Below are 115,343 nucleotides of genomic sequence, written 5' to 3'. Positions count from 1 at the left end.
TTTCACCTCCCGCAAGAAAAACAAAAAATAAATTGCTGCGTAAAATTTCCCTACGAAAGGAAGTATGTTCATGAAATTAGTAAACAAAAAAATAGGCATCGCCGCTGCTATCGCAGTACTGTGCCTTTTTGCTGCCGGCTGCGGCAGTTCGAGCACTCAGACAGCCAGTCAAGAAAAAAAAGATATCAAAATCGGGGTAACTGCCGGTCCGCATGCAGAAGTCATGGATGAAGTCAAAAAGGAAGCGGCTAAACAGGGAATCCATCTTGATGTCGTAGAATTCAACGATTATGTGCAGCCCAATACGGCGCTTGCCAACAAAGACTTGGATATGAATTCCATGCAGCATCAGCCATATTTAGATAACGTGGTCAAAAAGCAAGGATTAAAGCTGGCCTCCATCGGTAAGACCATCATTCTTCCTATGGCTATCTATTCCCATACCTACAAGAATCTAAACGATATTGCCGACGGCGCATCTGTCGCTATTCCCAATGATCCAACAAATGGAGCCCGAGCGTTACTGCTGCTCCAGCAGGCCAAGCTGATCACACTCCAAACAGGTACTTCCGTCGATACCGCGGTAACCGATATCACAGAGAATCCCAAACATCTTAAATTCCTTGAATTAGATGCGGCACAAATTGCCCGTTCATTGGATGATGCCGATCTTGCCTGCGTCAATACAAATTATGCGATTCCCGCCGGTCTAAATCCACAAAAAGATTCTCTTCTTGTAGAAGACAAAAACTCTCCGTATGCTAACGTAATGGTAGTTCGCGCAGAAGATACAGATAACCCTGCCTATAAAAAAGTATTGGAGATTTATCAATCAGAACCCATTAAAAAGTTTATTTTGGAACATTTCCAGGGAACCATTCTTCCCGCGTTTTAAATGACGCATATAATTTTTACGTAAGATAAAACAAATTCCCGCCGGATCATTCCCCGGCGGGGATTTGTTTTATGCATAGAAATCGACCGTCAATTCCTTTTCATCATTGTATTTCGTACATAAAAGTAACATCCGCCGGTAAACAGACATGCCGTAATCCAACAGATAGGGCTGGCACAGCAAATACCGAAGTATCCCCACATGGAAGCCAGTACCAGCGCACTGATTCCGCGAACGACAAGTTCGAGCAAACTGCTGACGAGCGGAACAATAGAAATCCCCATGCCCTGCAGCGCATTTCGATATACAAAAATCTGACCTAAAAAGAAATAACAAGGGACAGACATTTTAATATATAATGAAGCTTGCCGCATAAGCAATTCATCATATTCTGCAGTAAATAGGCTGATAAGCTCATTGGCAAAGAAAAACATAGACACTGCCGCGGCTCCGCAAAAAAACAAAGATACCAGCGAACATTGCTTTACCCCTTCTCGAATTCTATCATATTTTTGCGCTCCATAATTTTGTGCGGTAAATACAGCCATGGCAATACCAAAAGAAACCATCGGCTGCAAGGCCAGCTGTTCCAATCGCGTAGCAGAGATAAATCCCGCAATCGTTTCCGGTCCAAATGTATTGCATACAGATTGAATAACGATAAGGCCTAAGGAAATAATCATAAATTGTACAGCCATAGGCAATCCCATTCGCAAATGTTTCCAAGCAAAATCCCAATCAAATTGCCAGTCCCTTCGCTGCATACGCAAAATGGGAAATCGTTTCCGCATATACAGAAAACACGATACAGCAGCGATTCCCTGCGCCGTCACGAGAGCAATGGCCGATCCCGGTACTCCCCAGCCGAATTGCAATATAAAAACAATTGCCAGTATGACATTAAGTACGGACGAAAGCATTAAAAAGTAAAGCGGTGTTTTGCTATCTCCCAAGGCCCGGGCAATACATGCCAGCAAATTATAGGCTACCATGGCAACAAGTCCATAGGCAATAATAATAACATAACTGTACGAATCTTGATATAACTCCGACGATACATTCATCCAGCCGAGAAATACCGGCATAAAAAGCGCCGATATGACCATCAATAAAATAGCAGCCGCCAGCGACAACATGACCGACATCGCTACGGATCGACGCACTCCGTCGGCATCATTTGCGCCAAAACACTGTCCTGTAATAACCGTAAATCCTGATGTCAACCCAATAGTCAGCCCTAAAACAGCCATGAATAAGGGAGCGGCTGCCCCCACTGCAGCTAACGCATGGACTCCGATAATGCGGCCGACAATAATAACATCGGCAATGTTATAAAATTGCTGGAAAACATTACCAATCAAAAGAGGAACCGTAAAGGCCAGTATCAGCCGGATAGGGTTCCCCTGTGTCATACTATGAACCATGTATATTCTCTCCTTATAACACGTATTCGCAAACAGCAGACTGTCATTGAAACATATAAACATTCTTAATTATTCTGCAAACCAATCTCACTTTCCTACTATGCAGTGAGATTATTATAACACACTGTGATAAAAAAACAACTATATATTCCGGTAAACGGAGAACATCTAAAAAACATTTTAATCCGTCTCTAACAAATATATTTATAAATGTATGTTTGTTTTACTTATTTTTAATCTATAGAAAACGTTTCATAATCTTATTTTCATTTTGTTTATTTATAGTAATAGGAGAGGTGATTAGATTGAAAACATTATTTGAGGACGGAACGTATCCAACAGAACCATTTGCAATAGCACATCATCAGTTTATCACCATTAAAACACTGCACCACCACTGCCTATTCGGACAAATCAAGACAGAAAAAAATGCCGCCACCTGGATCCCCACCGTTTTGGGACAGGCAGCAGCAAGAGGCATGGAATCACTGAAAAACCAATCCCACGGTATCGGCATTGACTGCTATGTTATTATGCCCAATCATATTCATATGATTCTCAAACACCATTCCCGGCATCGTAAGAATCATATAAGCCAATTTGTTGCCGCATGCAAAACACATATAACGTATCATTTGAATGTATCCCGAAATAGTATCCGCCACTATTGGCATCCGTCTTATGATACTCTTATTATCCGCAGTGCTTTCACATACAACGTATTATCCCTTTCGATACAAGATCATAAAAAAAACTGGAAGTATGATATGTTGTATCCCCCTTACTGTAAAAACAATAGCAGATCGCAGATACTGTAAATTTCTACGATCTGCTATTATGTTGTGTTTCCATCGTATATAAAAAGTCGACTGCCCGGAGCGGCTGTTCCGTACATTGCTGGACGTAGCTGTAAAGCAATTCTTCAAGAAAGCTAATTGCTCTTTTACTGATCTGCAGCGGCTGTGCTGCATTCCAATCATAGGCTAAAATAGTCTTCCACAGCTGCTGTACCGAAAGAGGCAACATGACTGCCGGCAATGCAGGTTCGGGTTCCTCCGACAAATAATATACCGGTCTGCCCGTATCGGTAATGCCCTTTCGATATATATGCACCGTATCGATATCAGGACAGAACCCCGCTAACGCGACGAGCTGCCAGCCGGTTATGACGGTAAGGATCCGCTCATTTTTTTCCCCTACCAGTTTGCTATACCGGCAGAGGAGTCCATATACATTCCTATCGGCTGCCTTCTCAGGTATAAGATGCAGTACCATTTCAATACATATTTGTGCATATGCATACGATTCTACTGTCAAATAGGAAATCAGCGTATTAACTACGCATTCATATTCGCCGAGTGTCAGCGAGCCACCCCGTTCCCAAGCATCAAAGGTAATAATGCTTAAAGCAGAAAGACTGCCAATCCCTTGATTGCGATGTTTTCTGGATGTATTCAAAAAAACGCGAAACCATCCCTGCTGCAAGGTAAATACGGTCATTATCTGATAGGATGAATGGTTTTTTTTTATAGTCAGAATCACTCCGTCAAATCGCTGATACCGTGCAGCATTATATCCTGTATTATGCCTCATCATTTTCACCGTTTTCGTCTTTCACCGCTAGTTTAGGAACCGCTTTGACCCGGCTGATCCGAAATCCCTGTATTTCAAGAACAATAAACCGATAATTCCCGATTTCCACCTCTTCGCGCACAGAAGCCGTATGGCCTAATAAATTAAATATATAACCACCGATCGTATCCGTATCCACATCCTCTTCTACCGGGATATGAAGAAGTTCCTCTACATCTTCCAACAAAACGGTGCCATCAAATTCATATTCCCCATCGGCCAGCGGCTGTATATCTTCCTTTTCCGCATGATGCTCATTTTGAATATTACCTACTAATTCTTCCATAATATCTTCCAGTCCAATAAGGCCGACTGTACTTCCGTATTCGTCAACAACAATGGCCAAATACGTCCGCTGGGCTCTCATCAGCTGCAGCAGTTTAGATGCGTGCATCACTTCCGGGACCATAAGGATCGGCCGGGTAATAAGGCGCAGATTACTGCGGTGATTTAGATATAGATCCATAAAATCTTTAATATGGACTAATCCTAAAATATGATCCTTATCTTCACTGCATAGCGGATATCGTGTATGCCGTGATTTTCGGATCGTCTGCATATCTTTTGCTGTCGAATCGCCTACGTAAAGACAGACGATTTCCTGGCGCGGAACCATGATTTCCTTTGCCAGCCTGTCCGCAAAATCAAATACATTTCCGATCAATTCACTTTCTACCTGATCGATTTTCCCTTCCCGATGGCTGGCAGTAACCAGCATGCGGATTTCATCTTCTGAATGAGCCATGTCAATTTCATTGGTCACACTGAGTCCCAACAGTCCCATGATTTTCCGTCCAAACCAATTACCAAACTGAATAGCCGGAAATAACAAACGGCTCCAAAAATAAATAAAATGCCCGACCGTCATAAGACTGCTTTCCGCCCGCTCCAGTCCCAAAGATTTAGGTACCAGTTCACAAAGTACCCACTGCAGCACAATGGCCAGCACAAGAAACAAGAACAGGTATACCAGCCACAAAAGCCACCAGGACGGAATACTATTTGACAGCAGCGGATATAGATGAACGAACAGCAGCGTAATAACAACGCCTGCCGCTAAACTGGAGATCGCCATCCCCAATTGGGCCATACCCAGAAAAACTGTCGGTCTGTCATACAATGTCAATAGAAATTTCGCATTTTCTTTACCGTCCCGGACAAGTTCTTCAATATATTCACGGCGTAATTGCACAAAGGCAAATTTTCCGGCTACGAAAATGGCATTGCATATAAGACACAGGATTAATAATAGTATATATTGCGGCACTGCTTGTAATGTTGCTTCGATAAGTCATCTTCTCCTATCTTTCGTTTTTATAACCAAATTCACTGAGTGCAGACGCCTGATTTCGCCAATCTCGCTTCACCTTTACCCATATATCAAGAAAAACAGGCGATCCCAAAATATTTTCTATCTCTTGGCGGGCCAGCTGGCCTACTTTTTTCAAAACAGTACCATTTTTACCGATGACAATATGTTTTTGCGATTCTCTTTCCACATACACGGTCATGCGTATATATACTTTAGCATTGCCTCGTGTTTTCATTTCATCCACATACACGGCAATAGCATGTGGAATTTCTTCCTGCATGCAGCGAAAAAGCTTTTCCCGGACGATTTCTGCTACCAACAATCGTTCCGGTTGATCCGTAATCATATCCTCAGGAAAATATTTAGGTCCTTCGGGTAGTATTTTTTTCAGTTCTTCGAGAATGACTTCCACATTTTCGCCCGTCCGTGCAGATACCGGAATAATTTGGCTAAATGGGTACAGCGACGAATATTCTGTAATTTTCTGCAAAACATCTCCCCTGTTCATCACATCTGTTTTATTAATTATTAAAAAAACAGGCGCTTTTGTATTTTCTAGTTTATGTATGATAAATTGATCACCTGGTCCTTTTTTTTCATTTCCAGAAACCAGAAAAAGTACAGCATCAATATCCTTCATGGAAGAAAAGGCAGCTTCATCCATAAATTGCCCCAACTTGTGCTTCGGTTTATGAATACCCGGCGTGTCCAAGAATATAATTTGGCAAGCATCATCAGAGTGAATACACAAAATACGATTCCGCGTGGTCTGCGCCTTATCGGATACAATCGTTACTTTCTGCTTGATGATCGTATTAATCAACGTCGACTTTCCCACATTAGGACGGCCAACAACCGCTACAAATCCAGATTTAAATTTTTGTTCCATATATAGCTCCTTATTTTCTATGGTGTTCCCGTTTTAAAATACGTTCATAAACTAAAAGCATGCGGGAGCAATTCCCGGAGTGATACTATTTTATACGTATCATTTGATTTTGTCAAAATAATTTCAGGAATATGAAATTCTTCCATAACTTGGCGGCAAGCACCGCACGGTGTAATCCAATCCGGATTTTCCCCGACAAGGGCCAACGCCCGAAACATATGGCAGCCTCCTGCCACGGCACTACCTATTGCATTGCGTTCCGCACACATAGTAAGTCCGTAAGATGCATTTTCCACATTACATCCCGTATACATACGGTTATCTTCGGTTAATACCGCCGCCCCAACAGAAAAATGTGAATAGGGTGCGTAAGCATGCTGCTGGGCTTCTCTTGCTTTTTTTATCAGTATCGCTACTGTTGTCTCATCGATCATAACACTTCACCTGCGCGGACATAGCCTAACCGCTGCAAAATAAATTCTTCTTCCTTGCGCATTTCCAGCTTGTCTTCCGCAGTCATGTGATCATACCCCAATATATGCAGCATGCCATGTATCGTCAGATAGGCCAATTCTCGTTCAAAAGAATGACCATATTCATCCGCTTGTTCCTGTACTTTTTCCAGTGAAATGACAATATCCCCCAGCAAATTGGCATCCGGTCCCTCATAATCAGAATTTTCTCCTTCATTTAATGCAAATGACAAAACATCCGTAGGCCGGTCTATTTGACGATATTGTTTATTAAGACTGCGTATATACTCGTTATGGCACAAAAGGACGCTTATTTCCGTATGGGAACCTAACCCATATACAATCGCCGCTTCTGAACATACTTGTTCGATGACCGCTTCATATTCCGCGTTTTTAACTGTTTCCTGCTCATAATTAATGTTAATGTTCATACTATCAACTCCTTACTCATTTTTATAAAATCGGTCATATGCCCGGATAATCCGCCCGACCATATCATGGCGCACAACATCTTCATCCGTAAAAGAAACAATATCAACACCATGCACATCCGCCAGTACTTTTTGCGCTTCCGTGAGACCCGAGGTTTTTCGGTCAGCTAAATCAATTTGTGTAATATCACCATTAACAACAACACGTGAATGATTTCCCATACGTGTCAAAAACATCTTCATCTGTTCCCGCGTCGTATTTTGAGCTTCATCCAGAATAATAAAAGATTCTTCCAAGGTTCGTCCGCGCATATACGCTAACGGAGCCACTTCAATAATATTTCGGGCAATGAGTTTTTGAAATTGATCATACCCAAACATATCGGCCAACGCATCATATAAGGGACGTAAATACGGGTCTATTTTTTCCTGCAGATCGCCCGGAAGAAATCCCAGTTTTTCTCCCGCTTCTACAGCCGGACGAGTCAGAACGATTCGTTCTACTTCGCGATTGCGCAGGCAAAAAGCCGCAAGGGCAACAGCCAAATACGTTTTTCCCGTACCCGCGGGACCGATGCCAAAGGTAATAAGGTTTTTACGAATAGAATCGACATACTTTTTTTGGCCCAGTGTCTTCGGCTTAATAAGCCGGCCTCTGGCGGAAATATTCACGGTATCCGAATAGATCGCACGCAGCAGTTCTTCTTTTCCCTGCTGTATCATAAAAGACGAGTATCGTACATGTTGTGTAGTAATATATGTATTTTCCCGATTTAGGTATCGTAAGATGTCAATGATTTTAGTTACATAGGATACGTCCAACTCCTCCCCGACCAAAATTATTTCATCACCGCGAGCCGCAATACGGCATTTCGGAAATTCATGCTGCAACACTTTCAGGAATTCATCTTTCATTCCAAAAATGACTTTTGCTTCTTTCCTATCGGCCAGCTGGATTCTCTTTTCCATAGACAATGAGCATTCCTCTTTTCTACTATATTAGAAATTTACGTACTGCTTTACCTTGCAAATAATCACATTTTTTCCCCTGCCAACTATCTCTTTGTTCCAGTTCCGCGTCAATCATATCCCGTATTTTCCACCAGCCCATTCCCCAATTTGCAAATTCCGTCGCTTCCTGCGGCGCACGTCCGATAAGCCGTTGAAAGACGATATCGTGCCGTACATATTCAATGAAAGTTACCACACGTTCGACGTACTCTTCTACGGGTGCCAAGGTAATCTTTCCTTGTTCGTACCAATCCGCCATTACTGTATTTTTGATAATATACAGTGCATGAAGTTTGATCTCATGTGTCGGCAGTGCTGAAATAATTTTTGCTGTCTCTATGACATCTTCCATCGTATCCCAAGGTAAATTCAATATGAGATGTGTACAATTTCTAAAAGGATAGGACTGCAGCATAAGAATAGCGTCAATATATTCTGCCAGTGTATGTCCTCGATTTATTTTTTTCAACGTTTTATAATTGACCGTTTGCAATCCTAACTCCACAAGGATATCCACGCCGTATGTTTCCTTGATATCTGCCATTATATCCAAATATGCCGGGTGCAGGCAGTCCGGCCGGGTAGCAATCGCAATGCCTACAATGTCCGGCCGGCAGGCTTCTATAAGATATTGACGAAATACCTCGGGCCGTAAATAGGTATTCGTAAAGTTTTGAAAATAGGAAATATATTTGTACGCCTTATATTTAGGCGCAATATGAGCAATATTCTTGTCAATTTGCTGTCCGATCGTTACAGACGCCGGCAGATTTTCATATCCGGCCCCGATAGTACCGCAAAACACGCATCCCCGGGTTCCCAGAGTGCCATCCCGGTTAGGGCACGTATCGGGAATACTGATAGGAAGTTTGTATACCTTCTCTCCATACGTATCTTTTAAATAGTGTGAATATGTATTATATCGTTCCATTACTGCATTCCCCTCCGTGGAATCAACTGCCAGCATACTCCATTCCTGCGCTTCTCGGCAAGAATATATGCGGCCCCTTCCGTCATTTTTGCATATCGTTGTAATTCATTTTTTGTTTCATTAGAAACCGGCCAAAGGAAATACCTCATTTTTATATCGCGCCAGTTAGTAAAGGTATATTCATGTATATATTGTCTCATATTTTCTTCACAGCGAAACAAGGAATCCGTCACACTGCGTTCCGCTTCCTGCCAATCCAAAAAATCAGGTTTTATGCGAAACCGGAAAAATACCAGCATATCTAAACTCAAAAGTTCGCGCAGAACCGCAAGATGCTCTTGATAGGCCGCCTGCTTACATAAAAACCGCCAAAAGAAACGACACAAATTATAATCGGAAACAGCAGCGGCATCATTTTTTTCTTCTATCCAGTATGCCGTTATGCGTTCATACAGCAGCATATAATCATCATGACAGAAGCGTCCTAAATAGGCAAGGGTATAGTAGAATTTTCCTGAATTATATATACGTTCAAATACATCCTCAAATACTTTAAGATATCGTATCTTTTCATAGGGAAGCCACTTCGTGGCCAATACTTCATACGGACCGCAGGGATCATAGCGATATTGCTGCGGATAATCGCGCCGGATACCGGACCCCTTCAGGAGTTTCAGAAAGCCGATTTGCAGTTTATGGGGATGCAGCGCATAAATATCATTAAAAGAATGTCGTAAATGATCATAATCTTCATAGGGAAGTCCGACGATCAAATCGAGATGTAAATGAATCGTTTCTTTTTTCAAGAGCATCTCCATGATATGTTTTATGCGCGGCCAGTCATTATGTCGGTGAATTGCCTTTAATGTCGTTTCGTAGGTTGATTGAATTCCCATTTCCAGCTGGATCCGTCCTTTGGGAGCCTGTGATAAAAGCGCCAAATCTTCATCAGTAAGCAGTCCGGGCTCTATTTCCAAATGAAAGTTTATCGGTTCTTGTACCGATATCATATATTGCAAAAGCGGTCGATAATGACGCGGGTTGCAATTAAACGTACGATCGACAAATTTTATCTGTCGTATTCCCGCTGCCACAAAATACTGTAATTCCTTAATAACCTTGGATACAGAACGGAAACGCACGGTGTCACTCATTCCGGATAAGCAGTACTGGCAATGGAAGGGACAGCCGCGAGAGCTTTCATAATACATAATTTTATGGTCCAGCGTTGCTAAATCTTCTCCGGCATACGGAAATGGCAAGGCGTCCAAATCCGGTGTTACTTCGCAAAAAGATTCATCCCCTGCAATATGTCCGCTACGGCGTCCTAAAACACCGGGCAGAGAAAGGCCATCTTTTCCTTCTTCCCATTCCCGGATAAGTTGCGGAAGGACAACTTCGCCTTCCCCTTGCAGTACATAATCAATATCCGTGCAGGTTTCCAGTACTTCGCGAGCGGTATAAGATACTTCGGGACCTCCTGCCAATATGCGAATATTAGGTTCTATCTGTTTGATAAGTCGAATAAGATGATACGTCATTTCAATATTCCATATATAACAGGAAAAACCGATACAAGATGCACGGAAATCATATATATGCCGCAATATATCATATATATTTTGATTAATCGTATATTCAGCCGTTACGACGTTTTTGATTCCGGCTGCATCACAACTGGTTTTCAAACAGCGTAATGCCAGCGAGGAATGGATAAATTTTGCGTTCAGCGTAACCAGCAATGTGTTCATAGTTATAAAATATACCTCCTCATAGCATAACTTCTAGTTTATATTATACTACATTTGCAATGCGCTGACACTAGTAACGGCAGTAGATTGCTTCCCTATCGCCATAATTCATTCTACGGACAATTAATCAGTGCAATAGCCGTCGTTTTGTGGTAGTATTAAGGCATAAATCTACCATGCCACAGGGGGGTACTATATACATGTTGAACATAGCACTTGCACAAATGAACATTCATGCCGGTGATCCGCGTCACAATGTTACGACAATGAAAAAAAATATCGCACAAGCTAAAAAAGCGGGTTGTGATATGATTATTTTTCCCGAATTGGCAATTCCGGGATATTTAATCGGCGATGTTTGGGATCAGCAAGATTACATTGATGAATGTGTTGCTTTTGGAGAAGAACTTCGACAGCTTTCTGCCGATATTACCATTGTATTCGGCAACGTCGCCTGTGAATCAGGCCGTGTAAATCTCGATGGACATCTGAGAAAATACAATGCCATGTTTGTTGCCAGAAACAAAGAATTTTTATCACCTCTGGCCTCGCCATACCCGTTTTATATTAAAACATTGCTGCCTAATTATCGTGAATTCAGTGATTCCAGATACTTTACATCACTCCTTGAAGTGGCTCAGGAACGACATGTTTTTGTAGAAGATCTGTTCTCACCTATCCGCATTGATTTCGGAAATAATCGTCTTCTTACCATCGGCCCTCTCATCTGCGAGGACAGCTGGGATGAAAATTATCCGTTTAAACCCATGTCTTTTTTAGGCAAACACTATTCGCCCGATATGTTTATCAACATTTCCAACTCACCATTTACCTTAGGAAAAACGCAACGCCGTCATCGCCTTTTTGGACAATCCATAAAAAAAGTGCAGGCTCCTACACTGTATGTCAATTGTTCAGGAATACAAAATAACGGCAAGAACATATATACGTTCGATGGTTCCAGCTGTGCCTATACAAAAGAAGGAATGCCCCATTTTGAATGCCGGCCTTTTGAGGAAGAGTTGGCTTTTGTACAATATGATGAAGTATCTCGTACATTTACCTCACCCAAAAAAATAAATTTTCCTCAAAAAGAAACAGAGGAAATATATACCAGCCTGCATTACGGCATTACCTCCTTTCTTTCTTCGATCGGTGTAAATAAAGTAGTTATCGGTGTATCGGGCGGTATTGATTCTGCTGTAAATGCCGCATTATATGCTGCCATTTTACCGCCGGCACAAATCATGCTTGTAAATATGCCCAGCTGTTACAATTCTTCTATTACCAAAGGATTAGCAAAAACACTGGCTGATAATATCGGCTGCTTATATACTGTCATTCCTGTGCAAGATAGCCTGGAACTTACGCGCAAACAAATTCAAACAGCGGAAGTGTACCGCGGTGAAAAAAGAGTCTCTCAGCTTGAACTTACCAGTTTTATCGAAGAAAATATCCAGGCTCGCGATCGTTCCAGCCGAATTTTAGCTGCTGTAGCGGCTTCCTTTGGCGGTGTATTTACATGTAATGCCAACAAAGCAGAAACAGCCGTGGGATATGCCACATTATATGGAGATCATGCAGGTTACCTAGCTGCTACCGCCGATTTATGGAAACATCAAATATATGCTCTTGCAATGTATTTAAATCAGAACGTATTTCATCGGGAGGTCATTCCCAAGGGCAGTATCGACATCGTCCCCAGTGCAGAATTATCGGCCAGTCAAGATATTGCAAAAGGTCAGGGGGATCCTATTATATATTCGTATCATGACTATTTATTTGCTTCCTTCGTAGAAAACTGGCATCGTGTTACACCACAGTCTATCCTGCAATGGTATATAGACGGAACGCTGGAAGAACATATCGGCTGCCGCATTGTCGTTCATACTCTCTTTCCCACAGCTAAAGAATTTATTGATGATTTGGAACGTTGGTGGAAACTGGTTTCTGGTTTTGCCGTTGCTAAACGCATACAAAGTCCGCCGATTTTATCGATCAGCCGTCGTTCTTTTGGGTATGACCTGCGGGAAGCACAACTGAAACCATATTATACAACTAAATATTTATCCTTAAAAAAACAGTTGCTGCAAACAGAAATGTAGTCCGATGATTGCTTATAAATAAAAAGTGTTCTCCGTCTTAAGTGGAGAACACTTTTTTATTATGATATACTTACGAATTTTCCAAATTTCCTATTTTACTTTTTTGTTTACCTGACGGGCGTTTTACACCCCGCCCAAAGTTTTCCATAATAATGAACAACATAGGAATAATAAATACCCCCAGCAAGGTTGCTACGGATGTACCAAAAACAACGGTTATCCCCATCGTTACACGCGAAGCAGCACCTGCTCCGGTCGCTGTCGCCAGCGGAATAGAACCGACAACAAAGGCTAAAGACGTCATAATGATAGGACGAAGACGAATCTTAGCCGCTTCAATAGCCGCCGATACGGGGTCCATGCCACGCTCATCTACACGAATTTTTGCATATTCAATAATCAAAATCGCATTTTTAGCAGCTAACCCAATTACCGCTAAAATACCAATTTGGAAATAGATATTATTTTGTTGATTCAATAAATATATGAAGGAGGTCGCTCCGAATAAACCCGTCGGAACACTGAGCAGTACAGCAAAAGGAACTTTCCAGCTTTCATATAGTGCTGCCAATACAAGGAAGACGAACAGCAAGGCTAACCCGAATACATAATAGGTTTTATTTCCTGCTTCGATTTCTTCACGGCTCATACCCGCCCATTCGTAATAGTATCCGTCTGTAAGGGTTTCTTTAGAGACTTCCTCTAACGCTTTCAGTGCATCCCCTGAACTATAGCCATTCGCCGGGGAACCCGTGATTTTAATAGAAGGATAGTCATTAAAGCGCGTAATAATGGATGCCGCACCAATCGGCCTTGGCCGGATAAAATCATTAACCGGAATCAATTCTCCGCTGGAGTTTTTCACATACAGGAACTTATTATCGTTTATATTTTTACGATAGGCAGGGTTTGCCTGAATGATAGTCTTAAAATTTTTGCCGAAAATAGTGAAATCATTGACCTGATAACTGCCGTAATATATTTGCAGCACATTGTACAAGTCACTCATAGACACTCCCGATTTTTGAACTTTTTCACGATCAATATCCAAGTTGTAACCGGGAGTATCATTGGTAAAAGTCGTATAGATAGAGCCGATTTCCGGCCGTTTACGGGCAGCCCCTATAAATTGCTGCGCCATATCGTACAACTCCGCAGTCGTATGACCGCCGCGATTTTCCAATTGATACGTAAATCCGCTGGATACCCCCATCCCATCGATCGGCGGCGGATTAAAAGCCATGATCGTAGCCTGGGGCACAGCTTTCATACCATATCCCATAATATTCTTAACCAAGGTATCTACGGATAAATCTGCTGTTTTTCGTTCATCCCAATCTTTCATTTTTATCATAACGGCGCCACTGTTTGGTTTTTGGGCACCTGCCAGCATACCGTACCCGCTGATTCCCATAACTCCCTGTATATTGGGAAGTTTTGCAATCCAGTTGGCTACTTCACTGACGGTTTTTTCCGTTTTCTGCTGGGACGTCCCTTCCGGCAGTGTCACATCCGCAATAGCAAACCCGTTATCTTCACTGGGTACAAAACCTGTCGGTATAATATTAAATAATCCGGCTGTAATCGTGCTGATAAGAACCAGAAACACAACACACCACTTGATGTGTATATGCAGATAGGCCAGTTTTTTCCCATACCAGTTAATCAACCGGTCAAATCCATCATTAAATGCGTTAAACCATTTATAAATTCCCTTTTCTCGTTCTTCCGGCTTATATACCTTCAGCATCATGCCGCACAACGCAGGCGTCAACGTCAACGCCACAAACGCTGAAATCATGACAGATACGGCTATGGTCAAAGCAAACTGCCGATACAGGATACCTGACATACCACTCAAAAAGCTGACCGGTACAAAAACTGCCGATAATACACAGGCTACGCCGATAACCGGATTCTGCACGTTGCGCATTGCCACTTCTGTCGCTTCGATCGGACTTCGGGCGTGGTACTTTATTTCATATTCCACCGCTTCAATAACAACGATGGCATCATCGACAAGCAAGCCGATAGCTAAAACCATCGCGAATAAGGTTAAAGTATTGATAGAAAAGCCCAATAACTGAAAAGCGGCAAATGTTCCCAGCAAAGATACGGGAACCGCAATCAACGGAATAAAGGTAGACCGCCAACTTTGCAAAAACACAAACACTATGAAAGCAACCAGTAACAGTGCTTCAATAAACGTGTGGATAACTTCGGTAATGGAAGCCTTAACAAATTCCGTGCTGTCATAAATCACGCGATACTCTAAATCAGGCGGAAAGGATTCCTGTGCTTTTTTCAATACCTTTAAGATGCCGCTTACCGTTTGTACGGCATTGGCATCGGATGTCAAACTGACCTGAAACCCGGCAGTAGAAATTTGTTTGCCGTTTTCATTATACAGGCCTGATACACTATAGCTTTTAGCTCCTAGTTGAACTGTCGCAACATCACCTAAATGAATCATACTGCCGTCAGAATTGGTTCGAATAATAATTTTTTTAAATTCATCCGCTGTTTTTAAACGACCGTCTGTGCGCAATGTATACTGGTACTGCTGACTATTTCCGATAGGATTCGTACCGATCGTACCTACGGCAGCCTGTACATTCTGCGTTGTAAGGGCAGATGAGATATCTGTTGGTACAATTTTTAAAACTGCCATTTTTGCCGGATCCAGCCAGATGCGCATGGCATAATCAGACCCGAATTCCGTGACGTCGCCAACACCGGGAACGGCTTTGATCGCATCCATAAAAAACTGTGTTGCGTAGTTTTTCATAAAAACCTGATCATATGTACTGTTGGGAGATACCAATGAAAACACCATGGCCATCGTACTGGATGATTTACCAACGGTAACCCCTAAATTTTGTACATCTGTCGGCAGTGTTGCCGTAACCTGACTTACTTTATTCTGCGTATTGACCGTATCCATATCGCCGTTGGAATCAGTAGTAAATTGTACGGTTGCTCTATACGAGCCGCTGTCCGTGCTGCTGCTTTCCACATTGACAAGATGTTCGACGCCTATGAGCTGCTGTTCGATGACAGATGCCACCGTAGTACCGATAACGTCTGCATTAGCCCCTGAATACGTTGCAGATATGTATACTTGCGGCGGTGTTACTTTCGGATATTTTGCTACCGGCAATGTCACCATTGCCAACAAACCGATGATGCTAATCATCAACGCAATGACGATTGCAAAGATAGGTCTGTGAATAAAAAATTTCGAAATCACTCGTATTTCCCCCTATCTTTAATACTAGCTCTGTGATGCCTTGGCATCACCTTTTTCAATATCGGCTTTGGTCAGCAAATGTTGTTCCAGCTGCCCCGCAGTATTTGCCTTTTGATATCCATCGACGATAATAGTATCGTCATCCTTCAGCCCGGAATTAATAATCCAGAACTTACCAACCTGCTGTCCCGGCTGTACTTCTTTATTCTGCATTTCACCATTTTCGTCCAAAACCGCTACAAAATATTTTCCTAATGTTTGCTGTACCGCGCGCTGCGGAACAAGAATCGCCTTCTGCTGTACTTGTGTGTCGGAAATAACAGTAGCATATAAACCGGGAATCAGCATATTGTACGGATTGGCAAATACCGCCTTTACCGTAATAGCGCCGCTGTTATTCTGTATGCCATGATTGATCTGGACTACGTGTCCTTCTTCTGCATATATCGTGCCGTCACTGAGCCGGAGTTTTAAATGATTGCCCCAGCTTCCCGGATTATCTGCGCTCTTTTTTACCATCTGCAGATATTCCGCTTCACTGATGGAAAATTCTACGTACACGGGATCCTGTGTGGATATCGTAACCAGTGCAGTAGAACCCGCTGTGGCAAAGGTTCCTACAGGAACATCATCTACATTTAATTTTCCGGAAAAAGGTGCATATACAATCGTATCATCCACATTGTCCTGGGCCGATTGTACTTGGGCAGCATTTGCTTCGAGAACAGCATTTTCCTGATTCGTCGCAGCTTCCTGGTCCGTTACGGTCTGCTGCGAAATGGCATCTTGATCCGCTAACGTCTGATACCGGCGCAGATTCATCTGCTGGTTAGCAAGGTTAGCGGCTGCCTGCGCCTGTGTTGCCTTGGCCTGTGCCAAGGCAGCATCATACTGGCGGCTGTCTAAGCGAAATAAAGGCTGTCCTGCAGAAACGATATCACCGCCTTTAATATATTTTTCCAGTACGCGTCCGGATATCTTCGCTTGTACCGGTACCTTATCTGTAGCAATGACCATCCCGCTGTATTCTGCCGTAACCGGCGTATCTTCCGCCGCAACCTTATAGGTATTCACACTGACGGCCATTTTCTGTTGTCCCTTATTAGCACCGCAGCCGGCAAGCAATGCCGCAATAGTAATAACTGCCAACCCGGTTTTTAACAATCTACTTGTGTTTATCATTCGTTGATTTTCCTCCGTTCTTTTTTATGCCATACAATACGATTTTGATACACGCTTCCATATATTCGGGAAACGTGTAGCTTTGATCCAGCGTATCAAATTGATCAAAAATTTCCACTGCCGTACCGTGCAGCATATGCATGAGAAGCTGCTTGTCAAAATACTCAAATTCATTACTTTCCTGTGCCTCCGCCACGAATTGTTCCAACTGTTTCCAATCCCGCCGAGACCGTTCCTGCACAAGTTCATATAAACCGGGCATTTTCTTAAAAAAACGCGTGGTTTCTTTCATGGAAAAGACCTTGGTTACACGAGAACGAATAGAAAAATACGTGATCAGTTTTTCTTCTGGGCTCATATTTTTATCAGCCAGCAGCAATGTATGCTGCTCATATAAATCGTCCATAATAGAAAAAATAGCTTCACGCACCACGACCTGCTTGGATGAAAAATTTTCATACAATGTCTGCTTACTGATACGCAAACACCGGGCCAAATCATCCATATGAAAATCCGGTCCGTGCCGATCCATTTTATTTAACGTTTCTGCAAGTATTCTTTTTTTAATATCCTGTGTCATATCGTACCTCTGCCAAGGAGAAAAACTTTTCTTATCATTCCAGTACCACTTTTTATAGTGTAATATATTGACCTATATATGTCAATAATATTTCAATTACTTTACAGGTTTATTACAAGTTTTTTATTTACAGAACAAAACACCACGAATTCTATTTAATCATTCGATGCAGGACTTGACGAACGGGCAGAAATTTATAAATTAAAGCTCCCAAAGCAGCTCCCAATATCGTATTCGGCAAGAAAGCCAGGACAAAAAAGAAAAAGGCTGCAGCCTGAGAATCAAGAATAATTGCAGCAATAGGATACGCGATAAGCCCGCCGAGAATTCCCGTGCCAAATACTTCTCCCACAACAGCTCCCCATACAGAGCCTGTTTTTTTATAGAGAATACCTGATAATACGGCACCGATCATACTCCCTGGATATGCAAGAATAGTTCCCATTCCCATGGCAATTCGAATAGAAGAAATACAAAAAGCTCCGGTCAAAGAATATCTCCAACCCAGCATCATCGCTAAAAGCACATTGATCATATGCTGCACGGGAAACGCTTTAGCCGCACCCAAAGGAATGGAAAAAGGTGCCAATAGCACACCAATAGCGATAAAAATCGCTGTAAGTGTTAATTTCCGCAAATCATTTTGTTCCATTTTCTATCAAAACCTTTCCATATAAATTAAAACTATCTGCCGTAAACTGATATATTGAATTAAACAGCAGGTGATGAAAAGAACCAGGACCGGCATCTCCGCCTTCCGCCAGTGCCTGTTCTCCGGCGATTGCCATAACGGAGGTACCTGCTGCGGCTGCCGTAAACGGGTCTGTAACCGCTGCAAAAGAAGCAATAAGAGACGTAGTCATGCAGCCGGTCCCTGTGACATAGGTCAGCATAGGACATCCGTTTCCAAGCAGCACGCTATGTGTTCCATCAGATACGGCGTCTATTTCTCCGGTAATGACTACCGTTGTTCCCAGCAACCGTGCCATCCGTGTAATTAAAGATAGATCGACAGTTGTGTTTGCATGATTGTCAACACCTGGGTTGACACCGCTTTTTTTATAGGCTAGACAAAGTATTTCACTTAAATTACCGCGTATAATCGTGATGGGTATATTCTGTATCACCCGCAGTACCGATTCTGTACGGTAGGCAGTGCCTCCGGCCCCTACGGGATCCAAGATAATCGGTATATCCGCTTTTTCTGCGGCTTTTCCGGCTAGCAGCATAGCGTCTACGGTCCAATGCTGTAACGTCCCCATATTCAACAGCAATGCGTCTGCCGCTGCTGCCATCTCTTCTACTTCTTCCACCGCGTTTGTCATGGTCGGAGAAGCGCCCACAGACAATGTAGCATTAGCACAATCATTCATCGTCACAAAATTAGTTATATGATGGACAAGTGGTCGTTTTGACCGCAATTGCCGCAGCGCCGATCCTGCATCCTCCCATAATTTCATGTTGCATCGCTCCTAACTAATGCGTATTTTCAAAATAACCTTGCGTATCGGTTTTGAAATGCCATCGGGCGCGCATAAAGCACGGTGTCCGTCACCGGGCATAAAAACAGCAAACGTTGCGCCCGGTATCATGAGAATCTTTATATCTTCCGATAATTTTGGTGCATACATGTATCCATCCGATTCGGAATAACTTTTGACACATTCTCCCGCATTGCACAACGGTTGATATCCAATATATTCGTCACCGGAAATAACCATTTGTATGTCCGCATATTTTTTATGCGCTTCCATCAGATGTTCTGCGGCGGCAGCGGTCTTACCTTCGTCAACATTCATAAAGTTTCCGTTCCCCAGATCATGCCGCCCCGGCAAAAAAGATTGGATATCGGCTTCTGCCAATTTAGATATCCATGGCACTAAAAAATCCGGCATATATCTTTTTTCTGATTTCCATTGGTTTATATTTCCTACATACATATGAAAAAGCTCCTCTCCTGCGTCCTTTAAACTATTTTCCTTGCAGTAATTCTTCCCTTTATTTGATTTGTTTGACAAATATGCTATAATCGAGTAACAAAAGAAGGGGGTATATAAGCAATGATACAAGCTAGTGAATATGGTAAAATCTTTAATGATCGTTTGAATAAAGGTGCTTTTTTAAACACAAGCAACGGGCAAAAAGCTAATACGATGACGGTGTCATGGGGAAGCATAGGTATTATGTGGGGCGCTCCCACCGTTACTATTATGGTACGGCAAACCCGGTATTCCAAAGAAAACCTGAATACTATCAAGGCATTCACACTATCCGTCCCTATGGATGACTCCTACCAAGACGCGTTGGCTTTATGCGGCAGTAAATCAGGCCGGGATATAGATAAATATGCAGCTGCCGGGATTACCCCGCAAGCCCCGAAAACCGGTATTGTTCCCGTCATCGGCGGCGGTCCGTTTTTGCAGATTGAATGTTCCGTTGTATACGAACGGAAGATGGATCTCGCATGCCTGAACCCTGCGGAAAGAAAAACATGGTACGGCGATACAGAGCACACGTTTTATATCGGCAAAATCAACGCAGTATATACGGTATAACCAATACGGTATGCCATCTTTGCTGCCCGTCCATGTGTATATGACACACCCCGTAGTCACTCCTTGACTACGGGGTGTTTTTAATCTTTCGTTCTCCCCATGACCGAATTGAAATCCGGTCCGTCAAAAACAAGCCAAGCCATACACAGTATATCTTCCGGTATTCCCCCGTATTCCGCCTCTTCTCGAGCCCGGTGCCGTATTTCCGGGGGAACATGTTCCATCCCTTTGGGAATATCCTTCCAATATTGGACAAGCATCCGAGCAAATGCTCTCTGCTCCTGTTCACCCACACAGCCAACGATAGTGCTTATGGCTTGTTCTTCTGCCGCCGAACAGTCTGCCTCTTGCGTAACATTAAGCTGATGCACCATTTCCAAAAGTTCCGTCGTATTTTTAGTCATCATTTTCCTCATTTTCCTCTTTTTCACGTTCCGTTATATGTCTGTCAAATAATGCATCGGCAAATTCCGCCGCATCAAACGGCCGCAGATCATCGACGCCTTCCCCGACGCCAATCCAGCGGACAGGCACTCCCAGTTCGCGCTTAACCGATAAAATAACGCCGCCTTTCGCTGTACCGTCAAGTTTTGTCAAAACCACGCCGGTAAGCGGCACTACTTCTCCAAATAATTTAGCTTGACTAACGGCATTCTGGCCGGTTGTCGCATCTAAAACAAGCAGTGTTTCCTGCGGTGCCCCTGCGATATTCTTACTGGCGACTCTGGCCATTTTACGCAATTCTTCCATCAAATTTGATTTTGTCTGCAGTCTTCCGGCTGTATCAACAAGAAGTATATCTATGTCATGCGCCTTGGCAGAAGCCGTAGCATCAAAAACAACGGCAGCCGCATCAGCTCCTTCGCGATGCTTAATAATGGGAACCTCTGTCCGCTGCGCCCAAATCGTAAGCTGTTCAGCAGCCGCCGCGCGAAACGTATCGCCAGCTGCAATCATTACCTTTTTACCCCGCTGCTTATAATATTTTGCCAATTTTCCTATTGTCGTAGTTTTTCCTACCCCATTGACGCCGACAATAAAAATAACTTCAACAGAACCGCTGTGACTGCCTATCGGTTCTGCATTTTCATTCAGCAAATCGGTAATACATTTTTGAAGATATGGCACTACATCGTTCGTATCTTTGATACTTTTATTTTTCACCCCGGTACGAAGCATATCCATGAGATACTCCGTTGTTTCTACTCCAATATCACTGGTTAATAAAACTGCCTCCAAATCATCATACATATCATCATCAATGTTAGCATATCCTAATACCACCGTCTCAATATTTTTAATAAAAGAACCTTTTGTTTTTTCCAGACCTTTTCTAAGTTTTGAAAAAAATCCCATTAGTATACCCCTTCCTTTAAAAGCTCATCGACTTTTACGGTCAACAAGCGAGAAATGCCTTTTTCTTCCATAGTAACACCTTGCAAGGTGTTGGCCGCTTCCATCGTCTTACGGCGATGGGTGATAACAATAAACTGTGTATGCCCGCTGTAATTTTTAATATACCGTGCCAGTCTTTCTACATTTGCTTCATCAAGTGCTGCATCTACTTCATCCACAAGACAAAAGGGCGCGGGATGATAGGCTAGAAAAGCAAAAAGCAGAGCAATAACCGTGAGTGCTCTTTCTCCGCCGGATAATAAGGTTAATTGCTGCTGTTTTTTCCCCGGCGGCTGGATCAATATATCTACGCCGGCATTCAAAATATCATGCGCATCCGTAAGCAGGAGTTTGGCACTGCCACCGCCAAAGAGACGTGTAAAAATACGCTGAAAATGTTCCCCGATTTCCTTAAAAGCTTGACCAAATTGCTTAGCCATTGCATTATCTATTTCCGAGACAACAGCCCGCAACTTTTGCTTAGCTTCTAATAAATCATCACATTGTTTTGTAAAAAACTGCTTTTTCTCCACTGCCCTGCCATATTCTTCATCCGCATTAGGATTGATCTGCCCTAGCATTGCTATCTGTTCTTTAAGACATGTGACCTTGTCCGTTAAGTCTTTAAGAGACCCTTCTCTGCGCCGTTCCATCGCTTCCTGTCGGCTGAGTCCCTGCAGTGCCAGCCGTTCTTCCCCATGCCGTATTTCGCCATGATACTTTTCTAATTGGATTTCCGCTGTATTAACCCGTTGGTTCCAATTTTCCACTTCATTGCGCAGTTTTTTCATCATTTCGTCCCATTTTTGACTCTGTTTAAAGTTTTCCGCTTTCAACTGATAAAATGCTTCCTTATCTGCATTTCGTTTTTTAGTTTCTTCTTCTTTAAGAAAAATATTTTCTGTTATCTGTTCAAGCATGCTTGTCAATTCCTGCCGGCGTATATTCAGCATATCACGTCGTGTCTTCAATCGCTTCATATCTGCCTGCAGCTGCGTTTTCCAGGTTGTATTCTGTTCCAGTTGTTCTTGTGCATGCTTTACTTGCTCTTGCAGCGTAGCTAATGCAACTTGCCGTTCTGTCATAGCCGCCCGGCAGCTCTCCATTTCCTCCTGCGCAGTGATACAGGCTGACTCCATCTTTTCCGTATTTTGCTGCGGTTTGTCCGTCCATTGTTCCTGTTCCAACATTTTTCGAGTCAGTGTGTCTTGCAGAATACGGCCGGCATCATGCAGCATGGAAAGTTTTTTTTCTGTCTGTGCTAAAACAGATACCGCCTGTTCCGCCTCTTTCTTTGCAGAACCGGCCTGCCAGAAAAGTTTCTGCCAATCCAACGTTGCCTGCTGATAGCGTACTTCTGCATCTTCCGATTGCTGCACAATGGCATTCCGTACATTCAAAAGTTTATTTTGTGTTTGTTGAGATAGGACTGATTTCTTTTTATTTATTTTCTCCTGCTGCCGTAGTTCTTCCAAAAGACCGCGCCGGCTGATAAGCGATCCCTCGCGATTGCGCATACTGCCGCCAGTCAAAGAACCGCCTACATTAAATTGCGTTCCATCTAAACATACAATACGCAGGCGATGCCCATATTTATGTGCCACAACGGTACCGTTGTCTATGGTATCAGCAATAAGAGTCCGTCCGAGCAGAGACGTAAATACAGGCATATATACAGTATCAAATTCCAGCAAATCATTGGCGAAACCAATAATTCCTTGTTCTTTGACAGCCTGTTCTTCTTCCCTTGTGCGTCCCTTGGCTCGTATGGTATCAAGAGGTAAAAAAGTTGTTCTGCCGGCATGCCGTTCTTTCAAATATGCAATAGCCGATTTTGCCGACTTTTCACTGTCTGCTACAACATAACGGGCCGAAGCTCCTAACGCTACATCCAAAGCCGCCGCATATAGAGGCGGTATCGTGCATAATTCTCCAACGATACCGCAAATATCCTTGCGCCAGCTTTGTTGCGCGTTTAATACTTCCTTAACGGTACGCCCGGCTCCTTCGTGTTCTTGTTCCATTCCTTCCAACACACGAATTCGCTGTTCCAGACTGGCAGCCTGATTCTGTACAGTACGGTATTCTTGCTCCGCTGCCTCCTGTGCCTTGCAAGCTTCCTCCCGTTTCGATCGCATTTCCTGCGCTTTTGCAGTCAGCTCCTCCACCGTTTTTTTTGCAATAAGACATTTTTCTTCTAATACCTTGCAGCATTCCTGCTTGGTTACATTATGTATTCGCTGATCATCTGTCGTTTTTTTTAATTCATTGCACTGTATTTGATTTTCTGAAATACGGCGCTGCAGTTCTTCTATATCCCGTTTTACAATAAATAAATTTTGCTGCCGCTGCGCATTTTGTACAGAAATATCCTGCAAATCCTGATTCGCCGTATTGGCTTTTTCTTCAGCTTGCTTAAACAGCTCCGCTGTTAATGCAAATCCATTTCGTGCGGCATCCAGTTCGGTTTGTCTGGAAGAAAGCTGTACCGCTAATTCTTGGCGCTGATGATCCATTTGCGTACTTTTTTCCTGTAATTGTGCCTCTTCCAGAATAAATTGTTTTTCTTCTTCTTCCAATTCGTTTTTTCTCAAAACACCTGCTTCTTTACGGTTTTTCATGCTGTCCAGTTCATTATGGGCCAGGGAAGCCGCTTCATCGAGTTGACGAAGTGTCGTTCCTTCCTGTTCCATAATTATCATGAGATGTTCATGTTCTTTTTCTACCTTAGCTAACGCTGCCATCGTATCTTGCCGTTGTGTAGTCGCCGCAGCACGACTGTTTTCAGCCTTTGTCAACAAGCGTTCCGCATTGCGCAATTCCTGCAGTGTCAATGTTCCTTCATAAGAAATCCGTTCTCCATCCAACTCACGAAAGGTTTTCAGCCGATGGGCTTCTTCTTCCATCGGTCCGATTTGTTCCTCTAATACCGACATCATATCTCGGATTCGCTCTAAGTTATGATTTGTTTCCTCTATTTTTCGCAGCCCTTCCTGTTTTCGCGCTTTAAACCGACTGATACCCGCAACTTCTTCAAATATAATACGCCGTTCTTCCGGCTTGCTGTTGAGAATACGATCAACACGATTTTGGCCGATGACCGCCATCGAATCTTGCCCTATTCCTGTATCTGCAAAAAGCATATGTATGTCTTTCAACCGGCAAGGTCTTTTATTAATATAAAATTCACTTTCCCCGGAACGAAAATAACGTCGTGTAACAACGACTTCCGTAAAATCCAGGTCAAGAGAATGATCCGTATTATCAAAATAAAGAGACACTTCGGCCGCTCCCTGAGGACGGCGTTTTTCTGTACCCGCAAAGATAATATCTTCTGATTTTTGTCCTCTCAACTGACGAACATTCTGCTCTCCCATAACCCATCGGACGGCATCGGATATATTGCTTTTGCCGCTTCCATTAGGACCGACAATAGCCGTAATCCCTTTGTCAAATGTAAGCGTTGTCTTATCAGCGAAGGATTTAAATCCCCGCAGCTCCATTTTCAGTAATTGCACCCGCGTATACCTCTTTCTTAAAGCATTTCATTTTATTATACCACATCATCGAGTATACAAAAAAGGGACTAGATACTAGTCCCTTCACACATACCGTACAATCTAATATGATATAGCAATTACTCTACATACGTTCCTATGATAGATATTCATCCAAATGTTCCTCTAAATAATTCGTGTCCATTTTTCCTTCTTGAAATACTTTTCCTGCTAAAATATTTCGCTGCAAATGAATCGTCGTTTTTATTCCTTCGATATGAAAATTATCAAGAACGTGAATCATTTTTTGTATAGCCAGCGCACGCGTGGGCGCCTTGACCAGAACTTTGGCTACCATCGAATCATAAAAGGGACTGATTTCCGAGCCGGCAAGCACACAGGAATCAATTCGAATTCCCTCTCCCTGAGGAGGCGCATAGGTTGTTATTTTCCCCGGGCTCGGCATAAATTTGTTGGACGGATCTTCTGCATTAATGCGGCATTCTACAGACCAGCCATCTATATGTATATCCTCTTGCCGCCATGGAAGCGGTTCGCCGGCAGCTACACGGATCTGCGTTTGAACAAGATCCGTATTTGTTACCATTTCCGAAACACCATGTTCAACTTGAATACGTGTATTCATTTCCATAAAATAAAAATTTCTGTTTTCATCGACAATAAACTCCACCGTGCCAGCGCCGCAATACCGTACAGCTTTTGCGGCAGCAACAGCCGCAGCACTCATTTTACGGCGCATCACCGCATCCATAATGGGGGACGGCGCCTCTTCAATAACTTTTTGATGACGGCGTTGTGTCGAGCAATCTCGTTCGCCTAAGGCAACCACATTTCCAAAGGAATCCGCCATAATCTGGATTTCTACATGATGAGCATGCGTTAAATATTTTTCCAGATACACCCCGCCGTTGCCAAAGTTACGTGTCGCTTCCTGCGTCGCTTCATGAAGCGCTTTTTTTAAATCGCGCTCATTTTCGACAACGCGCATTCCCTTACCGCCGCCGCCGGCAGTGGCTTTAATAAGAACAGGATAGCCGATTTGGGACGCTACCAATTCTCCTTCTTCTATATAATGAATAAGATCTGCCGTCCCCGGAACTACCGGAACATCAGCATGAAGCATCGTCATCCGAGCTTGGGATTTATCTCCCATGCATCGGATCGCATTTCCATCAGGACCAATAAAAATAAACCCGGCGGATGTACAAGCATCCGCAAAATCAGCATTTTCCGCCAAAAATCCATATCCCGGATGAATCGCATCTGCATGCACTGCTTTTGCAACGGTAAGCAAGGCGGTTACATTCAAATAACTTTTCGCCGCAGGTGCCGGGCCAATGCAATATGCTTCATCTGCTTGCAAAACATGCATAGCGGCTTTATCTGCCGTGGAATATACCGCAACCGCTTTAATATCCAGTTCATGGCAAGCTTTAATAATACGAACGGCAATTTCTCCCCGGTTGGCGATTAAAACTTTTTTTATTTTCACAATAATTCTCCTCTAATTAATCTTGATTTTAAACAGAGGTTGTCCATATTCTACGAAATCCCCGTCCGATACAAGAATTTTCGTTATTGTTCCACTCATATCAGCCGGAACTTCTGTAAATACTTTCATTGCTTCCAATACACAAACCGTCGTGTCAATGGTAACTGCATCTCCCACACGGACAAATGGTTCCGCATTGGGATTCGCTGCTGTATAAAAGGTCCCCACCATCGGCGCTGTAATCGTTTTTTCCACATCTGAAGACGCCGCAGCAGGAAGTACTGCCGGAGTATCAGCGTGCTCCGTGGCAACTGTTTCTGCCGCAGTACGTATCAACTCAATAGAAAAATCCTTATCTTTTATCTTTAATTCCGTCAAAGACGAATTTTCAAACATTTGTATTAATGCTTCGACTTCTTTCATGTCCACAATGGGCCTCACATTCTTCCCGCATCAGATAGCGCACGGGAAAATATTTTTTACTGCGCAAACCGATACTTTACAGAAACGGCAACATCATTAATATATTGTTCCCGCTGTATCAGCAGTCCCTCGGCTTGTTGGGATGTAATTAAGGAAAACCTTACCTTATCACCGGGCTTGCATTGTGCCAGACGGCTCATATCCACCATGCTGACTTGTGCAATTTTCGGATACCCCGCTACACTTTGTCTATCTGACATAAGAATGATTGGATTCCCGTCGGCAGGTACTTGTATCGTTCCTTGTATTGCCGCTTCTGAAATCATTTCCAGCGGATTGATAAGTTCTAGTTTACAGCCATCCAAACGATACCCCATGCGATCCGCATGGATAGTAATGCGGAAATCTTTAGAAACCAGATGATGCTTAGTTTCCTCTGAAAAATACTTATATTGAAGTCCTTTCGTAATACGTATGGGCTGCCCGTTTTCACCATTCAGTCTATAGGCAGGTTGTATATACCAGCGAGCTGTTTCGTACTCTCCTTCATCTTGCAGAGAGCGGATTATCTTGCGTCCCAAAGAAGATATCTCTCCCAGCTCCAAAACATCGCCGGTCTGTACCGCTCTTCCTTTAAATCCGCCAAATCCCGCTCTAAGGTAGGTACTTTTACTGCCCATCACCGATGGGACATTATATCCGCCGGATACACACAAATAGGTACGGCAGCCCTGTACAGGCCGTCCAAAACGCAATACCGATTCCGCTTTGATCAAAACAGGACGCCACATGGGTATCGCTACGTCATTGACAGTCGGCTGCAGGTCAGCTCCGGTAAGAGCTATCAACAAATTTTCAGAGAATTTCAATACAGGTCCCATCATGGTAATTTCCAAAGCTGCTTCACTTTGTTCATTGCCAACGAGAATATTTCCCAACCGCAGCGCTTCTTCATCCATTGCGCCCGATACGAGTACGCCATATTTCTGATATCCTTGGCGCCCCCTATCTTGCAAGGTTGATAACATTCCCGGACGGAGGACGAATATACTCATTGTGTATCCCCCCTCATCTGCCTGTATTCTTCTTTATCGATTGAAACAAAATGCACAATATCTCCGGATTTTAATAAACTGGGTGTTTCTCCTGCCGGTGTAAATAAGTCCACCGCACAACGCCCTATAATCTGCCACCCGCCGGGAGTAGCCAATGGGTACGCTCCCGTCTGCATCCCCGCAATTCCGACACTGCGAGCCGGAATTTCCAAACGCGGACTTTGCCGGCGGGGAGTAGCAATTCGTTCATCTAATCCCCCCATATACGGAAATCCGGGACAAAATCCAATCATATATACTAAATATTCACTTTTCGTATGAATCGCCACTACTTCTTCCGCTGTCAAGCCATGACGTTGCGCAACAAAATCCAGATCCGGTCCATAGTCGCCGCCGTAGCATACGGGAATAGATACAACCGCAGCGGCAGGAAGCGGCTCTCTTTCAGCCGCCTCCGTTGCATCTTTAATGTACTGTTCGACAAACAATGCTGCTGTTTCTATTTCCTGCTGTTGCCGATGTACAACGAAAGGGTCATATAATACAGTTACTGCCGTATATGATAAAATGCATTCACGAAATCCGGGAAATGGATTTTTTTCCAGGAATTCCCCCAGCGAACGCACATGCTTATGTATATCGGGAGAAATGACGTGTCCAAAAGACACACATAACGCGGTTTCTCCCAATGATTGAATAGAAAAATCAATTTGACTCATCATAACACCTCAGCAAAACGACTTGACCTGAATTCCCTGCAATTCCAATGTACGATGGATTTTATCAGCAAAAGCCAACGCCTTCACCCCATCCCCATGGACACATACTGTATCAGCACGTACAGGAATATCCTGACCATTTTGTGCCCGGACAACCCCTTCTTTGATCATGCGGAGAACTTGGAAAATAGATTCTTCTTCATCCGTTATCATCGCATTGGGTTGACTGCGCGGGGTGAGAGAACCGTCCGGCTGATAGGTTCTATCAGCAAAAACTTCACTGGCCGTTGACAATCCCAATTTTTCAGCTTGTATAATAAGCTGGCTTCCGGCAAGACCATATAACATCAATTTTGGATCTACCGCATATACCGCTCTGGCAATTGCTTCTGCCAGAGCCGGATTCTTTGCCGCCATATTATATAATGCACCATGGGGTTTTACATGTTGTACCGCTACCTTGCGAGCATCCGCAAACGCTTTCAAGGCGCCTACCTGGTAGATAACTATAGCATAGGCTTCCTCCGGCTTTATGTCAATCTTTCGCCGGCCAAAACCGACAAGATCGGGCAATCCCGGATGGGCCCCCAAGGCCACTCCATTTTGGACAGCAAGTGATACTGTCTTTTCCATCACAACAGGATCACCGGCATGAAATCCACAGGCAATGTTAGCCGAAGTAACATGCTTTAATATTTCCTTGTCGCTGCCTATCGTATATGCGCCAAAGCTTTCTCCTAAATCACTGTTTATATCAATAGAATACATCGTTCCTCCTACAGTACACTTAAATCAGCGTTCCATAAATCTGTAATAAACATATGCCCCGGTGCATGTGTAATCATAAATTCCGGTTTGACCGACATAGCCACAGCCTGCGGAGTAACTCCACAAGCCCAGAATACGGGAATCTCACCGGGATATAGTGTCGATGGATCACCAAAATCAGGTTTTGAAATATCTTTAATACCAATGTCCGCCGGATTACCAATATGGACAGGCGCTCCGTGAACGGACGGCATACGGCTTGTTACCTGCGTAGCTCTAATTGCATCCTTCGGCTTCATGGGACGCATGGAAACAACCATAGGACCACGGAAAACACCTGCGGGAGTACAAGGAATATTCGTAATATACATAGGGACATTATGATTTTCCGTAATATGCCGTACTTCCAAGCCGGCATCCAGCATAGGACCTTCAAAGGAAAAACTGCAGCCCAAAAGAAATGCAACTAAATCATCACGCCAGTAGGTGCTTAAATCAGTCACTTCATCCGTCATTTTTCCATAACGGTAAATGCGATATTTTGGAATATCATACCGTATATCAGCACCGGGAGCTGCCAATTTAGGTTCCGGACAGCCGATTTCCGTAACATCCAGAACCGGACACGGTTTAGGATTGCGCTGTGTAAATAACAAAAAATCAAAAGCAAGTTCTTTGGGTAATATTGCTAAATTCGCCTGGGCATATCCATTACACATCCCACTTGTACATGTTGTTATCTTTTTTTCTTTTATAAGCTGCCGAACTTCTTTTGGCTTCATCGTACTATACGTCATTATACTACACATCCTTTTTTATCATTTTATGAAAACCTGTGATATATTATTGTAAGAATTGCGTAATAACAGTATGAATGCTCATCCATCCCATCAGCACGGCAACACAGGCGCCCGCCACGGTCATCCAAACGGGGTGTTTGTATTCTCCTACAATTTTTTTATTGTACGCACCTACAAGAATAGAGGCAAGAGCCAAAGGTAAAATAAATCCGTTTATCGTACCGACAATAACCAAAACCCGTACAGGCTGTCCTACAATAACAAAAACCAAAGTTGAAAAAATAATAAATCCAATAATAATTTTGCTATAATATTCATCAATCTTAGGACTAAATGATTTTAAGAACGATACAGACGTATAGGCACATCCAATAACGGAGGTGGTACCTGCAGACCAAATAACGATACCGAATAATTTATATCCAATATCTCCGGCAGCAGCCTGAAATACAGAAGCAGCTGGATTCGCCGGATCAATGAAATACCCATGCGTAATAACACCCAGAGCACCTAAAAATAAAATAATACGCATAACTCCCGTAATCAAGATACCGCTGATGGCACTGCGTGTTGCCTGTGCAACATGTTTTATTCCACTAATACCAGAGTCTAATAAACGGTGCCCTCCAGAAAACGTGATATAGCCGCCTACACTTCCGCCTACCAAGGTAACCAGAGCCATAATATCAATTTGATCGGGCATTACTGTTTTAACTGCCGCTTCTCTGACCGGAGGCAGCGCCGCCACTGCTACGAATAACGCTAAAAGAATACGAACAATACCAAAGGTACTGACAAATTTATCCATAATTTCGCCAACACGTTTAAAGCAAAAAATCGACAAGGCAATGCAGCCGCTGATAACTGCGGCTAGGGTAACATCCAAACCAAACAAAACATTCAAGCCCAAAGCAGCTCCGGCAATGTTGCCAATATTAAAGCACAAACCACCCAAAACAATAAGGATAGATATACAATACCCCAGACCGGGAAACACCATATTTCCTATTTCCTGGCCTCGTTTTCCCGAAGCAATAATAATTCTCCAGACATTAATTTGTACCGCGATGTCGATTACTACCGATGCCAAAATAACAAAGCCAAAACTGGCACCCGTCTTTTGTGTAAACACCGTGGTCTGCATTAAAAATCCTGGCCCGATTGCGGTGATAGCCATTAAAAAAATGGCCCCTAAATACGATTGTATGCTGTTTTTAACTTTAAATCTATTTTCTTCTTTCAAGATTTTATTTTCTGTCTCCATTTCTATGATTCTCCTTTCACATACTATATTTAAAATTAAAATAATGGCGAAACATAATCCATAGAAAAAAACGCCAAATACGCTGCGAATTTAATTTACACAGTATTTATGCATAATAAAACTTATTATTTTCTTTTCTACGTCGTACAGAAATACGATAATGCCCACATGCCGCCCCCTTTCCGTATCCAAAAAAAAAGGGTACTTCAAACAGTTTGATTCTGTCTGAAGCACCATCGCTCTTTTAATCTTTTGTTTGATTTATTATAACATGCTTGTTCGATAAATTAAAATTGAAAAAATGAATAGGGTTATTCATTTTTTTTGAATGTACGAAAATAACTCTTTTCAATGTAATCTTTTACCGCCTCGTAATCCTGCTGTTCCTGTTTTAAATATTTCACGGCCTCCTGCTGTGTCACCGCCACAAAATGAATTTTATTCCCATCTTTTGCTTGTGTTAAATTCATAAGGTCTGCTTGAATAACATATCCAATTTTAGCAAAACCCCGTGTGGTTCCATGATCTGCAGCTGCCACAATACACGGAGCCCCGCCTGAAGGAATTTGAACAGCCCCCGGACTTACTGCATCTGATACTATATTGGTTTTAGCTATCGGCATAATTTTAGGCCCTGTCAGTTGATATGCCACTCTATTGGATGATTCCACAACATATGTTCCAGTCAAAAATTGATGTATTGATTCCTGTGAAAATAATGAATCCTGCGGTCCCATCATAATACGCAGCGTGCATTCCCTATCATAACGAGGTATATAGGCCGGTGGTATTTTTGTCGTACACACTTTTTTTTCCTTATCATCCGCCAAATACAACATGTCCCCCTGATGCAACATTCTTCCCTCATACCCTCCAATTCCTGCGACTGTATAGGTAGAACGGCTTCCTAATACCTTCGGAACATCAAAACCGCCATGTACCGCTATATATGCACACTGACCGGACACAGCCCCGCCAAAAGAAAGAGTTCCTCCATCGGGTACGACAAAAGAAGACCAGTTTTCAATAGGATTGTCATTGACCATACCTTGCATATCTGCTCCGCATACAGAAACCAATTGACTTTTATCAAATTTAAGAATAAGTCCTTCTTTAACCATTTCGATAAGAGCAGCACTTACTTTATTTCCTGCCAGTAAATTGGCCATATGGCAGGCATACTGATCCATGGCACCGGAAACAGGCATTCCCCAGGCCTGATATCCACGCCGGCCTTCATCTTGAATGGTTGCCAAATTTCCCTGTTTTATAACAGTAATCATACTCAGTATCCTCCTATGAACGGCATATATGAAGTCTGTATGTACCCTTTAAAACATCTTTGCGAATCGCAAAATATTCATCAATTTTTATTTCCACAAATTGTACGTACTCACCCGCATTGACTAAAAAAGGATGACGCAACGCCGGATTAAATCCTTTTAAAGGAGTTCTGCCTATAAGCCACCACTCTCCGGGAGTCTGGCTAGTATAAAAGCCTGTTTGATTCCCGCCTATTCCAACAGAACCTTCCGGCACATTACGCCGCGGCTTATCTAACCGCGGCGTTATTAATTTTTTTGATAATCCCCCGAGATAAGGATATCCGGGTGTAAATCCCAGCATATAAACCAGATAGGATCGTGATGTATGAATACGAATAACTTCTTCAGGCGTTAATCCTGTATATTTTGCAACATATTCCAGATCAGGTCCCAAAACGCCGCCATAACAAACAGGTATCTGTACAATAACCGGTGAAACTGCGTCATGCTGTTCCGGTTTAAGCAGCTGAATATATTGTCGGATATGCTTGCACACTTCTTCATACGAAATAATCATGGGATCATAATAAATAGCTGCTGACCGATATGTCGGCACTACTTCGCGTATTCCTTCCCATTCAGCATTTTTTATTATTTGTGTCAATTGTTGAACCAATCGATTCACCGCAGGAGAAATACTAGTACCAAATTCAACGACCACTCCACATTCTCCGGCAGTCAATATTTTTATTCCCTCTACTATATTTTTCAATAAAATTCTCAACTCCATGTCACAAAATTTGTTATCTTTATTTTAAGAGCCGTTCTTTTACAAGTTTAATAAAAGCCTTAATAGCACAAGAAAAATATTTTTCCTTATGATAAACAAGATATGCATTCGTATTTAACTTTACCCCCTGCCACGGCAGAATCACCAATTTTTCGGTTTCAAGCTCTTTTTGAACTGCTGCCAGCGGCAATATAGTAATTCCCAAATTACTGATAACAAATTGTTTTATCATATCAATAGATTCCAATTCCAAAATCATCGGAAGCTGGATTGACTTTTCTATTAAATATTCGTTTAGTATTATTTGATAACTATTAGATAAATCAGTAAAAATCAATTTTTGTCCTTGTAACTGTTCTGCTGTAACTTTTTCTAATTTTGCCAATGGATTTTCAGGTGCAGCAACCATTACAATTTTTTCCACCCACAAAAACTCACTTCTTAAATCACTGTCTTGTATTGTTTTACTTAGAAAAAATGCAATATCTATTACATTTTTTCGCAGCAAATAGCAAAAATTGATACTGTCATCTATTTTTAATTTCAAATTCACATCCGGATATAACGCATTGTATTCTTTCATCAACTGGGTTAAATGGTAGGCACAGATGGATTCAGGTATCCCAATCGTAATTACCCCGTGCGGAATATCTATATTCTCCAATTCATTTTTAGCATTTTCAGATAATTTTACAATTTCTTCTGCATAGTCATATAAACGTTCCCCATCCGTTGTCAGCATCAGCTGACGTCCAAACCGTTCAAAAAGTGCAATGTTTAATTCTCGTTCTAATAATTGAATATGTGTCGTTACCGTTGACTGCGTGTATCCCAGAAAACGAGCTGCTTGAGAAAAGCTGCCTAACTTCACAATACTCATAAATGTTTTCAATTGCCGGATTTCCAAAAAACAGACCTCCTGTCTATTTTACTTGCTTTTCAAAAAAATTATCAATGCATATATCCAATAACGGCTAATGTAAATAAAATTTTCAAACGATACATTTAATTTACTGCACAAAACAGAATTTCCTGATACTTCCGAAATTCATACATTAGTAAATCTTCAGCCGCCCGTACGGCAATGGCCGCCATCAGACAATCATTCCCTCAATATTAAAAAACTTCATGTATTTTATATACATTGATACATTGTATTTAGTAAAATCAAAAAATATACTTGACGAGCCTCGTTTTTCTGATTATATTAGAGTTTGGGTGTATACCTACTTTACCGACGGAGGAGTTATAATGTTTCAAATTTATAAGCATACTAATGGACATTTAGAAAATAATATTTCTTTAGCCTCTGCCGAAAAAGGTTCTTGGATTAATATCGTAAACCCCGATTCAGAAGATTTACAATTAGTTTCTATGATTACAGAAATTCCGACAGACGTTTTAAAAACAGCATTGGATACAGAAGAACGTTCTCATGTAGAACTAGAAGACAACTATGTTTTCATTGTCATCAATATCCCTATTCTTCGTGAAACGGACAGTTATGATACACTGCCTCTCGGCATATTTATTACCCCTGATTTTATTATTACCATTTGTCTGGAAGAAACGGAAGTAATCAGGGCATTTACAAAAAACAAATACCCTTTATTTTGTACTTTTAAAAAGACACGGTTTCTTTTTCAAATTATGTATCGGACAGCTACTCTATTTTTAAGATATCTGCAGCAAATAAATCACCGTACCGACGACATTGAATCGATACTGCGGCATTCCATGCAGAACAAAGAATTTTTTATGCTCTTAGAACTGCAGAAATCCCTTACCTATTTTACTTCCGCCCTGCGCGGCAACGGTATTGTCATGGAAAAAATCCTTCGTCTTCGCCGCAATGAATCATTGCGGCATCTCCTGAAAATGTATGAAGAAGACGAAGACCTGCTGGAAGATGTTATTATCGAAAATAAACAGGCTATTGAAATGGTTGAAATGTATTCCAACATTTTAATCAACATGATGGACACATTTGCTTCTATTATTTCCAACAACTTGAATATTGTAATGAAGTTTCTGGCATCCATCACAATTATTCTCGCTGTTCCTACCATTATTTTCAGTTTATGGGGAATGAATGTTCCCGTTCCTTTCTCTGACAGTCAAATCGGGTTTTGGCTTGTTGTTGGCGTATCTTTCGTTTGTGCCACGGGTGCTGCGTTTATGCTTTGGAAAAAGCATTTATTTTAATTTATTGCGATTCTTCGAATCTGTAACAGATAAAAATCTTGTTACAGATTTTTTTTATGTTAAAAATACCCTCAATGGCATGGACTGCTATTTGTTTATTTCTGTATCATTGATTTTATTGGTTCAAAAGAATGGCGATGAATAGGGCAGGGTCCAAATTGTTGTATCGCCTCCAAATGCTTTTGCGTCAAATATCCTTTATGTTCAGAGAATCCATATTGCGGATATTGTTTGTCGTACTTATTCATTAATCGATCTCGTGTGACCTTTGCAACAATAGAAGCGGCTGCTATAGATGCGCTTTTTGCATCACCCTTTATAATAGAACGGTGTGAAACAGTTAAAGCCGGAAGCGGCATTGCATCAACCAATACAGACTGTGCCTGTATTTTCAATGCACCTACGGCCTCATACATTCCCTGTTGTGTCGCATGATAAATATCAAGGGCATCAATATCTTCTTCTGATTTAGCGATACAAGATACAGCCACTGCTTCTTTCATAATTATATCATATAAAATTTCCCTTTTTTTAGGTGCTACTTTTTTACTGTCATTCAAACCCGGACATTCCCAAAACGGCGGTAAAATAACAGCGGCAACCATAACCGGACCGGCAACAGGACCACGCCCCGCTTCATCAACACCCGCTATATGATAGATACCTTGGTTATAGTAAAATGTTTCAAAAGAAAACATAGCCTCCAATCGTTCCCGTTCTTGTTCTTCACGCAGTTTTCGTTTTAAAAATGCAGTTCTTAATTTATAGACGGAATGCCGGGAATCCGCCTCCATCGCCTCCAATAATGACGGAATATGTGTTTCCTCATTTTCCAACATTTTTCTTATATCTTTTACACTTACTTTTGAAATATCCATTATAGTTTACCTTTTATAGCAAAGTCTTCTACACGATCCAATGAAATCTCTCCTATTTTTCCTTCTCGATATTCTTTTAAAATAAGTTTATACGTTTTTTCCAAATCTATCATGTTTCCAGCTACAATACACCCTCGTTTTCTGCCGATGTATTCGATTGTTTCCTGCGGTGTTCCCGACAACCGATCTATTTTATACCGGTCACAAAGTTTCTGCGGGTAATGTACACGTAATTCGCCGATTAACTTTGTCACTACATCCTGCATATCAAAAACCGTATCCGAAATAGCACCGGTAGCAGCTAATCGGTATGCACATATTTGATTTTCCAATTTAGGCCATAGTACTCCCGGCGTATCCAATAAATCAAGCTGATTGGCAATACGCACCCATTGTTTTCCTTTGGTTTCTCCCGGCTTATCGGCTGTTCTGGCTACGCTGCTGCGGGATAACTTATTAATCAACGTTGATTTACCCACATTAGGAATACCCAAGATCATCGTCCGGACACTTCGTGTCTTAAGTCCCCTTTTTTGCCAATGTTCCAGTTTCGGAGCTGCCAGCTTTCTAACTTCTGCTACCAAAGGCTTTACCCCTTTTCCCCCTTTACTGTCCAGTGCAATAACAATACGTCCCTGCTGTTTATAATAAACTATCCATTTTTTAAGCACTGCCTCATCTGCAAGATCTGCTTTATTGAGTACTAAGACCGACGGCTTTTCCCCTATCATTCTCGAAATCATCGGATTAGAACTGCTTATAGGTATACGTGCATCCAGCAATTCAATGACTACATCCATCATCTTTATATTTTCTTCAATCAGCCGTCTGGCTTTTGCCATGTGGCCGGGATACCAATTAATAATCATAAATTCCTCTCTATTCGCCGTAATGTTTCTGTTATTTCTATTCTTGCTTCACAAATGCTGCCGAAACATAACAACTGCAAAAAAAGCTGTCTGACTTTACATGCCAAATCAGCTGACGACATAAATATATAAACAACAAGGAAGGCATATGGAACTCCTTTTCATGAAATTCTATATGCCTTGCTTATTTTAATTATATTGTTTTATTGAAATTTTTACAATATCTTATATTATATGTATCTTCTTATCCTTTACGGGATTCATTCAATTCCTGAATATGGGCAATGACTTCATCGACAGATTTGGCGCCTATATCTCCTTTGCTGCGATCACGAAGAGACAAGGTGTTGCCTTCGACTTCTTTATCCCCAATAATACCCATATACGGGACTTTTTCCATTTGTGCTTTACGAATCTTGTACCCTATTTTTTCATTGCTTTCATCTACTTCAACACGAATGCCAAGTTTTTTGAATTTTTTACGCAAAGCCAACGCATGGGGCAAATGCTTATCTGTAATAGGAAGCAATTTAATTTGAACCGGAGCCAGCCAAACAGGAAACGCTCCCGCATAATTTTCAATAAGAATGCCAAGGAAACGTTCCACACTGCCGAAGCAAGTACGGTGAATCATAACAGGACGATGTTTTTGTCCATCTTCTCCGATATAAGTCATATCAAAACGTTCCGGCATCAGCATATCTAGCTGAATAGTACCACACTGCCAAGTACGGCCAATGGAATCTTTAACATGAAAATCAAGTTTGGGTCCGTAGAAAGCGCCGTCGCCTTCATTAATAACATACGGCACACCTTTTTCTTCGACAACTTCGCGCAGCGTATTCGTCGCCAATTCCCAAATTTCATCAGATCCCATGGAGTCGTCAGGACGTGTAGACAATTCCACATGATATTCCAAACCAAAGATTCCATAGGCTTTAGCAAAAAGATCCATGACACCCTTTAATTCTTCCTTCATCTGACTCGGCAGCATAAAAATATGTGCATCATCTTGCGTAAAGCAGCGAACACGGAAGAGTCCATGAAGTGCTCCATGTAATTCATGCCGGTGTACGAGTCCCAATTCGGCCATTCGCATCGGGAAATCACGATAACTGTGAATTTTACTCTTATAAACAAGAATGCCGCCAGGACAATTCATCGGTTTAATGGCATATGGTTCATTGTCAATAGTAGTAAAATACATATTATCACGATAATGATCCCAATGACCGGATTGTTCCCACAACTGTCGATTTAAAATCATAGGAGTACTGATTTCATCATATTCTGCTTCTTCATGAAGTTCATACCAAAGTTTTAAAAGATTCTTCCGAAGAACCATTCCTTTGGGATGAAAGAAAGGAAATCCAGGTCCTTCTTCGTGAAAACTGAATAAATCCAATTCCTTGCCAAGTTTACGATGATCACGTTTTTCTGCTTCTTCAAGCATGTGGAGATATTCATCTAAGTCTTCTTGCTTCAAAAAGGCAGTACCATAGATACGCTGCAGCATTTTATTATGTTCATCACCGCGCCAATAAGCACCTGCCACGGTTTGAAGCTTAAAAGCTTTTACTTGGCCCGTAGCCGCAACATGAGGACCTGCGCAAAGATCAACATATTCTCCCTGACGGTAAAGAGAAATTTGAGCATCTTCCGGTAAATCTTGAATAAGTTCGACTTTGTACTCTTCCTTCATATCAGTAAACAGGTTAATCGCATCGGTACGAGAAACAAGTTCTTTTGTAAGTGGAAGGTTTTCTTTAACAATTTTACGCATTTCTTCTTCAATAGAAACAAAATCATCTTGTGTAAAACGATGTTCTGTATCAAAATCATAATAAAAACCGTTTTCAATAGACGGACCAATGGCTAACTTCACATCTTTAAAAAGTCTTTTAACGGCCTGCGCCATAATATGGGACGCAGTGTGCCGAAGAGTATCTTTCCCCTCTTGATCCGCAAAGGTTAAAAATTCAACGTGAGAACCATCAACGATAGTTTCTCTTAAATCCGTTACCTGATCATTAACTTTAGCAACTAACACTTTTTTTTCCAAACTGTTACTGATTTCATGTACAGCTTGCTGTAAAGAAATACCATCAGCAAAGGACTTTTTGCTTCCGTCTTTCAAAATTAATTCAGCCATATAAAACATCCTCCTTTTTTGTACAAAAAAACTCTCATCCTCAAGGGACGAGAGTTTACTCACGTGGTTCCACCCTAGTTCATAAGCAATATGCTCATGTACTCAAGCGTTATAACGGTACGACCGTGAAGGAATACTACATATTCTTCCCACAAGCTCCAAGGCGGTAACAAAACTAGTTTTATAGAGTACTCACACCATTCATACTCCTCTCTGAATAAAACATACGGCCTGTCATGTCCTTATCTAAGCTGTTTACATATATAACTATATTCTATGTATGACGTAATTATACGACTGTACGAATATAAAGTCAAGAAACTTTATATTCGTGTTACTATATCTTTTACTGACAGTATTCCTATCGTGATACAATACCAATCACACACATATGGATATGCCGATCTTACTAACCCATGTTATCATGGAAAACAAAATTAAAAGGCTGCCGCATAACAGCAGCAGCCTTTTATATGATCAAAAATCAACCTTTAAGTTTTTTGATCGCTTCTGTGATCTTAGGAACTACTTCAAACGCATCTCCTACGATACCATAGTCGCAAACCTGGAAGATAGGAGCATCCGGATCTTTGTTGATCGCGATGATGCAGTCCGATCCTGTCATACCCGCTAAATGCTGGATTGCCCCGGATATCCCGCAAGCCACATAAATCTTCGGGCCTACAGTCTTTCCGGTCTGTCCTACCTGATGCAGTGCATCTATCCAGCCGGCATCTACCGCAGCACGGGAAGCTCCTACGGCTCCTCCCAGCAAGGTCGCCAGTTCCTTCAGCATTCCTTCGAACGGTTCCGAGCCGTTCATTCCTCGGCCGCCGGATATGATAACGTCGGCTTCTTCTATCTTGACGCCGCCGCCGCCCATTTTAATCAGTTCTACGAACTTCGTCATGAAGTCGCCATCACTCAGTTCCGCCTTCATGTTGATGATTTCGCCCGTCGCGGATGCGTCGGCTGCCGGTTTCTTAAATACATTCGGTCGAACCGTACCCATCTGCGGCCGATTTTCACGGCATACGATTTCTGCCATGATATTCCCGCCCAGTGCCGGACGCGTCCATACGATCGTCTTTCCGTCGTCATCCACATCCAGTCCCGTGCAGTCTGCTGTCAGACCGGTCTTTAATACATTGGCTACGCGCGGTCCTAAATCCCGTCCGATATTCGTCGCCCCTACCAGAAATACGTTCGGTTTTACTTCTTCAAAGAAGTGCTGCAATACCTTCGCATACGCCGTCGTATTGTATTGTTCCAGTCTCGGGTCGTCATACACATATACCTTATGCGCTCCGTGGGCAATCAATTCCTGAGCCAGCGGGGTTACCCCGCTGCCGATCAAGACGGCCCCTACTTCGTCTCCGATTTTGTCGGCCAATATCCTGCCCTGGCCTAACAATTCCAACGATACATTGCGCAGTTTGCCTTCAAATTGTTCAGCGATGACATACACGCCTTTGTAATTAGCCAAATCCATCTTCACGTTTCCTCCTTAGAATTAAATTATCTTCTGTTCTGCTAATTTTTCCATCAACGTAGCAACAGATACAGCAACATCTTCATTGTTCAAAATAAGACCCTGCGTTCTCTGAGGCGGAGTGAAGATTTTGCGGACATTCGTCGGCGAGCCGCTCAAGCCGATCCGGCTTTCGTCTACTTTGATATCCTCTGCCGACAAGGTTGGTATTTCCCGGCGTTTCGCCTTCATGGTTCCGCGAATGGTCGGGAACCGCGGTTCATTTAATTCTTTTACAGCCGTAATGAGAACGGGGAACGATGCTTCCGTAACGATATACCCTTCTTCATTCTGCTGTTTTACCGTTACTTTTTCTCCTTCTACTGCGATATGAGCTGCGTAAGTGATCTGTGGAATACCGAGTTCCGCTGCTATCTGCGGACCGACCTGAGCTGTATCTCCATCAATAGCCTGCTTGCCGCAGAGAATTATGTCGAAATGGTCCAGCCCCTGTAGTTCCGCTACTTTTCTAACTGCCTGTGCCAGGCAGTAGCCGGTTGCCAGGGTATCCGAACCGCCGACTTTTCTGTCTGTCAGCAAATACGCTTCATCGGCTCCCATGGCCAGTCCTTCACGAAGTACTTCCACAGCCTGCGGCGGCCCCATAGAGAGCAGCGTTACCTTAGCTCCCTGTTCATCCTTTAACTGCAGCGCTGCTTCCAACGCATTCTGGTCAAATGGATTAAAGATGTTAGGCACACCCGCACGAATGACGGTATGTTTCACTGGATCGATTTTTACTTCTGCCGTGTCTGGTACTTGTTTTACACATACCAATATTTCCATATTACGCTAACCTCCTAAAAATGTTTTCTTGTCTCCACAGCTTGATTACGCAACAATCAAACCTGCTTTGTCATGCCAATTACCGCAATAACGCACCCGAAGTAACCATGCGCTGTACTTCGTTCGTGCCTTCATATATCTGTGTAATCTTTGCATCACGCAGATGACGGGCAACGGGATATTCTTCGCTGTAGCCGTAGCCGCCGAAAATCTGCACGGCGTCAACCGCAACTTCCATAGCTACATCCGAAGCATAGCATTTTGCCATCGCAGCATCCACGGAATACGGTTTCTTTTCCTGTTTCTTCATCGCTGCTTTGTATACCAGGTTTCTCGCGGCTTCGATCTTCATTGCCATATCTGCCAGTTTGAAGGAAATAGCTTGGAATTTGCAGATCGGTTTGCCGAACTGTACACGTTGTTTGGAATATTCAACAGCGTCTTTCAAAGCGGCTTCCGCGATTCCCAATGCCTGTGCGGCTACCCCGATACGGCCGCCGTCCAAGGTCTGCATAGCAATCTTAAAGCCTTTCCCTTCCTGACCGAGCATATTTTCAGCAGGAACTTTTACATTTTGGAATACGAGTTCCATCGTCTGAGACGTGTGGATCCCGAGTTTGTCTTCTTTCTTGCCAAAGGTAAAGCCTTCCATCCCTTTTTCCAGAATGAATGCCGTAATACCATGGTTGCCCTGGCTCTTATCCGTCATAGCGAATACAATATAGATATCAGCTGCGCCTGCGTTGGTGATAAAGATTTTGGAACCATTCAAAATATAATGGTCGCCTTCTTTTACTGCAACGGTCTGCTGGCCGGAAGCATCGGTGCCGGCATTCGGTTCTGTTAAGCCGAACGCACCCAGTTTCGAGCCTTCACAAAGCGGAGTTAAGAATTTTTTCTTCTGTTCTTCTGTCCCGTATTCAAAAATCGGATTTGCACACAAGGATACGGTTCCGGACAACGTAATGCTGACGCCTGCATCATATTTGGCCAGTTCTTCTACCGTCATGATGTAGCTCAATACATCGGCACCAGCTCCGCCGTATTCTTCTGGGAAATATGTGCCGCCCAAACCCATTTCGAGCATTTCTTTGATGATTGCTTCATCAAAAATACCTTGATGGTCACGTTCGGTAATAGTCGGGGCTAATCTTTTTTCACCAAAGTCTTTAGCCAATTTTACAAACATTTGTTGATCTTCCGTCATGTTAAAATCCATGATTCTTCCACTCTCCTTTAGAATGTTTTTACTATTTAGTTTAAACTAAAAAGCATTGTAAAAAGATATAGTTATTGCCGCTGTTAACTAACTTTTGCAGGTGTTTTCGAAAGCCTGTAGCAGCTATGATAACCACAATTAGACAACGATACATGCACACGGCATATACACGATTGTTCTAATCTCCCACATCTGAATTGTACAACTTTTCACAAATTAAATCAATAGAAAAAGCAACACTTGAGTCAATATTATTATTTTTTTTTCTCATAGCTAACCCATTAAAATTTATTATCATATGTAATCTTTTTTGTTCCTTGAAACATACTTTTTCATCTGGCTTATCCAAAACATTCTACGAACTTTATCTGCATAAAATAATAGAAATGCTAGTATTATAGCTACTTCTTAGAAATTATATTGTGCAATAAGTAACACAATATAACAAACAACAATACTTTTTTTATTATAAAAAAACAATATAACAAATAATTTATTTATGACTAAATAGCATAGTAGAAATACTATAGCATTTCTATGCGGCGATATTGGCTAATAAAATTTTTAACGATATGCGCTGTAATTCCCCAAATTGTTTTATTCTCATATTGATACATGTAAATATCATACGAAGAGCGTTTACGCCACTGCCAAGATAATTGCTTGGCAATGACATCCGGAAATCCAGATGCCGGTCTTGTGGCAATTTCCATGCAGAAACGTTCCGGATCGTGGGCGAGAAACCATTGTACAGGCACAATAAAAATTTCCTCTACTTCCTGCTTGCTTATAGTAATACAGCCGGCTTCTATTATCCCAACAAAAGGCCATACGGTTACCCCGACGGGAGACTCGACATAATCCAGTCTCCCGAGCATCTGAATTTGATTTTTTGATGTCCCTAATTCTTCCATTGTCTCCCGGACTGCCGTATGTTCAAAAGAAATATCTGTATTTTCTCTGCCGCCTCCAGGAAAACAAATATCGCCCGGCTGCCAGCTAAGCTTGCTGCTGCGAACTTCAAACAAAACACCAAGATTCCCCTTATTTTCAATAAGCGGAACTAACACTGCACATTGTTTATTACGCAGCACAGGTGACTGTTTTACCTTTATATTGCTCCATTTTTCAGTATTCATTCCTATGTTCTCCTTTACCTCTATATCTATTTATGATAGCAAATGAATGTAAAAAAAGATACTCATTTTTACATGAGTATCTTTTTTTACTTATTTTACAACGATATTAATAATTTTTTGCGGAATAACAATATATTTAATAATCGTCCTGCCATCTATACATTCTTTTACACGAGGCATTGCTAACACTTTTTCTCTCATTTCTTCACTCGTAACATCGACAGGTATTGTAATACGTTCGCGAACTTTACCATTAATTTGTATAGGTATTTGAATTTCATCGACAACCAAAGCCGAAGCATCCACTTCCGGCCAGGCTGCTTCATGAACACTCCCTTCAAATCCTGCATCATGCCATAATTCTTCTGTGATATGCGGCGTAAACGGAGCCAGAAGCAATAACAGATTTTTATTTACCTCCAGAGCTAAATCCTTCCGGATTGTCTGATGCTTACCTGCATATGCATACATCGCATTGACCATTTCCATAATAGAACTAATCGCTGTATTAAAGTTATATTTACCAGTAACGCCTTCTGTAACCTTTCCAATAGAGGTATGTTCTACAAAACGAAGTTCTTTTTCATCTTCTGTATACTCTTGAGCGGTAGGAGTTCCTTGTTTCATTAATTCCATGTATTGTCCAAAAATGCGCCATACACGATTTAGAAAACGGAAAGACCCTTCCACTCCTTGATCAGACCATTCCAAATCACGTTCCGGCGGTGCGGCAAACAAGATAAACAATCGTGCCGTATCCGCTCCGTATTTTTGTACAATTTCTTCCGGAGACACAACATTTCCTTTGGATTTTGACATTTTACTGCCATCCATCAGGACCATTCCTTGTGTTAATAGGCGGGTAAATGGTTCATCGTCTTCCACCAACCCGGCATCGTACAACACTTTCATAAAGAAGCGGGAATAGAGCAAATGCAGGATAGCATGTTCAATGCCGCCAATATATTGATCAACGGCCATCCAATGATTGGCTTTTTTCGAATCGAAGGCAGCTTGATTATTTTTTGCATCCGTATATCGTAAATAATACCATGAAGAATCAAAAAATGTATCCATAGTATCCGTTTCGCGCCGGGCCGGACCCCCGCATTTCGGACAAGTGCAATGAACAAAATGTTCGCTTGTTGCCAACGGGGACACAGCTCCCGCCGTAAATTTAACATCCGTAGGCAGCGTAATCGGCAACTGGTCTTCAGGAACAAGCTGTTCTCCGCAGGTATCACAATAAATAACCGGAATGGGTGTTCCCCAGTACCGTTGACGGGAAATAAGCCAATCTCGCAGTTTATAATTTACTGTGCCATGGCCCAATTTATGTTCCACCAGCCATTTCGTAATAGCTTTACGTCCTTCTTCATCAGTCAACCCGTTAAAAGCACCGGAATGAACCAAAATCCCAGGATCATGGTATGCTGTTTCCATTGTATCCAAATCTAATGTTTCTTCTCTATTCTGAACTACCAGCCGAATCGGCAAATGATATTTTTTAGCAAACTCCCAGTCACGTTCATCATGGCCCGGAACGCCCATAACTGCGCCTGTACCATAATCAATCAAAACGTAATTGGCAATCCAAATAGGTACTTTTTCATTATTAACAGGATTTACAGCATACGAACCAGTAAACATGCCTTCTTTTTCGACATCGTCCGAAGTACGGTCCATATCATTCATATTTTTCATACGTGTGATAAAATTCCGAAGTTCTGTTTCATTTTTCTTGCCTTTAATCAATTCCACCACATACGGATGTTCTGGAGCCAATACAATATATGTTACACCAAAAATAGTATCTACCCGTGTAGAGAACATTGATATTTTTTTGTCTATTTCTGGAATAATAAAATCAAATTCAGCCCCTTCGCTGCGTCCAATCCAATTTTTTTGCATCGTCTTTACACGTTCCGGCCAGCCATCCAGCTTATTCAAATCCTGCAGCAGACGATCCGCATAATCCGTGATTTTTATGAACCATTGTTTCAGGTCTTTTTTTACAACATCGGAATCACAGCGCCAGCACTTACCATCGATAACTTGTTCATTTGCCAAAACAGTATTACAGTTTTCACACCAGTTTACCTTCGCTTTTTTTCTGTATACAAGGCCTTTTTTATAAAACAATTCAAAAAGCCATTGATTCCATTTATAATAATCCTCTTTACAAGTTGTTGCTTCCCGGTCCCAATCATAGGAAAGTCCTAATGCTTGCTGCTGGCGTTTCATATTGGATATGTTATCCAGTGTCCACACCGCCGGCGGAATATTGTTTTTGATAGCAGCATTTTCCGCAGGCATCCCGAACGAATCCCATCCCATTGGATGCAAAACATTGAACCCCGTCATCCGTTTATATCTGGCAATAACATCCCCAATAGAATAATTGCGTACATGCCCCATGTGAAGGTTTCCCGATGGATACGGAAACATTTCCAAGACATAATACGGCGGTTTTCCATTATCATCCGGACAACAGTCCACCTTTTCATCCAGCCATTTTTTTTGCCATTTTTTTTCAATTTCCTGTGGGATATACTTTTCCATCATTAACACATGCCTCCTATACATACAAATCAAACCTATACATGGTATCTATCACAAAAAGAAAAGCCCCTAACAATGCCTGCAATGCATCGTTAGGGGCGTATGATCGCTGTACCACCCTAATTGGCTCTCATTACGACGAAATATATTCCGTCTTACGGTTAACGCCCATCAAACGCTTATACTTACTGTTTTTCAGTATAAGAAGCTCCCGGGTGAGTAAATAAACTTCCGGTGTACCGGATTTCCACCATCGCCGGCTCTCTGAAACGCTGTTGTTTATCATTCCCAATCATTGCTTACCTTATAGATGTTACATATTCTACTACGCTATCACTTTTTTGTAAAGTATAAAAGCATGAAATATTTTCATTTTCCAATTTATAGGGGAAAGCCCTGCCAAAAATCTTTCGTTTCAAACCCTTTGCGCCAAAAAGCGGCTCCTGCCAGATGATAGGAAGATAACAGCAAATATTTATATTGCAAAGACTTTTCATCTTCAAACCATATTTTAATTTGCCCTTCCGCAATCGGCAATTCCATATAATATAATTTCAAATTTTCATCCCAGCGTATATCTTTTTTAAAACGGACAAACAGCTTTTGGCTGTCCGACATCGTCAACGTTCTGACATCAAGGGAACGCGGAAAAGAAACACGGACCTGTGCCGGTCGCTGCGACCAAGTCTTCATATCGGAAGGAAGTGTTCCTGGATCATTGGTTTCGTACCAGGTGCGCATATATAAAGGCATACCGAGAATCAGTTTATTCGGCGGAACGACAGTTATTATTTTTCTTACACTGGCTTCGACCCATGGGTACGATGCATTAGGTCCGGCAACGGTACTGGCTCTGCCGAATTGATCATAGGCCATCAGTACTACATAATCCAGTTGTTTAGCCAAGGAAGCTCGGTCATAAACCTGAGACCAATTGGGATTATCGGAGATAGCCGTCACGTCCATAGAAATAGTAAGTCCGTAGGCATGTCCCGCTTGAACAATATCACGGACAAAAGCGGTCAAACGGTCACGATCTTCATAGTTTATATTCTCAAAATCAAGATTATAACCATTCAGGTTATATAGCAACGCATATCCTATGAGTTGTTTTATTACTCGTTTCTTCAGATTGTCGTCCATAAGCAATTGATGTGTAAATTGAGGATCAAAATGATTATCCACCAACGGCCATACATCATATTCTTTATCACGATATGCCGCAACCAGTGTATCTAAATCCGGATTGCGCAGTTCTATCCCTGATGTTGTAAGTCTGAATGCCGTGGGAGAAATAACACGTTGTTTGGCGTTTATTTCAGGAATATTGTCTTTTTCTTTCATTATAGGATCCCATAGAATGGCAATATCCAATTTTCCCTTTTTATTAATTATTGCTGTTGATTCCTGATTTTTCAATTCCGGAATTACCGTGACAGGTGTCAATGGCGGCTGCAATTCTTTTCCTTTTGGCTGCAAAACATAACTAATACCTAAAGGGCGGCGAATATGCTGAATACTTACGGTGTAATCTTTCTTTCCTTTACTGCCCGGAAAGAGAAGTTCTACATTTGGATTCTGCCACAACGTATCGGGTATATTCTGTTTTGGCTTAGGCAGGCGCACGAGAAAATATCCCGGTTTTCCTGAAATCTCCTGAATACCATATTGTGACAGGGAATCACCTGATACAAGCCACCGTCCTTGTTCTTCCACAATTTTTAATTTTTGAATATCGATAGATTGAATCGGATTATTGACAGTGGGTACATTAAAGACAGGATCTGTTTTCTTTGTCTCTTTTACACTAACTGTCTTGGCAAAAATGTTCTGCGGCAGTATTACCGTGCCACTTACTATCAAAAATAAAGGAACCAAAAATATAAGATTTTTTTTAGACTTCCAGTGAATCATTACACATTCTCCTACTATATAAATATTTTCTGTCTGGTAATTTTACATAAATACGGTATAATATATACATTATGTTATTATAACACAAAGGAGGAAACATATGCATCAATATTTGTTTTATATCGGATCTTTTCCTATTCGTTCCTACGGCCTTTTATTCATGCTTGGAATCCTGTCGGCAGGCGTCGTTGCGTATTATATTATGAAACGTGACGGACGCGGCTGGCATGTACATATATTTGATTTTACCATGTACTGCGGTCTTGCAGGTATTATAGGCGGACGTCTATGGGATGTTTTCTTTTTCGACTGGACGTATTATCATAATCATATTGCAGAGATTCCGTATGTCTGGCAGGGCGGCATGGCAATACAGGGAGGTCTCCTGTTCGGAGCCATAGCCGGCATCATATATACCAGATATCATCATATCGATACTTGGGCTTTTGCCGACCTTCTGGCGCCTGCTATTATACTGGGGCAGTCCATCGGCCGCATGGCCAATCTCATGAACGGAGATGCCTTTGGACATCCCACAGGAAAAAGTTTCGGCTTATTATATCCAGACACAACACTTGCATATCATACATATGGAAATCAGCCCTTATGGCCGGCAGAAATCTGGGAAGGACAACTTGATGTTTTAGTCTTTGTAGCCTTGCTTTTCTACAGCAGCTTTCCGCACAAAAAAGGACAGGTTTTTTGTCTTTACATTATGTTGTATGCTGTAGAACGTTTTTTCCTGGAATTTTTACGGGGAGATTACGTAAACCTCATCATAGGTTTAAAATCAGCTCAAATGACCAGTGTAATCGCATTTATCATAGCTACTGCTATATTTGTATATCTTCAGTTTTATGGCAAAACGGATGTAAAAGATAAAGGACAATAAGTGTCTATTTTTAATGATCCGCCGAATAGCTTTGAATACCTATCAAAAAAGAACAGGGATCCGGATTTCATTTTATCCGGATCCCTGTTCTTTTTCTATCTTAAAATCAACACATACACCATTTTCTTGTTATATTCCACATTTATCGTTCATTCCTGTTTGCAATAGCTTCTTTTAATGTATGCCACGCAAGAACTGCACATTTTACCCGAGCAGGCATATTGGAAATATTTTTAAGGGCAATCGCATCTTCCAAATCTTCTAATTTTTCATCGTCCGTAATTTCCCGTTTAATCATATCGAGAAACAAATCAACAAGACGCAACGCTTCATCCACTGTTTTCCCTTTTATAATATCAATCATCATATCGGCCGAAGCTTGGCTGATAGCACATCCATGTCCCGTATACGCAGCATCCTTCACAATGTCGTCTTCGATCTCGGCACGCAGCGTAATATCATCGCCACAACTGGGATTATGCCCTCGTTCTTCCAAATTATATGGATTGAGTTCATGTTTATTGAGTTGGTTTTGGTTATGTTCCAAAATAATATCAGAATACAACTGATTCATGTCTTCCATATCTGCCACTCCTAGTCTTTAAAGCCCATTGTTTTACGAACAAGTTTTAATTTATCAAGAAAATAATCAACTTCTTCAACAGTATTGTAAATGTAAAAACTGATACGATTTGATGCTTCTGCTCCGATATAACTGCCAAAAGGCTGTGCACAATGATGTCCAGAACGAATCGCAATTCCATAGCTGTCAAGGATAGTTGCCGCATCGTGGGGATGAACCCCTTCAATAGTAAAGGAAATAACCCCTGTTTTTTCCTCGGCGTCGGTACTGCCGATAATGTGAACATAGGGAATTTGTTTCAATCCTTGGAGAGCACAAGTTACTAATTCGTGTTCCTGTTTTTCGATGGCATCAAATCCTATCTGTTCCAAATAATCAATTGCGGCATGCAAGGCAACGGCCCCTTCTACATTTTCTGTTCCCGCTTCAAATTTAAATGGCAGTACATTGAAAGTCGTAGTCTGTTCTTGAACGTATTCTATCATATCACCGCCCAAAAGGAAAGGTTCCATATCATTTAATAAATCACGTTTTCCATAAAGCACGCCGGTTCCGGCAGAACCCAGCATTTTATGACCAGAAAAAACATAAAAATCGCAGTCCCATTTCTGGACATCGCTCTTCATATGCGGTGCCGCCTGTGCTCCGTCAAGTACCACTACCGCTCCTGCAGCATGTGCTTTGTTAATAATTTTTTCAATGGGTGTTTTCATACCTAATACGTTGCTGACAGCCGCAAAGGCAACGATTTTTGTTTTACTGTCGATTTTAGCCAAATCAGCTTCCGTAAAATGCCCTGTTTTATCAAGATACATATAGACAAGTTTTGCGCCTGTTACTCTGGCAACACGCTGCCATGTAACTAAATTAGCGTGATGTTCGGAAATCGGAATGACAATTTTGTCTCCTTCATGCAAATGGGTTTCACCATAGCTTCTGGCGATAATATTAAGTGCTTCGGTAGCATTGCGGACAAAAACAATTTCTTCGCTATGTGCTGCATTAATGAATTTTTGTACAGCCATACGCGCATCATCATACAGTTGAGATGCTTCAACACTCAAAATATGTGCCCCACGATGCGGATTGCCATTATGGTGCTCCAATAAATCAACAATGGCATCGATTACTTGTCTAGGCTTTTGTGTCGTAGCCGCATTATCAAAATAAACAATCTGATGTCCGTTATGGACTTTAGTCAATATGGGGAAATCTTTTCGAACATTTAACATGGCAATCACCTTTCTTATGGCAGTACTGCATTTTTTCGCGAACAGCCTGCAACACTTTATTTTCCATATCCGGATCACCCAGTTTATCAATGACCGGTCTAATATTAGACTCAACAATAATCAGCTGTGCACCATTTTCACTAAATCCACGGCTCATCAGATAAAAAAGCTTATCTTGATCAATTTGACCCGCACTGGAAGCATGATTCCCAACAACATCATCTTCTTTGCAAAGAAGAAGCGGAATCGAAATAGAATGTGCTCCCGGACTCAGCAAAAGGCATACATCGGATTCAGAACCAACTGCTTTCTTCCCACCGCGCAGAAAGTCTATAGTACCGCGAAAATATTTTTTCGCACTGCCCATCAGCGAACCCGTTGTAAGAATATCCGTTTCCGTCTGTTCCCCCTGTTGCGGAACCCAATAGGAAAAATCAAATATTTGTTTATCATTTCCCATGTACATAGTATTGCTATGAAATTTTCCGCTTTCTTTTAAAAGATCCGTTTTATAGTAAACAATAGTTTCACGGCTGCCAATTTCCGCACTTACATACTCAACGAAACTTTGTTTTTCTGTTTTTGCATAACGGTGCTCTATATGCCGTACATGCTTACCGTGAAGCTGAATTTTACTAATTTTTACTTTAGCGGCTTCGCCAGCTTCTACGTAATTCAGAAAGTTAACGTTTCCCTGTTCAGCGTCACCTTCAAACGTCAGATATATCGACACATCACTGCCGGGTCCGGCTTTAATTTGGAGCTGAGCAACAATCTGCGGAATTTCTTCACTCAGTGTATAGGTAAGCCAAACAGCCCCCGTTGCACGGGGGGCAATCTCTATACAACACCCCGTCGTACTATGATGCAGCGCCTGTGATAAAGCCTCTGCATTGGCGCCCGCAAAGTCTCCCAGCGGTAAAGTGCTATCTCCATCGTAAAACCGCACTACTACATCACCGGTATGATGTTCCTGAGGCTGCATGTGTACAGCCGGGATTATCTTCTGGGGCGCTAACTCCAAATGATTGACCTTCATCCAGCGGAACGTGGTTCGCGGGAGTTGGTTATATTGTTCTTTTATCATACTAATGCCTCCCTATTTTAATGAACCTTTAAGTTCCAGATTAATAAGATTATTCATTTCTACAGCATACTCCAGCGGTAATGCTTTAGAAACAGGTTCAACAAAACCTCTGACCAACATGGCACGTGCATCCTCTTCACTTAATCCTCGGCTCATCAGATAAAAAATAGCTTCATCGGATATGCGTCCTATTTTAGCTTCATGCCCCAAATCTATGTTATCATTTTTTACAACAATCGCCGGTATCGTATCAGATTGCGAAATTTCGTCCAGCATCAGTGATTCACAACTGACATTGGCCTTTGCTCCTTCTGCTTTTTCATTGATAACAACGCTGCCTCGATAAATACAGACACCGCCGCTTTTAGATATAGATTTCGAATTAATATTGCTAGTCGTATGAGGTGCATTATGTACTACTTTGGAACCCGTATCAAGATATTGCCCTTTGCCTGCGAACGTAACTCCGGTAAATTCACAGTGGGCCCCTTCTCCTTGTAAAATACTCATAGGATATAAGCAGGATGTATGCGAACCAAAAGAACCAGTCACCCAGTTAATGCGCCCGTTTTTACCTACAATGGCTCGTTTAGTATTTAAGTTATACATGTTTTTAGACCAGTTTTCAATGGTTGAATACGTCAATTCCGCATTATCACCTATAAAAAGTTCTACACATCCAGCATGAAGATTCGCCACATTGTATTTAGGCGCCGAACAGCCTTCAATAAAATGAACTTTGGCTCCGTCTTCAACGATAATCATCGTATGTTCAAATTGCCCTGCTCCAGGAGCATTCAGACGAAAATAACTCTGCAATGGGATAGATACCTGCACTCCTTTGGGTACAAACACATAGGATCCTCCAGACCATACCGCACCATGAAGAGCCGCAAATTTATGATCGGTCGGGGGAACGAGTTTCATAAAATGTGCTTTTACAATGTCTTCATATTTACTAAGAGCCGTATCAAAATCCGTATAAATAACTCCTTGTTTGACTAAGTCTTCTTGAATACTGTGATAGACCACTTCAGAATCATATTGTGCCCCAACTCCAGCTAATGAAGTTTTTTCAGCTTCAGGAATCCCCAGTCTGTCAAACGTATCCTTAATGTCATCAGGAACTTCGTTCCAATTCCCTTTCATCTGTGCATTAGGACGTACATAGGTAACAATATTATCCATATCAAGCCCGCTGATATCCGGCGCCCAATCAGGATAATCCAATTTATAAAAAGTTTCCAAGGATTTCAGCCGAAAACGCAGCATCCATTCCGGTTCATGTTTTTTATCTGATATTTCCTTAACAATTTCCGGAGTCAATCCTGCTTCGGTTTTATAGGAATATGTAAAGTCCTTTTTAAAATTATAGACGTTGCCAAAATTGGACAAGGCATCAATTTTACTTTTTGCATCAGCCATATTAACACCCCCTACTTGGCTTGTTCTTTAAAGGCATCATAGCCATTAGCTTCAATTTCCTGAATAAGTTTGGCATTGCCGGTTTTGACAATACGTCCATTGATGAGGATGTGAACGTAGTCAGGAATCAGTTTTTGCAATATTTCGCTGTGATGTGTAATAACAAGAATAGCATTACTTTCATTATGATACTCAGAAACAGTTTCGGAGACTATCCGGACAGCATCCACATCAAGGCCTGAGTCAATTTCGTCCAACATAGCCAATTTAGGTTCTAACATACACATTTGCAAAATTTCTGTTTTTTTGCGTTCCCCGCCGGAAAATCCATCATTAACATATCGATCTCCGTAGGAACGATCCATCATAAGATTTTCCATCTGTTTATGCATTTTTTTGCGAAACGGCATAATTCGCTGTGGTTCACCGGAAACAGTACTTTTAGCATTGCGGATAAAGTTTTCTACAGAAATCCCCTGAACTGCTATAGGGGATTGAAACGCCATAAAAATACCGGCTTTAGCCCGTTCGTTAACAGGTAAATCGGTTATATCCCTGCCTTCAAAAAATATACGGCCGGCTGTAACTGCATATTGAGGATTTCCCATCACGGCGTTAAACAATGTTGATTTTCCAGCCCCGTTTGTCCCCATAATAACATGTGTTTCTCCTGTATTAATTGTTAAGTCGAGTCCTTTGAGGATTTCTTTGCCTTCAACAGCAACTTTCAGGTCCTCTACTCTCAGTAATTCACTCACTGTAATCACTCCTACTAGTTATTTATTACTACATTTTAAAAATGGACAAAATTGCTATACATTTATCATACATAGATTACTCCAATGCTGTATGAATGTCAACTTTTTTAGTGATGTTTTTATAAAAAAAACTATTTGCTTCAAAAGAAACAAATAGTTTTTAAAAACATCTACCGAACAATAAAATTATACCCGCGTTATTTCTTCCATTGCAAATCTTTCACTGCCGGAATTCCATATGCAGAATCTGCCGATAATACAGCACGGACAACGGCTTTTTCCAAAACATACGCAGCTAAGGTTCCGGTAATATTGATATCTGCTGTCACAGTCCCCACAGATACAGCATACACGGAATCCCCGTCAGCCATTGTATTAACCGGTGAAATAGCACGTACCATGCCATTACCCGCCATAGCGGCAATTTTATTCATCGCCGTCTTATCAAAAGCTGCATTTGTAATAATTGCTGCAATAGTAGTATTCGTTGCATGCGCCTGCGCCCTCTGAGAAAAAAGATTCGGTGTATCTCTATCATCTATCAGAACTTGTTCCGAACAGGCAAACCCGTTTTTATCCTTATTAAGCATTCCTGCCAGAATGCAATTGCGGCTCCGATCCAATACATCCCCCACAGCATTAACAGCAACAACAGCCGCAACTTGAAGTCCTTTGGCTTCTGCCGCATATATGCCAAGCCCAGACTTCATCATGTAGGCAGCGCCCCAGAGCTTTCCAACGGTTGCGCCCGTCCCGGCTCCATGATTTCCCTCCTGTATATTGTTTTGTTCTGCCGCCAGACAAGCGGCATATCCCATTTTTTCATCAGGTCGTATCGTGCTGTCACCACAACCTAAATCAAATATAGAAGACGCACATACAAGAGGTACTTTGCCATATCTTGTTTCAAAACCAACGTCATTCTCTTCAAGATACTTCATGACACCGCCTGCCGCATTAAGGCCAAACGCACTCCCTCCGCATAAAACGATGGCATGTATTTTATCGCAGGATGCAACAGGCTTAAGTAATTCTGTTTCCCGGCTGGCCGGACCGCCGCCCCGGACATCAATACCGCAGGGAGCACCCTCAGGACATATAATAACCGTACACCCAGTTCCGGCTTGGCTATTTTCGCTGTTGCCTATTCGAAAATTTTTCATATCTTGGATTTTTATTTCTTTCATTATGCTATCCCCTTCTGCACAAAGGAGCATATCTTAACATAGATATGCTCCTCGTATTGATTATTTTTGAAAATCCTTATAAAGCATACTCGTCTGAATGCCATGATTATTTTGATACTTGCCAGATTTATAAGTGTCATATTCGCCATCAATATCATGATAATATATTTGACAAATTTCCACATCCGGATATATGCGGATAGGCTGTACACAAAAAATCTCCAGTGTCCAATATCCAGCAAATCCAACATCTCCGAACCCAGCCGTTACGTGAATAAATACTCCCAATCTCCCAACGGAAGAACGCCCTTCCAACATGGGAATATATCCATTTGTCTTTGTATATTCGTTTGTTCTTCCTAAATACAACGTATTAGGCTGCAGCACATAGCCGCTTTTGGGAATAATAATATCAGAAGCGGAATTAGGATGTGCCATATCTAATTCTTGATGATCATAAACCATAAGATGATTATATAAGGACAAGTTATAGCTGTTAGGATTAACTCGTTTAGGATCAAATGGTTCAATAATGATTTTTTCACCTATATGTTTAACAATTTCCCTGCCGGACAATATCATACCCTGTCACCTCGTGATTTAGTCTATCACTTTATTATATACAAAAAACCGATACTTGTCATGGTTTTTCCCTTATTATTTTCAGCATCTCTTCTCCAGGGGCCACTATCTTACTGATAACTATTTTGCAAATATACTCGGTTTTCCCTCTACATCACTGCAAGTCGTATTGCAATCAGGTTCGCTGCATACCCAATAGCGGCCATAGGAACTCGTGCGGCAAATAAAATACCCATTATGACAGCGAGGACATTTATATTTTTTTTCTGCTTCTTGTAAGGGAGCTGTCACTTGTTCTGTATAGCGGCATTGCGGGTACATGGTACAGCCGAAAAAATCACCATATTTACCATGCCGCAACACCATGGCAGCGCCGCATTGCGGACATATTTTTTGATCTTTATTCGTATCATTACTAACAATTTTTACGTCTCTAGCTCTTGCAACAAGTTTTTCTAAAAATGTAATTTGATCCTGCAGAAATGAGGCAAGCTGCTCTTTACCTTCACTCATTTTATATAACCGATCTTCCCAAACAGCAGTTTCATCGGGATATACCATTTCATCAGGTAACGCATCTACAAGCAGATATGCGTTATCTGTCGGTTTTAAATATCTTTTCTTGCCTTCTTCTACTAAGAATTTTCGTTTTATCAATTCATCAATAATAGTAGCCCGTGTTGCTTCTGTGCCGATTCCCTGCACCTCTTTTAGTTTTTTCTTTAAAGAATCATCTTTAACATATTTATAAATTTCCTTCATTGCCGCCAGCAGTGTGGATGGTGTAAAGCGTGGCGGCGGCTTTGTCGTTTTCTTATCCACATGCCCTTCTTTGTAGTCAACAACATCACCTTTTTTTACAACAGGCAATCCATCATCGCTCTCTTCCTCCTCGGCGTCATTCTTATCAGATGTATATAGTTCTTTCCATCCCGATACAGTAATTGCTTTTCCGTGAGCCACAAACGTTTCTGATGCCGCTGCAACGAGTATGCGAGTCTGGTCATATTCATACAACGGATAAAATTGTGCAATGTATGCCTGCGCAATAAGATAATAAATATGCTGCTGCAGTGATGTCAATTTAGAAAAATCACAAAAAACCGTCGTGGGAATAATGGCATGATGCGCCGTGATTTTACTATCGTTCCATGCCCTGCTTTTAATAGAAAGATCAGCCTTTTCAGCCCACTCTGACAATTTTCCAGCATGGTTGCTTTGTAAGTTACGTATAATAGAAGAACGATCTTTCCATTGATTACATGGCAGATATTCACAATCAGAGCGAGGATATGTCGTAAGTTTTCGTTCATAAAGCTGCTGTGCTGCATCCAGTACCTGCTGCGGATCATATCCATAGCGTTTGCCTGCTAAAACCTGCAGTGAGGACAATGATAAGGGAAGGCGCTGCGCTTCCTTCTTTTTTGTTTTTTTTCGTTCTTGAATGACTCCTGATGGGTTATTATGTAACCGATCAATAAGTGCCTGCGCTGCTTTTTCTTCAATAACATGTCCCTCAGAATCCATCCCTGTTTGCGTATCCTTCGGCTGCCACTGCGCAGTAATCCTTCCGTTGGCATGAATAAACACAGCCTTTACAATAAAATACTCGACAGGAACAAAATGATCCAGTTCCCGCTGGCGTCGCACAACCAGTGCCAATGTCGGAGTTTTGACTCTGCCGATAGGAAAAACAACGCGATGGCCCTGCCGTCGTGCGGCCAATGTATATGCCCGTGATAAATTCATCCCAATGAGCCAGTCCGCACGGCTGCGAGCCAGTGCGGATTCTTTCAAGTGGAGAAAATCGGAATTATTCCGCAGATCCGCCAAAGATTCCTTAATGCTCTTTTCATCAAGCGCATTCAAAAGAATCCGTTGTACCGGTTTGGTGTTCCCTACATAATCCAATATTTCATCAATTAAAAGCTGACCTTCTCTATCCGGATCTCCTGCATTAATAATGCTGTCCGCTTGAGTAATCAGATTGCAAATCGTTTGAAATTGTTCTTTACTGTCCGGGCTGACCAGCAGTTTCCATTCTTCCGGCACAATCGGCAAATCTTCCGCTTTCCATGTTTTATACTTTATATCATAATCCTGTGGTTCTGCCTGCTGCAATACATGACCGTAAGCCCAAGTAACAATACCGTCTCCGGTTTCAATAAATCCTTTTTTCTTGTGCTGCGGCGGTGGCAGACATTTGGCTAATTCCCGAGCCATACTCGGTTTCTCTGCAATAAAGATACGCAACGTACGCAACTCCTATTTCTCAATACATAGACTATATTCAACACTCTTGATTCGAATCAACTTTAGCTAATTGTCCGGCAACTTTAATTACCCGGGTAAAAGAAGGCGGTATTTCTTGTTTTGTAAGAGATTGCCCAATAAGGCGGCCTAAAATAACCCCTTTATTACTATACAACCAAGCAAAATAATACACATACATTGTTTCTACATTGCGGGGATTTACATTTTCCAGCATCCTCGGCGGATAATTATGGTAATTAATGTCCAGCTTACGGCAAGCCTTTTTAAGCATATCCGCCGTTGCTTTGCCATGGACCCCGCCCGCGGTATAAATAATATGATCTAAACTCCGTCGCTTGCCCTTATCAATCATCGCTTTTACAAGATCCATTTCAAAACAAATTTCGTCTGTAAAGAAAACATTTTTTTCCGCCTCACGGCTGCCTTTTACATCGGCATCATAAAGTGCAACCGTAGGTATTCTAAAATACTGCAGTAATTTTTTGATTTTAGATATAGAGCTTTCCCCACGCGCATTGATAAGACAAATACCATAATAATCAAAACGCAAGTCCAATGTCGTACCAAAAAGCTGAAAGCATCCATATTCCGTTTCCCCTTCAACAATAATAACGCTGCGCGAGTACAACGCTTCTTTAACTTCCGGGAAATGCATAATCAGATGTTTTTCTATTTCTTCATTGAAGTGAAAATTTACACCGCAGGCAGCCTGAACACAACCACCTTTATTTCTGTAAAAGCGAATGATATTACGATAATCATCAACCAGTGAATCTGTCGAATGTGTAACAATAAACAATTGTCCACGCAGTCCATCTATATTAAACAATGATTTCAGAATGCCGCAAAAAGCCGGATCTTCATTCTGCAACAATTGTTTATAATATGTCAAAATAGATCGCTGCATATAGGGATGCAAATGTATTTCCGGTTCATCTATTGCCACAAATATAGACAAGAATCGTTTTCCCCTGCTGTCTACAATGATCGTATGTTCAAAAGGAACGGCTTTACTATGATACATTACATATATGTGAGATAAAATCTTTAAGGCTACAAGAGATATAAATTTCAAATTATCCGCTCTGGGCCGATCCTGACGGCTTAACAATTTAGACAGCACCAATACGTTCATATAAAAAGAAGTGTCATATTCACTATACCGTTCCTGTTGTTGAATGAATTGAGCCATATCGGGGGAAGGCCTGAATTCCTCGATTTGTCCGCTTTTAAGTATATTATTTTTTAACAAATTATATATTTCGTCAGAAACAAGATAGTCGTCGTTTCGCGTTTCTGAATGATAAATATATCGGATACGTCGAATTAAATCAAGCGGCAGTTGTGAATTATCTGCATCATTGTACAGGCGCGGAAAGATTTCATCTACTCGTTTTTCCATACGCAAGCGCACCTGTGCCGGCACCCCTTCTTTACTATCAGAAAAATGTTCTGATGCATCATCCAACAAACATATTTCAACAATAATCACAATCGGAAGATTTGTATCAGCATAGTCATGTTCTAAAATGCCGAAACCGGAACTTATCAGCGATAACAACCGCAAAAAACTGCTCTTGCCAATATTATTTTCTCCCACGAGATAATTTGCTCTTTCATGAAAGTTCAGTTCTACATCTTTAAATAAACGGTAATTCTGTAAACGCATATACTTTATATACACATTATCACCCACTTTCAATCAGGATTCTTATGTATATATTATTCGACACAAAATAGTAAATTCATTTTTTTTAAATGAACAGGTTATTTTTATTTTTCTATTACCATTACATATGGTACCATAATGAATCCGGCAGCCATACAGAAAGACAGCCGTATCCTCTTACTCACTAAAGAGAATACAGCTGCAGCTATCTATCTTATTTTCTCATAAAAGACTTTGCCTTCTCCATTTCTTCTGCAACCGTCATCGGCATACCAGCAATACCCTCCTGCGTCGCTGCCTTTGCAACCGCTGCCGCAACATCTATTGTTACTCTGCTGTCAAAGGCATCCGGCAGAATATAATCTTCACGTAACCCATCTTTCTCTGCAACCGCTGCAATCGCTTTTGCCGCGGCCAATTTCATTTTTTCACTGATATCCGCAGCACGACAATCCAGTGCACCGCGAAATACACCGGGAAATACAAGTACATTGTTCACCTGATTGGGAAAATCTGAACGACCCGATCCGACCACACGTGCTCCCGCTGCTTTCGCTTCCTGCGGATAAATCTCAGGAATAGGATTTGCCATAGCAAAACAAATCCCATTGTCTGCCATGGACCGTATCATCGCCGGGGATACGATCCCCCCCTTTGAAACGCCGATAAAAACATCCTTTCCCTTTAAGATATGTGCTAAATCTCCGTGTTCATGACGAATATTGGTTTTTTCAGCCATTTTTTCCTGAGCCGGATTACTATCTGCATCACCTGCACAAATGGCCCCATGAATATCACAAATGATAATATCTTTTATCCCATATTCTAAAAGCAAGTTGGCGATACTAAGACCAGCGGCACCCCCGCCATTAATAACAACTTTTGCCGCCGCTGCCGACTTATTCACAAACTTCAACGCATTAATAATACCTGCCAGCACAATAATCGCGGTTCCATGCTGATCATCATGAAATACGGGAATATGCATAGTATCCCGTAACCTTCTTTCAATTTCAAAACAACGAGGACCGCTAATATCTTCTAAATTGATGCCGCCAAAGGATGGTTCCAGAAGTTGTACAAATCGAATAATTTCCTCTACATCCTGCGTGCCAATACAAAGAGGAACCGCATTTATTCCGGAAAATTCACTAAAAAGAAGACATTTTCCTTCCATGACTGGCATGCCAGCCTGCGGTCCAATATTCCCCAATCCAAGAACAGCACTGCCATCCGTAACTACGGCAACATAATTCCCGCGTCCAGTATATTCATAAGACCGCGTTTCATCTTCAGCAATTTTCAGACAAGGTGCTGCTACCCCCGGTGTATACAGCAAGGATAACGACTTTTTTGAATTGGCTGCTACTTTGCTGCCTATGGTTAATTTACCCGCTAATTTTTTATGCAGCATTAATGCATCATCATCGTTGTTATTATGCAAAGAAAACCCCTCTTTTCATTCGTCTTACATTCCAAGCACGATTACTATATTTCCATGGAATGATATTAGTTGTATCACATATTATGCAGAAATGCAACTATCTTCTCATCTCCCGTGCTGTTTGCACAAGAATGCAAGTCTCTGTGCTAATTCCCCTGTGAGTTGTTCTTTTTTTACCTGCCATAACCATTGTCCATGACTGATACCGGGACGATTCATGCGGCAGGCTGACGGCAGGCACAATACATCTTGCAGGGGAACTATAATGGTTTTCGCTCGCCGGCTGTACACATACGACACAAAAGACCATACAATTTCTTCTGCCGAAGCATTTTCCTCTAATCCCAAAGAATTTTTCATCTGTTCCTGCTGATATCTATCCAGTTCTTCTGTATACCATCCGAGCAACGTATTATTGTCATGTGTACCTGTATAAGCAACGCAATTAGGTTCCGTATCAAAACTATACCGTCCATCGGATCGATATTTCATATGGAACTGTAAAATTTTCATCCCCGGAATACCCAGTTTATTCTTTAATTCACAAACATCATCCGTTATAAATCCTAAGTCTTCGGCTATTAATTGGATGTTAGGAATTTTTTTGTATATGGCTCGAAACAGGTCAATCCCGGGACCGGGATTCCATTTTCCGTCTCTGGCAGTGTGCGCTCCGGCAGGAATTGCCCAGCAAGATGCAAATCCACGAAAATGATCAATACGTATTTCATCCACCATAGCTGCCATACGTTGAAATCTCTTGATCCACCATTCGTAATGATCCGCAGCTATAGTATCCCACCGATACAATGGATTTCCCCAAACTTGTCCATCGGCAGAAAAATAATCGGGAGGAACTCCTGCTACGTGACGCAAACACCCCTGTTCATCCAAATCGAAGAAAGTTTGATGAGCCCAGCAGTCCACACTGTCATGCGCAACAAAAATTGGTATGTCACCTAAAATTGCAATATCTTTGCTTGCGGCATATTGCCGTACTTCCTGCCATTGTATATGAAAAATATATTGCATAAATTTATTATGGGATAGGGTGCCCGATAATTCTTTTTTATAGTGCGCAATAGCTGCGGCATCATGGTTTCGTATATCATCCGGCCATTGGATCCATGAATTTCCTTGATAAAAATCATGGATTGCCGAAAACAAAGCATACTCCTCAAGCCAATCCGCATTATCTTGACAGAATGCCGCAAAATCATTCCAAGGAATTACTAAATCAGGATCATGTGACATATCCCATAAACACATCTTTTTGCACTGCCATTTTTCTTCGTATGTATGGGCCTGCAATATTTGCCGTTTAAATTCCAAAAAACGCTTTTCTTTCAACCATCCCCAATCTACCAGCTTATCCAATGAAATCAATCGTTCATTTCCGGCAAAAGCAGACATAGATACATAGGGTGAATTCCCTTCTCCCGGCAGTGTAAGCGGTAAAATTTGCCATACTTTCTGACCTGCTTGATAGAGAAAATCAATAAACTGCATTGCTCCGTTTCCTAAATCCCCCATACCATAGTCGGAAGGAAAAGAAGTGGGATGACATAAGATTCCAGCCCTTTTTTGTTTCGCTTCATCAATTCCTTTCAGCACAGTGATTCCAAGGGGAGGCAAGGTTACCGTAAAACGACTGTTCACTGTGCAGATAGGTGCTCTGTTGGGTTCAAAAGCATCATACAAATTACCATAAGCCAATCCATCTGTATAAATGCTGATAGATCGTATTGCAGTGGTATTCCGATTCATGACGATAATAAAAAAACCATCTTCTGCTTTTTTCCCAAATACGTCAGTTCCTCCTTCAATACTGCGGGCATATGCATAAATATCGCCATTCCCGTAGAGAGGAATAAACCGCCCAGTCCGTAAGGCGTCATTATGACACCGCAATGCAGTCAGCTGTACATACCACTCTAAGATACGATTGTTTTCATTCCCCCAGGGATAGGTTCTGCGATTATCGGGATCGACATCGCCTAGTACGCCTGCTTCGTCCCCATAATAAATGCAAGGTGCGCCAGGCATCGTCATCTGCCATGTACAAAGAATTTTAAGCCGGGCTTCTGATTTTTCCGAAACTGTCAACACATCTGTTTCTCCACCTGTGCCGAGAATGGATAAAATCCGCTTTACATCATGACTGCCGAGAAGATTCAACATAGCATAAAAATTTTCCTGCGGATAATTTTCCATCTGATGATATACTTCTTCTGCCGTACGTCGGCCATCTTTATGTTCCAAAATAAAATCTATCATAATCGCACGCAAAGCATAATTCATGGCACTGTCCATATCCTTGCCGCAAAGATATTCCCGTTGTTCTCCATAGCTTATTTTATTCGACGCATCTTCCCACACTTCACCGACCAGAACAGCCTGGGGATTTTCTTTTTTCAGTGTATGATAAAATTTTCGCAAAAAAGTTTCTGGAAGTTCATCGATAACATCAAGACGCCAGCCGCTGATTCCTTGCTGCAACCAATAGTGAAGAACACTATCTTTATTATTAATAATGAAGTTCAAATAGGAAGGTGTCATTTCATCTACATTGGGAAGATCTTTTACACCCCACCACGATTCATATTCGTCAGGATAATCGGTGAATTTATACCAATTGTAATACGGTGATTGTTTCGATTGATACGCTCCTATTTCAGGATAATGTCCAAATTTATTAAAATATATACTATCTTCCCCTGTATGGTTGAATACACCATCCAAAATAATATGTATGCCTTTTTTTTCAGCGTCTGCACACAATTGGGAAAATTCTTCATTTGTTCCCAACATAGGGTCAATATGATAATAATCTGCCGTGTCATATCGATGATTACTGCTGCTTTCAAAAATAGGATTTAAGTATACAGCTGTTACATGCAGCATCTTGAGATAATCTAATTTTTCCTTGATTCCCGCCAAGTTGCCGCCAAAAAAATCATATTGCAAAACATTTCCTTGATTATCCTTGCAATAATGCGGTATATCATTCCAGTCACTGTGTATGACAGCTCCTTTTTTGCCAAAAAGTTTTGCAGTCTGTGATTGACTCCGGCAAAACCGATCAGGAAATATTTGATATACAATCGCATTTTTAAACCAATCCGGTGTATGAATACCCTTGTCATAAACAGTAATTTGGTATGATGGCGGCTCTTGTGTATACACAGCACCTACCCCGCCAAGTTGGTGTTTATTATTACCATAATATACTGTGTTTCCTTGATATCGGACAATAAAATAATACCATAAAAGCGTGCCTTCTTCAGGCATGGTGATTTCCGCTTCATAAAATCCGCCTTTTTCTGCCATGGGGATTTTATATTCTCCTTCATTGCTTTTCCAAGTACGCAACGTAATACAACAGGTATTTTCATTTTTTATATTGGCAGAAATCCGTAATATAAGTTTTTTACCTGCACGGACAGCACCAAATATTGATTTATATACCGGATTCCGTGAATCATGATATAAATATGGCTCCATGTTCAGAACTCCTTTTTCTAAAATACCCCTACCATATGTGTAATTTGGTCAAGGGGTATCAATCCATTTCATCCTCTATCTAACATATTAATATACAATTCTTCGTATCTATCAGCCGACTTACGCCAGCCGTATTTGCTTGTCATCGCATTATGAACGAGATACTTCCATAAATGAGAATCGGCATAATAACTTAACGCTCGTTTCACTGTAAACAATAATTCATGGGCATTAAAATTTTGAAAATTTAATCCGTTTCCTGTATTCGTATATTTGTCAAAAGGAATAATCGTATCTTTTAATCCTCCTGTTTCTCTGACAACAGGAATAGTTCCATATTTCAAAGCAATAAGTTGACTCAGTCCACAAGGTTCATATCGTGAGGGCATGATAAATAAATCTGCCGCTGCATATACACAATGAGCTAATCCTTCATCAAAAAGAATATTTGCCGAAACTTTTGTCGGATTATGCTGGGCTAAATGACGAAACCCCTCCTCATACGGCCAATCGCCAGTACCTAAAATAATGAGCTGTACCTCTTCCATCATCAATTCATCCATAATACGCATTATTAAATCCATCCCCTTATCTTCAATAAGACGGGATACAATAGCAAGCATAGGAATATTACGATTGACGGGAAGTCCCAGACGTTCCTGCAAAGATTCTTTATTAGCAGCTTTACGGCTGAACACGTTGCTTTTGGTATAGGTAAAAGGAATAAACGGATCTTTTGCCGGATTATATATTGTTTCATCAAGCCCATTGATAATCCCGGTCAGTCTATGCTTACACAGGCGAATATAGCTATCCAACTTTTCGCCAAAATAAGGGTATGCAATTTCTTGTGCGTATGTCTGACTCACGGTAGTAATATGATCAGCGTACACCATACCGGCTTTCATATAATTAACACATCCGTCACATTCAAGATTTCCGTTATCAAAAAGTTTTCGCGGCAACCCCATTATATCCTCTACTACAGATGGAGAAAATATCCCTTGATATTTTAAATTATGGATCGTATAAACAACTTTCATATTTTTATAATAAGAATCTCGATAAAAGTCTTCTTTTAGAAAAACACCGATAAGGCCTGTATGCCAATCATTACAGTGAATGATATCCGGCTGAAATCCGATTTTTGGCAGCATTGCCAAAACTGCCCGGCTATAATACGCAAACCGTTCTGCATCATCATCAAAACCATACAAACGATCTCGTTTAAAATATTGTTCATTATCAATAAAATAAACGGTCATTCCACTCTTTTCAATTTTTTCAACGCCATAATATAATTGACGCCAAGCTAAATTTACAACACCATGGTACACTTCCTGCATTTCATCGTTGTAAGAATCGGGAATTTGGCTATATTTAGGAATCACCAGACGAACATCCATTCCCTTAGATGCCAATACGTTTGGCAATGCGCCCATAACATCTGCTAACCCGCCGGTTTTAACAAATGGCACTGCTTCAGAAGCAACAAATAAAACTTTAATCATAGGTAACACCTCTTTTCAAAAATTTTCTATGATTGAAATTTTAAAGAATTATTGTATGTACTATCACATTATTCTTTATATTTTTTCTGTTCCATTATCAGTTATTTCCGACTGCATCTTTAGGTATATAACAGCTAATGGCGGTAATGTCAACACCATAGATTGATTTTGCCCATGCATAGGAATGTCTTCACTGACAAAAGCATCTGTGTTACATACATCAGAACCCCCAAACCGTTCCGCGTCACTATTAAACACTTCTGCATATACCCCTTTTTCCGGAACACCCACTCGATAGGAATGACGAACAATGGGTGTAAAATTACAGAGGACAACAGTCATCAGATTATTTTCCCTGCCCCTGCGATAAAAGGCAATCACGCTATTATTACAATCATCGCAGCTAATCCACGAAAAGCCGGACCATTCACAGTCTTCCTGCCAGAACTCCTGATGTTCCAGATAATATGCATTGAGTTCTCTCACATAATCATGCAGCGCATGGTGCATCGGATATTCTAATAAATGCCAATCTAAACTATCATTATATTTCCATTCAATAAATTGTCCAAAATCACATCCCATAAAGAGCAGTTTTTTCCCTGGGTGAGCCATCCAGTAGGCATAAAAAGCTCGTAACCCAGCAAATTTCTGCCAATAATCTCCCGGCATTTTATTTAATAAAGAACGTTTTCCATGAACAACTTCATCGTGTGATAAGGGTAAAATGAAATTTTCTGAAAAAGCATAACATAAGGAAAACGTAACCAAATTATGATTTTCCTTTCGATATATGGGATCCAGAGACATATATTTTAACATATCGTTCATCCAGCCCATATTCCATTTATAGTTAAATCCCAGACCGCCCACATCGACCGGTTTCGTGACAAGAGGCCATGCAGATGATTCTTCCGCTATCATCAGTGTCTGTGGTATCGCCGCAAAAACAGCGGTATTTAACTTATGCAAAAAATCAATGGCATCAAGATTTTCGCGCCCGCCATAGGCATTAGACTGCCAGGGACCGGCACCATGGCCGTAATCAAGATACAGCATGTTAGCAACAGCATCAATACGCAAGCCATCAAGGTGAAATTGCGTAAGCCAGAAAAGTGCATTCGATATAAGGAAACTTTGCACTTCCGTACGACCGTAATCAAAATTCATCGTATCCCATTCTTGATTTTCCGCTAATAATTCATTTTCCGATTCATACACCGGTTGTCCATCAAAGAAGCGAAGTCCCTGCGCATCACGACAGTAATGTCCGGGAACCCAATCCAAAATAACCCCGATATGATTGCGGTGACATAAATCGACAAAATACATAAAATCTTCAGGATTGCCGTACCGGCTTGTTACTGAAAAATAACCGGTAATCTGATATCCCCAAGATCCGTCAAAAGGATATTCACACAAGGGCATGAGTTCAATGTGAGTATAGTTCATATCTTTTACATACGCGACTACCTGCTGTGCTATTTCACGATATGTCAATACATCGCCTGCCGCGTTACGGCGCCAAGATCCAAGATGCATTTCATAGATAAGCATGGGATTTTTGTAAGAGTCATAGTTTTGGCAATCCCGCTGCCAATTTTTGTCTTTCCAATGGTAGTGAAGTTTCGTCAATTTTGAAGCCGTTCCCGGACGCAGTTCTGACGCAAAGGCATACGGATCACTTTTAAGGATCACATCTCCCGAAGATGTTGTAATGGCATATTTATATATATCGCCTTCCTGCAATCCTTCAATATAAGCAACCCAGATGCCATTTCCATAGGAAGAAGCTGCCATCCTATCCATCCGGTCATCCCAATTATTAAAATCACCGACAACACTCACCTGCTGTGCATGAGGTGCCCATACGGCAAAACGAACACAGGATTTGCGCTTATAAGACGTGAAATGTGCACCGAATAAACGGTAGCTGCTGTAATTTGTACCCTGGTGATATAAAAATGTACTGTAGTCATCGATTGCACTTAATTTCATAATGTCCCCTCCAAAACCTACGTACTTTCAACAGGTTTAATATGCCAAATATCACGTGCATATTGCCGAATCGTCCGATCACTGGAAAAAAATCCCGAATGTGCTATATTTACGGCACTAGACTGAAGCCATTTATAGTGATTTTGATAACGGCAGCCGATATTTTTCTGTGCCTCGCAATACGAATCAAAATCTTTCAGCACAAAATATTCATCATTTCGATCCAAAAGAGAATCATATAACATTTGGAAAGCATAATTGCCGTTTCCCAACGAACCATCTACTAAATGTGTCAAAAGCATGCGAATGTGCTCATTTGTACGATATAAATCCCAAGATGAATATCCGCCGTGAACATAATACTTCATCACTTCATCGGCCCGCAGTCCAAAAATAACACAGTTATCGTCACCTACTTCATGATGAATTTCTACGTTAGCGCCATCCATAGTCCCTAATGTAATAGCTCCATTCATCATAAACTTCATATTGCCGGTTCCGGAAGCTTCTTTACCGGCCGTAGAAATTTGTTCGCTTACATCGGCTGCCGGAAATAAAAGTTGAGCTAAAGAAACATTATAATTTTCTAAAAACAGTACTTTTAATTTTCCCTCCAAACTATGATCCCCATTAATCATTTTACTAACTACATTAATGAGTTTAATCGTCATTTTTGCTTCGCCATACCCTGCCGCAGCTTTTCCGCCAAATAAATATGTGCGCGGAACGATATCCATGTTCGGATTCTCTTTTAATGCATAATACAGATTGAGAATATGGAGAATATTCAACAGTTGACGCTTATACAGATGGAATCGTTTAATTTGTATATCAAATACAGACTCTGTATCAATTTGCTGTCCATATTCCGTTCTGATATAGGATGCAAGTATATTTTTGCGTGTTCTTTTTACTTGATCCAATTGTTCCAGAAAAGCAGCATCTGATGCATATGCTGCTAGATTTATCATATGTTCGGGATGTTTACGCCATGTATTTCCGATAGCTGAATCGATAAGCTGTGCCAGCTGTGGATTGGACTGAATCAACCATCGCCGATGAGACACTCCGTTTGTCTTATTATTGAAACGTTCGGGAAAGCAGCTATAGAATGCATGCAACGTAGATTCCTTCAATATTTGCGAGTGAATTTCCGCCACCCCATTAATACTATGACTTCCCAATACGGCAAGATGAGCCATATGAACCTGATTATCCCAAAGGATAGCCACTTCACGCGCTTTTGCCTCATCGCCGGGATTTTTATTCCGTACCTGCTGCAGCCATCGCTTGTTTAATTCTTCTATGATTAAATAGATGCGCGGCAGTAATTCTTTAAACAGGGGAATGGACCAGCGCTCCATTGCTTCCGGCAAAATAGTATGATTGGTATAGGCTACAACTTCCGTGGTAATATCCCATGCCGTTTCCCACGGCAGCCCTTCTTCGTCCATAAAAATCCGCATTAATTCAGGTATAACCAAAGCGGGATGCGTATCATTGATATGAATGGCCACATAGTGCCCAAATACTTTAATATTAGGGCTTATCTTCTGCTTAAAATGCCGGACTATACTTTGGACGCCGGCAGAGACCATAAAGTACTCCTGCATAAGCCGTAACCTGCGGCCTTCTTCCGTACTGTCTTCCGGATACAAAAAGCGAGAAATAAGCTGTACATTATCTTTATAGCGAAATGCCTCATGTCGATTTCCTTTGGCCAAGACACGATATACATCTTCTCGGGTATATTCGGCACGCCATAACCGCAATGTATTGACGGTATCATTATGATAGCCAACCATAGGCACATCATACGGCACAGCACGGACAGAGTGATAATTTTCGTATACGCATTCCAAGTTTCCCTCACCGTCAGGACGCATATACGCATTGCCGCTAAAACATACATTGACCGCCTTATCTACTTTCTTCACTTCCCACGGATAGCCATCTACCAGCCAATTATCCGGAAGTTCAACTTGTTGTCCATCCACAATACGTTGATTAAACAACCCATATTGATAGCGGATACTACATCCATGACCGGGCAAACGAAGAGCTGCCAAAGAATCTGCAAAACACGCTGCAAGACGGCCTAATCCTCCATTCCCCAATCCCGGATCTCGTTCTTCCGGTATAATAGCATCCAAATCCCAACCCAAATCATGCAATCCTTCGCGGCAAACTGTTTCCATATCAACACCAATCAAATTTGACTGCAGTAATCTTCCCAATAAAAATTCAATCGAAAAATAATATACTTGTTTAACTTTCTTTTCTACATACATCTTATTGGTTTTAATCCAATCTTCACTTATTAAATCACGAATCATAAATGCAACGGTCTGATATACTTCGTTTGGTATAAGGTCGCGCACATCTTTTTCCCATGCTACATGAGATTTACGAATAAATATTTTTTTGAATTCTTCTTTATCTTTCCATTTCTTCATGCGCATACCTCTCTTTACATCAGATAACCGAATATTTTCCAATACATAAAGGCATTTGTTTTGTCCCCGTCAGCACAGCTTCTGACTGAATAATTGCATTTTTGTCACAAATAACATAGTTTAGCTGTGCATCATCACCAACGGCAGAGTGCTGCATAATGATACTGTTACGTATGACCGCATTTTTTCCCACACGGACTTTGCGAAAAAGAATGCTGTTTTCTACCCGGCCTTCAATAATACAGCCATTCGCTACCAGTGAGTTATTTACAGCGGATTCCTCCATATATTTGGCCGGAGCTTCATCTTTTATTTTTGTATATATCCGCCTTTCTCCATCAAGAAAGAGACTGCGCCATTTTTTTACATCCAGTAATTCCATATTCGCATTAAAATACGCAGGAACGGAATGAATACAAGCCGTATAGCCTTGATAATTAAAACCGAAAACGCGCAGCCGGTCAATGTTTCTTTTTAAAATATCCGTCAATATGAATTTATACCCTTTGGCATATGCCAGACGGACAGATCGATTAAATATTTCACAATCAATCAAGATTCCGCGCATATAGACATTTTCACCGCTTTTCACATGCGTTTTAGGAGTTATCTCCGTAATACGGTCTTTATCATCTGTATCAAGTATATAAAAATTGCCAGTTATATCTGTTGCCGGGTGGTGATAAATTACAGTCACATCGGCATTATGCCGACGATGGAAATGAAGAACCTTTTCATAGTCTATATTTTGTACATAGTCACTGCGCGTAATCAGGATATAAGGTTGTACCGCCCGCTCTACAAACGATAAATTATGATAATATGTACGAACATCCCCCTCCATAGGATGAATAATATCTTGTGCTTCCAGCGGCAAGTAAAATAAGCCATCTCCCTTGCGGGCCAGATTCCAATCCTTAGCAGAACGTATGTGGTCTAATACAGAACGCGATTCTGCAGAAAGAAGAATTCCTATATCCCCGATACCAGCGTTTACCATATTGGATAAAGTAAAATCAATAAGGCGAAATTTTCCGCCAAACGGCATAGTAGCTAATGGACGTCTTTCATTCAATTCGCGCAGCGGATTATCTTCCTGGAGATTTATCAATCCAATGATTTGGCTGCTCATGCTATCACGTCTCCTTGTATCTGTCCCTCACTCGCTTTTATCTTTTCATCGTTACCGACAACCATTACGGTACCATCGTCATTATGAACAACTGCATTACTTTGAATAATACATCTTTCGCCAATAATAGCTTTATCTACTACTGCATTTTTTTCAATACTTGTCCCCGGCATTAAAACGGAATTAGTCACCTTTGCACCTTCTTCAATAGTAACACCGTAAAAAACAACCGAACGTATCACCGTACCTAAAATTTGAGATCCCTCCCCTACAAGAGAGCTTCTGGCACTGCCATGCGGTCCAATGACATGAGGTGGCAGCGATTGACTGCCGGAATAAATACGCCAATCAGAATTATTCAGATCAAGAGGTGGATCATCGGCTAATAAATCCATATTCGCCTGCCACAAGCTTTCAATGGTACCTACATCTTTCCAATATCCTTCAAAAGGATATGCATACAGCGGCAGATTTTGTGACAGCATCGCAGGAATAACATTCTTTCCAAAATCATGTTCTGAATGTATTTCCTTTGCATCCGCCATTAAATATGTTTTCAGGAGTTTTCGATTAAAAATATAAATTCCCATAGAAGCAAGATTGCTTTCCGGATGTATCGGCTTCTCCTGAAACTTACGTATTTTCATGTTATCGTCAGTCGTCATAATACCAAAACGGCTGGCATCGCTCCATGGGACACGAATCGTGCCAATAGTAACACCTGCATGATGTTTTTTATGAAATGCCAGCATTTTCGAATAGTCCATGGAATAAATATGATCGCCTGATAATACAAGAACATAATCGGAACCAATCATATCCACAAAATTCATATTTTGATAAATAGCGTCAGCCGTTCCATGATACCAATTGGTTCCGTCATCTGTCATATAAGGCGGTAGCACAAAAGTTCCTCCACGGTCAGAATCAAGATCCCAAGAACTTCCGTTTCCTACATACCAATTCAGTGCCAACGGTTGATATTGAGTTAAAATGCCGACTGTATCAATGCCGGAATGACGGCAATTACTCAATGTAAAGTCAATAATGCGGTACTTTCCGCCAAACAGCAGTCCTGGTTTGGCTTGGTTTTTAGTAAGAACCCCCAAACGGCTTCCTTTTCCTCCGGCAAGTATCATGGCTAAACAATTAGATTTTCTCATAGAATTGCCTCCTGATTCCGAAAGACATACCGACTTGATACACATATTTTTAATTATCAACTGCAATATTTGATATTTCCATTCTTCCCTTCTGACTTTTCGGTATTCTTTCCCTGATATATTATTTAAAAATTACGTTATAACGTGATTTATCTCTATATTTATTATACACTAATAACGGTAAAAATGCGATAATACCAGTGATAATCTATATAGGAGCAGCAAATAATAAAATAAAAAAAAGATACCGAAAAATAGTATAAAAATCTGGTATCTTTTTTTATATTGCATTTATGTTGCATAATAGTGCTTATATTATTTTAAGTTGATTTACATCAAGAAGTTCTACTCTAAAAGGCAGCGACATCAGTATTTCTTTCGTCAATTCTTTTGTATCGATAACAGTTCTTACAAATCCAATTCCTTTTTTGCCATCTAATGCGGTAACCACTCCCAAGTATTCGCAGCCTTCTATAATACGTGTTACAAACGTCATATTTTCTGGTTTTATACGGAAATAAACCCAATCGTGATTCATGACTCTGCCACCTTTCGGCGCATCATAGAATACGGCTGCAGCGGCGTATCAATATAAATACCCACCTTCATCTGCGGATGAGGCGCTACAGTAATAATCGCGTTCTTTTCATCAATCATTTTTGTAATAATATGATGCACATTTTTCCCTCGAGGTTGTAAAAACTCAACGGTATCGCCAACTTTAAAATTATTGCGCTGTTCCAAATATACGATTTTTTTTTCTTTGTCATAGGAAGTAACAAGACCGATAAATTCATGTGTCTGTGTATTACTGGAGTGGCTGTATACTTGATCGGCTTCCGTTGGACGAGATACAGAAAACCCTTTCGTATATGGTCGGTGAGAAATCTTCTCCAATTCATCCAGCCATTCCTGTTTTACAGAAAAATGTTCAGGATCTCGTTCAAATGCATCCAAAGCTTCCCGATAAACTTTTACTACAGTAGCAACATAATGTACACTTTTCATACGTCCTTCTATTTTCAGACTACATAAGCCTGCCTCATATAATGCAGGCAAATAAGGAAGCAGACACAAATCTTTCGAATTAAAAATATAGGTTCCCCTATCATCTTCCGTAACAGGAAAATATTGACCAGGCCGGGTTTCTTCAACAATATTATATTTCCAGCGGCAGGCTTGCACACATTGGCCACGGTTAGAATCTCTGTTTTGTGTAAAATAATTACTCAATAAACAACGTCCGGAATAAGAAATACACATAGCACCATGTACAAACCCTTCCAATTCAACCGGAACTTTTTCGTGAATAACTTTTATATCGGCAAGACTAACTTCTCTTGCCATAACCACACGTTTGGCACCGGCTTCCTGCCAGAATTTAGCCGATATCCAGTTTGTTGTATTCGCTTGCGTACTGATATGAACCGGCATCCGGGGAACAATTTTTCTGGCCAGATAAAACACACCCGGATCTGCCACTAAGATAGCATCTACCCCTATGCTGTCCAGATATTCCAAATATTCCGGCAAGCCTTTAAAATCATCATTATGAGGAAAAATATTAACGGTTACATGCACTTTCTTTTTCAAGGAATGTGCAAAAGAAACAGCCTCTCTTAGTTCTTCATCTGTAAAATTGCCGCTATAGGCACGCAATCCAAAAGCTTTCCCGCCTAAATAAACAGCATCGGCACCATAAAGCAATGCCATTTTCATTTTATCCATATTACCGGCAGGTGCCAATAATTCCATTTTCTGCATACTCGTATCCTTTCCAATAGGAAACGGTCATTCCGTCTCCGTTTTCATAAAAAGTCGTCTCAAATCTTTTATCCTGAGTTACCATTCGTAAATATTCTCGAAGCCGCATAACAATCGTACGATGTTTATGAGGTATCGTTCCCTTGATGCGTACCATTCCATGATATAAAATATTATCAGCAATAATAACTGCCCGCGGCGACAGTTCGGGAATTAATTTCACAAGCTGTCGTGAATACTGCCCTTTAGGCCCATCCAAAAAAACTAAGTCCCACGGACCTTTTAAATCATTTAAAAGAACGGCGGCATCTCCGATCAATTGTGTAACACGATCTTCGCAATGTGCTCGTGCAATGTATTCTCGTGCTTTATACGCGCGCTCCTTGTCAATCTCAATGGTAACAATCGATCCGTTTTCAGGCAGCAGCGGAACCATCTGCAATGTAGAATACCCAATAGCCGTTCCGATTTCCAAAACACGCTTCGGAGCCGCTTCCGCTATTAATCTGCAAAATAGAGTTACTTCCGTATCACGTAAAATAGGAATCATCTGCGCTGCTGCATATTTTTTCATTTCTTCAAATAACTCCTTCACGGCATATACTCCTTCACATTCTGCATATGTTCTTCATAGGTCCGGGAAAAATGATTATGCCCCTTAGCGTCTGCTACAAAAAACAAATATTCCGTATCTTTCACTTCGGCAACAGCCTTCAAGCAGTTTACCCCGGGATTGCCAATCGGTCCCGGAGGAAGTCCTGTATATAAATATGTATTATACGGAGAATCAATTTTCGTCTCTTCTATACTATAGGCTGATTTATGAGATCCTAAAGAATAAGAAAGGCTGGCATCAGACTGCAGCGGCATATTGATTTTCAACCGTTTAAGAAATACCGCGGCAATAATCGGCTGGTCTTCTTCATATTGTGCCTCTTTTTCTACCATGGAGGCTAATGTAACAAACTGATAAATTGACATATTGTGCTGGTCTGCGCTTTCCCTCATATTTTCTGTAAGATGCTTATCAAAATTATCCAGCATCATTTTTACTATCTGATCTGCCGTTGCCCCTCGCGGGATAAAATATGTATCAGGAAATAAAAAACCTTCTGACGGAAACGTAACTACACGATTTCCATACATATAAGGGTATAAGTTTTTCGTATCTGCCGCTGCCGACAAAAAATCAGCCTCTTTCACCAATCCTTTTTGATCGAGCACTTGGGCAATGCGACGAACCGTATATCCTTCAGGAATCACAATGCGTTCCGCTTCTGATTTACCGCTTACCAATTTTGCCATTAAATCATGCAGGCTCATGCGGTTGTTGACCAGATATTCTCCTTGTTTCATTGTATTGGCTGTTCCCGTTAAAGTTGCCACTGCCCGAAACCACCACGTATTGGAAATAATCCCTTTTTTTTGTAATTCTGCGGCAATCTCACCGGCAGTCATCGTATCGTGAACTTCTATATACGCTTCTGCCGGTTTTAAAAATGAAATAGGTGCATAATAAGCTGCCTCTGCACTGACCACTCCCAAAATAATAAAACAGCAAACTAAGGTTACGGTAATTTGTTTTTTATTCCAGGTATGGTTTTTCATGATTGATCCACTTGTATTAACTTCTTGTGTATTATTTTTTTTATCCATAATGTATCTATTATACTGTAAAATTATTGTATGTGGCAAATATTCATATTTAAAATACTATGAATAGGCAATACTATTTCATCAAAATAAAATAATGCCGACAAAAACAGTCTTTGTCGGCGTTATCCCCTTTTTATCAAAATTTACTTGGACGGACTCCAAATACGTTGCTGTTGCGCCAACTCTTCTCGCTGATCTATCTGCTGTGATTGTAAATCAGACTGCTGTTCATCTGCATCTGCTTCAGCAGACTGTTGTACAGCCGCTTGAGCTGTCACCGTATTTTGACTGTTTGAAGATTGTTTTGCCGCTGATAATGCTGCTTTTGCACCATCCTCCTGCGCTTTGATTCGATCATTCTCCGCTTGACGCATTTGTTCCCGTATTCGTGATTCCAATGGAATATCCGGAAAGGCACGAACATCGACATAGACTTCAAAAAGTCGATTCCACGGCAACGTAACTTGAATCGTCCGTGGATCAACACCAAGATAATCTTTTGCATATCGCTGCAATTGTTCTTTGGTGCGGCTCTGCAATTCTGCATTGATCGTAGAAAAGTATTGAGGCTCTTCATTTTTTTTGATTTTTTCCTGCATGCGTGTAATATAATCACGGACATTCGCTTGATATGCCCAATTATCAAGATATTGGGTTGTCAACATACGCTGGTGTGCATCAGCCGTCATATATTTAGATAAAATTCCCTGTGAAACTCCGTATCCCACAGAATTACTAGCCGTATTCCAACCATTATAGGCAGCTAAACTATACATAATTTTATCCATATATAACCCATAAACCAATGTATTATCTGATCCATTAGAAAAAGCCATATCAACTATACTCACCGGGATACCCGCCTGTATTGCTTTTTCGATTTGTCCCAGAAATACCTTCGTAGAATCAAGCATAATCGGAAAGTTTTCAAAATTAGCTGACTCTGAAGTCTGCGTTGTCAACGGCGTATTAACTGCCAGCAGTAAATCAGGACGTTCTTTATCGGTAATAACTCCGCCTACAGCTTCAATGTGCGCTTTAATTGTCTTGCCAATTTCCTGCCCGTCATAACTTGGAACGGTCCTGGCACCCCCGCCAAGAGGATAAATAACGGTAATTTTAGGATGATAATTGTTAAAATCATTACTTGCTCGCGTGATAAGCAGCAATCCAAGCTGATCAGCCCCCGGAAAAGATCCATATACGTTATTAGAAACTCCCTTGCTTTCCGTTTCAAGGTATTTTGCTTCCAAAGCGGATTGTGTATGAGTAGAATTATCATCATGACCCAGACAAAAATATGTAAAAATGCCTTTTTTGGCACACTGAATCAGTATATGATTTACCATCATATTTTTACGACGCCGATTGTACCAATCCTGCAGATATTCCATGGGTACACGTTGTACAATATTGAACCAGTCTGTTCGTTCCTGCGGGTTCAGCCCTTCTTCGTCCATTTTTGACTGCAGTGCCGATAATTCATAAATATCATTTCCATACGTCAAATAATAATCAGGTTCTACCCCCTGTCCACCGGCCCAAGGGCTGCGCATAACAGTACTAAAAGCATAGATAGGAATATGGCTGTGATTATTTTTAATTTTTTCAATTTCATTTATCCGCCTGACTAACGTTGCCATATCCATATTATGCTTACGGGAATCTACCAATCCCCCATAAACAAGAGAATCTACAGAAAGCACCATAGCATCGGCTTCCCCGGCATGAGCATCAACCCACTGCAAAAGCTGTTCCGGAGATCCCTTAAAATTACTGCCCGACAAATATTTCTGCGGCGGTGTAATAATTGTATATCCGGCATCCTGTGCTGTGCTGACGGTATATGCAAGATCAACGGGTCGGTTATCCTGCGGCACATATAAAATGGTTTTTGCTAATGCCGCTGGTCCAGTACACAATATCATTGCAAATACAGCAAAACGTATTACTTTATGTAGCAATTTCAACTAAATCACCTCAAACTAAAATATTGTATTAATTATAGCAAAAACCAATGACAATTACAAAATATCATCTCTTCGTTTACGGCGGACACGAGGAAGATTCCAATGAAAATGAATAGCTAAAACACGTAATATTAACGTGATGCTAAATCCTATAATGCAAGATATTTCAGCAGGAATTCCCAGTATAATAAACGTAATATACAACATGCATGAACCGATCAAAGAGGCCGAGGCATAAACATCCTGTAAAAAAATAATCGGCACTTGTCCTGCCAAGACATCACGAATAACTCCGCCGCCAATAGCGGTAACAACGCCAAGAGTAACAGCTAAAACCCACATATTGGGATAATAACTACACCCCAGCATCGTCCCCGTAACAGTAAAAGACCCCAGTCCTATGGCATCGGACATTAAATATACATTTTTGAAGCGGTCCATCAAGTCACGCCGCATAGTAATATATCGAATAATGGCACACGTTACGGCAATCGTTATAATAACAATCCATAAATACAAATCATCTCGCAGCGCTGCCGGAGGAATATTGCCAATAATAATATCACGAAGTATGCCGCCGCCAACTGCAGTTGCTGCTGCAAGAACAAATACGCCAAAAATATCCATTCTTCTCGATACGGCAACCATTGTCCCCGATAAAGCAAATGCCGTCGTTCCTAATATATCAAATAATTGCCACCATAATGATTGCATTACCATCCACCATCCTGTAAAATTATACTATCAGTATGTATCATATCATAAAATGCCCATAATAACCAACCTTTCTGGTTATCAATATGTGCGTTATATAAAGGAGAAAATCATGACGAAGGATGAGTTCTACATGGGAAAAGCATTACGTGAAGCAAAAATCGCCTATGCCGTAGGAGAAATTCCAATTGGGGCCATTATTGTGTTTGAAAAAAGAGTTATTGCTTCTGCCTATAATTTACGCGAAACGCTGCCCTGTGCTACCGCACATGCCGAATTATTAGCTATAGAAAAAGCCTGCCGGGCATTATCCCGCTGGCGTCTTTCCGGATGCACGTTATATGTCACAGTAGAACCATGTCCCATGTGTGCCGGTGCTATTGTCAATAGTCGCCTGGATCGTCTGGTATATGGCTGTGATGATCCTAAAGGCGGAGCTGTCCGTTCACTATTTTGTATAGTAAATAATCCCAGTTTAAATCATCAGACAGACGTTACTTCCGGAATACGAACAGAAGAATGCAGCCGGCTGATGAAAGATTTTTTTAGACAAAGAAGGCAATAACATAAAGATAAAGATTGCGGCTACCGCTTACAAGGATTTAAAATGTAAGGGTATCCACACTACCTGTCTGATCCATTTCCGTCTAATATCTTGCACACAAATTTAGTCTTTACATGACATAAAATACCTCTGAATAGGGAGAACAAGCATCTTCACAACCCTATCCAGAGGTATTTTAATGTGTTTTATGAATTTTTACTGTTTATTCCTCTAAATTTTTAATCAATAATTCATTGACCGCACCAGGATTAGCACGGCCTTTTGTCTGCTTCATAACCTGCCCTACCAGAAAACCAACAGCTTTTTTCTTACCGGCTTTATAATCTGCAACAGATTGCGGATTTGATGTAATAATAGTCTTAATAATTTTTTCCAATGCACCTGTATCAGAAATCTGGACAAGACCTTTTTCTTTTACAACCTCTGCGGCTGATTTTCCGGATTGCCACATTTCAGGCAATACCGATTTAGCAATTTTACCAGATATAGTACCTTTAGAAATCAATTCCAAAAGTTCAGCTAACGCGTTCGGAGTAACCGGGGCTTTATCGGCTGTCAAGCCGGTACCATTTAATTGTTTAGCAAATTCCCCTTGCATCCAATTAGATGCTGTTTTAACATCAACACCAGCAGCCACTACCGCTTCAAAGTAGTCTGCCGTCTGTTTATCCAGTGTAAGAAGATTCGCATCATATTCAGGTAATCCCAACTCTTCAACAAAACGCTTGCATCTCGCATCCGGCATTTCCGGGATTTCTTTGCGGATTTCTTCAATCCATTCAGGAGATACTTCTATAGGAATCAAATCAGGTTCAGGAAAGAAACGATAGTCATTTGTTCCTTCCTTGACACGTTGTGTAACTGTAATCTCTTTATTTTCGTCCCAGCCGCGGGTTTCCTGAATAACGGTTCCTCCGTCTTCAATAAGCTCGGCCTGGCGAACTGCCTCAAATTCAATACCTTTTTGAACCCCGCTGAAAGAATTAATATTTTTCAATTCAGCCTTTGTACCTAATTCAGCCGTTCCGACCGGACGTACGGAAATATTAGCATCGCAGCGCATACTTCCTTCTTCCATACGGCAATCCGATACATCAAGGTACTGCAATATAGACCGCAGTTTTTCCAAGTATGCTTTAGCTTCTTCACCACTGCGGATATCCGGTTCCGATACGATTTCCAACAAAGGCACACCTGTACGGTTATAATCAACATATGTCGTATCGGACGTATCAATGGAAGCGCCATTATGGACAAGTTTACCGGCATCCTCTTCCATATGGATACGAGTCAATCGGATGCGCCGTGTTTCACCGCCGACTTCTATATCCACATGCCCATTCAAACAAATTGGCAGATCATACTGCGAGGTCTGAAAATTCTTCGGCAAATCAGGATAATAGTAATTTTTACGATCGAATTTACTGTATGGTAAAATATCACAATGTAATGCCAATCCTGCTTTAATAGCAAAATGCAGCACTTCTTTATTCAAAACCGGCAATACGCCAGGAAGCCCCAAACATACAGGACATACATGTGTATTGGGTTCGGCACCGAATTCTGTACTGCAGCCGCAAAAAATCTTTGTTTTCGTCTTTAATTCACAATGGACCTCCAGCCCAATGACGGATTCGTATTTCATTATAATTCAACCTCCCTCATAGGCGGCTGCTTTTTCAAATCGGTACGATTTTGTTCAAACGTATATGCAGTCCGCAGCAGCGTTTCTTCATCAAGAGCTTTGGCAATAAGCTGCATGCCGATAGGCAGTCCATCCTTATATCCGCAGCAAATATTCATACCGGGAAGCCCCGTCAAATTTAATGTAACAGTACAGATGTCACCTAGGTACATCGCCAGTGGATCATCCGTATTCTGCCCAATTTTAAAGGCCGTATCCGGTACTGTCGGAGTCAAGAGCACATCAACCTGCTTCAAGGCTTCGTCATAATCGCTCTTCACCAGCGTACGTACCTTCATCGCCCGCAGATAGTATGCATCGTAATATCCCGAGCTTAAAACATACGTGCCAAGCAGAATACGGCGTTTTACTTCAGCGCCAAATCCTGCAGAACGAGTTTTCTTATACATATCTACAATGTCAGTGCCCGGAATGCGCAGCCCGAATCCTACTCCGTCAAACCGAGCTAAATTGGAGCTGGCTTCAGCGGGAGCAATAATGTAATACGCTGCCAGTCCATATTTCATATGAGGCATTTTAAGCGAAATTATCTCAGCACCTAATTTTTTATACGTATCAATCGCTTCTTCTAGCGCTTTTCTGCACTCAGAATCAAGCCCTTCAGCAAAATATTCTTCGGGAATACCAATTTTCAGCCCTCTAACATCATTAACCAACGCTTTTTTATAATCCTTTTTTTCCTGTACAATGGAAGTGGAATCTTTGCTGTCATGACCAGCAATCGCATTCAGCACGATAGCACAATCCGTAACGTCCGTTGTAATAGGCCCGATTTGATCCAGCGATGAAGCAAAGGCAATCAAGCCATATCGGGAAATCAGTCCATAAGTAGGTTTCATACCGACTAACCCACAATACGATGCAGGCTGGCGAATGGATCCTCCCGTGTCAGATCCCAAGGCCCATACAGCTTCTCCCGAAGCAACAGCAGCTGCAGATCCTCCGGAAGATCCACCTGGGACGCAGTCCAGATTCCAAGGATTGTGTGTTATTTGAAAAGCAGAATTTTCGGTCGAACTCCCCATGGCAAATTCATCCATATTCGTTTTTCCAAGACTGACATAATCGGCATTCATCAATTTTTCAATAACAGTCGCATTATATGGCGATTTAAAATTTTCCAGCATCCGAGAGGCACAGGTAGCATTTTGCCCTTTGATGCATATATTATCTTTTATAGCACTCGGTATACCGGCTAAATCCGAAATACTCTCTCCTGCAGCTATTTTCTTGTCAACTGCCGCTGCTGCTTCCAGCGCATATTCACGATTATCTGACAAAAAAGCTTGAACTCGGGGTTCAACAGCATCTTTGTGAGCAAGATACTTCTTTGTTAGTTCAACGGACGTAATTTCACCAGTAACTAATTTTTCATGTAATACATGTATTGTCGACGCTTCCACCATATGCCTCCTAATCCTGAATAACCTTGGGAACTTTAAAATAACCGTTTTCTTGTTCCGGTGCATTCTGCAGTGCTTTTTCATTCGCCAAAGACGGTTGAGGCACATCTTCACGCATAACATTGCGCATAGATACGGCATGTCCTGTCGGTTCTACATCACTTATATCGACTTGGCTGATTAAATCCATGTACGTCAAAATGTCATTTAACTGTTTCCCAACGGAATCAATCTGATTATCCTGGATTTCCAATCGGGACAATAGTGCGATTTTTTTTATTTCCTCTGCACTGATTTTCATATGGACACCCCTTGTTGAAAATATTTTATCTATAACTTTACAATAAATTATTATACCATTTTTTTTATTCTCTTTCCAACCATTGACAGAACTCTTCTTCATCTATAACACGAATTCCCAGTTGATTTGCCCTATCAAACTTACTTCCCGGTTCGCTTCCGACCACTACCAATGTCGTTTTCTTTGTTACAGATGATGTGACCTTGCCGCCTCTATCTTCAACCGCTTTTTGTCCTTCTTGCCGAGTCATATTTACTAATTTTCCTGTAAGAACAACGATTTCTCCATCAAAAGAAGTATTGATAAGTTTTTTCTTTTCTGCTGTCATAACAATTCCATGAGCAGCAAGTTTTTGTATTAAATCCCGATGTTTTGAATCAGAAAAATAAGAAATAAGACTATTGGCAATTCTCGGGCCTACTTCATCAATAGCGGTAAGTTCTTCTGCCGAAGCACGCATAATAGCCGACATAGAGCCGAAATATTCGGCCAAGATACGTCCAACTTTCGCTCCCACAAACCGTATTCCCAAAGCAAAGATAACACGCGCTAACCCTACTGTGCGACTATCATCAATCGCACTCAACAAATTTTCTGCTGCTTTATCGGCAAATCCGTCCAAACTCAACAGGTTTTCTTTTGTTAAGTCATAAAGATCTGCTACCGTATGAATCATATGACGATCCAAAAGCTGGCTGACGATAGCATCTCCCAGTCCATCGATATTCATGGCATCACGGGACACAAAATGTGCCACTCGTTCCACGAGTACAGCGGGACAATCGGGATTTATACACCGTACCGCTGCTTCTCCTTCCCGGCGAACAACCGTCCCGCCGCAGCTAGGACAGACCGTGGGCATAGTAAATATCTTTTCGGTTCCCTGCCGGACCTCTACTATTGGTTTTACAACTTCCGGAATAATTTCTCCTGCTTTTTGTATAATAACAGTATCCCCGATACGAATGTCTTTTTCTTTAATATAATCTTCATTATGCAGCGTAGCTCGTTTGACTACCGTACCCGCCAAACGAACCGGTGCCAAATCAGCTGCCGGAGTCAGTACTCCCGTACGTCCTAAGGAAACCGATATATCAAGAACTTTAGTTTCAGCCCTTTCCGGCGGAAATTTATAAGCTATTGCCCAACGAGGAATTTTAATAGTGTTTCCCAGACGTTCCTGCTGTGAAAAAGAGTTTACTTTAACTACCATTCCATCCGTAGCATATGGTAAATCTCGGCGTCGTTCATCCCAGCTGTGAATAAACTGAATAACATCGGACATATCTGTAAATTTTCTATATTCAGGATTAACGTGAAAATGAAAGTTCTTAAGCCGCTGCAATAATTCTTCCTGACTCTGTATTACTAATCCTACGTTGCCCCCCAGTGCATACGCAAAAAATGCTAATTTCCGCCGAGCCGTAACATTCGGATCCAATTGGCGCAAAGAACCCGCCGCAGCATTTCGAGGATTTGCAAACGGTTCGAGTTCGTCCTCTATCCTCTGCCTATTCAATTGCTCAAAAGAATCAATAGGCATATACACTTCACCGCGTACTTCTATATGCTCGGAATCACTGTCAATATGGAGAGGGATAGTTCTAATAGTACGGACATTATTTGTAATGTCCTCTCCCACTCTGCCATCTCCCCGCGTAACACCTCGAACAAATTTCCCCTTTTCATATATAAGATTGACGGCTAACCCATCAATTTTCAATTCTACAACATATTCCAATTTTTCATCAACTAAATCATTTCGTGTACGCTGATCAAACTCTATCAATTCATTATCATTGAAAACATCACCTAAACTAAGCATAGGACGATCATGTGTATATTTGGCAAAACCTCCTGATATTTTAGAACCAACCCGCTGTGTTGGTGAATCAGGCGTAATCCATTCCGGATGTTCTTTTTCGATATCTTCAAGACGTCGATACTGCATATCATATTCATAATCACTGATTTCCGGCTTATCTTTCGTATAGTAGCGATAACTGTGATAATCAAGCAGCTTGCGTAGTTTTTGCAGTTCCTGATACAAATCCGATGTATTATCCATACGATATACCTCCTATTCCTTTTCGATAGGTGCATATTTTACAACAACCTGCCGAACTCCTTTCGTAGGAAACTCAATTTTCATCTGCATAGTCGAGCCTTCTCCCATAACCTCAAGAACCTTCCCCATTCCCCAAATTTTATGCCGTACATTGTCCCCCGGTTTCCATGAATCATCTACTTCATGTTTTTCAGGAAGAGTTGAACTCACAGGCTGTGACAGAATAGATAATCGCTGCCTTGACGGTACCCATGATGACGGTTCCGGCATTTTAACACGTCTTTTATATTCTTCTATAAGATCTTCGGGTATCTCACGGAGGAAACGACTGGGAAGATATGCCGAAATATGCCCATACATCGTACGAGTCGAAGCATTCGTCAGATATAACTGCTGTTCAGCACGCGTAATCCCTACATAACATAACCGCCGTTCCTCCTCAATTTGTTCAGGATCCATAAGAGTTCTGCTGTGAGGAAATAATCCTTCGTCCATACCTGCCAGAAAAACTACGGGGAATTCCAATCCCTTTGCAGAATGGAGCGTCATCAAAGTAACCTTGGATTCTGAATTTTCAAATTCGTCAACATCATTAACCAATGCAATATTTTCTAAAAAATCCTGTAATGTCCCTTGTGGATTGGAATTCATAAAATCCTTGGCAACCGACAAGAATTCTCCTAAATTTTCTTTGCGGCTTTCGCCTTTGGGATCATGCGCTGCTTCTGCATCAATCATTGCACCATACCCACTTTGCCGGATAACTTCTTCAATAAGGGTCATCACGTCCCATTCCCCCACACGATTCAGTAAATCAAAAATAAGCACGGCAAAACTTTCCAATGATTCTTTTGCCCGTTTTGTTACGGGCAGTTCTTCCGGAGAAGACAATGCTTCAAAAATAGAAATCTCATTTTTTTCAGCATACTCCGTCAAATGTTCCAATGTCGTTGCTCCCAAACTACGCTTGGGTACATTAATAATGCGCATAAGGCTCAAACTGTCTTCGGGATTATACAAGACGCGCAAATAGGCAATAATATCTTTTATTTCTTTGCGGTCATAAAATTTTGTTCCTCCCACCATCGTATACGGAATACCATAATGCATTAACGCTTCTTCCAAAGTACGGGACTGAGAATTCGTGCGGAAAAGAATGACCATATGTCCGTATGGTTCGTGTTCGATTTCATGCCTGTTGTATAGGATGCCTCCGATATAATCGGCTTCATCATGCTCTGTTTGCGCATGATAATAAATGATTTTATGACCGTCGGGATTACAAGTCCACAATTCTTTCTTCGGCCGGCTTTCATTATGTTCAATAACCGCATTTGCTGCCTCTAGAATCGTTTTAGTGGAACGATAATTCTGTTCCAGCTTAATTTGTGCTGCCTGAGGATAATCTTTTCCAAATTCTATAATATTCTGTATATCTGCACCGCGCCAGGCATAAATACTCTGATCCGCATCACCGACAACGCATATATTCTGCCATTTTGCCGCCAATATGCGTGTCAGCAAATATTGTGCATGATTTGTATCTTGATATTCATCCACCAAAATATATTGAAATCTATTTTGATACTTTTCCTTTACATTCCGGTTCGTCTGCAACAGTTTAACCGTTAAAAGAAGCAAATCATCAAAATCCATTGCATTATTATCTTTTAATTTTTTTTCATATAAGGTATATACATCAGAAACTTTTTGTTCATAAAAGTCTCCGGCCTGTTTCGCATACTCCGGTGCCTGAAGAAGGCAATTTTTCGCTCCCGATATCGTCGACAAAACGGAACGAGGCGGAAATTGCTTTTCATCTAAATTAATTTCTTTTAAACAATCTTTTACAAGAACCAGTTGATCAGATGCATCATATATTGTAAAATTGCGGCTGTATCCATCAAACCCATCAATTTCAAAACGCAGCAGTTTAGCACAAAAAGAATGAAAGGTACTGAGCCAAATGCGTTCTGCTTCGGCACCTACAAGATTACGTACTCGTTCCTGCATTTCTTTAGCTGCCTTATTGGTAAAGGTAATTGCTAAAATACAATACGGCGCAACCCCTTTTTCCAATAGATTAGCAATACGGCAGGTAAGTACCTTAGTTTTCCCGGAACCGGCTCCAGCCATGATCAACAAAGGACCTTCCGTATGTTTTACCGCTTCTATTTGTTTTTCATTCAATGTATCATAAATCGGATTCATGAAAACTCCTTAAACACGAACCAAGGCCCACACCACCATCAGTATGAGGGCCTTGGCAATTATTTACTAAAAAAAATCAACGCAAGTCTTTAATCGCCGCTAAAACAGGCGGTACGATTTGTTTTTTACGACTCATCACATGGGGAAGGTACACTTCTTTATCAAGAATATCCTTGGCAAACGCTTTATTGATAACGTCTTCGAAATTACCCGCAAAAATAAGATTTGTCGATTCATCAATAATGCTGGTAATCATTAACAAAGATGCCGCATAACCAGCTCCTGTACGCATCTTTTCCAATGCATTGAGCAAAACTTCTTTTTGGTCAAGCAAGTCCTTTGTATCCATGACCTGAACCTGAGATATGGAGATGACTTGATCTTTTTCCGAAAATTCCTTCATATCATTGTGTGAAATTTCATCCGGTGATAAATCAGACACATTAGCGCCCGCTTTAAGCATGCTTAAACCATATTGCTGTATATCCACTCCGGCAATTGCCGCAAGTTTTTCACAAGCTGCTTTATCTTCATCCGTACACGTAGGAGAACGGAATAAAACGGTATCAGAAATAATAGCAGATAACAACAATCCCGCTATATCTTTAGGAATTTCCTTATGATATAAATCATATAATTGTGTTACGATAGTACTAGTACAACCAACCGGTTTAAAAAGAACAAAAATAGGGCTATCTGTAGTAATGCCGCCGCCAATACGGTGATGATCAATATTTTCAATCACTTCCGCTTCATCAATGCCATCAATTATTTGTTTCTTTTCATTATGATCAACAAGAATCACTTGCTGCTTTTCTGCACGTTCAATAGATGCCGCACAAATCAGCCCATAATATTTCCCTTCTTTTACAACAACATACACTCCTTCTGATTTTACATCATGAGCAAAATCAGTTGTTTTATAAAAAATTTCGGGATCATGAACCAGTGCTTTAATCGTCGTCAATTCCTGTCCCAGCAGATTTTTGATAAATTCGTCAGCGAAACTGGATTTATCAAGGATGCCCGCAAATTTCCCATTATCCACGACCGGAGCAAATTCAAGAAGATTAACAGAGAACCACTTCGCCGCATCTTTTAAACTGGAATTCAAAGATAATGCTGCAACCGTTGTATCTACCGCTTCGGCAACTGTGATATAAAAATTTTTCACTAACGGCTGGAGAGCAACCTTAAAATAATTCAATGCAAATTCAGTTTCCTTGTTTATTTCACCGGCACGGATAGCCACCGCATCTACATTCATCAGTTGTTTCAATTTTGCATATGCAATAGAAGAACAAATAGAATCTGTATCCGGGCTCTTATGGCCTGTAACAAAAATATGTCTTTCTGCCAATGTACTCACCTCATATTAAAATTAGTTAATGGTTAAATATATACTCTAGTGACTATTATAACATAGCGGCCTATCCTATTCAAAAAAAAATTAAACCTAGTTAAATCAATGAAAAAAAACAAGAGTTGGAATAATCCAACTCTTGTTTGTGTCTTTTACTACTAGGACCGTTTTTCGCGAATACGGGCTGCTTTGCCTGTAAGCCCGCGCAAATAATGCAATTTTGCACGACGCACAATACCACGGCGGACAACTTCAATTCTTGCCAAACGAGGAGAGTGTACCAAGAAAGTACGTTCGACTCCTATGCCATACGAAATACGACGAACCGTGAATGTTTCACGGACACCGCCATTTTGACGGCCAATAACCAGACCTTCAAAAATCTGAATACGTTCCCTATTGCCTTCTACGACCTTTACATGTACCTTTACGGTATCACCGGGGCGAAAATCAGGAATGTCACTGCGAAGTTGTTCTTGTTCAAGCACGCTGATAATGTTCATTTATATTTTCCTCCTTGAGACATTCGTGCCCTGCGGCACCATCTCAAGCATGGTACATCGCGAAGCGGACAGAGGACTGTCTAGATTAACAGAGTTATTTTATCACATAATTGACTTATTAGCAATACCTTATTTCTTTTATTTTGCCGCAGTTTGCGCATTTGCTGGTACAAAAGATGCCTCCATATGGGCAATAATCGTTTTATACTTTTCTTTTTGAGATAACGGATACGCAAGTCCGAACGAAGCATATGTGCCTTTATTCAAAACTACTTTTTTGTAATAGCCCATATTATCTTTTTCCCAAGCGATAGCATAATAATTTTTTCCCATGGATTTGTTTGTAAGTTTTGGAAAATTGATAATTCCCATATCCACATTATAAAGATTCTGCAGCGTAAAATGCATTGTATTATCCGCTCCGTATACAGTATATGTCGTACCATCTGCAGGATCAATAAAATTACATCCGTCACCGTTTGTCGAAGGAATGGCCTCGGTAGCCTTCACGGGTATATCAACAGCATACTGAAAACGTGAATTTTCATACCGGTAGTAGTTGGCATCGTTCGTTTTCAATACCTCTACCGTATTCATATCGTCATTACCAGCTCCGTTAATATCCATTGTATTATCGGCAGCAAAAGAACCTGACATGATCATCATGGTAACAGCCGTGATCAACAGTATTATTTTTTTCATTTTAACCCCTTCCTTTCAATTAAAATTGTACCATTACTATACCATATTACACTACATTATACTATTAAAAAAAACAACAAAAAATTAAGATAGTTTCTTTATATCTCCCAGCGGGCTGATAAGACTAAATGTCAATGCCAAAAGATAAAGGCGATTGTTCTTAACTTCTTCATTTTCATGCATGACAAGCACATGGTCGAGGAATTCGTTAATAACCGCAATTCCTTCCTGCAAAACAGCAATAACACCATCATAATCATAGACAGCATATAATGCAGATAATTTAGGCTGCATATGCTCACAGGCCTGATACAGTTTCTTTTCTTCCGCTGTTTCAAACAATTCGGGAGTCACGTCGGTAATTTTCGTATTTTTGATCATATTTTCTACACGAGTAAAAGCTTGTAATATATCCGTCTGACTCATGATATCCGCATTCATCAGTGCTTGTGCCCGCTGTTCTGCCTCCGAAGCATCCAGCGTATCTGCACAGAGTACACAATCAATGATATGATAATCCATTCCTCGATCTTGAAAAATATTTTTTAGACGCAACCGAAAATACGCATCGAGTTGTTCTACAATTTTCTTTTGTTTTTGTGCCGGCACGCCTAAGAGATTCAAAATAAAACTAAATACTTCCTTGCAGTCCAGTTTCCAATGAGCCGTCATAAGAATATTCAAAATGCCAATTGTCTGACGGCGCAGCGCAAACGGATCTTGTGATCCCGTAGGAATGAGGCCCAGACTAAAGGATCCCACAATGGTATCAAATTTGTCAGCAAGACCCAAGACTTTTCCCATGATCGTTTGCGGCAGTTCATCACCGGCAAAACGAGGTAAATATTGTTCATTTATAGCTAAGGCAACTTCTTCTTTTTCACCATCAATACGGGCATATTCCATTCCCATAATACCCTGCAGTTCTGTAAACTCTGCCACCATTTGCGTTAAAAGATCCGTTTTAGCTAATTGAGCCGCTCTCACTAATAATGCATCTTCTGCCTCAACGATAGAGAGTTTGTTCTTCAAAAAGACCGTAATGGCTTCCAGTCGTTTTGCCTTATCATAAAGTGTCCCCAGTCCATCCTGAAAAACAATTTTCTTTAAATCCTCAACACGATCAATCAGTTTCGTTTTCCGATCTTCATCAAAAAAGAATTTTGCATCATCCAGACGCGCACGAAGTACACGTTCGTTGCCATGTTGAACTGTTTCCAAATGATACGCATTGCCGTTACGTACCGTAAGAAACATATTCATTAATTTTCCATTTTTATCCTTCATAGGAAAATAACGTTGATGGTCTTTCATCGGTGTAATGATAGCCGCCTCCGGTAATTGCAGAAACGCTTCGTCAAAATTACCGCACAATACCGTAGGATATTCAACTAAATACGTGACTTCTTCGAGCAGGTCTTCATCCATCATGATAGTCCCGCCTTTTTCTTCAGCCAATTTTTGCAATCCTTCCAAGATCATCTGCTTTCGTTCTTCAGGATCAACAATAACAAAATGTTTCTTCATGAGTTCTTTATACTCTTTCATAGAAGAAATCAAAAAATTTCCATCACTTAAAAAGCGATGTCCGCGGCTCTTATTTCCTGTATGTACATGGGCAATTTCAAAAGGTATTACATCTGTATCTAACAGTGCTACCATCCATCTGATAGGCCGGACAAAACGAACATCTTCATTGCCCCAAATCATGCTTTTAGGAAAGTTCAAAGAGAGTATAATATTTTTTAAAATATCCGGAAGTAATCCCTGCGTAGGAACTCCGGCACAGGTCACGTCAGCATATACATATCCATTTTCAACGACCAAATCTTCTACTTTGATTTTCTGGCCGCGAGCAAATCCCAAGGCCGCTTTGGTGGGATTCCCCGCAGCATCAAAAGCAATTTTAACAGAAGGTCCTTTATTTTTTGAAAAAATATCTTTTTGTTTGTCTGCCACTCCGCTGATACAAAGAACGATACGGCGAGGCGTCCCGAAGGAACATATATTTCCACAGGAAATATTCGCTTCTGCAAATTTTTCACCAGCCAGTTCCTTGATCTGCAATAACACATTTGGCATATAATGAGCCGGTATTTCTTCCGTGCCTATTTCCAGCAATACATCTTTGCTCATTTACTTATCCTCCTTTAACATAGGAAATCCCAATTTTTCTCGTTGTTCCAAATATCCTTTGGCACAAGCACGCGCCAAATTACGAACGCGCCCTATAAAAGCAGCCCGTTCACTCACACTAATAGCACCGCGTGCATCAAGTAGATTAAAAGTATGGGAACATTTCAGGGCATAATCATAGGCCGGAAGAACAAACCCCGATTCAATAATACGCATAGCTTCGGTTTCATATAAATCAAATAAATGAAACAGCAGTTTTGCATCACTAATTTGGAATGCATAGGTAGATTGTTCCACTTCATTTTGGTGAAAAATATCTCCATATGTAATTCCCTCCGTCCATTCCAAATCATATACATTATCCTTTTGCTGGATATACATGGCCAGCCGTTCCATGCCATATGTAATTTCTGAAGAAACAGGCTTGACATCAATGCCGCCAACTTGCTGAAAATATGTAAACTGTGTAATTTCCATGCCATCCAGCCATACTTCCCAGCCCAATCCCCATGCACCTAACGTCGGTGATTCCCAATTATCTTCGACAAAGCGGATATCATGTTCCTCTGCTTTAATGCCAAGTTTTGTCAAACTTTCCAAATAAAGTTCTTGGATATTATCAGGCGATGGCTTGCAAATAACTTGGAATTGATGATGTTGATACAACCGATTCGGGTTATCACCATACCGTCCGTCAGCCGGCCGGCGTGATGGCTCCACATACGCCACATGCCAAGGTTCCGGTCCCAAAGTACGCAAAAAAGTCGCAGGATTCATCGTACCCGCTCCTTTTTCTACATCATACGGTTCTTGAATAATGCAGCCCTGGGAAGACCAAAAGTGCTTCAATGCAAAAATCATTTCCTGAAAATTCATCTGTTTTCCCTCCTAAAATACAAAAAATCCCTGTAACATTAATAAATGTTACAGGGACGAGTACACACTTACCCGCGGTTCCACCCTGATTGATCTATAAGACCCTCTTCATTCTTTCGGCTTTTACACATTCCTATCCGGAACTTCCTGCCGGAGCCTTCGGAGCGCCTTCAGCACACAACAGGCTCTCACTATTCCTGTCTCGCTTTCATATTGCCTACTACTCTCCCGCATCGCTCATATGGACCATCTTAGCAAACTTGTCCGAAAAAGTCAATGACGAAACAGATGGTCTGTCTGCCTCTTTCAATAATTCCGGATGACGCAATAAATAAGCCGATAAATTTCGTTCTGCAGCCGAAATATGTATATAAGGAACATTCCCCGTATGAGTCTGTTCACCCGATACTGCTGCAAGCATCTGGTAATACGCATCGGTATAATCGCCAATGGTTTCGGATGTCAGCCAATGGTATGGCGTAACCACACGGGAAAGCGGCTCAGTAAGCGGCGGCACTAATGAATAATACTCAAATCCTGCCGGTCCTATCAATTCCATAATCGTAGGCATAATATTCATGTGCCCGCCAATTCTATTGCCGGCCAAAACATCCTGTGTGATATCAGGATGCTGCATCATAAATACCGGACAATGCAGTTCCCTGAACGTATATGTCCGCTGCATAAGTGATGTATGCTGCAATTCACCGCAAGAACCACCGTGATCTCCCGTAAAAATAAATAAGCTGTCTTTATAGCACCGCTTCATCCGCTTTATAAAGTTGCTGATAGCTTGATCAGAGTACCAAAATGTTCCCATCATGGATTGTATGCCCTTATTGTGCTTCACATCATCTGGAGCATCCGGCATAATGCGTTCCGTATCAAAGCCCAGTTCTTCTAAATTCATCTTATATGGGCCATGGTTAGACGTAGTATATACGAAATGAAACTGCAGCGGATGAACCTCATCCTGTTCGATCAATTCTGCGGTTTTATCAAGAAAGACACCATCATACACCCCCACCCAGCTCATCGGCGCCTTCGGACCGCAAAAATCTGTCGCCGCCATGGCGCGGTCAAATCCACACGCCGGACAAAAATGTTGAAAATTTCCATGTGCCAAACTGCCACCATACCAATAGGAGGAATGATATCCCAATTTTCTAAGCTGCACAGGCAATGACGTCGGTACCGTTCCCCGCCAAAAAGCTTCCCGTTCATTCAGCTCCAGTCCGGCATCAAAAATCCCCGACATAAGGCTCACAATCGAAGGTCTGGATATAATACCTGCTGAAAGGAAGTTAGACATTACGGCTGATGAAGGATCGTTCATTAACGATTTTATTCCGTCCGCAACATGAAGCGATTGTAAAAACGGATCCACATAATTTTGCCCATAACTTTCTCCCACAATAAGAAAAATGTGAGACGGTGGTTTAATTATCGCTCCCTTAGCTATGCGTTTGCTCATATACACCGGATTCTTTTGGATAGGAAGAGCTACGCCTATTTCTTTGGCAGCTGTTTCAAAAGACTGCATATCCTGTTCATCTGTATGCTTTAAAGAATCATTCATCGGATGTTCTGTCAAATATTCCAACGCAACTAAATCATCCATCGCCGCCTTGGAAAGAAATACATCATTTTTCACGATATCCGGGATAGTATCCCATTCCGGTTTATCATCATGAATCAAAGTCCCGCCATATCGAAAAAAATAAAATCCCAAACCTGCAGCCAGCACAATAAGCACATTAAAACCATAGGATAAAACGGGCAAAGAAAAATGAGGATAAGCCGCGGATGGAAATCTAACCAGCAACGTTAAAATAAACCAACATGCAAAGGTATACGGGATTGCTCCTAAAATGGCAGTCCAGCCATGATATTGGTTAAAAAAAACATCTATTAAATTACGTTTATTAGCCTTGCGTCCCAATAAAACCAATCCATTAAATGTATCATGGAACTGAAAATAAAAAATCATTTTTCCCACAAAAGCTGCATATAATATCACCGCATATATAGTTCCACACAGTAAGCGAATGAAGTTTCCATGGCTATACCAATAAGGGAAGACTAACCCCGGAAGCGTGATCAGCAGTAAGGAAAATAAAAATACATAGGCATTAAAATCCATGCCCCACCAAAAACCAAAGCGAAAACATTCTTTTACTACCTTCCATTTTCCTTTTAAAGAATATGGCTTATATGTATAAATAAATATCCCGCGAAAAACAGCACAAAGAACAGGAAAAAAAACAAACAATTTAATGTCCTGCTGCATAGAAATATAAAATTGCTCAAACATGTAATAACTCCTTTATTCTCATAATAAAACTATTTACATCAAAATAGTTTTCTACACTCTCTCATTATAATTAAACTGCAGGAAAAGTCAAATAAACTTTCATGTTATCTTTTTATTGACGAAGAACAGTAACTATGATAAAATTTTTATGTTGACTCTTGGAGCGGTATCGAAGTGGTCATAACGGGGCTGACTCGAAATCAGTTGATCCGAAAGGGTCCGTGGGTTCGAATCCCACCCGCTCCGCCATCCATAAAGCGCATCATTAAGCTGTTTGTCAGACTTGATGGTGCGCTTTTATTTTTCTCATTTTTCGGATTTTTCCCGACCTTCTACCCCAACTTCTACCCCAATCGTCATTTTTCTGCATCGGTCTAAAAATGATAATTTTCTCAAATATACAAAGTGCTTCATAAATATATAGCGCACAAAAATCCCCCCCTGAATAATCAAACAGGGGGTTGGATTATTTAATAGCGTTCATTCTCTTTTCAGCTACAAAGTAATAATTTCTTACCTACATACACATAATGTGCATGATATTCATATAATTCTACACCTCAACTTGGTCCAATGGTACCTCGGTTAAGAACCCTTTACATATTTTATCAATTTTATTTATTGCAGTTATTACTATATTATAAGAAATAAATCTTCCGGTTTCATTCTTTTATGAATTTAGTATTACACTTGAATTACTCGTTAAAATACTATTTCTTAATTCCGGTGCACTTTCTAAACCAAGTCTTGCCAGACTATCAATAATTAATCTTACACTTGTTTCATCTGCTCGAGCTGAAATCAAATCTCCAACAATTTCAGCCACTGTATCGCGAGGGGAAAACGGACAGTTCGCCGACATAATTAAACAATTTAAAAGTTTAGCAATATCATCAGGATTATAATGGTCTCATAAATTAAGACATTTTGGGAGCCCGTTTATAATGAACCTGATATACTGTAGATAACACTTGAAAGAAGGTTCATTTATGTCCCGGAAAAGAAGACATTTCACAGCAAAATTCAAATCGGATCTAGTTCTCGAACTGCTCAAGGGCGAGAAAGATCTCCATGCAATAGCTATCGAAAATAGCATACAACCAAATCTTTTGCGAAACTGGAAAAAAGAATTTCTCGATAAAGCCTCTGTTGTATTCGATGATTCCCGAGAGGAGCATATCAGAGAAAAACTAGATGAGGAACGCAAAGAGAAAGAAGCATATGCTAAAAAGGTTGGCCAACTCACCATGCAGGTGGACTGGTTGAAAAAAAAATCTACAGAACTGCTTGGACCTGGCTACGAAAGTAAATTTAGTCCGAAACCTTTTGATGACTAAAGAACTTCCCGCACAGAAAGGCGCTGAATTACTTGAAGTAAATCGTACCAGCATCTACTACCAAGGCACACCTATTTCATCAGAAGAGCTTGCCTGTAAAGCTGTCATAGATCGTATTCATACGGATAATCCCGCTTGGGGGGCACGTCAAATGTCCTCCCAACTCAAAAGCCTCGGTTACTTGGTCGGCCGCAGGAAAGCACGTCGGTATATGACGGAAATGGGTATGGACGCGATATATCCAAAGATAAATCTGTCCAAACGTATGCAACAGGCGAAGGTATGCCCGTATTTGCTGCGGAATGCTGTAATAACTCGGCCAAATCAAGCATGGTCAATTGACATCACCTATATTCCCATCAAACGAGGATTCCTTTATTTAACCGCTGTCATCGACTGGTATAGCCGATGCATTGTTGGCTGGGAAGTAGATGACACATTAGACACCAGAATGGTCACCCATGCGCTCAAAAGAGCATTTAAAGTTGCGAAACCGCTAATTTTAAACTCAGATCAGGGTTGCCAGTTCACTAGCAAGGAGTATATTAAGTTTTTAAAGGAAAATAAGGTGCGCCAAAGCATGGATGGCAAGAGACGCTGAGCTGACAACATCATGATTGAACGTTGGTTCCGAAGTTTCAAGTATGAGGAAGCTTAGCTGACTCAGTATGGCAATCTCAAAGAGGCGCGTCAAGCAATTAAAAATTATATCCAGACCTACAATTTTAAACGGCATCATTCAGCAATTGATTATCAGGCTCCAGCTACGCTGTACTATCCAGCAATGCTACTAGATTATGCCACGGCTTAAGGTTCATTATGAAATCTTTAGATTTCTGTCTTGACAAATGAGCCATTATACAATTCGGTATCACCATATTCACTGACTACGGGTTTGTCAAGTTAAGTGTGTAAGTTTTTTTAGGTATCATAAAAGAAGATGCGTTACCAGTGATTGCTGGCTTTAAAATTTCTCGTATTTCAGGATACGAGCTTGCAGCTTATCATCCATAGCCAACTGGTTTCTGACCATCGCCCAGTTCTGGATATGATGCCCTTCCCACTTGGCATAGAGTTCCTTTACCCTGAGATAGAGAACCTTGAAGACAGATTCCTCGCTGGAGAACGAGCCCTTCTTGGTGACTTTTCGGAAGCTGGAATTCACGCTCTCTATCGCATTGGTGGTATACATCACCTTCCTTACGGCACTGCCATAGTTGAATAGTTGCTGGACATGCTGCCAGTTCCGCTTCCATGTTTCTACCGCACCGGGGTACTGGCTCCAGGCCTGCTTGAACCGCTCGAATTCGGCCTCAGCACTCTTCAGGTTCACGGCTCCATAGACCTTCCTGAGCTGGGTCGTGTAGGCCTTGTAATCCTTGGATGGGATGTACTTGATGGAGTTGCGGATCAGATGGACGATGCAGCGCTGCACGACCACCTGGGGGAAGATGGACTTTGCTCCCTCTTCCAAACCGGAGACACCATCCATGCAGATGAATCCGACATCTTCAACGCCACGGGCCTTCAGCTCATCGAATATCTGCATCCAGTTATGTTTGCCCTCCGTCTCGTTCATCCAAAGGCCCAGGACATCCTTCGAGCCATTGATGTCATAGCCGAGGATGACGTAGACAGCGTGGTTCTTGGTCTCATAATCCTTGCGTACAGAGACGTACAGGCAGTCTACGAACAAGAAGGGGTAGAAGGGGTTCAGAGGACGTGTCTGCCAATGCTGGACTTCGTCCATCACTCGGTCTGTGATGTTCGAGATGCTCTCTGCGGACAGCTCGAATCCATAGATGTCATCAATCGTCTTGGCAATATCCCGCTGGCTCATGCCGCGTGCATACATGGCCAGTACCTTGCTCTCGATCCCTGTGACATCCTTGGTGCGTTTGGGGACTACCTGGGGCTCGAAGGTAGATTCGCGGTCCCGTGGGACGCGGATGGGGACCTCGCCGACCGAAGTCTGGATGGTTTTCTCCGTATAGCCATTCCGACGGTTGGAGGTTTCCTTCTTGCTATGATCATTGGAGCTATACCCGAGATGGTTATCTATCTCGCCCTGCAGCATAGCTTCGAAGATAGGACCGAACACGTCCTTCAGCGCTATCTGCATGTCTTCCTGCGTCTTCGGCTGGTATTGTTCCATGATGAGCTTGGCGATTGCCTGGCCTTTCTCACTCGGGTTTCTACGTTTCTTCATCAGTGCTGTACTCAATTCCTTTCAACCTGCTTTCTGATAGTGTACCGCACCTCGACAAAAAAATGAAGTGCGTAAGTTAGTAAATTGGTTACCGGTAACTTACACACTTCATTTTACACTCCCCTGACTACCGTCTTCTTGCTATGCCCGTTACGACGATTTTCGGTTTGTTTGGCAGAGTTTTCATTTTTACCATAACCCAATAACCCAGAGTGGTATCCATTTCAGCTTCCAGCATTTCCTGCATAGTTTCACTGAATAGATCCTTAAGCATTGCCGAAATATCGCGCTGGTTGTCTTCATGTTTCGCTCTTTAATGAGCTCCCGAATTTGTTCTTTCGTTAGTAGTCCCATGCTTTTGACCTCCATATCTTCATTCTACAGATTTTTTTCAAAAGCACAAACTATTTTACACTACCTATTTTTATTACTGCATCTTGATATAAAAATACATTTTTCCAATTCTTGAATCATAACATCATTGCTGTTAAATTTTTACTTATCAAACTTATCAATGTATTCTTGATCTATCTCAAACGACGCGGAAGGAACTAGTTCATATTTTTCATCGTAGATTTCATTTAATTTATTAGGATCTACAAATCCTTCATAATGCTTATCACTTTCAGTGTAATTTTCTAATTCAAAATGTCCACATCTATGATATCTGCATTTTTCTAATTTTGTTTTATCTATCATAAAAAATCCCTCCTTCATACCATATAACATATTAACAATATAATAAAAGAACACTCGAGCTGCGAGTGTTCTTAATTCCTATAGTAGAAGGTTTATCCGTCCCCACCTTCAAAAAGGTCGTTCTGTATCACGTTACATGTTATAGCTCCTAAAGGGTTTTATTTCATATATCCGCACTCGATAAATGTTTGAAATCGGTTTGGTTTCAATCATCACCCCTTGTATTTACACTATACCACAAATATAAAATAAAAGATATCGTTCATTAAAATGAATAATTCCCCCCAATACTCACTTTCTGCACTATCATTATGTAATCAGTGCTTAGAATATTATTTACAATCGCTAACACTGATAACACTAATATCTTTCAGATTATACCTATATTCTTTAAATACTGTTTTTTTCTTTGTTTTTTCAGCTAATGTAATATAATTCATTTTAGAATCATGTACTTTACAAATACCTTCATGTAAAGCTCTGTTACTAATTACTCGAATTTTTAAATACTTTTCTAGATATGATGTCATATAATATCCCTCCTAATAATAAGAGAAACGCAGAATCTATAAAATATTTCCAATTAACTAGCCTATACTTATTTTCCTGCACTACTATTATAACATGTATTTCTTGTCCAAACCTGCTACAATTCTGCTATAAATCTGTCCGAATCTGCTACAAGAAAAAAGTTATTCACAAATATATTTAATACAAGCTATTCTTTATTGTATGGTTTCCCATCTATTTCAATATGTTTCCCAAATAGTGGAACTTACTATCAATTCTTCTGCAAGCATCTTCAATACTTTTATCATTTTCTAATAGTTCAAAAATTATTTTTTCCATTTCCGGGGTACATACTCCATTATTTTCATTGTACAATTTTACATATTCCCTATTCAAATCATCTTGTCTTTTTTTTAATTCTGCTATTCTTTGATCTAATGCATCATTTAATTTTTTCATCTCAAACATATGCTCATCTATTCCAGTCATTAAAACACATTCTTTCTTCGAAAGAAAAAATTATCAATAATAAATTTTCATATTATATTTATTAAATAATAACTGCGTACAATAAATAAGTCAACTTTAAAATAAAAAATCTGTCTGCACCGGAATATCTTCTGTTCCAAACACCATCTCCGCCAATATTTCTAGTACCTTTTCACTACGCTTGCGGCAGTATCCTTCTGAACAATTCACACAGGCTGCTGTCATTTTCCACGACATTTCTTTTATATATTTATTGCAAATAATCATTCGATCCGATTCTGTCAATGCTTCTAGTGACCGATTTAGTCGGTTCATGATAGGTTCTTTCTCCGCAAGTTCTGTCCGAAGTGCAGCAATCTTGTTTGGAATTTTCTCTTTCTTGAAATATTCCTGTTCTTGCTGACTTAGATCACTACCACTGCCTCCGGGTGCAAAAGATATAGATGGAATTTTTGGTGCCGCATTTAGTGACAGCATGGCTTCATAATCAGCAATATCCGCCTTCACGTTTTCTATATACGTCATCTTCTCTTGATAGTGTTGTAGATAGTATTTTATTACCGCTACATTTTTACTACGATCCATGTCCTATTGCCTCCTGCTGTTATAATGAAACAATGTCAATCAGTTCCCTCGGTTATCTCTCTTGATCAAATTTTTAAGTTATAGCACGCTAAACAAGGTATATAATACTTTCCCCCATATTTTGTCTATATGAAATATAAATAAAAATGGTTAAAATAAGAGAGTTTTAATTTTGCAGTATCTTTGTTTGATGAAGTCCTTCTGCTTTTCCTTTATCATAAGCCCTGTATGCTACGACAACTACAAGCGCAGCTAAATCCATTTTCCCAATAGATATATATTTTAATTCGTCCATTGTATTAAATATTATTGTTTCAATTTCGCTTTTTTTAGTCATAATTCACTCTCCTTTGTAATTATTTTGCATAAACACAAAACGGAACTGACAACTTTATGTTATCAATCCCGTTATACTAGGTATATTAATGTATGAATATACAATAATCATCAAAATATCAATGCTTTTTCTTTGATTCTAATTCCGCAATACGCTTATCAGCATCCTCATCACTCATATTACATACATTGATGAGACCGCCATCTTTACCGGTAACCTCAGTTTCCTGCTTATCACCCCAATCATTCCGCTTACTATTTTAAATTTACAAACAGTTTAAGACAACTGCTTATCTAATTCACATATCTTCTGTAAAATTTTATGTTGTTTTTCATCAAGAGCCGATATATCTAATTTTTCAATAGAGTTCCATTCTCCTTCTGATCCATAAAAATATTTTCTTGATATTATTGTGATTATTTCAAAAAACATTACTTGTATTAAAGAAATCAATAAAAACCCATTTTTAGAATACCATGTTGGAGAAAAAAAATTGTCACTAATATCTGTATTTACTATATCTAAAAAACTCGCCCCATGTATATATTGAGGCATAAAATCATATAATTGATCATACATAAACATAAGACTATCATCAAAGAACAAATCACCATTTAGCCGTTCATTTAACATAATACTCATTTGTCGCAAGGAGTACCTTTTAATTCTATGATCTTTTAAATATTCAAAAACAAAATACCACGGACCATAAAATTTATCTTTCGCAGCATTGTTTAATTCTTCAATCGTGTCTTTTATCAATTTTGTACTTACATTGGACGAAAACTGTTCAAAAAGTCGATTAACTTTTTCATAAGTAGCTTCAGTATTATATAAAACATCTATTACGACATCGGGATGATCTTGTGCGTACCGATTACCTCTTTGAATATCTCTTCTTCCTTTCCAAACAGAAAATACGGAATAACATTTTGCTTTAATATTTATTTCATCTTCATCAACCATTAAATAATTCATTAGTAAAAATACTTCATACATGGTTCTCACTGTAGGTATTGCATTACGATGAAGATTATTACCACAAAGAATTTGTACTCCATATAATAAATCTGTCCATTCTTTAAAAAAATGAAGAAATAGTGCATCACCTTCTGTAATTAACTTCTGATCAGTTTTGCTCTGTCTATTTTTATATTCATCCAAGAAAATCTTTCCTATACGTTCACATTCTCGTATACAGTTTTTTAATATTTTTGCTGATAAATTTCCATAAGCTTCGAGATTATCCATTTGTTCTCGTGTCATTAAAATATCGCCTCTTTATAGAGATAATATCACAAAAACAACTAAATTTACACTACCAATTAAAAAGCCGCCACTGCATCAAGTGACGGCTATCCAGAAAAGAGACATTGAATCATAGACCTATGCAAACTCATTACTTGTAGTAGTATTTACATAATTCTACTGTATATAGTATAACAGCTTTTTACTACTCTTATTATTCAATTAAGCTCTCATGTATTGATCAATAAAAAATCTTACGGTCAAACATTGCCTATCTTAAAATAGTATTTCTTATTTTTTCTTCAATTATTCGATTCCATTTATATTATAATATTTTCGTTTTAAATAGGTCGCTGCATTCACTAAACCAATCATAACTGGTACTTCAATCAGTGGTCCAATTACAGCCGCAAAAGCTTGATCAGAGGCAATACCAAACACAGCCACAGTGACTGCAATAGCTAATTCAAAATTATTACTGGCAGCAGTAAATGCTAAAGTGACTGTTTGTTCATATTTAAAATTTGCTTTATATGATATATAAAAACTAGAAAAAAACATAATCACAAAATAAATTAAAAGCGGGATAGCTATACGAACAACATTTATCGGATTATCAATAATTTCACTACCTTTGGTCATAAACATAATAACAATGGTATACAACAACGCAATTAAAGCCAACGGTGAAATTGTAGGTATAAAAACTTGTTCATACCATTTTTGTGTTTTTGCTCGTATAAGTCCAAATCTTGTAAAAAATCCTGCAACGAACGGGATTCCTAGATAGATTAACACACTTTTAGCTACATCTATCATTGATATTGTAATATTCTGCTCTCCCCAAGACATGCCCAACCATGCGGGAATAAGTGTCACAAATAAATATATATACACCGCATATAACAAAATTTGGAAAATAGAATTGAGTGCTACCAGCGCCGCACAATACTCATTATCCCCATTAGCAAGTGTATTCCATATAATGACCATTGCAATACACCTTGCCAATCCAATGACAATTAATCCGATAGCAAATCCGGGCATATCGCCCAAAAATAATACCGCCAAAATAAACATTAAAACAGGACCTATAATCCAATTTTGAAAAAGTGAAAACACAAATATTCTTTTATTTTTTATGACTTTCCCAATTTCTTCATATTTAACTTTAGCAAGCGGTGGATACATCATAACGATAAGACCTATTGCAATGGGCCATGATATTGTCCCTGTACTAAAAGCACTTAATGATTCTGCTAAATTAGGAGATAAATAGCCACAAGTTACACCTAATCCCATAGCAATAAAAATCCACAGTGTAAGAAATCTATCTAAAAAAGATAACCTATTTTTTTGTATTCCCATCGTATTTTTTCTCCTTACTCAAATTCAAATACATACAAGTGCTAGTTTTAGGACATATATTTCCCAGAGAAGATGTTTCTAAAATATCAACTGGTACAGCATCACGCGATATGGAGATAAAATCATATCTACTTAAATAAGTTTCCGCTGTATTAGTTAATAAGTAAACTCCTTTACATCTTTGTTCCCTCAATATATTTAGAACATACTGTATTAATTTACTGGCAATCCCTGATTTTTTAAACTTAGGACAAACGGCCAATGAACGCAACAAAGCAACATCATTGTAAATTTCAAAACCCAATACTCCCATAATAGAAGTACCTTGTGCAATATAATATTTTCCCGTATCATCACTGACTCCACTAACAGGTAATCCACTATGCTCTAACAAATTATATATTTGTGGAAAATCTTTTTGTTCAGCAATTTTAATATTGAAATCAGCCCCCTCTACTAAAGATTGCGCAGGTTTTTTTGCACGAATAAATGCACTAATCAATGCCCCATTCCATTCTTCAATTTCGTTCGTTATGTTTGATGATACTCGCTGTTGCATAAATAGTTCTGTTAAATCATACGTTCGAGTTGTTCGAACTTCAATGTTTTCGAACCCTGCCTCTTTTAATTTTTTTTCATATTCTGTATGTAATAACGCACCGGATATGCACCCAGCCCATGAAAATAAATCACGTCTTATAGTATCAGGTAATGGTTTTGTAATAACAATATCAGATACAGCTATGCGTCCTCCCGGCTTGAGAACTCGATATATTTCTCTAAAAACTTGATCCTTATCTCCTGACAAATTAATAACACAATTAGAAATAACAGCATCTATTTCTCCATCCGGCAAAGGAATTTCTTCAATATATCCTTTTAAAAACTCGGCATTGGCTATATTAGCCTTATTTTTATTAGCGTTAGCTTCAGCCAACATTTCATCTGTCATATCAAGTCCATATGCTTTACCGGATGGACCAATTCGACGTGCAGAAAGCAATACATCCAGCCCAGCACCGCTTCCCAAATCAAGTACAGTTTCTCCAGCATGCAAGGAACCTAATGCCGTAGGATTGCCGCAACCAAAAGAAGCAGCTATCATGTCTTGCGGCAATCCTTGTATCTCCTCTGTTGAATATAACCCGCCCGTAATCGTATTTTTAGAATCATTGCTGCATGAATCACCGCAACATACACGATTCGCACCCACTATTGCCTTAGCATATTTTTCACGAACAACCTCTCGCAATTCATTATCTTTCATAATATTTTCTCCTCATGTTGTTAAATCAACGTAAAAATATTGTTTATGTGATAAATCAAATTTATTTCACTACAAATCCTTGTGTTTAATAATAGATACAGTATTTAATTTAGAATTGAGATTATAACAATTCCAACAATTTTTCACCTTTTACTTCAAACGGTTTCCATGGAATAACCGCATATTGACCATCGGATATGTTTTCTACTTCATGGATCCATTGCAATTCAGCTGCGGCTTTTGCCTTCAAAAAATCACTTTTTGTGTCTGCCATTGAGTAACTGGCATTGATTACCCACCATTTTACGGCAAGCCCTGCCCGCTTTAGATCATCCAATAATCGCTTTGCTTCATAAAACGGAGTCGTTTCTGCAAGTGTTACAATAATAACTTCGGTTTCATTGGGATCTTTTAATCTGGGAAGCAATTCTTTTTCTGCATCCGATACAGCTCCCCCGGAATTTTCTATCTGCTGATTGTAATTTTGGGTAGATTCCAGTAAAAGGATCGTATGTCCTGTCGGTGCTGTATCCAGTACAACGATTTCGTCCCGACTCTTTGCAACAATATCGGCAAATGCACGAAATACGGCGATTTCCTGTGTACACGGCGACCTAAGATCTTCCTTGACATATTCAAGATCATCCTCCGGCATAGTCTGGCGTGCTTTCGCAAGTACTTCTTCCTGATATTTCTTCAATTCGCCCTTTTCATTGATATGACTGACAGATATATCTTTTTCCTGTCCCATGACAAGGTTTAAATGATCAGCCGGATCCGTGGTAGCAAGACGCACCTTTTTCCCTTTACGATGCAGTCCCAGAGCGATAGCCGCTGCGATTGTCGTCTTTCCGACTCCGCCTTTCCCCATTGTAAAGATTACTTTTTTATTTGACGCTTCAATTTCATCTACTACATCCGAAAGCGTGTACGCATTTGAATGCTGTAAAGTGGACACAACAGGGGTATGTCCGGAATAGGAAAGCAGATGTCTGACATTATCCAACCCAGTAATATTATACGCGCGCAACGGTACCATCGTGACAGATTGTCTTACTAAACTCTGGGGTATTTCCTGCAATGCCTCTTGTTGTTTTTTAAATAAAGCGGTTTCAACTGTATCATTTGCATCATATGTTTCCAAAAGACCATTTATTACAAGCACTTGATTACGGATTTCTAATGCTTCCAGTTCATGAGAAGCCCGCTGTGCTTCCCGTATCGGTGCCGTTTCCGGCCTGGTAACAAGGATGATCGTAGTGAGACGGTTATCTGCCAACGTATGAACCGCTTTCTTGTACATTTCTTTTTTATCCTCTAAACCGGACAGTTGTCCGAGGCAAGAAGCCCCATGTTTGCTTTCGCTGATAAAACCGCTCCATGCAGACGGAAGCTGGAGCATGCGGAGCGTATGTCCAGTCGGTGCCGTATCAAAAATAATATGATCGAATTCTTCTGCTTTTTCCGCATTTGTCAAAAATTCAGAAAATGCGTTAAATGCTGCAATTTCCACCGTACAAGAACCAGATAGCTGCTCTTCTACATTTTTAATGGCAGAATCCGGTAATTTTCCGCGATATGCACCAATCACTGATTCCCGGTATTCCGCAGCAGCCGTCAGCGGATCCAGATTGGCAACAACCAAACGTGGGACATCCGCAATAGCAACACCCGCATCATTCAACGGGATACCGAATACATCCTGAAGATTAGAGGCAGGATCCGTACTGACAAGCAGTATCTTTTTCCCTGCATCCGCCAATGATACCGCAGTAGCACAGGCAATAGAAGTTTTTCCCACACCACCTTTGCCTGTAAAAAATAGATATTTCGTTGCTGCTGTTTCCGCCGGATCATATAATGCTATTTTCATAGCCACATTCCTCCTTAACAACAATCGTCCGAACCACAATTACAGGTGGAATTCTGTACCGTATCCGTTTTTGATTGTACTATATCAATACCCACCTGAAGATATTCCGCAAATTCCGCATTGGTAAGATACCCACCTTCCTTAACAATCGCGCCGTCCACCATAGTTACCGGAAGTATTTCCATTCCTTTGTCATTCAGTACTGTATTGATAATTGTATTTTGTACAAATGCCTGCGGTTCAGAAGACAAATTATGCCTTATAATATGAATTCCTTCTTTTTTTAAATTTTCAATAACTGCTGCCACCCGGATTAATTCTGGATTCACGGAAGGACCGCATACCCCTGTCGAACAACACATTGCCGGTTCAAAAATTTCAATTTTTTTCATCATTACTCACTCCTTTAATAGAATTATCACAAACGTTGTTTTCTTCCTGTATCCACTTATGCAGATTATCCATATCTTTTTGATATAATTTAATTGTTCGCAATTTATCATAAACTAAGCTGTCCAGAAATTTCTCTTTTTTATCTTTTTGCATGGAATAATAAGACCACTGTGCTTGTTTTCTATCTTTTACTAAACCAACATTCTTGAGATAAATAAGATGGCGGCTTGCTTTGGCCTGCGTAATTTGCAAAAGTTCCATTATAACACAAACACAAAGTTCATTTTCATATAATAGATTTAAAATTCGCAAACGAGTTTCATCTGATAGTGCTTTTAATTCATCTATCAATTTTTCTTCCATATTTTCACCTTTTCTCTATTGTATATTTGTATAATCGTTTATACGAATATAATATACCATTTTTTTTAGAAATGCAAGCAACTATTTTAAGTATATTCAACATACATTAACAAATATCAATACCAATAGATATAAAAACCGCACTAAATAGATAGCTGTAACAAAAAAGGTTCTGCTCCAGAGCAGAACCTTTTGCATGTAACATACAAGTATAAATTTTTCTGTTTTTTTATTTCACAGCTCTATGCTTTCGGATAAAGTCATTCGTCAAATCGTATGCGTTTCTTATGAAACAACGGACATAATTCGGCAAAAACAACGCCTCCTAAAATCAAAACCGCTCCTAAAATCTGCAGCAATGATAATATCTCTCCCAAAAAAACTGCAGCAAAAATCAATGCAGAAAACGGTTCTAAATACCCACAAATCGACACAGTTTGAGCTGGTAAATATTGCATAGCCGAAAAATACAGATAACAGCCGATTCCCGTGTTGATAACACCCAGTACGATAACAGCCAGTACACTTTCCAATGAAAGTACTCCTATCTGCGGATGCATGCTAAACGTTACTGCCCCGACCATTACACCTCCTATGAGCAATTGACAAAGAGTCCCTTCTAATCCATCCACTCCCTTCATCTTTTTATTAATAATGACCAGCAGAGCAAAACATACCGCGGATAATATACCGCTCATCAGTCCCCATGATACTCCCTGTGATTGCACACTGACACCATTGACGCACAGCATTCCCGCGATGACCGTCACCATTCCTGCCGCTTTTATTACAGTAATGCGTTCATGAAATAACGGTACGGACAATAGAAGTACCATCACAGGACCACTATAACAAGCAAGTGTTGCCAAGCTTACGCCTATCTGCGTATATGATTCATACAGAAACAGCCAATTTCCACCCAGCGCTAATCCGGCTAATATAAGTTTGCCCCATACCCTTCTCGGAGGACCCGTCCATATTTTTTGCTGCCGCCACATCAGCAGCAGCAACAGAAATATGCTTCCCATAACCATACGGCTTAGAACAATAACATAACTATCCAGCGCAATATAACTGGCAATAATGCCATTGGAACCAAACAGTAGTACTGCCGCTAAAAACTTTATGTAATTCCGGTTCATGCCATGCTCCTTCCCATATATCTTTTTTGTTATATTACTTTATTTTTGTGTTCTTCGTCAACGTATACCGGCCAAAATAATAAACGCAAAAGGAAGAGAAAAAAGGGTATTTTCCCTCCCGTCTCTTCCTTCTGCCAGTTAATTATTACTAATTAACACCGAAAAACAGTATTTTATTCTTTTATGATTGAATTTACAATATCTGTTTCATCATTTCGGTCACGTATCGCATCAACACCGGATTCACCGGTTCGGATACGAATTGCATTGTCAACAGTAGTAACAAAAATCTTTCCATCGCCAATATGACCTGTGCGGCAAGCTTTTTCCGCTGCTTCTATCACTTTTTCAACAGGTATTTCACTCACTACGATCTCTACTTTTATTTTTGGCAATAAATTAATCGACATTTCCTGCCCACGGTATATTTCCGTATAACCATGTGAAAGACCGCAGCCATAGACTTGCATGACAGTCATACCGGTAACGCGGATAGCATACATCGCTTCTTTTAAATCATTCAGTTTTTCCGGTCTTGTAATGATTTCTATTTTATTGATCTGCCCCATAATATTCCTCCATTCACCAATCCGTACATGGCCAAACTATATGTCGTGCACTACGACTTGTTTTTGGTAACCGACGGATGATTTGTCGATGCAATCATGGCACCAAAACTATCCATCATAACATATCCACGTTCACCATGTTCTGTAACATCAAGTCCAACAATTTCCTTTTCAGGACTTACTCTGATTCCGATAAGAGTATCCACAATTTTAAGAATGATAAGTGTCATAACAATACCGAAAACGATACAGGAAAAAGCGCCGATTGCTTGAATGCCAACCTGTGCAGCATTACCGGCAAATAAGCCATTAGCTCCATCCGGGTTGACCATAGTAGTGCAAAACAATCCCGTTGCAATAGATCCCCACAAACCACCTACACCATGAACACCAAATGCATCCAAAGAATCATCATATCCAAAATGCTGTTTTACAACAGCAACAGCAAAGAAACATAAGACACCTGCAACCAGACCAATAACAAGACCTGCCAAGGGTGTTACAAAACCGGCAGCAGGAGTGATTGCAACTAATCCGGCAACAACACCGGAAGCTCCGCCTAAAACAGTCGGTTTGTCATGAACAATAGCTTCCACGGCTACCCATGAAACAGCTGCACCGGCGGCAGCTACCTGAGTAGCGGCAAACGCATTAGCTGCCAGGCCGTTCGCCCCTAGTGCACTGCCGGCATTAAAACCAAACCAGCCTACCCAAAGCATCGCAGCGCCAAGAACAGTCATAGGCATATTATGTGGTATCATAGCTTCTTTTCCGTACCCTTTACGTGTACCAATATACAAACATGCTGTCAAGCCGGAAACACCGGATAAAATATGAATACACGTACCTCCTGCAAAATCAAGGCAGCCAAGAGCTCCCAGCCAGCCGCCGGCGCCCCAAACCCAATGTGCCGCCGGAGAATATACAAAAAGACTCCAAAGAGCAGTAAAAAGAACAAATGCCGAAAATTTTACACGTTCTGCGAAAGCCCCTGTAATAAGAGCAGGCGTAATCACGGCAAACATCATTTGGAAACAAGCAAAAGCCAGATGCGGCACCGTTTTAGCATAATCTGCACTCGGTTCCATTCCAACACCTTGGAAACCAATCCAGTCCAATCCACCAATCAAGCCTCCGTGGTCTGGTCCAAATGCCAGTGAATACCCTACCAATATCCATAATACAGAAACGAAACAAACAATAAAGAAACTCTGCATAATCGTAGCCAATACATTTTTGTTCCGTACCATCCCCCCGTAAAATAAGCCAAGGCCCGGGGTCATCCACATGACCAGTGCTGCTGAAATCAGCACCCATGCCGTGTCGCCCGTATCAATGGCAGAAGCTCCATCGGCAGCCAAGGCTGGTACGGCAGCTAAAGCAAAAATAAATGATAATGCCAAAATACCCCTGATTTTTTCGACTAAAGTATTCATAGTATTCCCCCTCTAAATTTACTTCACCGGAAATAATAAAGCCCCTGTATTTGTGTTTAACAAATACAGGGGCTTCATTGCCAGTTAAATTAAATTTAAGCTCATTCTACATTAAATATTTGCGGCTGTCAATAAATATTTTTTGTATACATTAATGTTTTCACCGCAAATTCATCTTTATTTATTACGAGCTGCCTTTTTACGATCATGCTGATCAAGAATAGCTTTACGCAAACGTATGCTTTTCGGTGTTACTTCAACCAATTCATCATCATTAATCCATTCTAAGGATTGTTCCAAACTCATAACCCGTGCCGGAACCAAACGCAATGCTTCATCGGCAGAGGAAGAACGTGTATTACTCAAATGTTTCTTTTTACAAGGATTGACATCAATATCCACATCACGATTACTTTCGCCGATAATTTGACCTAAATAAATTTTCTTGGTCGGCTGAATAAACATGGTTCCACGATCCTGGAGGTTAAAAATACCATAGGCTGTTGTTTCTCCTGTTTCGAATGCAACCAGAGATCCCCGTGTACGTCCAGGAATTTCGCCCTTCCAAGGTGCATATCCGTGAAAAACATGGTACATAATGCCGTTTCCCTTTGTGCCAGTAAGAAATTCCGAACGGAAACCAATAAGACCCCGGGCGGGAATAATAAATTCCAAGCGTGTATATCCAGCAAGATCTACCATATTTACCAGTTCAGCTTTACGAGTCCCCAGTGATTCCATAACAGCACCCATAAATTCCTGCGGCACATCAATTGTCAATTGTTCCAATGGTTCACATTTCCGGCCGTTGATTTCTTTAAGAATGACGCTGGGTTTGCCAATCTGCATTTCATACCCTTCACGGCGCATTTCTTCAATAAGGACTGCAATATGGAGTTCCCCGCGTCCAGATACCTTAAACGCATCCGCACTATCTGTTTCTTCTACACGCAGGCTAACATTAGTCTGTACTTCACGGAAAAGACGATCCCGCAAATGACGGCTCGTTACAAAATCTCCTTCTTGTCCGGCAAAAGGACTATCATTCACATAGAAAACCATAGACAATGTCGGTTCGTCAATATTGATAGTAGGCAACGCTTCCGGGTTTAATGGATCTGCCACCGTTTCGCCAATTTTGATATCTTCAATACCAACAATAGCCGCTATTTCCCCCATGTAAACTTCTTCGGTTTCAGACCGCTTCAACCCTTCATAGGTATATACTCGTCCAATTTTCGCTTTACGCTGGCTTTCCCCATCCGTAATGACAACCTGTTGATTTGTTTTCATCTTGCCGCGGACAATACGCCCAATCGCAATCTTCCCAACATAATCATCATAATCAAGTGTTGTCACCATAAATTGCAGGGGACCTTCCGGATCGCCTTTAGGGCATGGACAGTTTTCAATAATACATTTAAAAAGAGGTTCTAAATTATCACTTTCGTCTTCCATATGTGCTTTGGCGATACCATCACGCCCGTTAGCATAAATGACAGGAAAGTCAAGTTGATCATCATCTGCTTCCAGTTCCATAAATAATTCCAACACTTCGTCTTCTACTTCTTCAACACGAGCATCCGGTTTATCAATCTTATTAATAACAACGATAGGTTTTAATTTTTGTTCCAACGCTTTTCGCAGCACAAACTTTGTCTGCGGCATCGGCCCTTCAAATGCATCAACAAGAAGTAATACTCCATCAACCATATTTAATACTCGTTCAACTTCGCCGCCAAAATCGGCATGCCCCGGAGTATCAACAATATTAATTTTCACGCCTTCATGCATAACCGATGTATTCTTAGACAAAATTGTAATGCCACGTTCACGTTCAATATCACCAGAGTCCATCACACGTTCAGCTACTTTTTCATTGGCACGAAAAACGTGGCTCTGTTTCAACATAGCATCGACTAAGGTTGTTTTACCATGATCGACGTGGGCAATAATCGCAATATTACGTATATCCTTACGTTCCATCCTGCAGTCCTCTCCTGTTAACTAACATTATAAACAGATTATAATAGATTAAATTGTAACTTAGTAATTATATCACATGAACCGGATGTTGACTACTATTTTTTTTATAAAAGAAAGAGGCCCTATAAAAATAGACCCTCTTTCTTTTATAAAATGGACTTGTATTGCGTACTACCTATTTATACGCCAAGCATTACTTTCTCGGTTCTCCGATAATCCGCACCTCCGGTTCCAGACACACTCCATGGGCGGACTCTACACGTTTTTGTATTTCCCGAATCAAACATAATATATCTTCTGCCGAAGCATGTCCTATATTAACAACAAAACCAGCATGTTTTGTCGATACCTGGGCATCACCGACAGAAAATCCTTTAAGCCCCGTTTGTTCGATCAATGTACCCGCAAAGTATCCAGACGGCCGCTTAAATGTACTTCCTGCACTGTGCATTTCCAATGGCTGTTTACTGCGCCGACGATTCATAAGCACATCAATGCGTTCAGCAATTGCCGCCTTATCATCTGCCGTAAGTGCAAGTTCCACTTCAACAATCACTTCCTGTGTCAGTTGAAATCTGCTGTGCCGGTATGAAAATTCAAGTTCTGCCGCATCATATGTGTGGACAATTCCGGCATCATTGATTGCTTGGACCCGAGAAACGACTTCACTCATTTCACCATCATACGCGCCGGCATTCATAAACACAGCGCCGCCCAAGGTTCCCGGAATCCCACAGGCAAATTCAATTCCCGCCAGACCGTTTTGCTGCGCAAATGCGCAAACATCTCCCAGCATAAGCCCTGAACTGGCCCGCAGTAATAAACCATCACATTGCAATACCTTATTTAGCTCATTAAGTTGAATAACTACACCGCGTATTCCGCCATCTAGCACTAAAACATTAGACCCGCCCCCTAAAACCGTCAAGGGAAGCAACAGCTCTTTTGCTGACCGTATGGCTACCGCCAGTTCCTGAACAGTGTGAGGAAGGACAAGCACATCGGCAGGTCCGCCTACGGCAAATGTCGTATGCCGGCTCATCGGCTCATCTATCAACAGCCGTTCACCGGGAATGATCGCATTCAATTGTGAAATAAAACTTGTAAACGCATACTTATTTATCAAGGATACTCATTCCTTCAGCCATAGATTCTTGAATGATTTTTAATACATCGCCGGCACAAGTCTGCCATTTCCTATACGCTTGCAAATAATCAA

Annotated in this window: 100 protein-coding genes, 1 tRNA gene and 1 other annotated feature (2 of these 102 running past the window's edge); of the genes, 12 read left to right on the top strand and 89 right to left on the bottom strand. The window is 40.8% G+C overall.

The genetic code is table 11. The features are described from left to right. Positions 1-31: the final stretch of a methionine ABC transporter permease gene (locus NXG62_RS02825; RefSeq protein ID WP_427113481.1), read on the top strand. 623 nt of this gene lie to the left of the window's left edge; the window shows 31 of its 654 coding nt (coding positions 624-654); its start codon lies beyond the left edge, outside the window; it ends in the stop codon at positions 29-31. 39 nt (positions 32-70) lie between these two features. Continuing rightward, a complete protein-coding gene (locus NXG62_RS02820) occupies positions 71-895 on the top strand; it encodes a MetQ/NlpA family ABC transporter substrate-binding protein (RefSeq protein ID WP_427113480.1) in 825 nt (274 codons plus the stop codon). 89 nt (positions 896-984) lie between these two features. On the opposite strand, the gene NXG62_RS02815 is transcribed toward NXG62_RS02820, so the two are convergent. Beyond that, a complete protein-coding gene (locus NXG62_RS02815) occupies positions 985-2,319 on the bottom strand; it encodes an MATE family efflux transporter (RefSeq protein WP_427113479.1) in 1,335 nt (444 codons plus the stop codon). A 305-nt stretch (positions 2,320-2,624) separates the two neighbouring features. On the opposite strand from NXG62_RS02815, the gene NXG62_RS02810 reads away from it, so the two are divergent. Further along, entirely contained in the window at positions 2,625-3,137 is a 513-nt protein-coding gene (locus NXG62_RS02810) for a hypothetical protein (RefSeq protein WP_427113478.1), read from the top strand. Positions 3,138-3,141: 4 nt separating this feature from the next. On the opposite strand, the gene recO is transcribed toward NXG62_RS02810, so the two are convergent. The 8 genes from recO to NXG62_RS02770 all read right to left on the bottom strand — a co-directional run bounded on the left by recO (position 3,142) and on the right by NXG62_RS02770 (position 10,749). Then, positions 3,142-3,915, bottom strand: a complete 774-nt coding sequence (gene recO, locus NXG62_RS02805; protein ID WP_427113477.1) for a DNA repair protein RecO — start codon at positions 3,913-3,915, stop codon at positions 3,142-3,144. Next, positions 3,902-5,143, bottom strand: a complete 1,242-nt coding sequence (locus NXG62_RS02800) for a hemolysin family protein (protein ID WP_427113476.1) — start codon at positions 5,141-5,143, stop codon at positions 3,902-3,904. The genes recO and NXG62_RS02800 overlap by 14 nt, the downstream gene beginning before the upstream one ends. Positions 5,144-5,252: 109 nt before the next feature. After that, positions 5,253-6,152, bottom strand: coding sequence for a GTPase Era (gene era, locus NXG62_RS02795; protein WP_427113475.1), 900 nt, complete (start codon positions 6,150-6,152; stop codon positions 5,253-5,255). A 44-nt stretch (positions 6,153-6,196) separates the two neighbouring features. Beyond that, a complete protein-coding gene (locus tag NXG62_RS02790; protein WP_427113474.1) occupies positions 6,197-6,586 on the bottom strand; it encodes a cytidine deaminase in 390 nt (129 codons plus the stop codon). Beyond that, complete coding sequence (gene ybeY, locus NXG62_RS02785) at positions 6,583-7,056, bottom strand: rRNA maturation RNase YbeY (protein ID WP_427113473.1); 474 nt, start codon at positions 7,054-7,056, stop codon at positions 6,583-6,585. The genes NXG62_RS02790 and ybeY overlap by 4 nt, the downstream gene beginning before the upstream one ends. Positions 7,057-7,068: 12 nt before the next feature. Beyond that, on the bottom strand, positions 7,069-8,025 hold the full coding sequence (locus NXG62_RS02780; RefSeq protein WP_427113472.1) for a PhoH family protein: 957 nt from the start codon (positions 8,023-8,025) through the stop codon (positions 7,069-7,071). Between the two features lie 25 nt (positions 8,026-8,050). Further along, the gene (locus NXG62_RS02775) at positions 8,051-8,998 is read right to left on the bottom strand and encodes a TIGR01212 family radical SAM protein (RefSeq protein WP_427113471.1); all 948 of its coding nucleotides are present in this window, start codon (positions 8,996-8,998) and stop codon (positions 8,051-8,053) included. Next, positions 8,998-10,749, bottom strand: coding sequence for a DUF4080 domain-containing protein (locus NXG62_RS02770; RefSeq protein ID WP_427113470.1), 1,752 nt, complete (start codon positions 10,747-10,749; stop codon positions 8,998-9,000). Before NXG62_RS02770 ends, NXG62_RS02775 begins: the two co-directional genes overlap by 1 nt. 200 nt (positions 10,750-10,949) lie before the next feature. Here NXG62_RS02770 and nadE point away from each other — a divergent pair, with 200 nt between their 5' ends. Then, positions 10,950-12,854, top strand: coding sequence for an NAD(+) synthase (gene nadE, locus NXG62_RS02765; RefSeq protein ID WP_427113469.1), 1,905 nt, complete (start codon positions 10,950-10,952; stop codon positions 12,852-12,854). Positions 12,855-12,924: 70 nt separating this feature from the next. Here nadE and NXG62_RS02760 read toward each other — a convergent pair whose 3' ends face one another. From NXG62_RS02760 to NXG62_RS02735, 6 genes are all read right to left on the bottom strand, one after another. Next, the gene (locus NXG62_RS02760) at positions 12,925-16,104 is read right to left on the bottom strand and encodes an efflux RND transporter permease subunit (protein ID WP_427113468.1); all 3,180 of its coding nucleotides are present in this window, start codon (positions 16,102-16,104) and stop codon (positions 12,925-12,927) included. A gap of 24 nt (positions 16,105-16,128) precedes the next feature. Next, the gene (locus NXG62_RS02755) at positions 16,129-17,286 is read right to left on the bottom strand and encodes an efflux RND transporter periplasmic adaptor subunit (protein WP_427113467.1); all 1,158 of its coding nucleotides are present in this window, start codon (positions 17,284-17,286) and stop codon (positions 16,129-16,131) included. Beyond that, the gene (locus NXG62_RS02750; protein ID WP_427113466.1) at positions 17,270-17,866 is read right to left on the bottom strand and encodes a TetR/AcrR family transcriptional regulator; all 597 of its coding nucleotides are present in this window, start codon (positions 17,864-17,866) and stop codon (positions 17,270-17,272) included. The genes NXG62_RS02755 and NXG62_RS02750 overlap by 17 nt, the downstream gene beginning before the upstream one ends. A 151-nt stretch (positions 17,867-18,017) precedes the next feature. Continuing rightward, on the bottom strand, positions 18,018-18,518 hold the full coding sequence (thiW, locus tag NXG62_RS02745; RefSeq protein WP_427113465.1) for an energy coupling factor transporter S component ThiW: 501 nt from the start codon (positions 18,516-18,518) through the stop codon (positions 18,018-18,020). Further along, positions 18,505-19,326 (bottom strand): hydroxyethylthiazole kinase, encoded by an 822-nt coding sequence (thiM, locus tag NXG62_RS02740; protein ID WP_427113464.1) that lies wholly within the window; start codon positions 19,324-19,326, stop codon positions 18,505-18,507. Before thiM ends, thiW begins: the two co-directional genes overlap by 14 nt. A gap of 12 nt (positions 19,327-19,338) precedes the next feature. Then, complete coding sequence (locus NXG62_RS02735; protein ID WP_322351539.1) at positions 19,339-19,806, bottom strand: YhcH/YjgK/YiaL family protein; 468 nt, start codon at positions 19,804-19,806, stop codon at positions 19,339-19,341. Between the two features lie 120 nt (positions 19,807-19,926). On the opposite strand from NXG62_RS02735, the gene NXG62_RS02730 reads away from it, so the two are divergent. Further along, positions 19,927-20,421: a flavin reductase family protein gene (locus NXG62_RS02730; RefSeq protein ID WP_427113463.1), complete on the top strand. Its 495-nt coding sequence runs from the start codon at positions 19,927-19,929 to the stop codon at positions 20,419-20,421. Positions 20,422-20,501: 80 nt separating this feature from the next. Here the strand turns inward: NXG62_RS02730 and NXG62_RS02725 are convergent, their stop codons facing one another. From NXG62_RS02725 to NXG62_RS02665, 13 genes are all read right to left on the bottom strand, one after another. After that, on the bottom strand, positions 20,502-20,828 hold the full coding sequence (locus tag NXG62_RS02725) for a hypothetical protein (protein WP_427113462.1): 327 nt from the start codon (positions 20,826-20,828) through the stop codon (positions 20,502-20,504). Continuing rightward, positions 20,818-21,777: a signal recognition particle-docking protein FtsY gene (ftsY, locus tag NXG62_RS02720; RefSeq protein ID WP_427113461.1), complete on the bottom strand. Its 960-nt coding sequence runs from the start codon at positions 21,775-21,777 to the stop codon at positions 20,818-20,820. The genes NXG62_RS02725 and ftsY overlap by 11 nt, the downstream gene beginning before the upstream one ends. Further along, positions 21,777-25,334 carry a chromosome segregation protein SMC gene (gene smc / locus NXG62_RS02715; RefSeq protein ID WP_427113460.1) on the bottom strand — a complete coding sequence of 1,186 codons (3,558 nt, stop codon included), beginning with the start codon at positions 25,332-25,334 and terminating at the stop codon, positions 21,777-21,779. The genes ftsY and smc overlap by 1 nt, the downstream gene beginning before the upstream one ends. Positions 25,335-25,470: 136 nt before the next feature. Next, positions 25,471-26,826 carry an acetyl-CoA carboxylase biotin carboxylase subunit gene (gene accC, locus NXG62_RS02710; RefSeq protein WP_427113459.1) on the bottom strand — a complete coding sequence of 452 codons (1,356 nt, stop codon included), beginning with the start codon at positions 26,824-26,826 and terminating at the stop codon, positions 25,471-25,473. Between the two features lie 12 nt (positions 26,827-26,838). After that, positions 26,839-27,249 carry an acetyl-CoA carboxylase biotin carboxyl carrier protein gene (locus tag NXG62_RS02705; RefSeq protein WP_427114219.1) on the bottom strand — a complete coding sequence of 137 codons (411 nt, stop codon included), beginning with the start codon at positions 27,247-27,249 and terminating at the stop codon, positions 26,839-26,841. A 56-nt stretch (positions 27,250-27,305) separates the two neighbouring features. Further along, the gene (locus tag NXG62_RS02700; protein ID WP_427113458.1) at positions 27,306-28,304 is read right to left on the bottom strand and encodes a biotin-dependent carboxyltransferase family protein; all 999 of its coding nucleotides are present in this window, start codon (positions 28,302-28,304) and stop codon (positions 27,306-27,308) included. Next, positions 28,301-29,026: a 5-oxoprolinase subunit PxpB gene (pxpB, locus tag NXG62_RS02695; protein ID WP_427113457.1), complete on the bottom strand. Its 726-nt coding sequence runs from the start codon at positions 29,024-29,026 to the stop codon at positions 28,301-28,303. The genes NXG62_RS02700 and pxpB (NXG62_RS02695) overlap by 4 nt, the downstream gene beginning before the upstream one ends. Positions 29,027-29,032: 6 nt before the next feature. Continuing rightward, the gene (locus tag NXG62_RS02690; protein WP_427113456.1) at positions 29,033-29,791 is read right to left on the bottom strand and encodes a LamB/YcsF family protein; all 759 of its coding nucleotides are present in this window, start codon (positions 29,789-29,791) and stop codon (positions 29,033-29,035) included. A gap of 8 nt (positions 29,792-29,799) precedes the next feature. Next, positions 29,800-30,588, bottom strand: a complete 789-nt coding sequence (locus tag NXG62_RS02685; protein WP_322351538.1) for a putative hydro-lyase — start codon at positions 30,586-30,588, stop codon at positions 29,800-29,802. Between the two features lie 46 nt (positions 30,589-30,634). Next, positions 30,635-31,855 (bottom strand): NRAMP family divalent metal transporter, encoded by a 1,221-nt coding sequence (locus NXG62_RS02680; protein ID WP_427113455.1) that lies wholly within the window; start codon positions 31,853-31,855, stop codon positions 30,635-30,637. A 311-nt stretch (positions 31,856-32,166) separates the two neighbouring features. Continuing rightward, positions 32,167-33,138 carry a biotin-dependent carboxyltransferase family protein gene (locus NXG62_RS02675; RefSeq protein WP_427113454.1) on the bottom strand — a complete coding sequence of 324 codons (972 nt, stop codon included), beginning with the start codon at positions 33,136-33,138 and terminating at the stop codon, positions 32,167-32,169. Between the two features lie 13 nt (positions 33,139-33,151). Continuing rightward, a complete protein-coding gene (gene pxpB, locus NXG62_RS02670; protein WP_427113453.1) occupies positions 33,152-33,892 on the bottom strand; it encodes a 5-oxoprolinase subunit PxpB in 741 nt (246 codons plus the stop codon). A gap of 37 nt (positions 33,893-33,929) precedes the next feature. Beyond that, the gene (locus NXG62_RS02665; RefSeq protein ID WP_322351537.1) at positions 33,930-34,817 is read right to left on the bottom strand and encodes a LysR substrate-binding domain-containing protein; all 888 of its coding nucleotides are present in this window, start codon (positions 34,815-34,817) and stop codon (positions 33,930-33,932) included. A 344-nt stretch (positions 34,818-35,161) separates the two neighbouring features. Between NXG62_RS02665 and NXG62_RS02660 the strand changes: the two genes are divergently transcribed. Further along, positions 35,162-36,115: a magnesium transporter CorA family protein gene (locus NXG62_RS02660; RefSeq protein ID WP_427113452.1), complete on the top strand. Its 954-nt coding sequence runs from the start codon at positions 35,162-35,164 to the stop codon at positions 36,113-36,115. A gap of 95 nt (positions 36,116-36,210) precedes the next feature. Here the strand turns inward: NXG62_RS02660 and NXG62_RS02655 are convergent, their stop codons facing one another. From NXG62_RS02655 to NXG62_RS02615, 9 genes are all read right to left on the bottom strand, one after another. After that, positions 36,211-36,993 (bottom strand): ribonuclease HII, encoded by a 783-nt coding sequence (locus NXG62_RS02655; protein WP_427113451.1) that lies wholly within the window; start codon positions 36,991-36,993, stop codon positions 36,211-36,213. After that, positions 36,993-37,862, bottom strand: coding sequence for a ribosome biogenesis GTPase YlqF (gene ylqF / locus NXG62_RS02650; protein WP_427113450.1), 870 nt, complete (start codon positions 37,860-37,862; stop codon positions 36,993-36,995). Before ylqF ends, NXG62_RS02655 begins: the two co-directional genes overlap by 1 nt. A gap of 244 nt (positions 37,863-38,106) precedes the next feature. Then, positions 38,107-40,014: a threonine--tRNA ligase gene (thrS, locus tag NXG62_RS02645; RefSeq protein ID WP_427113449.1), complete on the bottom strand. Its 1,908-nt coding sequence runs from the start codon at positions 40,012-40,014 to the stop codon at positions 38,107-38,109. A 40-nt stretch (positions 40,015-40,054) separates the two neighbouring features. Then, positions 40,055-40,272 (bottom strand) — a binding site (T-box leader). 226 nt (positions 40,273-40,498) lie between these two features. After that, the gene (locus NXG62_RS02640; RefSeq protein WP_427114218.1) at positions 40,499-41,506 is read right to left on the bottom strand and encodes an electron transfer flavoprotein subunit alpha/FixB family protein; all 1,008 of its coding nucleotides are present in this window, start codon (positions 41,504-41,506) and stop codon (positions 40,499-40,501) included. A 21-nt stretch (positions 41,507-41,527) separates the two neighbouring features. Further along, a complete protein-coding gene (locus tag NXG62_RS02635; protein ID WP_427112272.1) occupies positions 41,528-42,331 on the bottom strand; it encodes an electron transfer flavoprotein subunit beta/FixA family protein in 804 nt (267 codons plus the stop codon). Between the two features lie 79 nt (positions 42,332-42,410). Then, a complete protein-coding gene (locus NXG62_RS02630; RefSeq protein ID WP_427113448.1) occupies positions 42,411-43,550 on the bottom strand; it encodes an acyl-CoA dehydrogenase in 1,140 nt (379 codons plus the stop codon). A gap of 524 nt (positions 43,551-44,074) precedes the next feature. Further along, positions 44,075-44,689: an NUDIX hydrolase gene (locus NXG62_RS02625; protein ID WP_427113447.1), complete on the bottom strand. Its 615-nt coding sequence runs from the start codon at positions 44,687-44,689 to the stop codon at positions 44,075-44,077. A gap of 90 nt (positions 44,690-44,779) precedes the next feature. Then, on the bottom strand, positions 44,780-47,254 hold the full coding sequence (gene leuS / locus NXG62_RS02620) for a leucine--tRNA ligase (RefSeq protein ID WP_427113446.1): 2,475 nt from the start codon (positions 47,252-47,254) through the stop codon (positions 44,780-44,782). A gap of 378 nt (positions 47,255-47,632) precedes the next feature. Continuing rightward, positions 47,633-49,165 carry a glycosyl hydrolase family 18 protein gene (locus NXG62_RS02615; RefSeq protein WP_427113445.1) on the bottom strand — a complete coding sequence of 511 codons (1,533 nt, stop codon included), beginning with the start codon at positions 49,163-49,165 and terminating at the stop codon, positions 47,633-47,635. 100 nt (positions 49,166-49,265) lie between these two features. Here NXG62_RS02615 and lgt point away from each other — a divergent pair, with 100 nt between their 5' ends. Beyond that, positions 49,266-50,057 (top strand): prolipoprotein diacylglyceryl transferase, encoded by a 792-nt coding sequence (lgt, locus tag NXG62_RS02610; protein ID WP_427113444.1) that lies wholly within the window; start codon positions 49,266-49,268, stop codon positions 50,055-50,057. Between the two features lie 142 nt (positions 50,058-50,199). Here lgt and sufU read toward each other — a convergent pair whose 3' ends face one another. The 22 genes from sufU to NXG62_RS02500 all read right to left on the bottom strand — a co-directional run bounded on the left by sufU (position 50,200) and on the right by NXG62_RS02500 (position 80,166). Further along, positions 50,200-50,640, bottom strand: coding sequence for a Fe-S cluster assembly sulfur transfer protein SufU (gene sufU / locus NXG62_RS02605; RefSeq protein WP_427113443.1), 441 nt, complete (start codon positions 50,638-50,640; stop codon positions 50,200-50,202). 11 nt (positions 50,641-50,651) lie between these two features. Next, complete coding sequence (locus NXG62_RS02600) at positions 50,652-51,872, bottom strand: aminotransferase class V-fold PLP-dependent enzyme (RefSeq protein WP_427113442.1); 1,221 nt, start codon at positions 51,870-51,872, stop codon at positions 50,652-50,654. Next, positions 51,835-52,959 carry a SufB/SufD family protein gene (locus NXG62_RS02595; protein ID WP_427113441.1) on the bottom strand — a complete coding sequence of 375 codons (1,125 nt, stop codon included), beginning with the start codon at positions 52,957-52,959 and terminating at the stop codon, positions 51,835-51,837. Before NXG62_RS02595 ends, NXG62_RS02600 begins: the two co-directional genes overlap by 38 nt. Positions 52,960-52,971: 12 nt before the next feature. Continuing rightward, a complete protein-coding gene (sufB, locus tag NXG62_RS02590; RefSeq protein WP_427113440.1) occupies positions 52,972-54,384 on the bottom strand; it encodes a Fe-S cluster assembly protein SufB in 1,413 nt (470 codons plus the stop codon). Between the two features lie 11 nt (positions 54,385-54,395). Continuing rightward, positions 54,396-55,142, bottom strand: coding sequence for a Fe-S cluster assembly ATPase SufC (sufC, locus tag NXG62_RS02585; RefSeq protein WP_427113439.1), 747 nt, complete (start codon positions 55,140-55,142; stop codon positions 54,396-54,398). Positions 55,143-55,339: 197 nt separating this feature from the next. Then, positions 55,340-56,329 (bottom strand): P1 family peptidase, encoded by a 990-nt coding sequence (locus NXG62_RS02580; protein ID WP_427113438.1) that lies wholly within the window; start codon positions 56,327-56,329, stop codon positions 55,340-55,342. A gap of 60 nt (positions 56,330-56,389) precedes the next feature. Further along, positions 56,390-56,911, bottom strand: coding sequence for a dCTP deaminase (gene dcd / locus NXG62_RS02575; RefSeq protein ID WP_322351634.1), 522 nt, complete (start codon positions 56,909-56,911; stop codon positions 56,390-56,392). Between the two features lie 120 nt (positions 56,912-57,031). Next, the gene (locus NXG62_RS02570; RefSeq protein WP_427113437.1) at positions 57,032-59,164 is read right to left on the bottom strand and encodes a DNA topoisomerase 3; all 2,133 of its coding nucleotides are present in this window, start codon (positions 59,162-59,164) and stop codon (positions 57,032-57,034) included. A gap of 37 nt (positions 59,165-59,201) precedes the next feature. Continuing rightward, positions 59,202-60,869 carry an ATP-dependent nuclease gene (locus tag NXG62_RS02565; protein ID WP_427113436.1) on the bottom strand — a complete coding sequence of 556 codons (1,668 nt, stop codon included), beginning with the start codon at positions 60,867-60,869 and terminating at the stop codon, positions 59,202-59,204. Positions 60,870-61,068: 199 nt separating this feature from the next. Then, the gene (locus NXG62_RS02560) at positions 61,069-62,298 is read right to left on the bottom strand and encodes an NAD(P)-dependent malic enzyme (protein WP_427113435.1); all 1,230 of its coding nucleotides are present in this window, start codon (positions 62,296-62,298) and stop codon (positions 61,069-61,071) included. Positions 62,299-62,403: 105 nt separating this feature from the next. Beyond that, complete coding sequence (gene malQ, locus NXG62_RS02555) at positions 62,404-65,802, bottom strand: 4-alpha-glucanotransferase (RefSeq protein WP_427113434.1); 3,399 nt, start codon at positions 65,800-65,802, stop codon at positions 62,404-62,406. Between the two features lie 68 nt (positions 65,803-65,870). Then, the gene (glgA, locus tag NXG62_RS02550) at positions 65,871-67,313 is read right to left on the bottom strand and encodes a glycogen synthase GlgA (protein WP_427113433.1); all 1,443 of its coding nucleotides are present in this window, start codon (positions 67,311-67,313) and stop codon (positions 65,871-65,873) included. Between the two features lie 75 nt (positions 67,314-67,388). Further along, positions 67,389-69,311 carry a 1,4-alpha-glucan branching protein GlgB gene (gene glgB, locus NXG62_RS02545; protein ID WP_427113432.1) on the bottom strand — a complete coding sequence of 641 codons (1,923 nt, stop codon included), beginning with the start codon at positions 69,309-69,311 and terminating at the stop codon, positions 67,389-67,391. A 17-nt stretch (positions 69,312-69,328) separates the two neighbouring features. Continuing rightward, positions 69,329-71,767 carry a glycogen/starch/alpha-glucan phosphorylase gene (locus tag NXG62_RS02540; protein WP_427113431.1) on the bottom strand — a complete coding sequence of 813 codons (2,439 nt, stop codon included), beginning with the start codon at positions 71,765-71,767 and terminating at the stop codon, positions 69,329-69,331. Between the two features lie 19 nt (positions 71,768-71,786). Further along, complete coding sequence (glgD, locus tag NXG62_RS02535; protein WP_427113430.1) at positions 71,787-72,899, bottom strand: glucose-1-phosphate adenylyltransferase subunit GlgD; 1,113 nt, start codon at positions 72,897-72,899, stop codon at positions 71,787-71,789. Beyond that, entirely contained in the window at positions 72,896-74,062 is a 1,167-nt protein-coding gene (locus NXG62_RS02530) for a glucose-1-phosphate adenylyltransferase (RefSeq protein ID WP_091647785.1), read from the bottom strand. The genes glgD and NXG62_RS02530 overlap by 4 nt, the downstream gene beginning before the upstream one ends. A 310-nt stretch (positions 74,063-74,372) precedes the next feature. Next, complete coding sequence (locus NXG62_RS02525; RefSeq protein ID WP_091647787.1) at positions 74,373-74,600, bottom strand: DUF4911 domain-containing protein; 228 nt, start codon at positions 74,598-74,600, stop codon at positions 74,373-74,375. Next, positions 74,597-75,817 (bottom strand): peptidase U32 family protein, encoded by a 1,221-nt coding sequence (locus NXG62_RS02520; protein ID WP_091647946.1) that lies wholly within the window; start codon positions 75,815-75,817, stop codon positions 74,597-74,599. Before NXG62_RS02520 ends, NXG62_RS02525 begins: the two co-directional genes overlap by 4 nt. Continuing rightward, complete coding sequence (locus NXG62_RS02515) at positions 75,792-76,421, bottom strand: O-methyltransferase (RefSeq protein WP_427113429.1); 630 nt, start codon at positions 76,419-76,421, stop codon at positions 75,792-75,794. The genes NXG62_RS02520 and NXG62_RS02515 overlap by 26 nt, the downstream gene beginning before the upstream one ends. Next, on the bottom strand, positions 76,418-77,434 hold the full coding sequence (gene mltG / locus NXG62_RS02510; RefSeq protein ID WP_427113428.1) for an endolytic transglycosylase MltG: 1,017 nt from the start codon (positions 77,432-77,434) through the stop codon (positions 76,418-76,420). Before mltG ends, NXG62_RS02515 begins: the two co-directional genes overlap by 4 nt. Before the next feature lie 191 nt (positions 77,435-77,625). Beyond that, on the bottom strand, positions 77,626-79,452 hold the full coding sequence (locus NXG62_RS02505; protein WP_427113427.1) for a DUF4127 family protein: 1,827 nt from the start codon (positions 79,450-79,452) through the stop codon (positions 77,626-77,628). A 54-nt stretch (positions 79,453-79,506) separates the two neighbouring features. Then, positions 79,507-80,166, bottom strand: a complete 660-nt coding sequence (locus NXG62_RS02500; protein ID WP_427113426.1) for a trimeric intracellular cation channel family protein — start codon at positions 80,164-80,166, stop codon at positions 79,507-79,509. A 112-nt stretch (positions 80,167-80,278) separates the two neighbouring features. Between NXG62_RS02500 and tadA the strand changes: the two genes are divergently transcribed. After that, entirely contained in the window at positions 80,279-80,731 is a 453-nt protein-coding gene (gene tadA / locus NXG62_RS02495; protein ID WP_427113425.1) for a tRNA adenosine(34) deaminase TadA, read from the top strand. 202 nt (positions 80,732-80,933) lie between these two features. On the opposite strand, the gene gatB is transcribed toward tadA, so the two are convergent. From gatB to NXG62_RS02440, 11 genes are all read right to left on the bottom strand, one after another. Continuing rightward, positions 80,934-82,376, bottom strand: a complete 1,443-nt coding sequence (gene gatB / locus NXG62_RS02490) for an Asp-tRNA(Asn)/Glu-tRNA(Gln) amidotransferase subunit GatB (protein WP_427113424.1) — start codon at positions 82,374-82,376, stop codon at positions 80,934-80,936. Continuing rightward, positions 82,376-83,842 (bottom strand): Asp-tRNA(Asn)/Glu-tRNA(Gln) amidotransferase subunit GatA, encoded by a 1,467-nt coding sequence (gene gatA / locus NXG62_RS02485; RefSeq protein WP_427113423.1) that lies wholly within the window; start codon positions 83,840-83,842, stop codon positions 82,376-82,378. Before gatA ends, gatB begins: the two co-directional genes overlap by 1 nt. A 7-nt stretch (positions 83,843-83,849) precedes the next feature. Then, on the bottom strand, positions 83,850-84,140 hold the full coding sequence (gatC, locus tag NXG62_RS02480) for an Asp-tRNA(Asn)/Glu-tRNA(Gln) amidotransferase subunit GatC (RefSeq protein WP_091647802.1): 291 nt from the start codon (positions 84,138-84,140) through the stop codon (positions 83,850-83,852). Between the two features lie 64 nt (positions 84,141-84,204). Then, a complete protein-coding gene (ligA, locus tag NXG62_RS02475) occupies positions 84,205-86,208 on the bottom strand; it encodes an NAD-dependent DNA ligase LigA (protein ID WP_427113422.1) in 2,004 nt (667 codons plus the stop codon). Between the two features lie 12 nt (positions 86,209-86,220). Next, a complete protein-coding gene (gene pcrA, locus NXG62_RS02470; protein WP_427113421.1) occupies positions 86,221-88,419 on the bottom strand; it encodes a DNA helicase PcrA in 2,199 nt (732 codons plus the stop codon). 76 nt (positions 88,420-88,495) lie between these two features. Further along, the gene (locus tag NXG62_RS02465; RefSeq protein WP_427113420.1) at positions 88,496-89,779 is read right to left on the bottom strand and encodes a manganese-dependent inorganic pyrophosphatase; all 1,284 of its coding nucleotides are present in this window, start codon (positions 89,777-89,779) and stop codon (positions 88,496-88,498) included. 161 nt (positions 89,780-89,940) lie between these two features. Further along, positions 89,941-90,285 carry a 50S ribosomal protein L19 gene (gene rplS, locus NXG62_RS02460; protein ID WP_091647810.1) on the bottom strand — a complete coding sequence of 115 codons (345 nt, stop codon included), beginning with the start codon at positions 90,283-90,285 and terminating at the stop codon, positions 89,941-89,943. Between the two features lie 138 nt (positions 90,286-90,423). After that, a complete protein-coding gene (locus NXG62_RS02455; RefSeq protein WP_322351617.1) occupies positions 90,424-90,987 on the bottom strand; it encodes a hypothetical protein in 564 nt (187 codons plus the stop codon). 84 nt (positions 90,988-91,071) lie between these two features. Continuing rightward, complete coding sequence (gene glyS / locus NXG62_RS02450) at positions 91,072-93,123, bottom strand: glycine--tRNA ligase subunit beta (protein ID WP_427113419.1); 2,052 nt, start codon at positions 93,121-93,123, stop codon at positions 91,072-91,074. Beyond that, on the bottom strand, positions 93,124-93,999 hold the full coding sequence (gene glyQ, locus NXG62_RS02445) for a glycine--tRNA ligase subunit alpha (protein WP_427113418.1): 876 nt from the start codon (positions 93,997-93,999) through the stop codon (positions 93,124-93,126). It abuts the gene before it with no gap. Between the two features lie 220 nt (positions 94,000-94,219). Continuing rightward, a complete protein-coding gene (locus tag NXG62_RS02440; RefSeq protein WP_427113417.1) occupies positions 94,220-96,313 on the bottom strand; it encodes an LTA synthase family protein in 2,094 nt (697 codons plus the stop codon). Between the two features lie 160 nt (positions 96,314-96,473). Between NXG62_RS02440 and NXG62_RS02435 the strand changes: the two genes are divergently transcribed. After that, positions 96,474-96,562 (top strand) — tRNA-Ser (locus NXG62_RS02435). Between the two features lie 57 nt (positions 96,563-96,619). Here NXG62_RS02435 and NXG62_RS02430 read toward each other — a convergent pair. Then, positions 96,620-96,742, bottom strand: a complete 123-nt coding sequence (locus tag NXG62_RS02430; RefSeq protein ID WP_427113416.1) for a hypothetical protein — start codon at positions 96,740-96,742, stop codon at positions 96,620-96,622. A 560-nt stretch (positions 96,743-97,302) separates the two neighbouring features. Here NXG62_RS02430 and NXG62_RS02425 point away from each other — a divergent pair. From NXG62_RS02425 to NXG62_RS02415, 3 genes are read left to right on the top strand one after another with little or no spacing between them, the layout of a single operon-like run. Further along, positions 97,303-97,650, top strand: coding sequence for a transposase (locus NXG62_RS02425; RefSeq protein ID WP_218118690.1), 348 nt, complete (start codon positions 97,303-97,305; stop codon positions 97,648-97,650). Next, on the top strand, positions 97,643-98,251 hold the full coding sequence (locus NXG62_RS02420) for an IS3 family transposase (protein WP_427113415.1): 609 nt from the start codon (positions 97,643-97,645) through the stop codon (positions 98,249-98,251). The genes NXG62_RS02425 and NXG62_RS02420 overlap by 8 nt, the downstream gene beginning before the upstream one ends. Before the next feature lie 57 nt (positions 98,252-98,308). Further along, positions 98,309-98,461 (top strand): IS3 family transposase, encoded by a 153-nt coding sequence (locus NXG62_RS02415; RefSeq protein WP_427114217.1) that lies wholly within the window; start codon positions 98,309-98,311, stop codon positions 98,459-98,461. Between the two features lie 153 nt (positions 98,462-98,614). Here NXG62_RS02415 and NXG62_RS02410 read toward each other — a convergent pair whose 3' ends face one another. The 18 genes from NXG62_RS02410 to NXG62_RS02325 form a co-directional block, all read right to left on the bottom strand. Then, positions 98,615-99,859, bottom strand: a complete 1,245-nt coding sequence (locus tag NXG62_RS02410) for an IS256 family transposase (RefSeq protein WP_083615847.1) — start codon at positions 99,857-99,859, stop codon at positions 98,615-98,617. Between the two features lie 495 nt (positions 99,860-100,354). Continuing rightward, positions 100,355-100,558: a hypothetical protein gene (locus tag NXG62_RS02405; protein ID WP_091647820.1), complete on the bottom strand. Its 204-nt coding sequence runs from the start codon at positions 100,556-100,558 to the stop codon at positions 100,355-100,357. Positions 100,559-100,890: 332 nt separating this feature from the next. Then, positions 100,891-101,088, bottom strand: a complete 198-nt coding sequence (locus NXG62_RS02400) for a hypothetical protein (RefSeq protein ID WP_091647822.1) — start codon at positions 101,086-101,088, stop codon at positions 100,891-100,893. Positions 101,089-101,302: 214 nt separating this feature from the next. Continuing rightward, positions 101,303-101,557, bottom strand: coding sequence for a hypothetical protein (locus tag NXG62_RS02395; RefSeq protein WP_091647824.1), 255 nt, complete (start codon positions 101,555-101,557; stop codon positions 101,303-101,305). A 96-nt stretch (positions 101,558-101,653) separates the two neighbouring features. Beyond that, positions 101,654-102,142, bottom strand: coding sequence for an RNA polymerase subunit sigma-70 (locus NXG62_RS02390; protein WP_427113414.1), 489 nt, complete (start codon positions 102,140-102,142; stop codon positions 101,654-101,656). 166 nt (positions 102,143-102,308) lie between these two features. Continuing rightward, the gene (locus tag NXG62_RS02385; RefSeq protein ID WP_176762839.1) at positions 102,309-102,479 is read right to left on the bottom strand and encodes a hypothetical protein; all 171 of its coding nucleotides are present in this window, start codon (positions 102,477-102,479) and stop codon (positions 102,309-102,311) included. A gap of 276 nt (positions 102,480-102,755) precedes the next feature. Then, positions 102,756-103,745 carry a DUF5677 domain-containing protein gene (locus tag NXG62_RS02380; protein WP_091647827.1) on the bottom strand — a complete coding sequence of 330 codons (990 nt, stop codon included), beginning with the start codon at positions 103,743-103,745 and terminating at the stop codon, positions 102,756-102,758. 288 nt (positions 103,746-104,033) lie between these two features. After that, positions 104,034-105,095, bottom strand: a complete 1,062-nt coding sequence (gene arsB / locus NXG62_RS02375; protein WP_091647828.1) for an ACR3 family arsenite efflux transporter — start codon at positions 105,093-105,095, stop codon at positions 104,034-104,036. Then, positions 105,076-106,362, bottom strand: a complete 1,287-nt coding sequence (arsM, locus tag NXG62_RS02370) for an arsenite methyltransferase (protein WP_091647830.1) — start codon at positions 106,360-106,362, stop codon at positions 105,076-105,078. The genes arsB and arsM overlap by 20 nt, the downstream gene beginning before the upstream one ends. Positions 106,363-106,483: 121 nt before the next feature. Continuing rightward, a complete protein-coding gene (arsA, locus tag NXG62_RS02365; RefSeq protein WP_427113413.1) occupies positions 106,484-108,235 on the bottom strand; it encodes an arsenical pump-driving ATPase in 1,752 nt (583 codons plus the stop codon). Positions 108,236-108,249: 14 nt separating this feature from the next. Then, positions 108,250-108,630 carry an arsenite efflux transporter metallochaperone ArsD gene (gene arsD, locus NXG62_RS02360; protein ID WP_427113412.1) on the bottom strand — a complete coding sequence of 127 codons (381 nt, stop codon included), beginning with the start codon at positions 108,628-108,630 and terminating at the stop codon, positions 108,250-108,252. Beyond that, positions 108,614-108,991 (bottom strand): ArsR/SmtB family transcription factor, encoded by a 378-nt coding sequence (locus NXG62_RS02355; RefSeq protein WP_091647835.1) that lies wholly within the window; start codon positions 108,989-108,991, stop codon positions 108,614-108,616. Before NXG62_RS02355 ends, arsD begins: the two co-directional genes overlap by 17 nt. 260 nt (positions 108,992-109,251) lie before the next feature. Continuing rightward, on the bottom strand, positions 109,252-110,133 hold the full coding sequence (locus NXG62_RS02350) for a DMT family transporter (protein ID WP_427113411.1): 882 nt from the start codon (positions 110,131-110,133) through the stop codon (positions 109,252-109,254). A 173-nt stretch (positions 110,134-110,306) separates the two neighbouring features. After that, on the bottom strand, positions 110,307-110,702 hold the full coding sequence (locus tag NXG62_RS02345; protein ID WP_091647838.1) for a P-II family nitrogen regulator: 396 nt from the start codon (positions 110,700-110,702) through the stop codon (positions 110,307-110,309). A 50-nt stretch (positions 110,703-110,752) separates the two neighbouring features. After that, positions 110,753-112,138: an ammonium transporter gene (locus tag NXG62_RS02340; RefSeq protein ID WP_427113410.1), complete on the bottom strand. Its 1,386-nt coding sequence runs from the start codon at positions 112,136-112,138 to the stop codon at positions 110,753-110,755. A 177-nt stretch (positions 112,139-112,315) separates the two neighbouring features. Next, positions 112,316-114,124: a translational GTPase TypA gene (typA, locus tag NXG62_RS02335; RefSeq protein WP_427113409.1), complete on the bottom strand. Its 1,809-nt coding sequence runs from the start codon at positions 114,122-114,124 to the stop codon at positions 112,316-112,318. Between the two features lie 193 nt (positions 114,125-114,317). Then, entirely contained in the window at positions 114,318-115,250 is a 933-nt protein-coding gene (gene murB / locus NXG62_RS02330; RefSeq protein ID WP_427113408.1) for a UDP-N-acetylmuramate dehydrogenase, read from the bottom strand. Continuing rightward, positions 115,240-115,343 carry the 3' end of a YlbF family regulator gene (locus NXG62_RS02325; protein WP_245675055.1) on the bottom strand. The gene runs 247 nt beyond the window's last position, so only the last 104 of its 351 coding nucleotides appear in the window; its start codon lies off the right edge, out of view — the gene reads right to left on this strand; the stop codon is at positions 115,240-115,242. Before NXG62_RS02325 ends, murB begins: the two co-directional genes overlap by 11 nt.

Origin of the sequence: Megasphaera sueciensis (assembly GCF_050219315.1) — a bacterium.
Classification (GTDB): Bacteria; Bacillota; Negativicutes; order Veillonellales; family Megasphaeraceae; genus Megasphaera_A; species Megasphaera_A sueciensis.
Note: the sequence above shows the minus strand (reverse complement) of the source record. Positions and strands in the feature narration are given on the sequence as shown.

What these genes read in the sequence shown, in the direction of transcription:
- ylqF (WP_427113450.1), bottom strand. Translation starts at nt 37,862, where the DNA reads ATGATTATTAATTGGTATCCCGGCCACATGGCAAAAGCCAGACGGCTG.
- NXG62_RS02385 (WP_176762839.1), bottom strand. Translation starts at nt 102,479, where the DNA reads ATGACTAAAAAAAGCGAAATTGAAACAATAATATTTAATACAATGGAC.
- glyS (WP_427113419.1), bottom strand. Translation starts at nt 93,123, where the DNA reads ATGAGCAAAGATGTATTGCTGGAAATAGGCACGGAAGAAATACCGGCT.
- NXG62_RS02770 (WP_427113470.1), bottom strand. Translation starts at nt 10,749, where the DNA reads ATGAACACATTGCTGGTTACGCTGAACGCAAAATTTATCCATTCCTCG.
- malQ (WP_427113434.1), bottom strand. Translation starts at nt 65,802, where the DNA reads ATGGAGCCATATTTATATCATGATTCACGGAATCCGGTATATAAATCA.
- NXG62_RS02530 (WP_091647785.1), bottom strand. Translation starts at nt 74,062, where the DNA reads ATGAGAAAATCTAATTGTTTAGCCATGATACTTGCCGGAGGAAAAGGA.
- pxpB (WP_427113457.1), bottom strand. Translation starts at nt 29,026, where the DNA reads ATGATGAGTCAAATTGATTTTTCTATTCAATCATTGGGAGAAACCGCG.
- NXG62_RS02790 (WP_427113474.1), bottom strand. Translation starts at nt 6,586, where the DNA reads ATGATCGATGAGACAACAGTAGCGATACTGATAAAAAAAGCAAGAGAA.
- NXG62_RS02685 (WP_322351538.1), bottom strand. Translation starts at nt 30,588, where the DNA reads ATGACGTATAGTACGATGAAGCCAAAAGAAGTTCGGCAGCTTATAAAA.
- NXG62_RS02350 (WP_427113411.1), bottom strand. Translation starts at nt 110,133, where the DNA reads ATGAACCGGAATTACATAAAGTTTTTAGCGGCAGTACTACTGTTTGGT.
- NXG62_RS02355 (WP_091647835.1), bottom strand. Translation starts at nt 108,991, where the DNA reads ATGGAAGAAAAATTGATAGATGAATTAAAAGCACTATCAGATGAAACT.
- recO (WP_427113477.1), bottom strand. Translation starts at nt 3,915, where the DNA reads ATGATGAGGCATAATACAGGATATAATGCTGCACGGTATCAGCGATTT.
- thiW (WP_427113465.1), bottom strand. Translation starts at nt 18,518, where the DNA reads ATGGAACAAAATGATTTGCGGAAATTAACACTTACAGCGATTTTTATC.
- ligA (WP_427113422.1), bottom strand. Translation starts at nt 86,208, where the DNA reads ATGGATAATACATCGGATTTGTATCAGGAACTGCAAAAACTACGCAAG.
- gatB (WP_427113424.1), bottom strand. Translation starts at nt 82,376, where the DNA reads ATGAAATACGAATCCGTCATTGGGCTGGAGGTCCATTGTGAATTAAAG.
- NXG62_RS02520 (WP_091647946.1), bottom strand. Translation starts at nt 75,817, where the DNA reads ATGGAATTATTGGCACCTGCCGGTAATATGGATAAAATGAAAATGGCA.
- NXG62_RS02675 (WP_427113454.1), bottom strand. Translation starts at nt 33,138, where the DNA reads ATGATTACTGTTATAAAACAGGGAAATTTGGCAACCATTCAAGATGAA.
- NXG62_RS02380 (WP_091647827.1), bottom strand. Translation starts at nt 103,745, where the DNA reads ATGACACGAGAACAAATGGATAATCTCGAAGCTTATGGAAATTTATCA.
- gatC (WP_091647802.1), bottom strand. Translation starts at nt 84,140, where the DNA reads ATGAAAATCAGTGCAGAGGAAATAAAAAAAATCGCACTATTGTCCCGA.
- NXG62_RS02420 (WP_427113415.1), top strand. Translation starts at nt 97,643, where the DNA reads ATGACTAAAGAACTTCCCGCACAGAAAGGCGCTGAATTACTTGAAGTA.
- mltG (WP_427113428.1), bottom strand. Translation starts at nt 77,434, where the DNA reads ATGAAAAACCATACCTGGAATAAAAAACAAATTACCGTAACCTTAGTT.
- glgA (WP_427113433.1), bottom strand. Translation starts at nt 67,313, where the DNA reads ATGATTAAAGTTTTATTTGTTGCTTCTGAAGCAGTGCCATTTGTTAAA.
- leuS (WP_427113446.1), bottom strand. Translation starts at nt 47,254, where the DNA reads ATGATGGAAAAGTATATCCCACAGGAAATTGAAAAAAAATGGCAAAAA.
- NXG62_RS02755 (WP_427113467.1), bottom strand. Translation starts at nt 17,286, where the DNA reads ATGATAAACACAAGTAGATTGTTAAAAACCGGGTTGGCAGTTATTACT.
- lgt (WP_427113444.1), top strand. Translation starts at nt 49,266, where the DNA reads ATGCATCAATATTTGTTTTATATCGGATCTTTTCCTATTCGTTCCTAC.
- NXG62_RS02660 (WP_427113452.1), top strand. Translation starts at nt 35,162, where the DNA reads ATGTTTCAAATTTATAAGCATACTAATGGACATTTAGAAAATAATATT.
- NXG62_RS02525 (WP_091647787.1), bottom strand. Translation starts at nt 74,600, where the DNA reads ATGAATCACGATTGGGTTTATTTCCGTATAAAACCAGAAAATATGACG.
- glgD (WP_427113430.1), bottom strand. Translation starts at nt 72,899, where the DNA reads ATGAGCAGCCAAATCATTGGATTGATAAATCTCCAGGAAGATAATCCG.
- NXG62_RS02410 (WP_083615847.1), bottom strand. Translation starts at nt 99,859, where the DNA reads ATGAAGAAACGTAGAAACCCGAGTGAGAAAGGCCAGGCAATCGCCAAG.
- NXG62_RS02630 (WP_427113448.1), bottom strand. Translation starts at nt 43,550, where the DNA reads ATGGATTTTAACATGACGGAAGATCAACAAATGTTTGTAAAATTGGCT.
- era (WP_427113475.1), bottom strand. Translation starts at nt 6,152, where the DNA reads ATGGAACAAAAATTTAAATCTGGATTTGTAGCGGTTGTTGGCCGTCCT.
- sufB (WP_427113440.1), bottom strand. Translation starts at nt 54,384, where the DNA reads ATGGCTGATGCAAAAAGTAAAATTGATGCCTTGTCCAATTTTGGCAAC.
- gatA (WP_427113423.1), bottom strand. Translation starts at nt 83,842, where the DNA reads ATGGTGGAAGCGTCGACAATACATGTATTACATGAAAAATTAGTTACT.
- NXG62_RS02440 (WP_427113417.1), bottom strand. Translation starts at nt 96,313, where the DNA reads ATGTTTGAGCAATTTTATATTTCTATGCAGCAGGACATTAAATTGTTT.
- glgB (WP_427113432.1), bottom strand. Translation starts at nt 69,311, where the DNA reads ATGAAATTAAGTGCAATCGATGACTACAGTACATTTTTATATCACCAG.
- NXG62_RS02340 (WP_427113410.1), bottom strand. Translation starts at nt 112,138, where the DNA reads ATGAATACTTTAGTCGAAAAAATCAGGGGTATTTTGGCATTATCATTT.
- NXG62_RS02390 (WP_427113414.1), bottom strand. Translation starts at nt 102,142, where the DNA reads ATGGATCGTAGTAAAAATGTAGCGGTAATAAAATACTATCTACAACAC.
- NXG62_RS02540 (WP_427113431.1), bottom strand. Translation starts at nt 71,767, where the DNA reads ATGAAGAAATGGAAAGATAAAGAAGAATTCAAAAAAATATTTATTCGT.
- NXG62_RS02775 (WP_427113471.1), bottom strand. Translation starts at nt 8,998, where the DNA reads ATGGAACGATATAATACATATTCACACTATTTAAAAGATACGTATGGA.
- thrS (WP_427113449.1), bottom strand. Translation starts at nt 40,014, where the DNA reads ATGGCTGAATTAATTTTGAAAGACGGAAGCAAAAAGTCCTTTGCTGAT.
- NXG62_RS02735 (WP_322351539.1), bottom strand. Translation starts at nt 19,806, where the DNA reads ATGTATGTAGGAAATATAAACCAATGGAAATCAGAAAAAAGATATATG.
- arsD (WP_427113412.1), bottom strand. Translation starts at nt 108,630, where the DNA reads ATGATGAAAAAAATTGAAATTTTTGAACCGGCAATGTGTTGTTCGACA.
- NXG62_RS02690 (WP_427113456.1), bottom strand. Translation starts at nt 29,791, where the DNA reads ATGTATTCTATTGATATAAACAGTGATTTAGGAGAAAGCTTTGGCGCA.
- NXG62_RS02655 (WP_427113451.1), bottom strand. Translation starts at nt 36,993, where the DNA reads ATGGATATTTCAAAAGTAAGTGTAAAAGATATAAGAAAAATGTTGGAA.
- NXG62_RS02725 (WP_427113462.1), bottom strand. Translation starts at nt 20,828, where the DNA reads ATGATGACTAAAAATACGACGGAACTTTTGGAAATGGTGCATCAGCTT.
- NXG62_RS02700 (WP_427113458.1), bottom strand. Translation starts at nt 28,304, where the DNA reads ATGAGTATATTCGTCCTCCGTCCGGGAATGTTATCAACCTTGCAAGAT.
- NXG62_RS02455 (WP_322351617.1), bottom strand. Translation starts at nt 90,987, where the DNA reads ATGAAAAAAATAATACTGTTGATCACGGCTGTTACCATGATGATCATG.
- NXG62_RS02400 (WP_091647822.1), bottom strand. Translation starts at nt 101,088, where the DNA reads ATGACATCATATCTAGAAAAGTATTTAAAAATTCGAGTAATTAGTAAC.
- arsM (WP_091647830.1), bottom strand. Translation starts at nt 106,362, where the DNA reads ATGAAAGATAATGAATTGCGAGAGGTTGTTCGTGAAAAATATGCTAAG.
- NXG62_RS02425 (WP_218118690.1), top strand. Translation starts at nt 97,303, where the DNA reads ATGTCCCGGAAAAGAAGACATTTCACAGCAAAATTCAAATCGGATCTA.
- NXG62_RS02680 (WP_427113455.1), bottom strand. Translation starts at nt 31,855, where the DNA reads ATGGAGACAGAAAATAAAATCTTGAAAGAAGAAAATAGATTTAAAGTT.
- NXG62_RS02405 (WP_091647820.1), bottom strand. Translation starts at nt 100,558, where the DNA reads ATGATAGATAAAACAAAATTAGAAAAATGCAGATATCATAGATGTGGA.
- NXG62_RS02500 (WP_427113426.1), bottom strand. Translation starts at nt 80,166, where the DNA reads ATGCAATCATTATGGTGGCAATTATTTGATATATTAGGAACGACGGCA.
- NXG62_RS02600 (WP_427113442.1), bottom strand. Translation starts at nt 51,872, where the DNA reads ATGTTAAATGTTCGAAAAGATTTCCCCATATTGACTAAAGTCCATAAC.
- NXG62_RS02730 (WP_427113463.1), top strand. Translation starts at nt 19,927, where the DNA reads ATGATACAAGCTAGTGAATATGGTAAAATCTTTAATGATCGTTTGAAT.
- NXG62_RS02395 (WP_091647824.1), bottom strand. Translation starts at nt 101,557, where the DNA reads ATGACTGGAATAGATGAGCATATGTTTGAGATGAAAAAATTAAATGAT.
- NXG62_RS02625 (WP_427113447.1), bottom strand. Translation starts at nt 44,689, where the DNA reads ATGAATACTGAAAAATGGAGCAATATAAAGGTAAAACAGTCACCTGTG.
- dcd (WP_322351634.1), bottom strand. Translation starts at nt 56,911, where the DNA reads ATGATATTGTCCGGCAGGGAAATTGTTAAACATATAGGTGAAAAAATC.
- typA (WP_427113409.1), bottom strand. Translation starts at nt 114,124, where the DNA reads ATGGAACGTAAGGATATACGTAATATTGCGATTATTGCCCACGTCGAT.
- arsB (WP_091647828.1), bottom strand. Translation starts at nt 105,095, where the DNA reads ATGGGAATACAAAAAAATAGGTTATCTTTTTTAGATAGATTTCTTACA.
- tadA (WP_427113425.1), top strand. Translation starts at nt 80,279, where the DNA reads ATGACGAAGGATGAGTTCTACATGGGAAAAGCATTACGTGAAGCAAAA.
- nadE (WP_427113469.1), top strand. Translation starts at nt 10,950, where the DNA reads ATGTTGAACATAGCACTTGCACAAATGAACATTCATGCCGGTGATCCG.
- NXG62_RS02595 (WP_427113441.1), bottom strand. Translation starts at nt 52,959, where the DNA reads ATGATAAAAGAACAATATAACCAACTCCCGCGAACCACGTTCCGCTGG.
- pcrA (WP_427113421.1), bottom strand. Translation starts at nt 88,419, where the DNA reads ATGAATCCGATTTATGATACATTGAATGAAAAACAAATAGAAGCGGTA.
- ftsY (WP_427113461.1), bottom strand. Translation starts at nt 21,777, where the DNA reads ATGGGATTTTTTTCAAAACTTAGAAAAGGTCTGGAAAAAACAAAAGGT.
- thiM (WP_427113464.1), bottom strand. Translation starts at nt 19,326, where the DNA reads ATGAAATTATGGGAGGATGCAGGATCGGCGCTGCGGCAATTGCGGTCA.
- NXG62_RS02635 (WP_427112272.1), bottom strand. Translation starts at nt 42,331, where the DNA reads ATGGAAATATTGGTATGTGTAAAACAAGTACCAGACACGGCAGAAGTA.
- NXG62_RS02345 (WP_091647838.1), bottom strand. Translation starts at nt 110,702, where the DNA reads ATGGGGCAGATCAATAAAATAGAAATCATTACAAGACCGGAAAAACTG.
- NXG62_RS02820 (WP_427113480.1), top strand. Translation starts at nt 71, where the DNA reads ATGAAATTAGTAAACAAAAAAATAGGCATCGCCGCTGCTATCGCAGTA.
- NXG62_RS02815 (WP_427113479.1), bottom strand. Translation starts at nt 2,319, where the DNA reads ATGGTTCATAGTATGACACAGGGGAACCCTATCCGGCTGATACTGGCC.
- NXG62_RS02780 (WP_427113472.1), bottom strand. Translation starts at nt 8,025, where the DNA reads ATGGAAAAGAGAATCCAGCTGGCCGATAGGAAAGAAGCAAAAGTCATT.
- NXG62_RS02615 (WP_427113445.1), bottom strand. Translation starts at nt 49,165, where the DNA reads ATGATTCACTGGAAGTCTAAAAAAAATCTTATATTTTTGGTTCCTTTA.
- arsA (WP_427113413.1), bottom strand. Translation starts at nt 108,235, where the DNA reads ATGAAAATAGCATTATATGATCCGGCGGAAACAGCAGCAACGAAATAT.
- NXG62_RS02750 (WP_427113466.1), bottom strand. Translation starts at nt 17,866, where the DNA reads ATGACACAGGATATTAAAAAAAGAATACTTGCAGAAACGTTAAATAAA.
- sufU (WP_427113443.1), bottom strand. Translation starts at nt 50,640, where the DNA reads ATGGAAGACATGAATCAGTTGTATTCTGATATTATTTTGGAACATAAC.
- NXG62_RS02580 (WP_427113438.1), bottom strand. Translation starts at nt 56,329, where the DNA reads ATGAAAGAAATAAAAATCCAAGATATGAAAAATTTTCGAATAGGCAAC.
- NXG62_RS02705 (WP_427114219.1), bottom strand. Translation starts at nt 27,249, where the DNA reads ATGAAAGAAGTCGAAGCATTAATACAAATGTTTGAAAATTCGTCTTTG.
- rplS (WP_091647810.1), bottom strand. Translation starts at nt 90,285, where the DNA reads ATGAACATTATCAGCGTGCTTGAACAAGAACAACTTCGCAGTGACATT.
- glyQ (WP_427113418.1), bottom strand. Translation starts at nt 93,999, where the DNA reads ATGAATTTTCAGGAAATGATTTTTGCATTGAAGCACTTTTGGTCTTCC.
- ybeY (WP_427113473.1), bottom strand. Translation starts at nt 7,056, where the DNA reads ATGAACATTAACATTAATTATGAGCAGGAAACAGTTAAAAACGCGGAA.
- NXG62_RS02640 (WP_427114218.1), bottom strand. Translation starts at nt 41,506, where the DNA reads ATGGATTTGGCTAATTACAAAGGCGTGTATGTCATCGCTGAACAATTT.